The sequence below is a fragment of the Tessaracoccus sp. ZS01 genome (genome assembly GCF_022342445.1).
Taxonomy (GTDB): Bacteria; Actinomycetota; Actinomycetes; order Propionibacteriales; family Propionibacteriaceae; genus Arachnia.
Map to the genome: position 1 here is coordinate 1 of NZ_PQFE01000006.1, position 114569 is coordinate 114569.

Genomic DNA, 114569 nt, shown 5'->3' on the forward strand with positions numbered 1-114569 from the left:
GGCTGGGCGAGGGCGTCGGGCTGGGGGATGCCTCGGTGGTCTGCGGCGAGGGTGAGACCGAGGGCGAGGCGTCGACGCTCGGGGAGGCCGACGCCGGCACGGCAGCGGTGGGCGACCGGTCCGCCGTGAGCTGCGGGTCCCCGGACAGCAGCCACCAGGCGAAGCCGACCACCATCAGCACTGCCAGCGCGATGAGGCCGATCAACAGGCCTCGCCGGCTGCCCTCTTCCTCTTCTTCCATGGGCAGGAGGACATCGCTGTCCTCGGGCTCTGCGGCGGCCCGGGCCGGCGCGACCACGGGCGCCGCAACCACGGGGGCGGGTGCGTCGGCCGGGTAGGCCCGCATGGGCGCGGGGAGACCCGCGGCCGGCACCACTGCCGTGTCCTCCCCCACCACCACGGGCGGCGGGAGGAGTTGGGTGACGGCTTCGGCGGTCTCGGCGCGCAGCGCCGCCTCGAGGGTGGCCGCATCCGCCGGCCGGGCGTCCGGGTCCTTGGCCAGCATGGCGGTGACGATGGCGGCCAACTGCGGCGGCACGTCGGGACGGGCCTCCTGGATGTTGGGTACCGGCTCCGTGGCGTGGGCCATCATCGTGGACACCGCGGTGGGGCCCTGGAAGGGGGGCCGGCCGGTGATGAGGGCGAACAGCACGCAGCCGAGTGCGTAGATGTCTGCGCGCTGGTCGACCCGCATCCCGCGGGCCTGTTCCGGCGCCAGGTAGGCGGCGGTGCCGATGACGGCACCGGTGGCGGTCAGCGGCGAACCGGAATCTGCCACCGCCTCGTCGATGATGTGGGTGATGCCGAAGTCGAGCACCTTGACCGCACCGTCGGCGGCGCGGGCGATGTTGCCGGGCTTGACGTCGCGGTGCACCAGGCCGGCGTGGTGGGCGGCGCCGAGCGCGGCGGAGACCTGGATCGCAATGCTGCGGATCTCTTCGAAGGGGAAGGCGCCGCGGGTGCGCAGCTCGTCAGCCAGCGTGCTGCCGGGCAGCAGCTCCATGACGAGGAACGCCCGGTCGTTGTCGACGCCGGCGTCGAAGACGGTGACGATGTTGGGGTGGTTCAGGGCGGCCGTGACGCGCGTCTCCCGGCGGAAGCGTTCCGCGGTGACCTCCGCGTCCTCCATCTCCGCGACCACCTTGACGGCGACCTCGCGGTCCAGCACCTGATCCCGGGCGCGCCAGACGGTGGACATGCCACCACGACCGAGCCGCTCTTCGAGGAGGTAGCGGCCGGCGAGGACATACCCCGGGCCGGGTTGGCTGCGCTCCGTCATGCTCCGAGCCTAGCCCCCGTTCCTGTCAGGGGAGGACCTACCGTCTCACGCCCCTTGCCAGGAACGGTTGGCCGGCGGCTCAGTCGTCGTCGACCTCACCGGCCAAGGCCTTGGCCGCGAGGTTCTCCTCCTCGGCCACCTCCCAGACCTCCTTGGCGGCCTGGAAGTTGAGCACGACGATGCCGAGACCGAGGATGAGGTCCGGCCAGCCATTGGGCACCAGGGTGAGCGTCAGGAGGCCCATGGCGATGATGCCGATGTTGATGATGACGTCGTTGCGGGCGGCGAGCCAGGCGGCCTTGGTCATGGATCCGCCGTGGTCGCGCTGGCGCAGCAACAGGAACGCGCACAGGGAGTTGACCACCACGGCGCCGCCCGCGGTGAGGATCAGCGACAGGGGATCCGGCGCGTCCGGGTTGGAGAACTTGGCCACCGCCTGCCACAGCGCCGCGGCGGCGGGGGCCAGGATGACCAGCCCCATGACCTTGCCGGCCTTCGCGCGCCGCGCAAGCGGCCAGCCCAGCGCGGCGAAGATCAGCAGGTTGACGGCGGTGTCCTCGAGGAAGTCGACCGAATCCGCGAAGAGCGACACGGACCCGATGGCCCACGCCACCGTCGCTTCGATGAAGAAGTAACCCAGGTTCAGGCCCGCCACCACCAGCACGGTGCGGCGGAGTAGGCGGGCCTTGGCGGGGTCGAGCTCGATCACGGGCTGAATGTACTACCGCATGCAATGTCCGCCAGCAGGGGGGCGTCCGCGCGGGCCCACACAGGGAGGTCCCCACTGGAGGAGATCTGATGCGGCGGCCCGTCAGCCTTCCGCGAGCACGTCCTTCATGGACTCCGGGCCCCACGTGAGGATCTGGGCGTTGGGGATGGCCGTGAAGAGGACGGCGTTGCCGTGGCCCACGAAGACCGTCTGGTCCTCGCTGGGCTCGGCGTAGATCTCGTAGCCGGCGTCCGCGGCGCTGCTCATGATGGAGTCGATGACGGGCTGGGGGTCCTCGTCGATCATCATCACGGCGGACTGCTCCGACTGGGTCACGATGGTGCTCTCCGGCAGCTTCATGCCCTTCGGCACGGTGACGTCCATGGGCCCGACCTTGATCACCTCGGTCTGGATCTCCCCGGTGAACGCCTCCTCCTCCGGCTGCGGGAGACCGCTCTGGGTGCCGCCCACCGGGGCGGACGCGGTCACCTCGGGCGCGGGCGTCGGTTCTTCCGAGCCGGTGCAGGCAGCCAGCGAAAGCGCGGCGACAACGGTGACGGCAAGTGCGGCGGGTCTCATCCTCATGGGCGCAATTCTATGCAGCGTCCGGGGACAGGCCCTCGAAGAGGTCCGTGGCCGGCCCGTCGCCCTGCGGGAACGGCTGCCCGGCACCGAGGAGATAGGCCTCCCCCGCGCCGGGGAGTTCCTGCATGATCGAGAAGAACTGCCAGAACGGGTCCTCCGCGTTGACCTGGCTGCGGTGCGTGAAGAGCGCGCGGCGGCAGATGTCAAGGTACGGCTGCAGCTCGACCACCGCGACGATCTGTTCCGGGTCCGGGCCGAAGCGGCGCTCCGCCTCGTCGTCGCTGTGGTCGTGATCAGCACCCCACAGCTCCAGACCACGCTCGCGGGCGATGGCGTAGGCCTCCGCCCACCGGCTGGTGTTGTGCGTGTTCCAGAGCACCCGCTGCACCTGCCACGGCGACCCCAGATCCGGCCGGTGCGACGGAGTGGCCGCCAGCTGCACGGCGTACATCAGCACGCGGTGGGCCTGGATGTGGTCCGGGTGGCCGTAGTTGCCGTGCGGGTCATAGGTGACAGCCACCTGCGGACGGCGGGTACGGATGACCTCGACGAGGTGGTCCGCCGCCTCGAGGAGGTCTGCGCGCCAGAACGCGTTGTCCGGCATCTCGTCGGGCACGCCGGCCCGGCCCGCCTCTGTGGTGACCATGCCGCTGTCGTGGTAGCGGCCGACCCCACCGAGGAAGAGGTGGTCCGTGACCCCGATGACGCCCATGGCCTGCGCAATCTCCTCCTGCCGGTGCACGCCCAACTCCTGCGGGGAGTAGTGCGCCCAGTCCGGCACCAGGATCTCGCCGAGTTCACCCAGCGTGCAGGTCACGAGCGTGACCTGAGCGCCTTCGGCGAGGTACCGGGCCATGGTGGCGGCGGACTGGCTGGATTCGTCGTCGGGATGGGCGTGCACGAGCAGGAGCCGGCGATCAGGGAGCATGTCCTTCAGCATAGGCATCGTCAGTTCCTGAGCAGAGTGGCGAACTCGACGAAGTCGTCGACCTCCACCTTGCGCTTCGAGCCCACGAGGGCGTCGGCGAGTTCGTCGGCGCCGGCGCGGACGCGGCGGCCGAGAGAGGCGACACCCGGGCCGCCGAAGTCCGACGTCGCGGCGAAGATGGCCGTGCGCATGGTGAGCGCGCCCAGGTAGCTGAAGAGGGGGCGCATGGCGAACTCGAGCATCAGCGAGTGGCGCTCCGTGCCGCCGGTGGCGGCCATGAGGACCTGCTTGCCCTTGAGCGTGTCCATGTCGAGGATGTCGAAGAAGCTCTTGAACAGGCCGGACATGGAGGCCGAGAACGTGGGACTGACGACGATGAGTCCGTCCGCCGCGGCCACGGCGTCGGTGATGCGGGCCAGCTCGCCGGTGGGGAAACCGGTGAGCATCGCGTCGACGATGGGGTGGGCCAGCTCGCGGAGTTCCGCGACGGTGACCTCGAGCTCCTCGCCCTTGGCGGCGAGGGAATCACGCAGCCGGGCGACGATGTCGTCGCTCAGCACGCGGGTGGACGACGGCGACCCCAGGCCGCCGGAAATCACGACGATGCGCTTCATGTGTCTTTTCCTCGGTCAGAGCTTGTTGTCGTCCTCGGCGCGGGTGCCGGTCCAGCGGTCCACCTGCGGCTCGCCGGGCGCGACCTCCTCGACGGGGCCCCGTGCGGCGAGCATGCTCGCGTGGGTGGGGGCGTCGGGCACGTGGGCCGGCTTGAGCTTGGCGAATTCCTTGCGCAGCACGGGCACGACCTCTTCACCGAGCAGGTCCAGCTGCTCGAGCACGACCTTCTGCGGCAGGCCGGCGTGGTCCATGAGGAACAGCTGGCGCTGGTAGTCGCCCGCGTACTCGCGGAAGCCCAGAACCCGCTCGATGACCTGCTGCGGCGAACCGACGGTGAGCGGGGTCTCGCGCGTGAAGTCCTCCAGCGAGGGGCCACCGCCGTAGACGGGGGCGTTGTCGAAGTAGGGGCGGAACTCGCGCAGGGCGTCCTGGGAGTTCTTCCGCATGAACACCTGGCCGCCGAGCCCGACGATCGCCTGGTCCGCGGTGCCGTGGCCGTAGTGCTCGAAGCGGCGGCGGTACAGCTCCACCATGCGCTTGGTGTGCGACGAGGGCCAGAAGATGTTGTTGTGGAAGAAGCCGTCACCGTAGTAGGCGGCCTGCTCCGCGATCTCGGGGGAGCGGATGGAGCCGTGCCAGACGAACGGCGGGATGCCGTCGAGCGGGCGTGGCGTGGAGGTGAAGCCGTGCAGCGGGGTGCGGTACTTCCCCTCGAAGTTGACGACCTCCTCGCGCCACAGCGCGTGCAGCAGCGAGTAGTTCTCGACGGCGAGCCCGATGCCCTCGCGGATGTCCTTGCCGAACCAGGGGTAGACCGGGCCGGTGTTGCCGCGGCCCATCATGAGGTCGACGCGGCCCTCGGCCAGGTGCTGCGCGTAGGCGTAGTCCTCGGCGAGGCGGACGGGGTCGTTGGTGGTGATGAGCGTGGTGGCGGTGGAGAGGAGGATCTTCTCGGTCTTCGCGGCCAGGTACGCCATCAGGATGGGCGGGTTGGCCGGCGCGATGAACGGCGGGTTGTGGTGCTCACCGGTGGCGAACACGTCCAGACCCCTTTCCTCAGCCTTCATGGCGAGCTCGACGGTGGCCCGGATGCGGGCATTCTCGGTGGGCGTCCTGCCCGTGGTGGGGTCGGTGGTGACGTCACCGATGGTGAAGATGCCGAACTGCATGATGTGCCTTTCCTCAAGCTGCTGACACCACCATACAACATAGTTGACTGTTAAACTATTCCCGTGCGCCAGCCCGGCTCTCGTCAACGAGCCTGGACAGAGCCCACCGTCGGCATGCTGTTCATCCCCCAGCAGGTGATCCAGATGGCCGGCGTGGGTAGGGTGCACGCGCATTGAGCCCCGCGGCTCAGTGCGGGAAGGCGAATTCGCCGATCACGAAGTAGACCGAGAACAACGCCGGCAGGAGCGGGAGCAGAACCAGCCACGAGGTCTCGTTCCGGCGGAACCACGCGAGGAGCGCGACCACACCGGCGCCGACCATGAGCAGGAACCCGATGCCCGCCAGCACCGGCGGCGGCAGGAGCGAGAACTCGGTGCCGTCATCGAAGCGGAACGGTGTCATCACGGCCAACTGGAACACGGCGATCCCCACCGCCATCAGGCCGAGCGACCACCAGGCAAACGCCGTCTTCGGGCGCAAGGTCATGGGCTCACCACGACGCTCCAGGCTGCCGCCGGCGGCCAGCACGAGGGCCACCAGGCCGACGAGGAACGCGCCCGTGAACACCCACGCGCGGGGTTCCGCGGACGGGACGAAGAACATCGCGACGAAGAGTGCCGCCACGAGGGCCGCCACGTACAGGGCCGCCAGGCCGAGTTTCGAATGCGCGAGTGTTGACATGTCACACTCCCCTTTCACCCGCAGGCGAGGCGCGCGCGCCTCAGTGCGGGAACGTGAATTCGCCGACCACGAAGTGGACCGCGAACAGCGCGGGCAGCAGCGGCAGGAGGACCAGCCACGACCTCTCGTCGCTGCGGAACCACGCCAGGAGGGAGACCACTCCGGCGGCCAGCATCAGGGCGAACCCCGCGATGGTGAAGACCAACATGGGGATGAAGGGGCCCATCTCCGTGGGTTGCCCCGTCCTGATGATCGCCACGTAGAGGCCCGACAGGAACATCGTCGCGACTCCCGCGACGCTGAGCCCGATCGCCCACCACCCCATCCTCGTACGGGGTCGGAAGGCCACCTTCTCGTGGCGCCGGTGAAGGTCATCGAGCGCCACCAGGGCCACGGCGAGCGTCATGGCGAAGAACATCGCCGTGAAGACCCACGCGCGGGTCTCGTCGGAGCGGATGAAGAACATTGCGGCGATCATCGCCAGCACCACACCTCCGACAACAAGCGCAGCTTGTCCGAGCCTCGAGTGCACCATCTCAACTGACATGAGGGCCACCCCCTCTGGGGGATCCGCCGTCGGGTGTATCCCGACTGGTGAGTCAATACTACGCCCGGTAGGAATGTTGCGACAAGGGGTTCCCTTCAGGATGTCGGTGGTCGAGAACCGGCGACAGCGCGCGGTCAGACGACGCGGCGCATCCAGCCGTGCTTGTCCTCCGCGCGGCCGTACTGGATGTCCACGAGGTGCTGGCGGATCTCGCGGGTCTTGCTGCCCGGCATCCCGTCGGCCACCTCCTGGGGGCCGCGGTCCGGGGAGTTGAAGCCGGTGATGGGGGTCACGACGGCGGCGGTGCCGCAGGCGAACACCTCGGCGATCTGGCCGCTGGCCACGCCGTCGAGCACCTCGTCGATGGAGATCTTGCGTTCCACAGCCTTGAGGTCATGATCCGCCGCGAGTTCCAGGATGGATTCACGCGTGACACCCGGCAGGATGGTGCCGAGTGCCGGCGTGAGCAGTTCACCGTCGGCCGTCACGAACATGATGTTCATGGTGCCGCACTCCTCCACCCACTTGCGCTCCGCGCCGTCGAGCCACAGCACCTGACCGCAGCCGTTGGCCGCCGCCTCCTCCGTGGCGATCAGGCTGGCGGCGTAGTTGCCGCCGCACTTCGCGGTGCCGGTGCCGCCGGGGGCGGCGCGCGTGTAGTTGGGGGTGATCCAGAGCTTCACGGGCTCCGAGTAGTACGGGCCCGCGGGCGTGGCGATCACGGCGTAGCGGTAGGTGTTGGCCTCGCGGACGCCGAGATACGGCTCCGAGGCGATCGTGAACGGGCGCAGGTACAGGCTCTGCTCGTTCTCGCTGACCGGCACCCAGTGGTGCTCCAACTTCACCAGTTCCTCGACGGAGGCCAGGAAGACGTCTTCGGGGAGGACCGCCATGCCCAGGCGGCGGGCGGAGTTCACGAAGCGGGCCGCGTTGCGCTCGGGGCGGAACAGCCAGATCGAGTCGTCGTCGTGCCGGTAGGCCTTCAGGCCCTCGAAGATCTCCTGGCCGTAGTGCAGGACGGCGGAGGCGGGGTGCAGTGCCCACTCGGTGGTGGGCACGATGCGGGGTTCCTGCCAGCCGTCGCCACTGATGTAGTCGATCACTGCCATGTGGTCCACGTAGTAGCGACCGAAACCGGGGTCTGCGAGCGCCGCGTGGCGGGCTGCTTCGGCGGTGGGGGTCGTGCTGCGTTTGATGGAGAACTGGGCCATGGATGTGATGGTAGCCCCGCCGCACACCGGCGCCGGCGGGGGTCCACTCATCAAACCGCGGCTGAGCACCAGCCCCATCCATGCCGCACGGCCCAAATCCAGATATGGGGCCGTGGACGACGCCGAATCTAGATGTGGCGCGCCCCCCGGCCGACGCGGGGTCGCCGCCACCCGCCCGCCCGGCCTAGGCTGGCGCCATGACCGAACAGACCAGGAGCCCCCGCGCCGTCGACGTGCAGCGCGTGTCGTCCACCGATTTCCGCGCCACCAACGAGCGCGGCGGCGAGATCGCCATCGGCACCGGCGGCGACGACCTCTTCACCCCCGTGGAACTCCTGCTGGCCGCCATCGCCGCCTGCGGATCGATCGACGTCGACATGCTGACCACCCGCCGCGCCGTCCCCGACGTGTTCGCCGTCGAGGCGTCCGGCACCAGCGTCAAGGACGAGACGGGCAACCGCCTGGAGGACATCCGCGTCACGTTCGACGTGCGTTTCCCGGAGGGCGAGGACGGCGACCGGGCCCGCCGGATCCTCGACAAATCCGTCGAGCGCGCCCGGGATTTCCTCTGCACCGTCTCGCGCACCGTGGCCCTCGGCACCCCGGTGGAAATGGTCCCGGCCAACCGGGAATGAAATCGCCCTCCCCCGGGTTGGGAGATGGGCAGGGCGGCTGACCGGCCGACCCGAATGAGCACAGGAGCCGTCATGAAAACACTCTGGAAAGCAGTCGCCGCGATAGCAGCCATAGGCGTGATGCTGACCGGCTGCGGCGGCTCCGACGACGGCGCGGATCCCGCAGCGGTGGGCGCAGACCCCGAGGCCGCCATCGAGATCGGCTCCATCTACGAGCCCGGCAACCTCAGCAACACGGGCGGCGGCGGCCAGGGCGTCACCGAGGCCCTGGGCGGCAACGTCTACGAGTCGCTCATCAAGCTGAACGACGACGGCTCCATCAGCAACCTCCTCGCGGAGGACTACGCGGTCAGCGACGACGGCCTCACCTACACCTTCACGCTGCGCGACGGCGTGAAGTTCCACTCCGGCCGCGATGTGACCGCCGCCGACGTGCAGGCCAGCTACGAGGCGGTGGTGGCCGAGGATTCCCAGGCGGCCCGCAAGTCCAGCTTCGCCGTCGTGGATTCCGTGGCGGCCCCCGACGACAAGACGGTGGTCTTCACGCTCAACTCGAAGTCCATCTCGTTCCCGTACTACATGGCCTACGTGTGGATCGTGAACCCGGAACTCGGTGACCCGCTGACGGAGACCGACGGCACCGGCCCCTACACGCTGGACGAGTGGAAGCGCGGCAGCACGCTGAGCCTGGTGCGCAACGACGACTACTGGGGCGACAAGGCCAAGAACGGCCGCGTCACCTTCAACTACTTCACCGACGCCAGCGCCCTGGGCAACGCCCTGCTGACGGGCCAGCTCGACCTGGTCACCACCATCCAGAGCCCGGATTCGCTCGTGCCGTTCGAGGACAACGACGAGTTCCAGATCAGCGAGGGCACCTCGACGGTGAAGGAACTGCTGGCGTTCAACGACCGGGTCGCCCCGTTCGACGACGCCCGCGTACGCAAGGCCGTCTACTCCGCCGTCGACCGCGAGAAGCTGCTGGGCGCGATCTGGGACGGTCGCGGCACGCTGATCGGCTCCATGGTGCCCCCCACGGACCCCTGGTACGAGGACCTCACGGACCTCAACCCGTACGACCCGGAGCTCGCCGCGGAACTGCTGACCGAGGCCGGCCTGGCTGACGGGTTCGAGTTCGAACTCCAGACCCCGAACTACGACCCACACCCGCAGGTGGCGGAGTTCCTGAAGTCTGAGCTCGCCAAGGTGGGCGTCACGGTCAACATCAAGACCATCACCGCCGACGAGTGGTACTCCAACGTGTTCAAGGAGCGCGCCTTCGAGGCCACACTGCAGGAACACGTCAACGACCGCGACGTGGTCTGGTACGCCAACCCGGACTTCTACTGGGGCTACGACAACGCCGAGGTGCAGACGCTCGTGGCCGAGGCAGAGCAGGCGGATTCGCCCGAGGCGCAGGCGGAGAAGCTGAAGGAGGCCAACCGGATCATCGCGGAAGAGGCCGCCAGCAACTGGCTCTACCTCTTCCCGCAGATCGTCGTGGCGCACAAGGACATCAGCGGGTTCCCGGTCAACGGCCTGAACTCCCAGTTCTTCGTCTACGGCATCACCAAGGGCTAATCTTTGGCAATGATTCAGCGGGAAACCCGAGACGGCGCATGACCAGTTACCTGGTACGCCGGCTCGGGTTTCTGCTGCTCAGCTTCCTCCTGGCGATGCTGCTGATCTTCGTGCTGTTGCGCCTCCTTCCGGGTGACCCGGCCAACGCGCTGTTGTCCGTCGACGCCACGCCGGAACAGATCCAGGCGGCGCAGGAGCAGGTGGGCTCGAACCTGCCGCTCTGGGAACAGCTCACCACCTGGCTCTCCGACGTCGCCCGGCTCGACCTGGGCAACTCCTTCATCTCCGGCAGCCCGGTGCTGCCCGACATCGCCCAACGCCTGACCGTCACGCTGCCGCTGACGCTGATCGCCTTCGCGCTGTCGGTGGTCGTCGCCGGCCTGCTGGGCTACACCGCGGCCGTGCGCTCCAACACCCGGCTGGGCGTGCTGCTGTCCGGCGTGGCCCAGGTGGGCATCGCGGTGCCGGTCTTCTGGATCGGCATCCTGCTCGTCTGGCTGCTCGCGCTGGAGCTGCGGCTGTTCCCCTCGGGCGGTTTCCCGCGCACGGACTGGGAGGATCCGCTCGCCGCGCTCACGTCGTTGACGCTGCCGGTGATCACCATCGTCTTCGTGATGAGCGCCTCCCTGACGCGCTACGTCCGCTCCGCCGTGCTGGACGTGCTGGACGCGGACCACCTGCGCAACGCCCGAGCCCTGGGCGCGAGCCCCACCGAGGCCTTCCTCCGTCACGGACTGCGCAACGCGTCGGTGCCGGTGATCTCCATCCTCGGCATCGAACTGGCGTCCACCCTGCTGGGCGCCGTGGTGGTGGAGGCCGTCTTCAACCTGCCCGGGCTGGGATCCATGCTGACGAAGGCCATCGCGGAACACGACTACCCCAGCATCCAGGGCGTACTGCTGGTCACCACGCTGTTCGTGCTGCTGATCGGTTTCCTCGCCGACGTGGTGCAGCGCGTCGTGGACCCGCGGCTGCGGGTCTCACTCTCGGGGGCCGACGCATGAGCGCCCCGGTCGAGCTGCCCGCGGCCGTCGTGCCCACGCTGGCCCGCCGGCGGGCGCGGTTGCCGCTGACGCTGCTGGTGGGCACGGCGTTCCTACTCTTCGCCGTCGCGCTCGGGGCCGTCTCCCTGGTGTGGTTGCCGTTCGACCTGGCAGACACCTCCGGCGGACGCCTCGAGGCGCCCGGCGCCCACCACTGGATGGGCACCGACAGGCTGGGCCGCGACACCTTCAGCTTCATCATGGCCGGCACGCGCATCGCGCTGACCGTCGGCGTGGGCAGCTCGGCCATCGCCATGGTGGTGGGCACGGCGATCGGGCTGATCGCCGCGTTCTCCAGGGGCTGGCTCGACGACATCCAGTCGTCGCTGCTCGACGTGCTCATCGCGTTCCCCACGCTGCTGCTGGCCATGCTCATCGGCGCCGCGCAGGGGGCGAGCCTGGGCTCCGCCGTCGTCTCCATCGGGCTGGCGGCCTCCGCCATCGTCGCGCGCCTCACCCGCATCCTCGCCAAGCGGCTGCTGGGCGCGCAGTTCGTCACGGCGGCCCGCACGTCGGGCACCGGTTGGCTGGGCATCATCCGCTCGCACCTGCTGCCCAACATGTGGCCCACGCTCGTGGTGGCGGGCGCGCTGATCTTCGGGGCCGCCGTGCTGGCCGAGGCGTCGCTGTCCTACCTCGGGCTGGGGGTGCCGCCGCCCAACTCGTCGCTGGGGCGGTTGCTGCAGGAGTCGCAGTCGACGGTGAACTCGGCGCCCTGGGGAGCCGTCGCGCCGGGCGTGGTCATCGTGGTCATCGTGCTGGGCGCCAACTTCGTCGCCGACGGGCTCCGCGAGCGCCTCGACCCGACGCGGAGGGAGCGGGCATGAGCTACCTCGAAGTCTCTGACCTCGCCGTCGTGGCCGGCGGCCGACGGGTGGTGGACGGCGTGTCGTTCGCCGTCGACGCCGGTGAGCGCGTGGGCATCATCGGCGAATCCGGCTCCGGGAAGTCGCTGAGCATCTTCTCGGTGCTGGGCCTGCTACCGCGCGGTCTGCGGGCCTCCGGATCCGTCCAGGTGGACGGGCAGGAGGTCATCGGCGCCTCCGAACGGGCGCTCGCGGGCGTGCGGGGCGCGAAGGTGGCGATGGTGTTCCAGGACCCCTCCACCGCCCTGGATCCACTGACGCGCGTGGGCGCATTCCTCGCCGAGCCGCTGCGCCGACACCGTGGGCTGCGCGGGTCCGGCCTGGAGGCGGCCATCCGGCAGGCCCTCGACGAGGTGGCGCTGCCGTCGACAGACCGGGTGCTGCGGGCCTTCCCGCACGAACTGTCCGGCGGGCAACGCCAGCGCGTGGCGATCGCGGCCGCCCTGGCGTGCCGGCCGAAGATCCTGCTCGCGGACGAGCCCACCACCGCGCTCGACGTGACGGTGCAGGCCGGCGTCCTGGGCCTGCTCGCCCGGGTGGTGGAGGAACACGAGATGGGGCTGCTGTTCGTCTCGCACGACCTCGCCGTCGTCTCGCAGACCGTCACGCGCGCGCTGGTGATGCGCGACGGACACGTCGTGGAGGAGGGGCAAGTGGAGACGCTGATCACGGCTCCGCGTGACCCGTACACGCACCGGCTGGTGGGCAGCGCTCGGGCGCTGGACCGTGCCCTGAGCACCGGGAGGCTCGAGTGACAGTCCTCGCACTGGAGGGCGCCACCTACCGCTACCGCGGGGCCACCGAGCCGGCCCTGCAGGGGCTCGACCTCGCCGTCGACAAGGGGCGGAGCCTGGGCGTGGTGGGCGAATCGGGTTCCGGCAAGACCACCGCGCTGCGGCTGCTGCTGGCACTGGCGTCGCCCAGCGAGGGGCGGGTGCTGTTCGACGGCGAGCCGCTGTCGCTGCGGAACGCCGGGCAGGTGCGGCGGCTGCGTCGCGCGGTGCAGCCGGTCTTCCAGGACCCGTACGCGTCGCTGGACCCGCGGATGCGGGTGGACCGCATCGTGGCCGAGCCGCTGGTGTCGCTGGCGGTGGAGCGCGACGGCGCCCGCCGTCGAGCCCGGGTGGCCGACGCCCTGGCGGAGGTGGGCCTGGAGCCCGACGCCCTGAAGCGCTACCCGCACGAGTTCTCCGGCGGGCAGCGGCAGCGCATCGCCATCGCCCGGGCCCTCGTGACCAACCCCGAGGTGCTGATCGCCGACGAGCCCGTGAGCGCCCTCGACGTGACCACGCGCATCGAGGTGATCGCGCTGTTCGACAGGCTACGGAAGGACCGCGGCCTGAGCATCGTGATGGTGTCGCACGACGTCAGCATCGTGGCCGCGCTGTGCGACGAGACGGTGGTCCTGCAGGACGGCCGGCTCGTCGAATCCGGCCCCACCATGGAGGTGCTGAACGCACCGCGGGAGCCGTACACCCAGGCGCTGATCGCCGCTATCCCGCGGCTCGGCGCCGCCGAATAGGGTGACGGCGTGCCCGTCGAGACCACGGACTCCCCCGTCGTCGCGCGCAGGCCGGGATGGAGCGTGTCGCTGATTCCCGCCGCGCTGGTTTCCCTGTCGGCGTTCTTCCTCTTCGGCCTCGAGGCCCGCCCCGTCGGCTACCTGACGATGGCGCTCGGCATCGCCCTGGCCGTCTGGCTCGACCGGGTGCTGCTCCGCGACCTCCTGCTGGTCGCCGTCGGTCTCGTCATCGTCTCCACCATCTCGGTGCGCGCCGACGTGAGTTGGGGCAACGTGGCGCTGATGGGCACCGTGCTGACGCTGGCCGTGGCGGTGCCGTACCTGCTCAACCGCTTCGGCTACGGAGACCACACCATCCGTTTCCACTGGCTCTCAGGCCGCTGGACGCGATGGATGTGGGCCTATCTGCTGGCGGTGCCGGTGATCGGCTGGGTGCTGCTGCCCACCTACTTCGTGCGCTCCGGCGCGTACCGCAACTGGCCCGCGCTCGAGGACTGGACGGAGGTGGCCCGCTTCTTCGTCGGCGTGAACTTCGTGGGTTCCTGGGACGAGTTCTTCTTCATCATCACGATCTTCGTGCTCCTGCGCCGGCACTTCTCCTTCTGGTTCGCCAACGTGCTGACCGCGGTGATCTTCGTGTCGTTCCTCTGGGAGTTGGGCTACCAGGAGTGGGGCCCGCTGCTCACCACCCCGTTCGCCCTCCTCCAGGCGTACCTGTACTCGAAGACCCGCTCGCTGCTGTACGTGCTGGTGGTGCACCTGCTGTTCGACGTGGTGGTATTCCTGTCGATCGTGCACGTGCGCTACCCGCAGCTGCAGATCTTCTTCTACCTGTGGTGACTCAGCCCTGCTTGCGGGCCCTCTCCAGGCGGGCGTACATCTCGTCGACCAGGTCGCGGAAGCGCTTCTCCACCTCGCGGCGGCGCACCTTCAGCGTGGGCGTCAGCAGGCCGTTGTCCATGGTGAATTCCTCATGCAGGACGGTGGTTTCCTTCGGCCGCTCCTGCGATGGCAGCCGCGCCGTGATCTCGTCGACGCGGCGGCGCAGCTCGTCGAGCAGCTCGCTCGAGTTCATCCAGTCCTTCATCTCCCCGGGCCAGGAGAAGCGCTTAGCCAGCTCCTCCACCGCGGGCAGGGACGGCTTGACCAGCAGCGTGACGAACGGCCTGTTGTCGCCGAGCAGCACGGCGTGTTCGAACAGCGGGTCCGCCAGGATCAGGCCCTCGATGGGCTGCGGGGCGACGTTCTTGCCGCCGAGGGTGACGATGATGTCCTTCAGCCGGTCCGTGATGATGAGGAAGCCGTCGGTGTCGACGTAGCCGACGTCGCCGGTGTGCAGCCACCCGTCCTTGATCACCTGGTCGGTGGCCTCCTGGTCGTTCCAGTAGCCCTTCATGACATTGAGGCCCTTGTAGAGGATCTCGCCGAAGTCGCCGATCCGGATCTGGCCACCGGGCAGCACCTTGCCCGTGGTGTTCTCCTTGAAGTCGTCCGGCGCGTTGAACGACACCAGGGGCGAGGCCTCCGTCAGCCCGTAGCCCTGCATCACCGGCAGCCCCACCGACGCGAAGAACTCCTCGATCTCCGGGCGCAGCGGCGCGCCGCCACACGCCAGCACGGTCTTCGGCCCGCCCAACGCGGCGCGGACGTTGCCGAGCACCAGCTTGTCGGCGATCCGCAACTTCGCACGGAGCGAGGCGCCGGGCTCACGACCGGCGCGGAACGCGTACTGGTTGTGCCTGCCCACCTTCAACGCCCAGGCGAAGATCGCGCGCTTCACCGGCGACCCGCCGGCCTTCTGGTGCGCCGTGCTGTAGACCGTCTCGAACAGCTTCGGCACCGACGCCATCATGGTCGGCTGGGCCAGCACCATCTGCTCCGCGACGGTGCGCGCGTTCTCGACGTAGGTGTTCATGCAGCCGTGCATCAGCACGACGTAGGTCCAGGCCCGCTCCAGCGCATGCGAGAGGGGCAGGAACGACAGCGAGTGGTCGTCGGGGGTGATGTCGAAGAACTGGTCCAGCGCGTCGGACTGCATCACGAACGCCTTGTGTTGGAGCATCACGCCCTTGGGGTTGCCGGTGGTGCCGGAGGTGTAGATGATCGACGCCAGGTCGTCGCCGTCCGCCCCCGCGAAGCGCTCCTCGACCTCGGGCGTCGGCTCGGCCAGGAAGTCGGCGTAGCTGACGATCTGGGCCGGCATGCCGTCGTACGGCTGGGTGATGATGACGTGCTGCAGCTCCGGCAGGGAGTCGAACACCTCCAGCACCCGTTCGGCCTCAGACTGGTTCCCGACGAACATCACCGTCAGGCCCGAATCCCCCGCGATGTGCTGGATCTGCTCCGGCGTGGAGGTGGCGTACAACGGCACGGGCACCGCGCGCACCGTGCCGCAACCCAGGTCGATCTCCGACCACTCGGGGCTGTTGCCGAGGAAGATGCCGACCCGCCCGCCTGTCTCGACGCCGAGGTTCAGGAGCCCCTGAGCCACCCGGCGGATCTGCTCGCCGAACTGGGCGTAGGTCTGGGTTCGCCACGCGTCGTTCTCGCGGATTCTGGTGGCGGTGCGATGGCCATGCTGCTCGATGATGCTGCGGACGCGTGCGACGACGTGGTTCATGGGGTTCCCCTCCGTTGGGCGTTCTCCAGCCTAACGCGCCCCGAGACAGACCCGCCCGCCGGTGTCTAGACTTGGCGGACCCCAACCTTGGAAGTGACATGACTGACTGAGCCGGGCGCGCCCGTTGGCGTGCCGTCCCCCAGACCGCATCCCAGCGACCCCTCAGGATCCTCATGGCTCATTCCCCTGCCGTCGTCGCAGACGGCCTCTCCTTCCACCTGCCCAGCGGCGCCGTCATCCTTGACCGCGTCTCCGCCACGTTCCCGGCTGCCCTGACTGGGCTGATCGGGCCCAACGGCTCCGGGAAAACCACCCTGCTGCGCCTGATCGCCGGCCACCTCCAACCGACGGCGGGCCACCTGCTCGTCTCCGGGCGGGTCCACCTCCTGCCCCAGCGGGTGTCGACGGCGGGTTCGGTGGCCGAGCTGCTCGGCATCGCGCCGGTCCGGGCCGCGCTGTGGGCGATCGAGGCCGGGTCCGTCGACCAGGCGCAGTTCGACGCCGTCGGCGAGGACTGGGACGTCGAGCCCCGGGCCCTGGCCGAACTGGCCGCGTTGGGGCTGGCCGTCGACGCCGACTTCCTCGACCGCGACGCCGGCTCGCTGTCCGGCGGCGAAGCCACCCGCATCGCGCTGGCGGGCGCCCGGCTGGCCCGAGCCGACATCACGCTGCTCGACGAGCCCACCAACAACCTCGACACCCGCACGCGACGGTGGCTCCACGACGCCCTCAGCGCCTGGGACGGCGCGGTCATCGTCGTCAGCCACGACCGCGACCTGCTGGAGCGCGTGGGCGCCCTGGTGGACCTCGATCCCCGCGGCACCGTCAGCTTCGGCGGCCCGTTCAGCGCCTACCAGGAGCAGCGTGCCGCCGCTCAGGCCACGGCTGAGCGGCGACTTCGGGAGGCCGACGCCGAGCTGTCCCGCGCGAAGCGCGCCGCACAGGCGGAGCTGCAGCGGCAGGCCCAACGGGACCGCTCCGGGCGGCGTGAGCGGGCCAAGGGCAACGTGGACAAGATGGCCGCGCACTACTTCCAGGACCGCGCGGACAAGGGCTCTGGGGCCAAGGCTACGGCGCACGCGGGGGCCATCGCCGACGCGCTGGACAACCGCAGCCGCGCGGACGCCGCGGCCCGTGCGCCGGAGGTGATCAGGATCGACCTGCCGGACACCACGGTGCCGCCGGGCAAGCGGGTTCTGGCCCTGCGTCAGTCTGGTGAGTCGCCGCTCGAGGTGGTAGGCCCTGAGCGGATCCGCCTCACTGGCGACAACGGGGCGGGGAAGTCAACGCTGCTCGCCCGGCTGCTGGGTGTGGACACCGCTTCCCACCTCCTGGGCGACGTGGAAGTCGCGCTGCCGCCCCAGGTGCCCGTCGGCGTGCTGACGCAGACACTCGAGGAGTTGGACGCTTTCACCTCCGCGCTGGAGGCGCTGCGGGCGGCCGCCCCGGGCCGGACGCCGCACGACGCCCGGGCGCTCCTGGCGCGGTTCCTGATCAGGGGTGACCGCGCGGACCAGCCGCTGGCCACCATGTCCGGCGGCGAACGGTTCCGGCTGGGGCTGGCGCGCACGCTGTTCGCGGATCCGGCACCCCAGCTTCTGGTGCTGGACGAGCCCACCAATAACCTCGACCTGGCGTCGGTGGTGCAACTGGTGGCCGCGCTCGGCGACTACCGCGGGGCGCTCCTCATCGTCACCCACGACGCGCACCTGGCCCGCGACCTGCACGTCACCCGTCGCTGGGATCTCACCCGGGAGGCGGGCGACGTGCGGATCAGTGACGGGTGAGGCGTCAGCCGCGGGCCTTGTCGGCGGCGATCACGCGGCGCATGCCCTCGATGGCGGTGGGGATCAGGTTGCCGATCTGCGAGGCTGCCTTCTCCTCGTCGGTCATGGGCTGGAAATCGTGGTGGCCCATGATCATCATCACGCCGCCGGCGCGGACGCGGCGGGTGGCGGCGACGAGGAACAGCGTGGCACATTCCATCTCGGAGACCAGGCAGCCGCCCTTCACCCAGGCGTCCCACCGCTCCTTCAGGCGCGACGCCACGGGCATCGAATCCGGCGAGTGCTGCCCGTAGAAGGAGTCCTTCGACTGCGAGACGCCCACGTGGTAGCGCTTCCCCATGTCCCGCGCGGCCTCGGTCAGGCCCATGATGAGGTCCTGGTGTGCGACGGCGGGGAACTCCATCGGCAGGTAGTGCAGGCCAGTGCCCTCGTCGCGGATGGCGGCGTTGATCACGGCGACATCGCCGGGCTGCGTCTCCGGCTGCATGGCGCCGGAGGTGCCGACGCGCATGAAGGTGTCGGCGCCCACATGGATGAGTTCCTCGACGGCGATCGCGGTGGACGGGCCGCCCATGCCGGTGGACGTGACCGCGACGGGCACGCCGTCGAGTTCACCGGCCCAGGTGGTGTGTTCGCGGTTCGACGCGACGAAGCGGGGGTTGTCGAAATGCTGCGCGATGACCTCGCAGCGGCCGGGGTCGCCGGGGAGGAAGACGTAGCGCCCGATGTCGCCCTGGGCGAGGTGGATGTGGTACTCGTAACCCTCTGAGTAGGCCATGAATGCTCCTTACTGAATGTCAGCCAAGCTACCCGTATCCAGGCGGCCTCTGCTGGGTTTAGAGTTTGTCAGACACACCGTCGGGCGCGTCACCTCGGTGTGGGGGCCGAGGAGGAGATGCGATGAACGTGCTGCGCCGTGCGCTGGCCGTCGCCGCCACGGTCCTCCTCGCCGTCCCGGCCGTGGCACGTGCCGATGAGGGCACCGCCCCCGGCACGCCGGTCCGGCGCATCTCGTGCCCCACCGCCGAGCAGGTCTCGAAGGTCTCCGGCTACGACCTGTCCTCCCTGACCGCCACCCGCGCCTCCTGCTGGTACGAGAGCGCCCCCACCGCCGCGCAGGGCCTGCGGCAGCGCGTCGAGTTCACCTACACCAAGGACGCCGGCCTGGCCGCCGCCCGGTCCCGCGTCGAGGCGTGGCAGGACGCCACCATCCGCTCGGCCGTCGCGCTGGGCCCGGAGGCGTTCTCCTGGGAGTCCGCGGGCCCGGCCAACGTCTACTGGGAGGTCAGCCCCGGGGCGGTGGGCACGCTCAGCGGCGTCGACGACCACGCGAAGGCAGTGGCCACCGCGGAGTTGTTCCGCCCACAGATGGAGGTCTACACCGTGCCGGGCGAGCGCACGGTGAGCGGCCGGAAGTGGCGCACCACCTGCGAGCCGTACTCCGAGACCACCCGCTGCCGCACCGAGATCTGGGCGCACACCGTCGTGCCGGACGGGGCTTCCTTCCGCCGCCAGGAGGGCTGGACTTTCAACTCTCTGACGTACCTCTGGTCCAAGCGCGCGCTGTGGGCCGACAATCCGCTCGCCACGGACGGCACCTGGCGGGCCGACGGCCGGGTCTGGCGCACCGAGTGCGACACGGCCGCCACGGGCCGGGGCGCCTGCCGCACCTGGCTGCGTCACCCCACCGTCGAGGTGGCCCCGGACGGGGAGTTCGTCACCACCGTCGGCTGGGTGTTCAACAACCAGGTCCTGTTCAGCTGAGCCGAACCGGTCCGCCTGTCAACCAAAGCGCCGCTCGTCGCGTCTTACCGGTACAGACCTTTGAGGGAAGGCGATTCCAATGACGCTCCGCACCACACTCACCGTCCTGGCCGCCGCAGCGATGTTCGCCGTCGGTGTGGCCACTCCCGCGCAGGCCGCCCCGGTCGCCCCCGTGGCCCGCGTCGCCTGCCCCTCCGCCGAGGCCGTCTCGGCCACCTGGGGCGGGAAGTTGACCCGGACAGAGGTCACCACCACCTCCTGCCGCTACCAGAGGGTGGGCGGCGACGCCTACGACGGCTTCACCGTCAGCGTCTCCGTCGGCACCCCTGCCGAGGCCAAGGCTGCGTTGGCCGCCGGGTGGCCCGTAGAGAGTCCGTACCCGTTCAGCCCCGCGCCCGTGCCTGCATTGGGGGCCGACGCGTTCAAGTGGGCGGACGCCAGCCCGGCGTTCTACTACTGGACCTTCGCGCCCGGCGCTCTGGCCACCATGGCGGGCAACACGAGCTCTGCCTCGTCCGAGACCGCGCTGATCGCCACGGCCAAGCTCTTCAAGCCGATGTTGGAGGTCTACACCGTGCCCGGTGAGCGCACCGTCAACTCTCGCCAGTGGCGCACCACCTGCGAGCCGTACTCGGCCACCGCCCGCTGCCGCACCGAGATCTGGGCCTCCGTCATCACACTGAAGGACGGCCGCTACCTCAAGACCGACGGCTGGGCCTTCAACTCGCTCACGTACCGCTGGTCGGACCGTGCCCTCTGGAAGAACAACCCGCTGGGCAACACCACCACCGGCTGGACCGCCACCGACGGCCGCAGGTGGCGCACGGAATGCGACACCGCCACCACCGGACGCGGCGCCTGCCGCAGCTACATCCAGGCCACCGTCATCAGCACCACCGTCTCCGGCTACCGGCAGGAGACCACGTGGGTCTTCAACAACCAGGTCCTCTTCAACCAGTGACGGGCACGTCACCCGGAGGGGGTCGATGACCCAGACACACCACGCGGGCGATCCCGCCACTGGGTGACATACTCGCCGGGTGACCGATAGAAACCACATCTCCGCACCAGGCACGACCAGGACCTTCCACCGGATGAAGGTCCTGGCCGTCCTGCTGCTGTCGATGGGGATGTCGCTTATGGCCATCTCGTCGGTCAACGTGGCCCTACCCACCATCCAGGAGGGGCTGGGCGCGACCGACCAGGACCTCCAGTGGGTGCTCGCCGGCTACGCGCTGGCCTTCGGAGTGACGCTGATCCCCGCTGGCCGCGCCGGCGACGTGCTGGGGCGTGGCTCCTGGTTCATCGTCGGTGCGGCGCTGTTCACCGTGGCGTCGCTGGCCTGCGGTCTGGCGCCCAACGCGTTCATCCTGAACGCAGCCAGACTGGTGCAGGGCGTAGGCGCGGGACTGTTCTCGCCGCAGGTCACCGGCATGATCCAGCAGTACTTCAGCGGCGGCGGGCGGGCCAAGGCGTTCGCCCTGCTGGGCGTGACGATCTCCGCCTCAGTGGCGGCCGGCCCCGTCATCGCCGGTGCCATCATCGAGGCCGCCGGCCCGGAGACCGGGTGGCGCTGGGCCTTCTTCGGCTACCTCCCCCTCGGCCTTGCCGCCGTCGTGCTGGGCCTGAGGTGGTTCCCGTTCGTGAAGGAACGCAGGCGCCGGCTGGGCCTCGACGCGACGGCGGGCAGGGTCGATCTGGACCCGGTCGGCTCCCTGCTCATCACCGCCTCCGTGGTGGCCGTGATGTACCCGTTCATGGCGAGGCAGTCGTGGGCCTGGTGGCTCCTGCCGCTCGCCGCCGTCCTGATCCTCGCGTGGTGGCTCTGGGAGCGCCGGTACAAGGCCGCGGGCCGCGAGCCGCTCGTGGACCTCGAACTCTTTCGCTACCGCTCCTTCCGCAACGGGCTGCTGGTCTCCGGCGCCGCCTTCCTGGGTCTGACCTCCACGTTCGCGGTGGTGGCGATCTTCCTGCAGAACGGGCTGGGGGTCGACGCGCTGCGCACCGGCCTGCTGGGCCTCCCCAACGCGGTGCTGAGCGCCGTCGCCTCTATCTACACGGTGCGCTTCGTGATGACGCGCGGCAGGCGTCTCGTCGTGTTCGCGCTCGCGTTGATGGTCACCGGCGCCCTGTTGAGCATCCTGGTGGCGTGGGGCATCGGGGAGTTCGGCTGGTCGTTCTGGTGGCTCTCGGCCACGCTGGGTCTCAACGGGGCGGCCATGGGCGCCTTCGCCTCGGCGAACCAGACGTTGAGCATGCAGGACGTGCCCGTGCGCCACGGAGGCACGGCCAGCGGCCTGAAGCAGACCGTCGAGCGCATCACCACCGCGCTGGGCAACGCGGCCATCACCGGCGTCTTCTTCGCCGTCGCCGCCACGGGCTCGTGGACCCTGGCGTTCATGGGCGCCTTCACCGGGATCGCGGCCTGCCTCCTGCTCGCGCTGGTGCTGGGGATCATGGACGACAGGCAGCATGCGCGCTGAAACCGCGCCAGCGACTTCCCCCGCCACGTAGCTAGGCTGGGCACCATGTCTTTCCCCCTCGGTGCCCACGTCGACTCCGTCAACCCGCTCGCCGACGCCGCGGCGCTCGGCGCCGGCGTCGTGCAGATCTTCCTCGGCGACCCGCAGAGCTGGAAGAAGCCCGCGGCCCTCACCGAGGGCGGGGCCGAGGCCCTCAGGCTGGCCGCCGCCGAGGCAGGCGTGCAGCTGGTCATCCACTCCCCCTACGTGCTCAACGTCGCGTCGCTGAACAACCGCGTGCGCATCCCCAGCCGCAAGCTGCTGCAGCAGACCGTCGACGAGGCGGCCGCCGTCGGCGCGCTCGGCGTGGTGGTGCACGGCGGTCACGTCACCGCGAAGGACGACCCGGCCGTCGGGTACGAGAACTGGCGCAAGTGCGTGGACGGGCTCAAACTGCCGGTGCCGATCTTCATCGAGAACACAGCCGGCGGCGGGCAGGCGATGGCGCGCTACGAAGAGTCCATCGAGCGGCTGTGGGACGCCATCTCCGGTTCGGACAACATCGCTCAGGTGGGGTTCTGCCTCGACACGTGCCACGCCCACGCGGGCGGGCTCGAACTCGACGGTCTGGTGGGACGCATCAAGGCGATCACCGGCCGCATCGACGTGGTGCACTGCAACGACTCCCGCGACGCCTACGACAGCGGCGCCGACCGGCACGCCAACCTTGGTCAGGGCCAGGCGGACCCGGACGCCCTCATCGCGATCATCCGCGAAGCGGCCGTGCCGACCATCCTCGAAACCCCCGGCGGGGTCCCGGAGCACGACGCCGACCTGGCGTGGCTCCGGGCCCGGCTCTGAGGGTTACTTCCAGCCGTTGGCGACAGCCAGCCGCTCGGCCTCTGCGCGGTAGCGCTCCATGATCTCCGGCTTCGACGCGGCCTCGTAGGTCTCGGAGCCGGCCAGCTCCCAGGTGGGGAGCGTTCCGGTCAGCACCCACGCGGCCTGACGCGCCGCGCCCAGCGCCACGTACTCGCCGGCCGGCGGCACGTCCACGGGCACCCCGAGCACCTCTGGGGCGATCCGCCGCACGGCCTCAGACTTGGCGCCGCCACCGATCAGCGACACGCGCTCAACGGCGACACCGAGCGCTCGCACCGCATCAAGACCCCCGCCGAGCAGGCCCAGCAGGCCCTCGACGGCGGCGCGGGCGAGGTTCGACGGCGTGAAGTTGGCCAGCGTCATGCCCACCAGCGACGCCGTGGCGTCGGGCAGATTGGGCGTGCGTTCCCCCTCGAACCACGGCACGAGCGTCAGCCCACCGGCGCCGGGCGCGGCCGAGAGTGCCAGCCTGGCCAGCTCGTCGAAATCGATGCCGAGCACGGAGCGGGCGCTGTCGAGGATGCGGGCCGCGTTGAGGGTGGCGGTGAGTGGCAGCCAGGCGCCCGTGGCGTCGGCGAACCCGTTCACGGTTCCGGTGGCGTCGGCCACCGGGGTGCCGGAGACCGCAGCGACCACGCCCGAGGTGCCGATCGACAGCGACGTCTGGCCGGGCGCGAGGCCCAGCCCCAGAGCGGCCGCCGCGTTGTCGCCGGCGCCGGGCCCGATGAGGAACCCGGGCCCCTCGACCCCCTCGTCGGGACGCAGCACGCGGGGCAGCACCACGTTCGCGGCGTCGCGGCGCAGCGCCAGCGACAACAGGTCGCGGCGGTACTCATTGGCGACGGAGTCGAAGTAGCCCGTGCCCGAGGCGTCAGAGCGGTCCGTGACCAGGTCGTCGAGCGAGCGTGCGCCACGGATGCGCCACGTCAGCCAGTCGTGCGGGAGCGCGACGGCGGCGACCCGCGCCGCGTTGTCAGGCTCCTCGTCCGCCAGCCAGCGAAGCTTCGTCTGCGTGAACGACGCCAGGGGCAGGTGACCGACGGCCTCCGCCCAGCCGTCGAACTCCGCGCGCAGGTCTGCGGCGGCCCCCGCTGAGCGGGTGTCGTTCCAGAGCAGCGCATCGCGGATCACGCGGCCGTCGGCGTCCAGCGCCACCATGCCGTGCTGCTGGCCGCCGACGCTCAGCGCCTCGACGTCGTCGAGCCCGCCGGCCTGCTCGGCAGCCTGCTGGAACGCGTTCCACCAGTGTTCCGGGTCGACGGCGGTCCTGTCGGGGTGCGACGCCTGGCCCCGGCGCACCACTGCGCCGGAGTCGGCATCGACGATGAGCACCTTGCACGACTGTGTCGAGGTGTCGACGCCTGCCACCAATGCCATCGTCGGTCTCCTAGCCCTTGAGCAGGTGCCGCAGCGCTGCCTGCTGAAGCTCGACGAAATGATACTCGCGGGCGCCCTTCTCGGCGGGATCCGGCATCTCGGCCTTGCGCAGGTCCGCGATGGTCTCGCCCTCGGCGAGGGTGGGCTCCGCGAGCTCGAAGATGGAGGCCTTCTTCATCAGTTCCTGCACCTCGGGATCGGCGCGGAAGGCCTTGGCGCGGTCCGCGAGCATCGTGAAGGCCTCCATGTTGGCCTTCGCGGAATCCCAGATGCCCTCGACGCCCTCGGTGCGGCTCGGCTTGTAGTCGAAGTGGATCGGGCCGTCGTAGCGCGGCGCGTCGGGGCTGGCAGGGAAGCCGTTGACGATGAGGTCGACGGTGAAGAAGGCGCTCATGAGGTCGCCGTGACCGAACACGAGGTCCTGGTCGTACTTCAGGCCCCGCTGGCCGTTGAGGTCGATGTGGAAGAGCTTGTCGCAGTACAGCGCCAGCCCGAGGCCCTGGGTGTAGTTGAGGTTGGCCATCTGCTCGTGGCCGACCTCCGGGTTCAGGCCCACGATGTCGCCGTGCTCGAGCGTGTTGATCAGGCCCAGCGCGTGCCCGATGGTGGGCAGGAGGATGTCGCCGCGCGGCTCGTTGGGCTTGGGCTCCAGGCCGATGCGCAACCCGTAGCCCTGCTCCTTGATGTAGCCGGCGACGGTGTCGAGGCCCTCGGCGTAGCGCGCGTGTGCCGCGTGGTAGTCCTTGGAGCTGTCGTACTCGGCGCCCTCACGCCCGCCCCACATGACGAACGTGCTGGCACCCATGTCGGCGGCGATGTCGACGGCGTGCAGGATCTTGCGCAGCCCGTAGCGACGCACGGAGCGGTCGTTCGAGGTCAGGCCGCCGTCCTTGAACATGGGGTGGCTGAAGGTGTTGGTGGTGACCATCTCGATGGTCAGGCCGGAAGCGTCACACGCCTCCTTGAACTTGGCCAGCCGCTTGGCGACGGTGGCGTCGTCGGCATCGAACGGGTAGACGTCGTTGTCGTGGAAGGTCACACCCCAGGCGCCGAGCTCGGCGAGCTTGTCGGTGTAGTACCAGGGGTCGAACTCAGGCCGCGTGTCGCTGCCGAAGGGATCGGTGCCACGCCAGGCCACCGTCCAGAGACCGAAGGAATAACGAAGATCAGACACGGGACTCTCCTCCATTGGATTTGTTTTCTGAGAAAACAATATCAGCACGACCCCAGACACGACAACCGGCATCGCCGAACTTTGAGAGCCCTTTGCCACACCCGATAAGCTGACCCCGCCACCAAGAACCCAAACCCGAGGGGAGCTCTGGCGTGCTCTATGCCCTGATCGCCGTCCATGCGATTCTGGGCGCCCTCACGCCCCTGATCGTGAAGCGGATGGGAGCCCGTGCCTACTTCATCCTGGCGCTCGCCCCGTTGGCCGCAGGCATCTGGTTGGTCTCCAAGGCGCCGCTGATCCTGGCGGGCCGCCCCTACGTCGAGGCCTACGGCTGGATCCCGGCGCTCGACATCGATCTCACGCTGCGCCTGGGCCTGCTCCAGTGGGTCCTGGCGATGATCGTCACCTGGATCGGTGTAGGTGTCCTGATCTACTCCCGCTGGTACTTCGAGGGCCTCACCAGCGGCCGGTCCGCCGCGGTGCTCACGCTCTTCGCCGGCACGATGCTGGGGCTGGTCACCGCGGACAACCTCGTGGTGCTGTACGTCTTCTGGGAACTGACCACGGTCTTCTCCTACCTGCTGATCGGCCACGACCCCACCCGCCGCGCCAACCGCGGCGCCGCGCACACCGCGCTGGTCGTCACCACCACGGGCGGTCTGGCCATGCTGATCGGCATCATCGCCCTCTGGAGCGCCTCCGGCACGTTCTCGCTCGAGCAGATCGTCGCCAACCCGCCGACGGGGGTCCTCGCCACGGCGGGCGCGCTCCTGATGCTGGTGGGTGCCCTGTCGAAGTCGGCGCTCGTGCCGTTCCACTTCTGGCTGCCGGGTGCGATGGCGGCGCCCACGCCCATCTCCGCCTACCTGCACGCCGCGGCCATGGTGAAGGCCGGCGTCTACCTCGTCGCCGTGCTGGCCCCCGCGTTCGCGACAGTACCGTTCTGGCGGCCGGCCGTGATGCTGCTGGGTACCCTCACGATGATCATGGGTGGCTGGCGCGCGCTGCGCCAAACAGACCTCAAGCTCCTGCTGGCCTACGGCACCGTCTCCCAGTTGGGCTTCATGGTGCTGCTGGCGGGCATCGGCACGGAGGCCGCCGCGCTGGCGGCCATCGGCACCGTGATCGCGCACGCGCTGTTCAAGTCCACGCTGTTCCTGTGCGTCGGCCTCATCGACCACTCCGCCGGCACCCGCGACATCCGCGAGCTCAGCGGTGTGGGGTACCGGGTGCCCTGGCTGGCGGTCCTCGCGGGCCTCGCGGCGCTCTCCATGGCTGGTATGCCGCCGTTGGTGGGCTTCCTCACGAAGGAGGCGGCGTTCGAGTCGATCGTCTACCTCGTCGTCGGCGACATCCAGGCGGTCACACCCCTGGCCGCGGCGGCGCTCGCCGTCGCGCTGGTGTTCGGCTCCGCCATCACCGTGGCCTATTCGCTGCGTTTCTGGTGGGGCGCCTTCGCCTCCAAGGACGGCGCCCCGGCGCTCAGCTGGCACCGTCCGGCCCTCGGCATGGCCGGCGTGCCGATGTTCCTGGGCGCGCTCAGCCTGGTGCTGGGGTTCCTCGGCCCCCAGCTCACCGACATCCTCACCCCCTACGCCGCCCAGGTCGGGCACGGGCAGCCCGGCCACGGCCTCGCGCTGTGGCACGGCGTCACGTGGCCGCTCGGCATGTCCGCGATCGCGGTGGCTGCCGGCGTGCTTCTCTTCGTCTTCCGCGAGCGGATCGCCGACATCCAGGGCACGTTCCCGACGACCACCACGTCGGAGGAGATCTTCCACCGCTCGATGCACGGGCTGGACCGGATCTCCGTCGAGGTCACTGCACGCACCCAGCGCGGCTCGCTGTCGATCTACCTCGGCACCATCCTGCTGGTGATGGTCGCGCTCTCCACCTACGCCATGCTGCGCATCCGCATCTGGCCCACCTACCGGCTCTTCGACAGCTGGCCACAGCTCCTCGTCGCGGCCGTGATGGTGACCGCCGCGGCGTTGGCCGCCGCCTCCCGAGGGCGCATCCGCGCCGTCCTGCTCGTCGGCGTCACCGGCTATGGTCTGGCGCTGCTCTTCGCCATGGGCGGGGCGCCGGACCTGGCGCTCACCCAGGTCCTCGTCGAGACCGTCACGGTGGTGGTGTTCGTGCTCGTCGTGCGCAAGCTGCCGCGCTACTTCACCAACCGCCCGTTGAGCTCGACGCGCTGGTGGCGCGTGCTGATCGCGCTGGCCGTGGGCATCACGGTGACGCTCATCTCGCTGGTCGCCGTGGGCGCCCGCGTGGCGGAGCCAGTGTCGAAAGCCTGGTACGAGGCCGCCTACGAGTTCGGCTACGGCAAGAACATCGTCAACGTCGCGCTCGTCGACATCCGCGCCTGGGACACGCTCGGCGAGATCTCCGTGCTCGTCATCGCCGCCACCGGCGTCGCGTCCCTGATCTTCCTCCGCTCCCGCGTGGTGGGGATCACCTCGACGGCCCAGGCCTTCGAATCACGCGAGGACGAGCCGCAGGCGGACAGCTCTCCGGGCGTGTGGCTGCGCGCCGGCCAGACGCTGTCGCCGATGGTGCGCTCGCTGGTGTTCGAGGTCATCACGCGGATGCTGTTCGGCGTGATGATCGTGGTGTCGGTCTACCTGCTGCTCGCGGGCCACAACTGGCCAGGCGGCGGCTTCGCCGGCGGTCTGGTGGCGGGGATGGCGCTGATGACGCGCTACCTCGCCGCCGGCCGCCACGAACTGGACGAGGCCGCCCCGTTCGACGCCGGACGCCTGCTGGGCGGCGGGCTCATCCTCGCCCTGCTGGCCGCCATCACCCCCGTGTTCTTCGGCGGCAACATCCTGCAGAGCTACGACGCCCACCTCACCATCCCCCTGCTCGGCGAGCTCCACCTCGTGTCCTCGACGGTCTTCGACATCGGCGTGTACCTCGTCGTGGTCGGCATGCTGCTCGACGTGGCCCGCAGCCTCGGTTCCGGCATCGACCAGCACGCCTCCGAGGAGATCGCCCCCATGCCCATCCCGGATTCCACCAAGGCCATCCCCGGTTACGGAGAGCGCCGATGACAGCCAACCTCGTCCTGGCCATCACGGCCGGCGCCCTCGTCGCGGCAGGCGTGTACCTGCTGCTCGAGCGCTCCCTCACCCGCATCCTGCTGGGCGTCATGGTGGCCAGCAACGGCGTGAACCTGATGTTCCTGGTGGCGGCCGGCAAGCCCGCGTTGGCGCCGATCATCGGCCTCGGCGACTCCGGCGCGGAGGGCGTCTCGGACCCGTTGCCCCAGGCGATGGTGCTCACAGCGATCGTCATCACCATGGCGGTGGCGGCGTTCGTGCTGACGCTCGCCTACCGCAGCTTCCAGCTGCACGGGCACGACGAGGTGGCCGACGACGTCGAGGATGCACGCATCCGGCAACTCGCGCTCGACGATGTCACCTCTGAGTCCTACGAGGACACCACCTTCTCCGACACCGGCGCGGACGTGGTCAGCGAATGATGCTCCACAACCTCCTCCCCCTGCCGGTGCTGCTCGCCATCGGCGGCGCCGCCATCGCGCTGGCCCTCCCCCGTCGCCCAGGGCTCCAGCGCCTGGTGTCGATCCTCAGCCTGAGCGGCATCGTCGCCCTGGGTGCCCTGTTCATGTGGCTCACCCACGCCAACGGCCCCATGGCCCTCTGGCTGGGCGCCTGGGCCGAACCCCTCGGCATCTCGCTGGTGGTGGACCGGCTGAGCGCGCTCATGCTGTTCGTCGCCTCCGTCATCGCCCTGGGCGTCCTCCTGTTCGCCACCGGCCAGGACAGGGACGAGGTCAAGCGCGAGACCCCCGTCTCGATCTTCCACCCCACCTTCCTGCTGCTGATGGCCGGAGTCTCGAACGCGTTCCTCGCGGGTGACCTGTTCAACCTGTTCGTCGGCTTCGAGATGCTGCTGTTCGCGTCCTACGTACTGCTGACGCTGGGTGGCACGTCGGACCGGATCCGGGCGGGCACCACCTACGTCGTGGTGTCGCTGCTCAGCTCGTCGCTGTTCCTGATCTCGATCGCGGCCATCTACGCCGCCACGGGCACCGTCAACATGGCCCACCTCGCCGTCCGGCTGCGCGACCTCACGGAGCCGGTCCAGCTGCTGCTCGAGGTGCTGCTGATCGTGACGTTCGCCATCAAGGCGGCGGTCTTCCCGCTGTCGTCGTGGCTACCGGATTCCTATCCGACGGCGCCGGCCCCCGTCACCGCGGTGTTCGCCGGGTTGCTGACCAAAGTGGGCGTCTACGCCATCATCCGCACAGAGACCCTGCTGTTCCCGGCGGACACCGTCTACAACGTGCTGCTCGTGGCGTCCCTGCTGACCATGGTGCTGGGCATCCTCGGCGCCATCGCCCAGGTGGAGATCAAGCGAATGCTGTCCTTCACGCTGATCAGCCACATCGGCTACATGATCTTCGGCATCGCGCTGGGCACCGACGCGGGCCTGGCCGCCACCATCTTCTACACCGCGCACCACATCACCATCCAGGCCACGCTGTTCCTCGTGACGGGGCTGATCGAGCGGCGCGGCGGCACGTCGTCGCTCGACGGGCTGGGCGGCCTGCTGAAGGTCGCCCCGCTGCTGGCGGCGCTGTTCTTCATCCCGGCCATGAACCTGGGTGGCATCCCCCCGCTGTCGGGCTTCATCGGCAAGCTCGGCCTGCTCCAGGCGGCCGCCGAGGTGGGCACCCCGCTGGCCTGGACCGTGCTCGCCGGCGGCGTGCTGACCAGCCTGTTGACGTTGATGGCGATGGCCAAGGTCTGGAACCGCGCGTTCTGGGGGGTCACCCCCGCAGAGCAGCGCCGGGCAGAGGCCGCGGCCCACGACCTCGATCCTGATGAGATCGCGGATGAGGACACCCGCCCCATGCCCCCGCTGCAGGTGGGCGCCACCATCGGGCTGATCCTGTTCGGCCTGGCCCTCACAGTGTTCGCCGGCCCGCTCTACGAGTACGCGCACGCTGCCGCTGCGGCGCTGCGTGACGGGTCCTACGTGCAGGCAGTGCTGCCGGGAGGTCTGCGATGATCGCCAGATCCCGTGTCCCCTGGGCCGAGCGGCTCACGTTCCGGCCCCTGTCGGTGCTGTCCATGGCCACCGTCTGGGTGCTGCTCTGGGGCAGCGTCTCCCCCATGGTCATCGTGTCAGGGCTCCTGCTGGGCTACGTGGTGGGCATCGTGCTCCCGCTCCCCCCCGTGTTCTGGAAGGGTCACCTCCGGCCGGTGGGCATCCTGCGGTTGATAGGGCACCTGGTCTACGACCTGGCCGTGTCGTCCATCCGCGTGTTCCTGCTCGCGTTCCACCGGAAGGTCGACCTGCGCGCGGGCATCGTGCGGATCGACCTCATCACCGACAACGACCTCTACCAGGTGCAGGTGGCCGAGATGATCTCACTGGTGCCCGGCACCGTCGTCGTCGAAGTGGTGCGCAACCCGCGCCGCCTCTACCTGCACGCCATCCAGTTGCACGGCGACGACCCCATCGGGCGGGTGCAGAAGATGGCCGTCGGCGTGGAGTCGCGGGTGGTGCGCGCCTTTGGTTCCCGCCGCGAGATAGAGGACTTCAACGCCGCGCTGCACCACCACCCGGCCCCCGACGCCCTCGACCTGGAGGTCGAACCATGATCCTGGCCACCAACATCATCCTGTCGGTCGCGGCCGTGCTGCTGACCGTGGCGGCGTTCATCGGCGTCAACCGGATCGCGGCGGGCCCTTCCCAGCTCGACCGCTCCGTTGCGGCAGACCTCATCGTCGCCGTGATGGTGGCCTCGCTCGGGCTGTGGGTGGTGTGGACGGACATGTCCACGGAGCTGATGGTGCTCGTCCTGCTGTCGATGCTGGGCTTCACCAGCGCCGTGTCGGTGGCCCGCATGGTGTCGGACCGGATGCTGCAGCGGCACCGCTACAACCGGCAGCGGAAGGAGCGGGTGTGATGGACACCGTCTTCGACTTCATCAGCGCGCTGGCCATCCTGGTGGGGGCCATCCTGTGCTTCGGCGCCGCCGTGGCCCTCGTACGGTTCCCTGACCTGCTGGGAAGGATGCACGCCATCACCAAGCCGCAGGTGCTGGGGCTGATCTTCGTCTCCGTCGGCATCGCGCTCAGCCTCCGCACCTGGTGGGCCCTGGGATTGTGCCTGCTGATCATTGCGCTGCAACTCCTGACGGCTCCCGTCTCGGCGAGCATGGTGTCGCGCTCGGCCTACCGAAGCGGGCTGACGGATGATTCGGAACTCCTGGTCAACCACCTGGCCGAAGACCTCAAGGACGCCGGCTTCCGCCACCTGGACTGAGACGGTCGCGGGGCCACCTGCGCAACCATCGGGGGGCGGCCGAGCCGCTCAACAGACGAGGTGGCCCGCCGCCTCGGGAGGGAGGCGGCGGGCCAGTTGCTCAGGAGATCCTGAACCGCGTGATGTTGTTGAACACCCAGTCCTCCGTCACGCGGTAGGACCAGACACCATCCGCGCCCTGGGTGCCGGCCACCAGGCTGGCACGCGCCCAGGACCTGCAGGCGTTCCGGCCGGTCTGTGGGGTGTCGCACTCCGTCTTCCAGCGGCGCCCGTCAGCGGCCGTCCACTCGCCAGCCTTCCCCAGCGGATTGCTCGCCCACTGGGCGCGCGTCATGTGCGGAAGGTAGGTGAGGTTGTTGAACACCCAGCGGTTGGTCTGGACGAAACGCCCGCCGTCGATGGTGACGGTGGTAGCCCAGATGTCGGTGCGGCAACGAATGGTCTGCGAGTACGGCTCGCACTGCGTGTGCCACCACCTTCCGTTGACACTGTGGAATCCGGGCGTGGAGTAGAGGTCGCCTGACTGTGCCGGGCGCGTAACCGTCACCGTCGCCGTGGGCTGCGGCGACGGATCCACCGTCGGCTCCTCGCTGGGCTCCTCCGACGGCTCCTCGCTGGGCTCCTCCGACGGCTCCTCCGACGGCTCCTCGGTGGGAACCGGCGTCGGCGCAACGCCGATGACGAACGGCGCGACGGCGATCCAGTCGACGTCGGGCGCGATGGCATAGCCGTCCAGGATCACGTCGTCGTGCGTGCCCCACTCGGCACCCTCGTCGATGAACAGCGTTGAGCGGGTGTTGCCGAAGGTGATGGCACCGTCGTCGGTGGTCAGCGACAGCGGCATGACCGCCTCCCAGAAGTTGAGCTCGCTGTAGGTGTAGCGGAACGTGGTGCGCCCCGCCAGCCCCTCCTGGCCGTCCTCCGACGCCTGCAGGCCGAGGTCGACCACCTGCGGGTTGTAGTCGTGCGTGCCCTCGATGTCGTCGTTGGAGTAGCCGATGACGACGTCGTACTCGCCCGCCTCTGCGAAGCCCGCGAGCCGCGGAATCGTGAACGTGCCCTCGTTGCCCGGGTTGGCGTCGGTGATGCCGAGGCCCTTGACGAACCCGTCACCGCTGCCGGTTGTCAGCGCCGAGTCGAACCCAGAGGTCCGGGCAGCGCCGCCAAGTTCCACCACGTCGAGGTCCTCGGCCTCGATCCGGACGATCTTGGCGTCCGCGGACACGTTCCTCACCGTGCTGAGCGACGCAACCCGCGCCTCGCCGTCGGCGAACAGCTCCACCTCGGTGACGCCCTCGGGCAGGTGGACGGTCACGGTGGGGTCTGCGCCGTCGGTGAACACGGCGGCGGTTCGCCCGTTCACCCGCAGCTCCAGCTCGGCGCCGGCGCTGCCGTGCCACTCCGCGGTCAGGTCGTAGTAGCCGGACTCGTGGTTGGACAGGTAGGCGTCCGCGCGCTGCCCGGCCGCCAGCGTGGCGTGGCCGTCGTCGAGTGCGGCACCGTCGAACAGCCGGAAGTTGCTGGCCGGGTAGGCCAGTTCCTCGGTGTTGGCGGTTTCGCCCACGCGGACGAGCTCGAATCGGTCGAGGGTCACTCCCCCCGCCTCGCCTGCACCGGGCAGGAGGGCGGCGCCGTCCTGGCTGGTGCGCAGGCTCAGCGTCTGCTCACCCGCCTCCAGATCCACGTACACCTCCGCGCTGCCCCGGGCCACCGTCGCGACGTTGCTGGGCTTGATCGCATTGGCGCCGTAGGTGACGGTGGTGGCGAACTCGTCATCGACGAACAGCGCGTGCCGCGCGACGATACCCGGCGTAGCTCCCAGCACCTGAAGCCGGTAGCGGCCGGCCTGCTCGACGTCGACCGTCCAGTCCGCGCGGGAACCGAGCTCGGAGAAGCCCGCGACGTCCTGGTTGTTCGACGCGCGATACCCGCTGGGGGTGCGGACCTGGGCGTCGGTCAGGAAGGCCTGCTCGGCCTCCAGGAGGTGGCGCTCGGCCTGCCCTTCCAGAGCGGCCTCCGGGTCGACGTCGCCGGCGGGGGTGACGATGACCTGGTAGGTGCTGCTGTCGTTCTGCGACGGGATGCGCAGCTGCAGTTCACCGTCGACGATCGCGACGTCATTACCGGCAGCCACCACGCGGGGGGCCGCAGCGATGCCGTCGGTGCCGCTGACGAGGTTCTCGCGTACCTCGTAGTCCACGACGGTGCCGAACACGTCTTCGGCCAGGCCGGTGAGCCGCAGCCCGCCGTCGTTGCCGTTCGCGAGGCCGCCGACGATGACCTGGGCCCTGTGGGCGTCCTCGTCGATGGCCGCGATGGCGTTTTGCTCACCGGTGACCACCTTGACCGTGTCGGACCCGGTGAGGTCGCCATACCACTTGAACAGCCACCAGCCGCCGTTGCCGGCGTTGACCTTGGCGTAGTTGTCCGAGAGCGTGCCGGAGGCGGTCCAGTACGCGGTCTGGGCGTCCACCTTGGCTGCCTCGAAGCTGGCGAACCAACGAAGCAGGTTGGCCGGCGAGCTCATGTCGCTGGAGGCGCCCCACTCGGTGATGTTGACCTCGGGGACCTCGTCCCTGGTGAGGCCCAGCTGCTGCGCGTACTGGCGGAACAGGCCCGCGCGGACGGGCAGCCACTGGTAGCCGCGCAGCTCGTGCCAGACGTAGATGTCCGGGACGGTGTCTGTCTCGATGGCCATGTCCAGGAAGGCCTTGATGTTGGCCTCGCCGCGCCAAGCCGCATCACCCGGGCCGGCGATCCGCGGCCGCTCCAGCCCGTGCTTGGCGTAGGTGTCGGTGATGACGTTCCACGCCGCCTCCCAGTCGGTCTCTCCGTTCGGGGTGTAGCTGTCTGGCTGGCCACCCTGGTGCATGTAGCGGTCGTAGAGGGAGTCGCTGTTCAGCCACTGCAGGTCCACCTCGTTGAACGGGATGAACACGTACTTCTCCGGGTTCTCCGCCTCGCGCGCGATGGCGTCCACGACAATCTCGAGCACCTCGAGGTAGTCCCAGGCGCCGTTGGGCTCCGGGGCGTACTCGCCGGTCAGGATGCCGTCGTCGCCGCGGACGTAGCTGCGGTCGTCGCCCGGCCGCTCGCCTCGGTTGTAGGGCCAGTCCGGGTAGTAGTCCTGGGTGTAGACGTAGAGGTCTTGGCCGTGCTTGTCGAAGAAGGTCTCCTCGATGTTGAACGCGTCACCGCCCGGGTGCTGCGTGCCGTACGGCGGCTTCTGGGAGACGTTGGTCATGGCCGCGCCGTTGACGATCGCCCGCGTCGGGGACTGCTCGTCCCCCAGGCCGTAGAGCGTGCCCGAGGCGCCACCCCGGAACGCGCCGGTGTCTTGGGAGAAGTCGACGACGACGTCCTGCAGCGGCCGCGCCTCCACGCTCACGCGCGCGACGAGTGGCTCGTCCCAGCCGGAGATCCAGCCCTGCACCTCGAAGGTGTTGCCGGGTGTGGCGAGCTCCGACGGTGGCACCTGGTCCCAGGCGATCGGCGCCTCGGTGGCGAACCCGGATTCCGTCACCACAGACGCGGTGACGGGCAGCTGCGGGCTGACGGAGGCCGGCGTCGATACCTCGAAGACCGCCTCATCCACGGAGGCGATGCCGCCCACGTAATCGGTGAACAGCGTCGAGACCTGCTCTGCGTTCAGCGCGGCCCCGTAGACAGCGAAGTCATCGAACTCGCCGCCGAAGAGCGCGGCCCACTGCGGCGCCCACGGCACGGTGCCGATCAGGCCTGAGCGGGTGCTGTCCGGCTCGCCGAGCTTGGTGAAGTCGAGCGGCACGGCCACCTTGGAGACCAGACTGCCGTTCATGTAGTAGAACAGGGACTCGCCGTCCGCGACGCTCGTCAGGTGCACCCACGTGTTCGACGCCAGCGGCTCGTTGGCCACCGCCTTCACCTCGGAGCCCGAGTTCGCGACCGCCTTGGACTGGCCGCCCTCGTTGGGCTGGTAGTAGACACCCCAGTTGTTGGCAGGCAGGGCGTCGCTGCCGACGATGTAGGCCCAGGGCAGCTGGTTGGCGTTCGCGCCGTTCCAGTTGATCCAGGTGGAGACCGTGATCGCCTCCATCCCGTCGAACAGGCCCTTGGGGATCTCCAGGTACGGCTTCCCCGCCTGCGAGGTGTTCTGCGCCCCGCCGGGGAACTTGCCCGAGGCGCCGAGCTCGGCGGTGGGGCCGGTGCCGCGCGGCAGGGACTCGGCTGCGACGACGCGGGCGTCGAACGCGCTGCCCAAGGTGCCCTCGTTGGCGATGCTGGCAGCGGCGGTGTCGCTGTCGAAGGTGTAGAGGAGCAGGGGGTCCGGTGACTCCTCCGCCACCGCCATCGGCGCGTGGACGAGGTGCGGACCCACCAGGGCCAGGCCGAGGGCCGCTACGCCCGCGGCCCGGGCCCTGCTGGAAGCAGTGGGAAATGGCATGGGAAACCTCTCTGTCGAAACTTCTCTGTCCGGCGAAAGTTGATTGCCGCCACCGCGGCGACGGGGTGGATCGATGGGGAGACTCGGTTCGTGATCGACCTTGATAACGTTTTCAAGCCCACGCTACGAGACGAGCGGGGTCAGGTCAACCGTTTCTTGAAAGCGTTATCAGACTAGTTGGTGCGGGGCGGGGCGGTGCTCTCGCGGATGATCACGTCGGGGGTCGTGGAGACCAGTGGGCGCTCCTTGGCGCCGTGGATCTGCTTCTTCAGCAGCTCCCAGCCGCTGCGTCCCATGTCCGCGAACTCCTGGCGCGCGGTGGTCAGCGCGGGGTGCCACAGCGAGGACAGCGGGTGGTCGTCGAAGCCCACGACGCTGACGTCCTCGGGCACCCGGAGCCCCTTGTCCCGCAGCCCGGCCATCACGCCCATGGCGATCTCGTCGTTGCCACAGAACACGGCGGTGACGTCGTCCCGCTCCGCGATGACGTGCCCGACGCCGCGACCCGACTGCGGGTCCCAACTGGCCTCGAAGAGCTCGGGGACTTCGCGCCCGGCGTCCTTGAGCGCCCGCCGCCACCCGGCGGTACGGCCGTCCTCGCGCCGGGACGGTGGAATCCGGACGTGGTGCACCGTCTCATGACCGAGTCCGAGGAGGTGCTCGACCAAGTGCCGTGCGGCCACGGACTCCCGGATCACGGCCTGCGCGTACGACGTGTCCCGCACGCCCGAGAGCGCCACCACCGGCATCCAGTCGGGAATACGCTTGATGGCGGCCACACCGGGCGGGTCGAACTTGAGGACGGCGACACCTGCGATGGCCTGCGAGAGCACCAGCGAGATACCGGTAGTCAGCGACTCCTCGTCGGCCTCCTCGATGACGGTGAAGGTCACGACGTAGCCGTCGGCCCGGGCGGCCTCCTCGAGCCCACGGATGGTCTCCGCGTAGCCGTAGCGCGAGGTGTTGCCCACGACGGCGGCGATCACCTTGGGTTTGCCGCCAACCAGCACCCGCGCCGAGGCGTTCGGCGTGAAGTCCAGCTCCTGGATGGCGGCGGCAACGCGTTCGCGCTTGTCAGCGCGGACATTGGCGCTGCCGCTGAGGAATCGGGACACCGTCGGCACCGAGACACCCGCCAACAGGGCGACGTCCTTCATGGTGGCCGGCACGCGGGCGGCAACGGCAGGATCCTGCCCGCTCGCCGCCGCACTGGTCTCCATGACTCCGAAGCGTAGCGAGGCCGTGGACGTCCTGGTGACCATCACTTCACCGCACCTCCCGTGATGCCCGAAACGATCCGCCGCTGGGCGACGATGAACGTGATCAGCAGCGGCAGGCTCATCAGGATGATGAACGCGAAGATCAGGTGCCAGTTGTTGAGGTAGAGGCCGGCGCTGGCCACCTGGAACAGGTTGAGGGGCAGCGTGTCCACGCGGCCGCCGATCACGAACAGCGCGTAGAACACGTCGTTCCAGATGTAGAGGCACAGCATGATCGTGGTGGTGGCGAGCACCGGCACCAGCAACGGCAGGATGATGGTGAAGAAGATCCGCAGCGGCTTGGCGCCGTCGACGCGGGCAGCCTCCTCCAGCTCCACGGGGATGGTCCTGACGAATCCGGTGATGAGGAAGATGGCCGTGGACAGGTACATGCCCATGTAGACGCCGACCATCCCGGGCACGGTGCCCGCCAGGCCGAGCTGGCGCAGAAGCAGCACAATGGTCACCACGGCGGGCGGCAACACGACGCCGCTGATGGCGAGCGTGTACAGCACCGCCATCCACCGCTCAGCCCGACGGGCCAGCACCCAGGCGGCCAGCGAGCCGAGGATCAGCACGCCCACCACCGCCGGCACCATGATCAGCAGGCTGCCGAAGAAGCCCGCGAGCATCCGCCCCTCGGAGAAGACGGTCGCGAAGTTCTCCAGTAGCTGCCACTGGCTGGGCAGCGCCAGGTTCGGGTTCAGCGCCTCTGCCTGGTTCTTGCCTGCGGTGACCACCACCAGCCAGAAGGGGACCCCGAGCAGGAGCGCCGTGATGGCCACAACTGCCAACTGGTGCGCAACCCGTCCGGGCTTGATGCGGCGCCGGGTGGCGACCGAGGGCTTGGTAGGAGTGTGGGCGGTCACAGGACTTCCTCCCTCTTGCGGAGGTAGCGCACGACGGGGAAGGCGATCAGCGTGACGGTGAGGAACAGGATGAGGCTCATCGTCGTCGCCTGGGCGAACAGCCCCTGCCCGAAGGTGCGGAAGATGAAGATGTTGAGCAGTTCGGTGGTGCCGCCGGGCCCACCTTCGGTGAGGGCCTGCACCACGTCGAAGCCGTTCATGGAACCCAGCAGCGCCGTGGCCACGTTGAACGTGACAGCCGGGGCGAGTAGCGGGAACCGGATCTGGACGAAGGTCTGCCACCAGCTGGAGCCGTCGATGCGTGCAGCCTCGAGGACGTCCTCGCTGATGGTCTTCAGCCCCGCGAGGTAGATGAGCATCGACAGACCCATCCACTTCCAGGAGTGCACCAGAGCCGCCACGACGATGGTCCAGGTGGTGCTGCCGAGCCACGCGACGGACACGTCGAGGCCGGTGAGGACCGACAGGATGCCGTTGAGTGCGCCGTCGGGCTTCAGGATCGCCCGGAAGATGTAGCCGACCGCGAGGGCGGACATGATCACCGGGATGAAGAACAGCACCCTAGCGGTGCGGTTCAACCAGGTGTCGCGCTCGAGCAGCAACGCCAGCATCAGGCCGAACAGGTTCTGGAAGACCGCCACCAGCGTCGCGTAGACGAGCGTCACCTTCAACGCGTTGAGGAGCGAACCGTTGCCGAGCAGGGAGCTGAAGTTGTCGAACCCGGCGAAGTTGATGTCCGACTTGAAGCCGGACCAGTCGGTGAAGCTGTAGACGAAGTTGAACAGCGTGGGCACGAAGAAGAACACCACGAGGACCGCCAGCGCGGGCACGAGGAAGACCGCGGGGTGGTCCGTGCGGCGCCCGTGACCGGCGGCCTGTCCCGCGCGGGTCCGCTCGGCGAAGAGTGTGGACATGGGTTTCCTTCCGGGAGGACCGGGTGGGCGGTACGGGGGTCACCGCCCACCCGGGAGTGTCAGAATCCCTCGGCGCCGAGGGCCTTGGCGAGTTCGGCGAACTGCTGCTGCGTCGCCTCACCCACCTGCTGGGGCGTCTTGGTGCCCTGGATCATGTCAGCCAGGTTGATGTACAGGTCCGGGTTGGCCACGGCGAGGGACTGCATGGAGCCCACCGAGTCGGCCAGCGACGCGTGTACGTCCAGCAGTGCCTGCGGGACGCCGTCGGGGTTGGGGACGTCGGGCTGCAGCGAGATGGTGTTGGCAGCCTGCACGAAGTCCGCGTAGCCGTCACCCAGCCAGTAGGAGAGGAACTGCTTCGCTGCCGCCTCCTGGGTGGCGTCATCGGTCTTGAACGCCACGACGGCGTTGGACTGGTCCGGGATGGAGGTGCCGACGTTGCCCTCGGGGCTGATCGGGAAGAAACCGATCTTCTCGTCGAGCTCGGCGGTGTCGGCCTTGGCCTGCAACTGACCGAAGAAGGAGTTCACCTGGACGACCATGGCCGCATCGCCGGCGAGCAGGGCGTCGCCCTGGTCCTCGAACGTGGCGGTCTTGATGTCGTCGTTGAACAGGCCCTCGTCGATCCAGCCTTTGTAGTTGTTGATGGCGCCCATGATGGTCTCGTCGGTGAACTGCTCCTCGTTCGCGTTCACCCGGTCCCACAGGCCGTCCTTGGCAGCGTTGGCGAGCTGGATCTGGACCCACCACTGGGTACCCCAGCGGTCGGCGGCCATCTCGTGGAACGGGGTGACGCCGTCGGCGTCGAGGGTGCGTGCGAGGTCGATCATCTCATCGATGTTGCCAGGGGTCTCGGTGATGCCCGCCTCGGCGAACACCTCCTTGTTGTAATAGACGCCCTGCACGGCCGGAGTGCTGATCAGCGCGGCGTAGCGGGTGTCGCCCACGAAACCGGTCAGGTCCTTCAGCGCCGGGTCCATGGCGTCGAGCCAGGGCGCACCGTCGAGCGGGAGGAGGTTGTTGGTGGCGTTGAGTGCGTTGAGCTGGGACTCGGTTGGCTGCCAGAAGGCGAGGTCCGGCTTGTCACCGGTGGCCACCTTGGTCTGGATGCCCTGCTCGTAGGGATCGGGGATGGTCACGACCTCGACCGTCGCACCCGTCAGCTCCTCGAACCCGGCGATGACCGGGTCCGCGGTCTTGTTCGAGTTCTGTGCCGCCCAGATCGTCAGGGTGACACCGTCGAGGCTGGCGTCCTGGGCCGGCCACTCGGCGGCGGAGCTGCCCCCGCCCTCAGTGGAGCTGGGCGGGTCCTGCACCCCGGGGTCACTGCAAGCCGTCAGCGCGACTCCCGCTGTCAGGGCGACCGCAGCCGCCCGTACCAGGGACTTCTTCATTGGAATCTCCTTTGGTCGACTCGCCTCAGGCGAGCTCTCGGGGGTCGGATCCGCCCTTGTGGCTGATCCGGATCATGCGTGCGGCCGGGGCGGCATCCGCGTCGACGCGCAGCACCCCGTCCGCCTCGCTCCACGCCAGTTGCCAGGGCGTGAGGTTCTTGGGGAACACGGTCTCGATCCGCGGGTCGAGGCCCGCGAACCGCGGCAGCCGCAGTTCCGCGGCGGGCGCGTCCGCGCGTCGCCAGATGAACAGCAGCGTGGCGTCGTCGACGTCGAGGCCGAGGGTCACCCACGGGTCGTCCCACCGGGGCAGGCCGAGCGGCCACACCGGTGTGGAGCGTCGGATGTGGTGCCGGATCTCCTTGGTCAGCGCCACGGCCTCGCGGACCAGTTCCAGCTCCGATTCGGTCATGTTGTTGAGGTAGCCGGACAGGAAGAAGCGGCCCGGGAGCCCAGTGACGAGGCAGAACGCCGCCTCCTCGGGCGACATCCCCGGCTGCGGGTAGGCCCAGCTGGCGGCCTGCTCGGGGAGCATGCTCATCGGCGCCGAGGCGGTGATGGGCGGGTAGAGCAGCGGGTCCTGCTGGTCCGAGGTGGACTGCAGCTGCAGCCGGGACAGGAGCGCACCGTCGGCGCGCATGGCGCCGGAGCCGCAGTTCTCGATGACCAGCGCGGGGTGTCGGTCCAGGACTGAGTCGAGCCAGGCCAGGTGGGCGCGGTTGTGCTCGAGGAGGCCGTCACCGACGCTGCAGCTCGCGTGGTCGGTCCCGGGGCCCGGGTTGATGTTGTAGTCGAACTTGAAGTAGCCGACGCCGAAGTCCGTGACGAGGCGGTCCACCACGGCATCGGCATGGGCGACCGCTGCTGGGTGCCGGAAGTCCAGGTGGTAGCGACCCTGCTCCATCAGCCGCTGGCCGCCGCGCTGCAGGAACGCCTCGTCGGGCAGTTGGTCGGCCAAGGGGCTGCGCACGCCGATCACCTCGGGCTCGAGCCACAGCCCGGGCACCATGCCGTGCCCGCTGATCCGGTCCACCACTTCCCCGAGGCCACCGGGGAAACGGGTGGTGGACGGCTGCCACGCCCCGACGGAGTCCCACCAGAAGCCGGAGTCGTCGTACCAGCCGGCGTCGATGCAGAAGATCTCCGCACCGGCCGCGGCCGCGGCGTCCACGAGCGGGATGAGTTTGGCGGTCGTCGGGTCGCCGTCGAGCGTGTTCATGTAGTCGTTGAAGATGACCGGCAGCGACTCGTTGTCCGCGTGCGGCCGGCGCGTGCGACGGCGCAGCTCGGTGACGGCGGCCACGGCGGCCGTCACGTCGGAACCGAGCGCCACCGCGGCCGGCACCGTGGTGAAGGACTCCCCCGGCGCCAGAGTGCGGCTCCAGCCGTGGTCCATGTGGTTGGGGCCCGAGACCGCCACCTCGAAGTCGCGGTACTCCTCCCCCAGCTCGATCCGCCAGGCACCGTTGTGCAGAACCTGCCAGACCCAGGCGACGCCTTGGTCTGCTGAACTCGCGGCCGCCACCGGGGTCCACTCGCCGGAGGACCAGGTGCCGGTGGAGACCAACGCCTCCTGCCCGCGCGGACGATGCCCGGTGAGGTGCTGCGAGATGCGGGGGAAGAGTTCGCCGAGCGCGACGTCGTCCCACCGGTTCTCCGCCAGCCAGTCACTGCGGGCCCGGTGCAGGCGCCAGTCGGTGTTCCCGACCGGTCGATCATCGCGGTTCCCCAGGGGCGCCGACCAGCTCGTGACCGCGAGCAGCGTGACCGGCGCGTCCGAGGTGTTGGTTACGGTGGTGCGGGTGGTAAAGGCGGCGACGCCGTCGAAGGACTCGAGCGTGGCGACGACATCGAGGCCGGTGGTGGACATGTCGAGTTCGAGCTCGTGGCGACCCGATTCGGAGTCGGTGTGGAAGTCCGTCAGCCGCAGCGCCTGCCCCAGTTCCGACATGCCGAGGCGGGAACTCGCGAGGGCGTGGCCGTGGTCCGAGGTGAGGACCTGCACCACCGGAACGAGGTCGCTCGTCGTCATCCGGGCACCGCCGGCCTCCGCCGAGCGGAGCGCCACCGGCTCGTCGGCACCATGGCCGATCTCGAGCACCAGCGCGTCGTGTCCCCAGCGGATTGCCTTCACGATCTCTCCCTTGCGATCTCTACTTCCTCACGTGCACGACTAGTGAAGCACAGGTTTGATAACGCTTTCAAGACTATCTTGAAATCGTTATCAAAAACGTTGTGCCTGGGCTTGGGTTGGCAGTGGAGACACCGGCCGGGCGGCATCGACGCGGGGCGCGCCGCCGATCCCGCTGATTCTGCTACCGGGATCCTGAAGGACGCGCTTCAGACAACCCCTGCGGGACGTGCTCGTTGGGGGAAGAGACTGAGACACTCACATCCTCCCAGCGGCAAGGCTCCCCACGTCTACTCACCCGGCAGGCACGGTCCCAGTCTCAATGGCGAAGAGCTCAATTGTGAAGAGCCGGAAATGTCAGGGGCACCTGCTAGCACAAGTTGCCTTTGACAACGCGTTTTCCTTGTTTTAGATCGCGTGTTCCCTTAGAATAGTTCACATGAGCGAAGCGCGGGAACTGATGCAGCAGGGCATCGCTGCGCTCTGGGACGCCGCAGGCTCACTCCTAACTGATTCACCGGCCGCAGAACGGTTGGCCACCATGGTGCACACCGTCACCGAGGCCGAGGCGCAACTGGCCGGTCTGCGACTCCACCTCCTCCATGAGGCCCGCCTCTCCGCCGCCGACGGAGTCGTCGAAGAGGTCCGCCAATCCGTGCGCACCACCACCGCGCAGGCCACCGCATCACTGAAGCTCGCCATGGATCTCGGGGAACGCTTCCCGCTGATCGCGTCCGCGTTGAACGACGGGGAGCTCTCGTTGGCGCAGGCCGAAGCGATCATCTCCGGGCTCCGAAAGCTCCCCAACGCCGTAACACGTGCGGAGTTGGTGAAGTGCCAGGAATCGGTACTGGCGAAGGTTCACAACCTCGGCCCGGACGAGTTGCGGGAGCTGGCCAGTCACGTGTTCCGGGTGATCGACCCCGACGGGGCCGAAGCCGAAGACAAGAAGAGGCTCGACGCGCAAGACCGCGCCGCCCACCGCAGCCGGTTCCTGATCATCACCCCGGATCATCACGGGTCGTCGCGGTTCAGCGGCAAGCTCCCCACCGCCCAGGTAGAACTCCTCGCCGCCCAGTTGGACGCGGTGACGCCGCCGGCGTCGTCCTACCGCGACTCCGATGAACCCTCGGATCCGGCCGTCCGCCGCGCGGACGCGTTGATGATCCTGGTCCACACCGCCGCCGCCACCGGGAAGCTCCCCGCCCACGGCGGAGACCGGCCACAGGTCCACATCACCGTCAACTACGACACCCTGCTCACCGGGCTGGGACGCGTCGACGTCCTCGGCGGCCACGGCCCCGGCGGACTATCTGCCGCCGACGCCAGACATTTGGCCTGCGACGCGGACCTGATCCCCGTCGTGCTCGGCACCGACTCACAACCCCTGGACGTGGGACGCAAACACCGCCTGTTCCCCGCCGGGATCCGCACCGCCCTCACCCTCCGCGACGGAGGCTGCGCATTCCCCGGCTGCACCGCCAGACCTGCCTCGTGTGAGGCGCACCACATCGTCCCCTGGTGGGCAGGCGGAACCAGCTGTCTAGGCAATGCGGTGCTTTTGTGTCCGCACCATCACCGGTTGGTCGAACCAGACCCTCAACAGTCATCCGAGTCGCAGTGGCAGGTCCACCTCGACCCGGACACCGGAAAGCCGTGGTTCACCCCACCCCGACACATCGACCCCGCCCGCAGACCCAGGCAACACCGAAGACACCTCCTGCACGAACTCGTCACCTCCACCAAGGCACCACCCTGCCCAGACGAACCCGAGCCCCCTGACTTCAACCGGCTCGAGGAACTGATCGCCCGCACCGCGGCCGTCTGGCAATCCGCCGCCCACTGAGGGCGTGGCCTGCCGGGCGTCGCCGAGGTAGGACCCCACCGAGGCCAAAGCTTGAACGGTGGCCCTACGGTGGGGGGTATGCAGCTTTCGGTACTCGACCTGATCAGCGTTCGTACGGGCCAGACGACGGCGGACAGCCTCCGGGCCAGCCGGGAGATGGCCGAGACGGCGGACAGGCTGGGCTTCACCCGGTACTGGGTGGCCGAGCACCACAACACAGATTCGGTCGCCTCCACCTCCCCCGCCGTCGAACTGATGTACCTGGGGCAGGACACGCACCAGATCCGCCTCGGCTCCGGCGGCGTCATGCTGCCCAATCACGCCCCGTTGGCGGTGGCGGAGCAGTTCTCCCTGCTGACCGCCGTGTACGGCGACCGCATCGACCTGGGCATCGGCCGCGCGCCGGGCACGGACCCCATCACGTCGGCCGCCATCCGCGGGCAGCTGGGCGGGGGCCACTTCGTCGACGCCGACGGCCGCCCCGTCGATCCCGTGCGCGAGTTCCCCCGCAACGTCACCGACATCCTCACTCTCCTCAGCCCCGACGGTGCCGAGGTGCGGCTCCCCCACGGCCGCACCTACCAGCTCCGCGCCGCCCCGGACATCCAGCACTCCCCGCAGGTGTGGCTGCTGGGCTCCAGCGACTACTCGGCGCAACTCGCCGCTGCGCTCGGCCTGCCGTACGTGTTCGCGCACCACTTCAGCGGGCGGGGCACCCGGCAGGCGCTCGACCTCTACCGCGGCTCGTTCCAGCCCACCGACAACGGCCAGGCACCGCGGACGTTCGTCACCGTCAACGTCTGCGTGGCCGAGACGGCCGACGAGGCCTGGGAGCTCGTCGAGCCCCACCTCTACACGATGGCGAAGTTCTCCACCGGCGGCGGCCTCTCGCCTTCGCCGTTCGTCGGCGCCGACGTCAAGCGGTTGCTGACCGACGACCTGCGCCGCGCCGCCCAGCCCACCCTCGACACGTGGGCGGTGGGCAACCCCGACGAGGTCGCCCACCAGTTGCGCGAGACCGCGGCGGAGTTCGGCGTGGACGAGATCATGGTGCACCCCGTCCAGGGCGCCTACGAGGGCGACGCCGCAGACCGCTGGCCGGCGAAGGTGCGCGGCTTCGAACTGCTGGCGGAGGCTCTCCTCGACAGTTGAGCCGTCTGGGCCGCTCGGCCGCGATAGAGTCGCTGGTATACCAACACCGTTCTCGCGCACCCGAAAGGCACTGACATGTTGATCGGCATCGTTCTGGGCTCTGTCCGCAAGGGCCGCAAGGGCAAATCTGTCGCTGACTGGATCATGGGCCTCACCGCGGAGCGCACCGACGCCGAGTTCGTGCTCATCGACCTGGCCGGCTACGACCTGCCGGTGCTCACCGACGAGGTGGAGCCCTTCGATTACGCGGGCAAGTACCCCGACGCCAACGTCCAGGCGTGGGCCGACGCGCTCGCCGCCTGTGACGGCTACGTGTGGCTGACCCCGGAGTACAACCACGGCGTACCGGGCGGTTTCAAGAACGGCGTCGACCACCTGGGCATGGAGATGGCGTTCAAGCCGGTGGCGTTCGTCTCCTACGGCTTCGAGGGCGGGGTGCGCGCCGTCGAGGCGTGGCGGCCCATCCTCGCGGCGCTGCACCTGTGGGGGCTGCGCAACCAGGTGTCGCTCAACAACGCCACGGAATTCGACGGCAACCAGGTCCGCCCCGACGCCCACCGGCCCGGGCAGCTGCAGCACCTGCTGGACGCCGTCGTCCTGGCCGCCGGGAAGCTCCTACGCTGACGGTGTAGACCCGCCCCATCCCAACAAACGAATCGCGATAAGGTGGTCCCCGTGACCAAAAGTGTTTATATTGCCTCGTCGGAGCGGCTGGTCAGTAAGTCGTCCATCGCCCTGGGCGTGATCGACCTGTTCGCTCGCCAGGTGCGCTCGGTGGGCGTCTTCCGCCCGCTCGTGCACTCCCTCGACGCTGACGCAGTGACCCAGGCCCTCCTTTCGCCGAAGGGCGTCAACCAGTCGCTGGAGTCCGCCGTGGGCGTGACCTACGCCGATTACGCCGCGGATCCGGACCAGGCGATCGACACCATCGTCGCGAAGTACAGCGAGCTGTCGGAGAACCGCGACGCCGTGGTCATCGTCGGTTCGGACTACGACGACTTCGAGTCGGCCCTGGAGCTGGACCACAACGCCGTCATCGCCGCCAACCTCAACTCGCCCGTGATCTTCGTGGCACGCGCCAAGGACCGTTCGGCCGAGCAGGTCCAGCGGATGACCGAGTCCGCCGTCGACGCGTTCGAGTCGCGGCACAACACCGTCATCGCGCTGATCGCGACGCATGCGGACGAGGGCCGGGAGGCCGAGGTCGCCGATGCACTGCACAGGGTCCGTGAAGCCGTGGTCGCCGTGCTGCCGGACAGCCCCGTGCTGCGCGCCCCCTCCGTCGGCGCCCAGTTCGCCGCCGTCGGCGCCACCCAGTGGCTGGGGCAGAGCGAGTTCCTGGCGCACGAGTCGCTGCACACCATCGTGGGCGGCATGACGCTGCCCAACCTGCTGCCCTACCTGAAGCGCGAATCCACCGTCATCATGCCGGCGGACCGCCTCGACCTGCTCCCCGGCCTCGTGATGGCGCACCGCTCGCCGCACTACGGGCCGCTGTCGGCGATGGTGCTGACCGGCGGTTTCGAGATCCCGGAATCGGTGTCGAAGCTGTTCACGGATTCGACGATCGACCTGCCCATCGCGGTCACCAAGGGCGACACCTTCTCCACCGCCGTGAAGCTGCAGGGCGTGCGCGGCACGTCCACCAGCTCCCCCCGCAAGATCGAGGTGTCGCGGGCGCTGTTCTCGCAGTACGTCGACGAGAGTGCGCTGCTGGAGAAGATCGACCTCACCACCACGGACATCCGCACGCCCACCATGTTCGAGTTCCAGATCATGCAGATGGCCCGGGCCAACAAGCAGCGCATCGTGCTGCCGGAGGCCACGGACGACCGCATCCTCGAGGCCGCGGACATCGTGCTGCAGCGCTCCGTCGCAGACATCATCCTGCTGGGAGACGTGGCGCGCATCAGCCAGCGCGCCTCGGAGCTGGGCCTCAACCTCTCCGACGCCACCGTCGTCAACCCGGAGGACCCGGAGCTGGTCGAGCAGTTCGCGGCGGAATACGCCAGGCTGCGCGCCCACAAGGGCATCACCATCGAGCAGGCCCGCCAGCGGATCACGGACCCGTCCTACTTCGCCACCATGATGGTCCACCTGGACATGGCCGACGGCATGGTGTCGGGCGCGATCAACACCACCGCCGCCACCATCCGGCCGTCGCTGGAGTTCATCAAGACCAAGCCTGAGGTCTCCGTTGTGTCGGGTTCGTTCCTGATGTGCATGAGCAACCGCGTGTTGGTCTACGCCGACTGCGCCGTCAACCCGGATCCCACCCCCGAGCAACTGGCGGACATCGCCATCACCTCGGCCGCCACCGCCGCGAACTTCGGCATCGAGCCCCGCGTGGCCCTGCTGTCGTACTCGACGGGCGACTCGGGTTCCGGCGCAGACGTCGACAAGGTGCGCGAGGCCACCCGCCTGGTGCGCGAGCGCGCGCCGCAGCTGAAGGTCGAGGGCCCCATCCAGTTCGACGCCGCCGTCGACGAGGTGGTCGCCGCCAAGAAGATGCCCAACTCGGAGGTCGCGGGGCGCGCCACCGTGTTCATCTTCCCGGACCTCAACACGGGCAACAACACCTACAAGGCCGTGCAGCGCACCTCCGGTGCGATCGCCATCGGCCCCGTGTTGCAGGGCCTCCGCAAGCCGGTCAACGACCTGTCGCGCGGAGCCCTCGTGGACGACATCGTGTCCACCATCACCATCACCGCCATCCAGGCCCAGACCAACTGAGCCAGGAGCCGACGCGGCAGGGTCCCCACCCTGCCGCGTCGTTCATCACAACCCCCCAATAAAGGAAGCGCCATGAGCCAGCCGATCCTCCTGCTCAACTGCGGATCGTCGTCGATCAAGTACCAGCTACTCGATCCGGGGGTGGGCTCGCCGCAGGCGGTCGGCATCGTGCAGCGCATCGGCCTCGAGGTCGGCACCATCACCCACGAGGTGGGCGATGAGGAGTACCACGAGGCCCGCCCGTTCGCGGACCACACGGAGGCAGTGGCCGCCGTCGTGAAGATGTTCACGGACCACGGGCCCAGCCTCGACGACGTGGTGGCCGTGGGTCACCGCACCGTGCACGGTGGCGCCACCTTCATCGAGTCGGTCCTGATCGACGACAGCGTCATCGACAAGCTCGTGGAGCTGTCGGACCTGGCGCCGCTGCACAACCCGCCCGGCATCGCCGGCATCAACGCCGCCAAGGAGGTCCTGCCGGACGTCCCGCACGTGGCCATCTTCGACACGGCGTTCTTCTCCACCCTCCCGGCCGAGGCCTACACCTACGCCATCGACTACGACACCGCGCAGCGCCTGGGCGTGCGCCGCTACGGCTTCCACGGCACCTCGCACAGCTACGTGTCGAAGAAGGCCGCGGAGTTCCTCGGTAAGCCCATCGAAGACCTCAAGATCATCGTCTGCCACCTCGGCAACGGCGCCTCGATCTCCGCCGTCGACGGCGGGGTCGCCATCGACACCTCCATGGGCCTCACCCCGCTGGAGGGCCTCGTCATGGGCACCCGTTCCGGCGACGTGGACCCGGGTCTGCACAAGTACCTGGTGCGCAGCGGCATGACCATCGACGAGGTGGACAACCTGCTCAACAAGCAGTCCGGCATGGGCGGCCTCTGCGGCTTCACCGACATGCGTGACGTGCAGACGGCCATCCTCGAGGGCGACGAGCGCGCGCAGCTGGCGCTCGACGTCTATGTGCACCGGCTCCTGAAGTACATCGGCTCCTACATCGCCGTGCTGGGCGGGGTCGACGCCCTGGTGTTCACCGCCGGTGTCGGCGAGAACGCGGCGCACGTTCGTCGCCCCGTGATCGAGCGCCTGAAGAACCTGGGCTTCGAACTCGACCAGGCCGCCAACGACGCCCGGTCGAAGGAGCCGCGTGAGATCTCCACGCCGGAGTCCAGCGTCCGCGTGCTCGTGGTCCCGACCAACGAGGAACTGGCCATGGCGCAGGAGACCCTCGAGGTCATCTCCCGCTGAGCGAAGCCCTTCAGGGGGTGGTGTCGCACACACCGGGCCGATCGGTCCGCGCCTGCGCGACATCGCCCCCTGAAGCATTTCCAGCCCCCTTTTTGTAGCTCTTCGACAACCCCGGGCCCCGCCGTTGTGGGATTACCACGAACCCCGCTCAGCAAGGCCAGACACGCTTCGCGAGCCCCACCCCCAGTGGCGTACCTTTGACCTCATGGCTTCAGCTTTGATCACGGGTGGCACTTCCGGCATCGGTCTCGCGTTCGCGCAGGAGTTGGCCAGGCGAGGCACCAACCTGATCCTGGTGGCCCGCGACACCGTCCGCCTCGAGGCCGTCGCGGCCGAGTTGAACGGCCAGTTCGGCGTCGAGGTCGAGACGATCCAGGCGGATCTGTCAGAGCGGGCCGACATGCTGCGCATCGGTGAGCGGCTCGAGGACCTCAGCCGCCCCGTCGACATCCTGGTGAACAACGCCGGGTTCGGGCTCCACTCCACGTCGTTGAACCCGGACGAGGTGGAGCTCAACACCAACGCCATCGAGGTCATGTGCGTGGCGGTGTTCATCCTCAGCGGCTCCGCCGCCCGCGCCATGAAGACCCGCGGGCACGGCCAGATCATCACGGTGGCGTCCTCGTCGTCGTCGATCTTCTCCGGCAACTACTCCGCCATCAAGGCCTGGGCGCGCACGTTCTCCAACTCCCTGGCCCTCGAGCTGAGCGGCACCGGCGTCACCGCCACCGCGCTGCTCCCCGGCTGGGTCAAGACTGAGTTCCACCAGCGGGCCGGCATCAACGCTTCCAAGCTGCCGGGCATCGTGTGGATCGACGCGGACAAGCTCGTGCGCACCGCCCTCGACGACTCCGCCAAGGGCCGCTTCGAGTCGGTGCCGGACTGGAAGTGGAAGACCGCCATGTTCCTCGCGGACCATGGCCCGCGCGCCTTCACCCGCTGGTTCTCGAAGAAGCTGTCCGCCTCGAGGAAGCACTGACGTGGCAGCCGAACTCGAATCGGGCAACTCGCGCTACACCTCCAAGGTGCAGGCGACGACGCGCCAGACGGCCCAGATGCTGGTGCTCAAGCCCGCGCTGATGCGACTGCTGCGGGTCCATGTGCACGGCGCCAGCAACCTCGACACTCTCGACGGCGCCTTCATCGTGTTCGGCAACCACTCCTCGCACCTCGACGCCCCCCTCATCCTCGCGTCGCTACCCAACCGCCTCTCGAAGCGCGTCGCCACCGGCGCGGCCGGCGACTTCTTCTTCGGCAACTGGTTCAAGTCCATGTCGATGGCGTTGTTCATGAACGGCTTCCCGATCGACCGCGGCAAGGGCGGCAAGGGCAAGCGCGGCATGTCCGGGCAACTGCTGTCCGACGGTGTGCCGCTGCTGCTGTTCCCCGAGGGCACGCGTTCCCGCACCGGTGCGATGGGCAAGTACGTCCCGGGCGTCGCGTCGCTGTGCATCTCGCGTGGCGTGCCGGCGCTGCCGGTGGCCCTCGTCGGCGCCTTCGCGGCCTGGCCGTCGAAGCAGAAGCACCTCCCCAAGGGCCGGCCCGAGGTGCACGTCGTGTTCGGACGGCCCATGACGCCGCGACCCGGGGAGATCGCCCACGAATTCAACGAGCGGATGCGCCGCCAGGTGCTGGAGCTCCATGACACGACCGCGCGCGCTTACGGTAAGAAGACGCTTGCGGAGTATGAGCGTAATGTGGCGCTCGAACGCGCACAGGAGACGGAAATCGCGACTCTGGCTGAACATGCCCGGGAGCAGGCCGACAAGCAGGAGGATCCTCAATGATCGAGGGCGTCAAGCAGCAGAAGTGGTGGGGCTGGGGCGAAGAAGGCCATAGCTTCGGCTACAAGGACAAGCCGAAGTTCGCACCCTTCGTGATGAACCGGGTCGGCGTCGACATCGACGAACCCGTCAAGCCCGTCCCGCCCTTCTCCTCCCTCGAGGTGCCGGCCTCCCAGCTCACAGAGTCGCTGCGCACGAGCCTCGTCGCCATCCTGGGCGAGAAGTACGTGCAGACCGACGACGAGACCCGCGTCGTCCACGCGTTCGGCAAGGGGGTGCGTGACCTGGTGCGCGTGCGCCGCGGCCAACTCGGCCGGGTACCCGACGTGGTGCTCTACCCCGGCACCCAGCGTGAGGTCGAACGCCTGGTGGACGCCGTCGTCGACGCCGACGCCGTGCTGATCCCGTTCGGCGGCGGTTCCAACATCGTGGCCGCCCTGGAGGCCGTGCCCGGTGAGTCGCGGCAGGTCGTCTCGGTGAACCTCGGCCGGATGAACAAGGTGCTGGAGATCGACGAGGTCTCGGGCCTCGCGCACATCCAGGCCGGCGTCTTCGGCCCCGACATGGAGGACCAGCTCCAGGCGCGCGGTTGGACGCTGGGGCACCACCCCGATTCGTTCGTGTGGTCCACGCTCGGTGGTTGGATCGCCACCCGCTCGTCGGGCATGCAGTCCGACAAGTACGGTGACATCGCCGACATCACCCGCGGCCTCACCATGGTGATGCCCGGCCAGGTGTTGACGCTGCGCCCCCTCCCGTCCACCTCGTCCGGCCCGTCCGTGCGCGAGATGGTGCTGGGCTCCGAGGGTCGCCTGGGCGTCATCACGTCCGCGTGGGTCAACGTGCACCGCGTGCCGGAGGTGCGCGAGATCCAGGCGTACTTCTACGCCACCTACGCAGACGGCCTCAAGGCCTGCCGCGAGATCGTCGAATCCGACGCGGATGTCATGATGGCCCGCGTCTCGGATGCTCTCGAAACCGAATACATCATGGCCAACGGCAAGAAGGGCAGCAGGGTCTCGTCGCTGGTCAGCAAGGGCATCAAGAAGCTGATGGAGCAGAAGGGCTGGGACCTCAGCCAGATCGCCATGAGCTTCGTGGGCTTCGAGGGCTCGGCCAGCCACGTGCGCTACCTGAAGGGCATCGTCGGAAAGATCGTGCGCAACAACGGCGGCATGGGCGTCGGCAAGGGCCCGGGCGCGCTGTACGACCAGAAGAAGTACGACACCCCCTACCTGCGCGACTTCATGCTGGACCACGGCCTGGTCTGCGACGTCTCCGAGACGACGACCCCGTGGGCCTTCGCGGAGCAGATCCACACCAACGCCACGGACGCCTTCTACCAGGTGATGGACGACTTGGGGCTGCGCGGCGTGGTGTTCTGCCACCTCAGCCACTCGTACCACTCGGGAGCGTGCCAGTACTTCACGTTCGCGATCAACGACGACTCCGAGAGCAATCTCGTGACCTACGACCTGGCCAAGCGCGCCATCCAGCAGGCGTTCATGGACAACCACGGCACGGTCTCGCACCACCACGGCGTCGGTGAGGAGCACAGCCCCTGGATGGAGCAGGACATCTCCCCCGCGGGCGTGTTCATCCAGAGCAAGCTGTTCGACGGCGTGGATCCGGGCCGCAACTTCAACCCGGGCAAGATCGTCCACGAGGGCGCGCCGGGCATTTCGACGAACTCAGCCGACCACGTCGGCTGACGCCCGCCGGAGCCACGTGGCCTACTCGGTGTCGTCCAGCGACCTGAGGAAGGCCTCGGCCTGAGCGCCCAGCTCATCGGCCGACGGCACGTCCTCGGGCTCCGTCTGGTGGCCCAGCGCCCGCACGACCCGGTCGTGTTGCTCCTCGAGCGACTCCACCAGTTCACGCAGGTCGTCGTCCGCGGCCATGCCCTCACCCAGCCGGGCGGCCACGTGGACGGCCTTCGTCTCCAGCGTCGACGTCGGCAGGTTCAGCTGGGCGTGCGCTCCCAGCGAGTCGAGCAGCGCGACGGCGGCCGCGGGGAAGTCTGTCTCCGCCAGGTACGGCGGGATGTGGGCGGCCAGGCCCACCGACGCCACGTCGGCCTCACCGAGCCGGACGTTCAGCAGTGCCGGCAGTGAGGCGCCCATGCGCATGGTGCCGAAGATGGGCTGGTGGCCGGGGATCAGGTCCGGGCTCGTGGCGAAGCGCGACAGCGACACGGGGCGCGTGTGCGGCACCGCCATGGGCACTCCCTGGAGCGTGATCACCTGCGCCACGTCGAAGGTGTCGGCGAGGTGGACGACGGCGGCGGCCATCCGCTCCCACTGGTACGACGGCTCCGGGCCGTTCAACAGCAGGAACGGGGCACCGTCGGTGTCCAGCACATGGTGGAGGGTGATCTCGGGGCGCTCGTAGTCCGTGAAGTGGTCGCGCTCGAACGTGATGGGCGGCCGACGGCTGGCGTAGTCCAGCAGCTGGTCCGCGTCGAAGCGCGCCAGCACGTGGTTGGGCAACGTCTCCAGCAGGTGCTCGTCCACGAGTCGCTGCACGTGTCCGGCGTCCACGAAGGCGCCGAGCGTCACCACCATCGCCTTGGCGTGGATGGCGCGTGGGTCGACGTGCGACTCGAACTGGTACAGGGCTGCTGGGTCCAACATGAATACATCCTCCTCACACAGTCAAACACCGATACTGCCCTGGGTATTCCCAGGCGCGTCCGCGCGTGGTTCACCTACAATCGGGGCCATGCTGTCCGTCCTGTCGCCGGCGAAGTCGCTGGATTTCGAAAGCCCGCTGCCCACGAAGAAGCACTCCGAGCCGCGCCTCATCGGGCAGTCGGACGGGTTGATCGAGATCATGCGCACCAAATCCCCGGCGGACATCTCGCAGCTGATGCACATCTCCGACGACCTGGCCCACCTCAACGCCACGCGGTACCAGGACTTCACCAGCGAACACACCGCGAAGAACGCCCGGCCCGCCATCCTCGCCTTCAACGGCGATGTCTACCAGGGCCTCCAGGCGCACACGTTCGACGCCCGCGACTTCACCGAGGCGCAGAAGTCGCTGCGCATCCTGTCCGGCCTCTACGGGCTGCTGCGCCCGCTGGACCTCATCCAGCCGCACCGCCTCGAGATGGGCACCCGGCTCGCCTCCGCGCGGGGGCAGTCGCTGTACGACTGGTGGGGCACCCAGGTCACAGACCTCCTGCACCGCGACCTGGACGCCTCCCCCGGTGCCGACGTCCTCATCAACCTGGCCAGCACCGAGTACTTCAAGGTGCTCGACGGCGAACGCCTGGGCGCCAGGATCATCTCGCCGCGCTTCGAGGACCGCGACAAGGACGGCGAGCCACGCATCGTCAGCTTCTACGCCAAGCGGGCCCGCGGCACGATGGCCGCGTGGCTGGTGAAGGAGCGGGTGCGCACGCCCTCCAAGCTGCTGGATTTCAACCGCGACGGCTACGAGTACGACGAGGCCCGCTCGACGAAGGACCAGCCGGTCTTCGTGCGTTGAGTCCGCCCCACGCCCAGCGTCAGGGCATCGAGGCGAACAGGGAGATGAAGAACAGGATGTACAGCACCCAGAACACGACGCCCAGACCCATCAGCACGATCCAGATGATGCTGAACACCTTGCCAAGCATGTACCCGGTCTTGAGGTTGCCGTCCCACGGGAACGGCGCACCGGCCTCGATCTCCTTCTTGGCCTGTCCCCCCAGGTACCAGGCGACGAAGGACACGACACCGGTGAAGATGCCCACGATGCCGAGGATGAAGACCATCTGCGTCTGCGGGTGCTCGGGGCGCGCCCAGGGCGGCGCATAGGGCCCAGGCCCTTGCGCGTAGGGCGAGGGTGCATAGTGTCCCGGCTGCACATAAGGAGCGGGTTGGCCATAGGGAGCGGGTTGGCCATAGGGCGCCGGCTGCCCGTACGGCTGGGGCTGGGGCTGGACCGGGGGCTGGCCCCACGGTGCGGGCGACGACGCGCCTCGGCTGGGCGCGGGGCCGAATTCCGACGGCGACGAGGGGTCGGCGAAGTCGTCGGGGCGGTAGGGCGGGACGTCACTCACAGGACTCTCCTCCGTCGGGTGCTACCCGAGTCTCCCACGGCCGGGGCGGCCCTGACAGGGCAGGCACATATCTCGGCGCCCCGCCGCGCTGGGCCACTGAGCGGTCCATCCCGCGCGCCCCTATCCGCGCGCGCCCCGAGGCCTATACGCTACGCCCGTATTACTACCCATAGGAGGACGGATGAGCGATCCATCTGTCATGCGGCCAGCGGCGCCGACGACCCACCGTCGCGAGATGTTCAGCTCGCGCAACGTGTTCATCCTGGCGGCCATCGGCTCCGCCGTCGGTCTCGGCAACATCTGGCGATTCCCCTACGTGTCGTACACCAACGGTGGCGGCGCCTTCCTCATCCCGTACCTCATCGCGCTGTTGACCGCCGGCATCCCGTTGCTGTTCCTCGACTACGCCCTCGGCCACCGCTACCGCGCCTCTCCCCCGCTGGCGCTGCGCCGGGCCGGCAAGAAGTGGAGCGAGATGTTCGGTTGGTGGCAGGTGCTGGTCTGCTTCGTCATCGCCGTCTACTACGCCGCGATCCTCGCGTGGGCCGCGATGTACTTCATCTTCAGCTTCACCGAGGCCTGGGGTGACGACCCGGAGGGGTTCCTCTTCGGCGAGTTCCTCCAGGTGGCCGAGACCCCGCACATCGGGTTCGACTTCGTCCCGCAGGTGGCCATCCCCATGCTGCTGGTGTGGGTCCTGACGCTCGTGGTGATCGGCCTCGGCGTCAAGCGGGGTATCGCGAGGGCCAACCTGGTGATGATCCCGCTGCTGCTCGTGATGTTCCTCGTCCTGGTGATCCAGGCGCTCACCCTGCCGGGCGCGATGGACGGTCTCAACGCCTTCTTCACCCCGGACTGGGCCGCGCTGGCGAACCCCGGCGTGTGGGCGGCGGCGTACGGTCAGATCTTCTTCTCGCTGTCGGTGGGCTTCGGCATCATGATCACCTATTCGTCCTACCTGCGTCGCCGCACCAACCTGACCGGCTCCGGCCTGGTGGTGGGCTTCGCGAACTCCGGCTTCGAGCTGCTCGCCGGCATCGGCGTCTTCGCGGTGCTGGGCTTCATGGCGCAGTCCTCGGGCAGCGAGGTGGGTGACGTGGCCTCCGGAGGCATCGGGCTGGCGTTCATCGCGTTCCCCAGCATCGTGTCCTCCAGCTCCATCGGCCCGCTGCTGGGCGCCCTGTTCTTCGCGTCGCTGGTGTTCGCCGGCTTCACATCGATGATCTCCATCGTGGAGGTCTGCACCGCCGCCCTGCAGGACAAGCTGGGCCTTGGCCGCGTGCAGGCCACGCTCGCCGTCGGCCTGCCGATGGCCGCGGCGTCCATGCTGCTGCTGTCCACCACCACCGGCCTGTTCTTCCTGGACATCACGGATGAGTTCATCAACAAGTTCGGCATCCTGCTCGGCGCGTTCGCCATGGTGATCGTGGTGGCCTGGGTGCTGCGGAAGATCCCGCTGCTGCAGAGCCACCTCTATCGCGTCTCCAGCGTGCGCTTCGGCAAGGTGTGGATGGTGCTCGTCGCCGTCGTCGTGCCGGTCGTGCTGGGCTACATCCTGGTGACCGAGGTCATCAAGCACGTCACCACGCCCTACGGGGACTACCCGCTGGGGATGCTGGGCATCTTCGGCTGGGGCATGGTCGCGTCGCTCATCGTCGGAGCCGCCATCCTGGCCCTCACGCCGTGGAGACGCGGCACCGTGGAATCCATCGACGAGAACGCGCTCGACGCCAAGTATGAGGAGATCATGAAGAAATGACACCCATCGCCATCACCATGATGATCATCGCCATGCTCACCCTCTGGGGCGGGCTGGCAGCAGCAGTGGTGCATCTCGTGCGCACCCCCGAGGTCGTCGTCGACGAAGGCGACCACTGACCCAGCCAGACGACGACGGCGCGGCCACCATCGGTGGCCGCGCCGTCGTCGCGTATCAGGCGGTCAGTAGCCGGATGAAGCGGCCAGACCGATGATGAAGATGAACCACACGATCGTGAGGACGACGCCGATGATGGTCAGGATGGAGATGACCTTGCCGAGCAGGTAGCCGGTCTTCAGGTTGCCGTCGAAGGCGTAGGGCGCGCCGGCCTGGATCTCCTTCTTGGCCTTGCCGCCCATGTACCAGGCGATGAAGGCGCAGACCTGCACGAAGATGCCGACGATGCCGAGGATGAACACGGTCTGGCTCTGCGGGTGCTCGGCGGGGGGGCCGTAACCCGGCTGCCCGTAGGGGGTGGGCTGGCCGTACGGCTGCTGCTGGCCATAGGCCGGCTGGCCGTAGGGCTGCTGCTGGCCGTAGGGCTGTTGCGGCTGGCCATAGGGCTGCTGACCGTAGCCCGCTGCGGGCGGGGTCTGGCCGTAGTCAGGCGACTGACCGTAGAGAGGGCTCTGCTGAGGATCCGGCTGGCCCTGCGGGGCCCCGTACTCCGGCTGGGACATGGCTGTTCCTTTCGTGGCGAATGCACCGCAATTGTCGGGCATGAGGAGGCCATCGCGTGGGAGATTGTCCACAAGGGCTGCCGAAGGTCACAGCAACCGCTCACACGCTGGCCATGATCCCCAGCATGATCAGCGCTGCGAACAGCATCATGAACACGGAATAGATGATGCCCAGCACCCAGCCGACCTGCCCGCCGGCACCCCACTGGTAGGGCGCGCCGAGGGCGATCTCCTTCTTCGCCTTGCTGCCCATGTACCAGGCGAATGGTGCGGTGACCACCACGAACACACTGAGGACGCCCAGGACCAGCACGGCAACCGACGAGGGGTGCTCCGGCTTTGCCAACTGGTAGCCGTAGTACGGCTGGGGCACCTGCATCGGCTGCTGGTAGGGCACCGGGTAGCCATACGGTGGCTGCTGCGGCGTGGGCGGCGCCACCGGGGCGGGCGACACCGCCGGGGGCAGGTACGTGGGGACGGGCTGGGCCGGCGGAGGCGTCTGCGCGGTGAACGGATCGTCGAGGTAGGGGTCGTAGCTGGGCCCGCCGAATTCCGGCCCCCTCGGCGTACCGTACGGCTGCGGCTGCGGCTCCGACGGCGGGTACTGGTCGTTCGACACCCTGACCTCCTAGTCTCGGGCCCAGTCTAGGCCGACGGGGGCCGACGCCCGCGCCGACGACAGCGGCCGGGCGTACGGAACCCCCGGGTGGGCAACCGGTGTCCACCCGGGGGTTTCCGTTCACGTCAGCCGGCGCGCTCCTGCAGCACCGCCTTGGCGGCCGCGAACCGGGCGATCGGTACGCGGAACGGCGAACAGCTCACGTAGTCGAGCCCGGCGCCGTGGAAGAACGTCACGGAATCCGGATCGCCCCCGTGCTCGCCGCAGACGCCCGTCTTGAGCTTGGGCTTGGTCTGCCGACCCTTGGCCACACCCATCTCCACCAGGGCGCCCACGCCGTCCACGTCGATGGTCTCGAACGGGTTGCGCTCCAGCACGTGGTCCATCACGTAGTTGGTGAGGAAGCCGTTCTCCGCGTCGTCGCGCGAGATGCCGATGGTGGTCTGGGTGAGGTCGTTGGTGCCGAAGGAGAAGAAGTCGGCGAACTCGGCGATCTTGTCGGCCACGAGCGCCGCGCGCGGCAGCTCGATCATGGTGCCGATGGTGTAGTCGAGTTGCTGACCCGCCTTCGCCAGTTCGTCGTCAACCGCCGCCACGACGATGGCCCGCTGCGCCTCGAGCTCCTGCGTGAGCGCCACCAACGGGATCATGATCTCCACGCCGACTGTCTCGCCCTCGCGCTCCTTGACCGCCAGGGCGGCGCGGATGATGGCACGGGCCTGCATGTCCGGGATCTCCGGGTACAGCATGGCCAGACGGACGCCGCGGGTGCCGAGCATCGGGTTGAGCTCGTGCAGGCGCTTGACCTGGGTCAGCGTCTCCCGCGCCTCGGTGAGCTGCTGGCCGTCGCCGTTGGTCAGTTCCAGCCGCTGCACCAGCAGCGACTGCTCCACCAGGTTGGGCAGGAACTCGTGCAGCGGCGGGTCCAGCAGCCGAACGGTGACGGGGAGGCCCTTCATGGCGGTGAAGATGCCCTCGAAGTCCTGCTGCTGCATGGGCAGGATCTCCTCGAGCGCGGCTGCGCGCTGCTCGGGGCTCTCGGCGAGGATCATCTTGCGGACAGCGGGCAGGCGGTCCTGGGCCATGAACATGTGCTCGGTGCGGCACAGCCCGATGCCCTCGGCGCCCAGCTCGCGGGCCTTGGTGGCGTCCTCGAAGTTGTCGGCGTTGGCGCGTACGCCCAGGCGGCGCACGTCGTCGGCCCACTGCACGACCTTGAGGAAATCCTCGTTGATCTGCGGCGGGATGAGATCGAGCTTCTCGCCGTAGACCTTGCCCTGGGAACCGTCGAGCGTGATGACGTCGCCCTCATGGATGACGCGGTCGCCGATGGTCAGGGTCTTGGCCACCGTGTCGATCTTGATGCCGTGCGCGCCGGCCACGCAGGGCTTGCCCATTCCGCGCGCCACGACGGCGGCGTGCGAGGTCATGCCGCCGTGGGCGGTGAGGATGCCCTGGGCGACGATGACGCCGTGGATGTCGTCGGGGGTGGTCTCGTAGCGCACCAGGACGACTGCCTCGCCCTTGCCGCCGAGATCCGCCGCGGTGTCCGCGTCGAACACCACGCCACCGACGGCAGCACCCGGCGAAGCCGGCAGGCCGGTGGCGATCGCGTCATTGCCGTGGTCCGGTGGGATCGCCGGGTGGAGCAGCTGGTCGAGCTGGCCCGGTTCGATGCGCATCAGCGCGTCCTCCTGCGAGATGACACCCTCGTCGACCAGGTCCGAGGCGATCTTCAGCGCGGCGGCCGCGGTGCGCTTGCCGTTGCGCGTCTGCAGCATGTAGAGCTTGCCGTCCTCGATGGTGAACTCCATGTCCTGCATGTCGCGGTAGTGCAGTTCCATGTCCTTCATCGTCTTGACGAGCTGCGCGTACGCCTCGGGGAGCACCTCCTCCATCTCATGGAGCTGGCGCGGGGTGCGGATGCCGGCGACGACGTCCTCGCCCTGGGCGTTGACGAGGAACTCACCGTAGAGCGCGTTCTCGCCGGTGGACGGGTTGCGGGTGAAGCAGACGCCGGTGGCGGAGGTGTCGCCGCGGTTGCCGAACACCATCTGCTGGATGTTGACGGCGGTGCCGAGCGAAGCGGAGATGTTGTGGGCGCGGCGGTACACCTCGGCGCGGGGGTTGCCCCAGGAGCGGAAGACGGCGTTGACGGCGCGGTTGAGCTGCTCGTGGGGGTCCGAGGACCATTCCCCGCCGAGGTACTCGTTGGAGATCTCCTTGTAGGTGGCCACCAGCTCCTTGAGGTCGTCGGCGGTGAGATCCGTGTCCTGCTCGACGCCGCGCTCGTGCTTCAGCGCGCTGAGCGCGTCCTCGAAGAGGTGGCCCGGGACGCCCTCGACGACTTCGCCGTACATCTGGATGAAGCGTCGGTAGGAATCCCACGCGAAGCGCTCGTTGCCGGATTCCTCCGCGAGCGCCTTGACGGATTCGTCGGAGATGCCGAGGTTGAGGACGGTGTCCATCATGCCGGGCATGGAGTGGACGGCGCCGGAACGCACGGAGAGGAGGAGGGGCTTCTCGGCGGCACCCAGCACACGGCCGGTGCGCTGCTCGAGGCGCTTCAGCGCCGCGGCGATGCCGTCGGCCAGGCCTTCTGGCCACTTTCCACCGTTGTTCATCGTCTGAACGCAGGCCGTGGTGGTGACGGTGAACAGGTCCGGGACGGGAAGGCCGACCTTCGCCATCTCGGCGACGTTGGCGCCCTTACCGCCGAGGAGGCTGCGCATCGTGGCGTCACCCTCGGACAGGTCGTAGATGTAGCGATCCTCGCTCATGTGGGGATATCTCCTTTGACAAACCCTGGGGAACCGCCTTTGGCTCCCCGCTGCCCCAAGACTAGTCCTGACAAGCCCGGCGAAGGGGGCGGGGTGGGAGAATCCCAGCCGACCCCACCTTCGTCAGGCTGCGGAGCGGGCACCCCACGCCCGCGGAGCGTGGATCACTTGGGAGGAGGCGCCCAGGCGCCGCCCGGCCGCACGATCCCGGGGGGACGACGGAGGCGTTGGCCCACCTTGCGGGCCCGGTCATCGACCACGTCGATGATGCGCGAGGCGGCCTCTTCGATGGCGACGCCGGTGGTGTCGATGATGGGGCAGCCGAGCTTGCGCTGGGTGCGGCCGATCTCATCGAGCTCGTCGTAGATCTTGACCAGGTCGGCGTACCCGTCCTTGGTGCCGAAGCCACCCATGCCGCGCACCCGCTGGCCACGGATCTGATTGAGCCGCTCCGCGTCCATCGTGAGCCCGATGATGCGCCAGCGGTCCAGATCCCACAGCTCCTTCGGCGGTTCGATGCCCGGCACCAGGGGCACGTTGACCGCCTTGTAGCCCAGGTAGCCGAGGTAGATCGACAGCGGGGTCTTGCCTGAGCGGGACGGGCCCACCAGGCAGATGTCGCACTCCTTGAGCGCCTCCGGGAGCGACCCGTCGTCGTGGCGGACGGCGAAGTCGATGGCGGCCATCCGCACGAAGTACTCCGCCTCGACGCCGAGGGGGCGCATGGGGACCTGGTCGGCCTCGATGCCGCTGATGCGTTCCAGCGCACCCATCGCCTGCGTCATCAGATCGGCGAACGGCACCTCAATGTCGTTGCAGAACGATTTGACCAACTCGGCCTGTTCCTCGCTGACGAGCGTGAAGAACACCGCGACGGGCGCCCGCTCCGTGCTCTCCTTGATGGTCTCCAGCGCGGTGAGCAACGACGCGGTGGTGCCCACCTTGCGGTGCCGGACCAGGCTGAATTGCCGCGTCGGGAACTGGGTGATGGCGGCCCGCGCGATGCGGGCTGCGGTCTCGCCTGTGGAGTCGGCGATGATGTGGATCTCCAGCGGCTCTGCTGACATGACAGTCACCTTACGGGGCCGCCCCTCAGCCAGCACCGAACATCACGATGTTGTTGAACAACCAGTCGTTGCTCTGGCTGAAGGTGTAGCCGCCGCCCGGTCTTGCCGTGGCCACCGGGCAACGGATGACCCCCGGCCGAGTCAGCCATGACGAATTGGCACTGCCCTCTTCCCTCCTGCGATCGCAGAGCTAGGCTTGGATACCAGGGCACCACGGAAGTTGCCCGCAGTACCCAGGAGGTGCACACAGATGGATGCAGTTGTGGAGGAGACGGCGGAAACCAAGAGCGTGAAGGTGACCCACAAGGTCGCCAAACCGCTCGAGAAGGTGTGGGCGGCGCTCATGCAACCCAACGGCCAGGAGCCGTTGCTGGGCAAGGGTGGTCAACTGGGATCGAAGGGGGTCGACTGGGCGTCCACCGACGGCCCACACGGCGTCACCCGGAGCTTCCACCCCATGGAACAGATCCGGTTCTCCTGGCATGAAGCCGAAGGCGCTCCCCGCAGCCTCGTCGACCTGCAGATGAAACCCGTCGACGGCGGCACCGAGCTTCACCTGACCCACGAACTCATCGAAGATGGCTACGCCCCTGAGTCGTTGACCGAGCGCTGGGAGACCGCGCTCCGGAAACTCGACGACCAGGCCTGACGCAATTGCGGCGGCGGGGTGGGCCGGAGGGCCCACCCCGCCGTCGCGACGGCCGCGTGGAACACGGTGTTGGCTCACCGATAGACCGCGACGCTGTCGTCGTCGCCCACCACCAACCGCCCTCCGTACACGGTGGCATACCCGTGCAACGTCCGCTCCCACCTGACCTCGCCGGTGTCGGGGTCGATGCCCAACGCTTTCGGTTGTGTGGTCTCGCCCGTCTGCGGATCCGTCGGTGCGATCAGCACGACGAGCTGCCCCTCCCCCACGTACACGGCCGCTTCACCGGCGCGCGCCTCGATGGGGGTGCGCATCACCTCGCGTCCGGTGGTGGCGTCGAAGCGCAGCACCGCCATGGCTGCGGAACCGTAGGCTCCCTCGAGGGCGATGAGGTCGTCGCCCCACAGCGCTCCGGGCGCAGCACCCTGCGGATCCCCCCACAGCTGGTTTGCCAGCGGTGTCACCCACCGCACTTTTCCGGTGCGCGGATCGAGCCGTTGCAGCTCCCCCTTGCCGCTCAGGGGCAGGAGGTAGAGGAGCCCGTCGTTGACCACGGTCCCCCAGTTGCCCACCTCGGAGCGCCACACCTCCTCCCCCGATGCGGGCTCGATGGCACGGACCGCGCCGAACTCGTTGATGACCGTCACGCCGTCCACCACGTGCATCGACGGCCGCGTAGGCTGCCAGTCGGGCTGCGCGCCGTCGGACATCCGGAACACGTAGCGGTAGGCGGCGAACTCAGACGCGGCCGAGTCCGGCGCGAGGTACGCGAATCCGTCAGACTCCAGGACCTGCCTCGCAAAGCCTCCAGACCATCCACCCCCGGCGTCGACGTCGACATCGACGTCCCACAGTGGGTGCACCAGATCGCCGGGGTCGTAGGCCATCAATCTGGCCGTGCCAGGACCGTGGGGGTCCTCGTCGTTCTGGCGTACCGCCAGGAACAACGTGCCGTTGTTGCTTGAAGAAACCCAGCTGTACCCGCCAGGCGACTCGAAGACGTTCCCGGCCGAGTCCGTGTACTCCGTGGAATCGAACACCGGCATCTCCAGCCGGTGCATCTCCCGGCCGGTCTCGCGGTCCAGTAACGCCATCGCCCCTTTGAGGGGCACGCCGACCCACGGGGTCCCCGGCAGATCAGTGAGGTGCGACTCGCCGAAGCCCCACACGCCCTGCACGGAGGTCCGCCACAGCTCTTCGCCCGAACCAGCGGCCAGCAGGGCCACCTGAGGCAGCGACGGGTCGCCGCCTCCGACAGAGACCAGGAGGCGGTCGCCGCCGACTGGCTCGAAACCCCCGTACGCCCTCCCGTCGTCGCCCCATCGCCACGCCTCGATGGGCCCCTCCTGGAGGCCGAGGACCTGCGGCACGGGGGGCGGCGACGACCTGAGCAGGAGCACCAGCCCTAGCCCCAGCGCCACGGCCACGGCCACCGCCACGACGGCAGTGCGGCCCCTGGACCATGGCCCGCCGAGTCGCCCGGTGGAGTCTGGTGCCGGCGGCGCGTCCAGGTCCAGCACGTCTTCGGTCATGCGGACAGCCTAGGGTCGCCGGACGCCGGCCGCGTCAGCCACCCTGCAACGCGTGCGGCGCCCCAGATGCCAGCGACGTTGAGCGATCTAACCCAACCCCCGCCGACTTCGGTCACTACCGGACGTAGTATTAGGGGACGGCACATTGCGTCGCGGGCCAGTTTCAAGGAAGAAGACGGTCATTATGGCAACCATGCTCTCCAGCAGAGGGATGAGGCGCGCCCGCTGGGCTGCGCTGGCAATCGCAGGACTCACTGCACTCGGAATCACCGGCTGTGCGGGCGACGGCGCCCCGCCCGGCGAGACCCACGTCGGAGGTGAGGCCAACCTGCAGCTGCCGGATCTCGGCAGCGTCGATTTCCTCGGCATCCCCGGTTCCGCGCTCCTCGGGCTCGGCCTCATCGTGTGCGCGCTGGGTCTCGGTTTCGGCCTGATGACCTACACGCAACTCAAGCGCATGCCCGCCCATTCGGCGATGCGCGAGATCTCGGAACTCATCTACACCACCTGCAAGGCCTACCTGAAGCAGCAGGGCAAGTTCCTGCTGGTGCTGTGGGCGTTCATCGCCGCGATCATCATCTTCTATTACCTGTTCCTCGTCGGCTTCGGCGTCGGGAAGACCGCCATCGTGATCGCGTTCTCGCTGATCGGCATGGCCGGCTCCTACGGCGTCGCCTGGTACGGCATCCGCGTCAACACGCTGGCGAACTCGCGCACCGCGCACGCAGCGCTCGGCGGCAAGCCCTATCCCTGCCACGACATCCCGCTGCGCTCCGGCATGAGCATCGGCATGGTGCTGATCTCGGTCGAACTCGCGATGATGCTCATCATCATGGTGTTCCTGCCCGGCGAGATCGCCGGCGCCTGCTTCATCGGCTTCGCCATCGGCGAGTCCCTCGGCGCGTCCGCCCTCCGCATCGCGGGCGGCATCTTCACCAAGATCGCCGACATCGGCGCCGACCTCATGAAGATCGTCTTCAAGATCAAGGAAGACGACGCCCGCAACCCCGGCGTCATCGCCGACTGCACCGGTGACAACGCCGGCGACTCCGTCGGCCCCTCGGCAGACGGCTTCGAGACCTACGGCGTCACAGGCGTCGCGCTGATCACCTTCATCCTCATCGGCGTACCGGAAGTCAGCATGCAGGTGACCCTCCTCGTGTGGCTGTTCGTCATCCGCGCCGCCATGGTGGTCGCCTCCGGTATCTCCTACTTCGCCAACCGCGCCTGGGCGAAGGCCCGCTACGCCAACGCCGACGACATGGACTTCGAGGCACCCCTGACCTCGCTGGTCTGGATCACCTCGGTTGTCTGCATCGCCACCACATTCCTCACCTCGATCCTGCTCATCGGCAACCTCGAGGGTGGCCTCTGGTGGAAGCTGTCGTTGATCGTCAGCTGCGGCACGCTGGCCGGCGCCCTCATCCCCGAACTGGTCAAGGTCTTCACCTCCACCAGCGCCCGCCACACCCAGGAAGTGGTCATCTCCTCCAACAAGGGCGGCCCCTCGCTGGGCATCCTCTCCGGCCTCGTCTCGGGCAACTTCTCCGCCTACTGGCTGGGGATGGCGATCGCGGCCCTGATGGCCGTCGCCTACGGCATCTCCACCCTCGGCCTGAGCGACATGATGCTGGCCCCGGCCGTCTTCGCCTTTGGCCTGGTCGCCTTCGGTTTCCTGGGCATGGGCCCCGTCACCATCGCGGTGGACTCCTACGGCCCGGTGACCGACAACGCGCAGTCCGTCTTCGAGCTGTCGACGGTGGAACATGACCCGAGCGCGGCCGACGAGTTGGCCACCGAGTTCGGCCATGAGCCCGACTTCGAGCGCGCCAAGTACTTCCTCGAGGCCAACGACGGCGCGGGCAACACGTTCAAGGCGACGGCGAAGCCCGTGCTGATCGGCACCGCGGTCGTCGGCGCCACCACCATGATCTTCTCGATCATGATGGGCCTCACCGACGGTCTGGAGAACGCGGAGGCCGTCGCGAACCTGTCGCTGCTGCACGCCCCGTTCCTGCTCGGCCTGCTCGTCGGCGGCGCCGTCATCTATTGGTTCACCGGCGCCTCCATCCAGGCCGTGACGACCGGCGCCTACCGGGCCGTCGAGTTCATCGGCGCCAACATCAAGCTCGACGGGGTGACCCGGGCGAGCGAGGAGGACTCGGCCAAGGTCGTCCAGATCTGCACCCAGTACGCCCAGAAGGGCATGTTCAACATCTTCCTCGGCGTCTTCTTCTCCACGCTCGCGTTCGCCTTCGTGGAGCCATTCTTCTTCATCGGCTACCTGATCGCCATGGCCCTGTTCGGCCTGTACCAGGCCATCTTCATGGCCAATGCGGGCGGTGCCTGGGACAACGCGAAGAAGATCGTCGAAGTGGATCTCGACGCCAAGGGCACAGCCCTGCACGACGCCACCATCATCGGCGACACCGTCGGCGATCCCTACAAGGACACCTCGTCGGTGGCGCTGAACCCGGTGATCAAGTTCACCACCCTGTTCGGTCTCCTCGCGGTCGAACTCGCGGTCTCCCTGAACGCTCAGGGCGGCCAGGTGCTGACCTGGGTGCTGGCCGCGGCGTTCTTCTTCGCGTCGCTGTTCTTCGTCCACCGCTCCTTCTACGGCATGCGCATCAACGAGAACATGTCGGAGATGGAGATCGATCGGACAACCGAGGCTGTCGCGATCGACGCCTGACCCCCATTCCGAGTCGGAACCGCTCGGCACAAGGCCCGGATCTCCCTCCCCCAGGGAGATCCGGGCCTCGCGTGTTTGTCGGCCAGCCGGCTTGGGCGCCCCGCTCAGCCCTGGAAGGGCCGCACCTCGACGGTGGGGTTGCAGCCGGTGGCCACCGCCCGTTTCGCCCAGTCGAGCGCGGCCGCGTCGTCCTCGACGTCGATGACCCAGAACCCGTTGACCTGGTCCGGGTACTGCAGCACCGGGCCCTCGACGACGACACCCTCGGACGTGACGTACCGGGCGTCCGACGGTGGGGTGAGCCCGCCGGCGAACACCCACGCGCCGGCGTCCATCATCTCCCGGTTGAGGGCGTCGACCGCGGCGAAGATCTCGCTCTGATCGGCATCCTCCGCGAACGGCTTCCCGTCGTGGATGACTGATAGCAGGAACTGGGGCATGGCTACTCCTCGTGTGCTCCGGTGCCGGTTCGTGCCCCCAGCCTCACCGTCAGCACGCCCCACGTCAAGGGTCGATCACGACGCGCCGGGCGCGTCGTTCGTAGACTGGGGGCAGCGACTCCCAGCCGCAGATGTCAGGAGTGACCATGTCCACAGACCGCACCGCCCGCGCGTTGGCCTTGGCGCCAGCCGAGCTCTTCATCGACGGCGTGTGGCGCCCTTCATCCTCCGGCGAGACCTTCGCTGTGCACAACCCCGCCACCGGCGAGGTGCTCACCCAGGTCGCCTCCGCCACGCCGGACGACGGCATGGCCGCGCTGGCGGCTGCCGACGGCGCCGCATCGGGCTGGGCGCGTACCCCGGCGAGGGAGCGCTCTGAGCTGCTGCGTCGCGCCTACGACCTGCTGATGGAGCGCGCCGACGACTTCGCCGCGCTGATGACCATCGAGATGGGCAAGCCGCTGGCCGAGGCCAGGGGCGAGGTGACCTACGGCGGGGAGTTCCTCCGGTGGTTCGCCGAGGAGGCCGTCCGGATCAACGGCCGCTACTCCCCCTCGCCGGAGGGCACCCTGCGCATGCTGACGGTGCGCCGCCCCGTGGGTACCGCCCTGTTCATCACGCCGTGGAACTTCCCGCTCGCGATGGCCACCCGCAAGATCGCCCCGGCGTTGGCGGCCGGGTGCACCACCATCCTGAAGCCCGCCGCCCTGACGCCGCTCACCTCGCTGGCCTTCGTGCGCCTCCTGGAGGAGGTGGGCGTGCCCCAGGGCGTGGTGAACGTCATCCCGACGGAGGACGCGCAGCCCGTGACCGGCCCCATCATCCGCGACCGTCGCCTGCGGAAGCTGTCGTTCACCGGCTCCACCGCCGTCGGTATGGCGCTGCTCGAGGAGTGCGCCGGCAACGTGGTGCGCACGTCGATGGAGTTGGGCGGCTGCGCGCCGTTCATCGTGTTCGACGACGCGGACCTCGGCAAGGCCGTGGAGTCGGCCTACCAGACGAAGATGCGCAACATGGGCGAGGCCTGCAACGCGGCCAACACCTTCTACGTCCAGGCCGGGGTCGCCGACGAGTTCGCCGAGCGGCTGGCGGCGCGTCTGGCCGCGCTCACCGTCGGCGACGGCCTCGAGGAGGGCACCCAGGTGGGTCCCCTGATCTCCGACGGCGCACGCAAGGGCGTCGGAGACCTGGTTGACGAGGCGGTGCGGCAGGGCGCGAAGGTGCTGACCGGCGGGGGGCCTGTCGACGGACCGGGGTACTTCTACGCCCCCACCGTGCTCACAGGTGTCACCGCCGACGCGGCCATCGCGTCGTCCGAGATCTTCGGCCCAGTGGCCCCCGTGACGACGTTCGAGACCGAGGACGAGGTGGTCGAGCGGGTCAACGCCTCCCCCGTCGGGCTCTCCGCCTACCTGCACACCGGCGACCTGGCCAGGGTCTGGCGGATGACCGAGCGCCTGGAGACGGGCATGCTCGGCGTCAACGGCGGCACCATCTCGAATGCTGCCGCGCCGTTCGGTGGCGTCAAGCACTCCGGGATGGGGCGCGAGGGCGGCCCTGAGGGCATCGAGGCGTACCTGGAGACGATGTACGTCGGCTTCGCCGACCCGTTCGCCTGACCCGGCCCGGCCGCTCCCCCGGCGGCGCGGACCGGGTTCAGCCGTCAGAGGCCCTGGGCCAGGCGGTAGTAGGCCTGGTTCCAGCGGACCAGCTGCTGGAACTCCGGCAGCGTCGTGGCGTCGTCGATCACCAGGAGCTCCACCTGGGCCATGTCCGCGAAGTCGCGGAACGCCTCGATGCCCACGGCCGTCGACATCACGGTGTGGTGCGCGGCGCCGGCGGTGAGCCACGCGGCGGCGCTGGTCCTGAAGTCCGGCTGCGGCTTCCAGACGGCGCGGCCCACCGGCAGCTTGGGCAGCGCGGCGCGGGGCTCGACGTTCTCGACGACGTTGGCGGTCAGGCGGAAGCGGTCGCGCATGTCGCTCAGCGCGACGACCACGGCGGGCCCAGGGTCTGCCGTGAAGACCAGGCGCACCGGGTCCTCCTTGCCGCCGATGCCGAGCGGATGGATCTCCAGGGTGGGCTTCGCGGTGGTCAGCGACGGCGACACCTCCAGCATGTGCGCCCCGAGGATGAGCTCGTCACCCGGGGTCATGTCGTAGGTGTAGTCCTCCATCAGGCTCGCCCCGCCGGGCAGGCCCGCGCCCATGACGTTGGCGATCCGCACCAGGATGGCGGTCTTCCAGTCCCCCTCGGCACCGAAGCCGTAGCCCTCGGCCATGAGGCGCTGCACGGCCAGCCCCGGCAACTGCTTGAGGGAGCCGAGGTCCTCGAAGCTGGTGGTGAAGGCGCCGAAGCCGCCCTCCTCCAGGAAGGAGCGCAGGCCGAGCTCGATCGCCGCGCCGTCGCGGAGCGACTGGTGCCGCTCCCCTCCCTTACGCAGCTCCGGAGCGACCTCGTACAGCTCCTCGTACTCGGCGACGAGAGCGTCGACGGCATCCTCGGACGCCGCGGCGACCGCGTCGGCCAGCTCATTGACGCCCCAGGTGTTCACCTGGACGCCGAAGCGCAGTTCCGCCTCCGTCTTGTCGCCCTCGGTGACGGCGACGAAGCGCATGTTGTCGCCGAAGCGGGCGAGCTTGAGGCTGCGGGAGGCGGCGAGGCCGGCGGCCGCGCGCTGCCAGGTGCCCAGTTCGCGCTGGACCTGCGGGTCCGAGGCGTGCCCGACGATGGTCTTGCGCGGCACCCCGAGCCGGGTCTGGATGTAGCCGAACTCACGGTCGCCGTGCGCGGCCTGGTTGAGGTTCATGAAGTCGAAGTCGATGTCCGCCCAGGGCAGCTCGACGTTGGCCTGGGTGTGGAGGTGGGCCAGCGGCTTCTGCAGCGCATCGAGGCCGGCGATCCACATCTTCGCGGGGCTGAACGTGTGCATCCAGGCGATGAGGCCGATCACCCGGTCGTCGGCGTTGGCTTCGAGAGCGACGCGCTTGATCGCGGCGGAGTCCGTGAGCACAGGCTTCCAGACGATCGAGACCGGAACGTCGCCCGCCTCCTCGAGTACCCGGGCGATCTCCTTGGACTGCTCCGCCACCTGGGCGAGCGTTTCGGGCCCGTACAGGTGCTGGCTTCCGGTGAGGAACCAGACCTCGTAGCCGTCGAGGGAAGTGGTGAGCTTGGGCATGCGGATGGACCTTTCGGTGGCTGAGGGCTGCGTCGGTACGCGGTGGTGGGGTGGGGTGTCAGCGGCGAGCGTCGGTGCTCTGGCCGTAGACGTTCTGGTAGCGGTCGAAGAGGCTGTCGATCGCCTCCTGCGGGATGGGGACGAGCGGTCCGGCCTCGCGCGCGTAGTGCACGGTGCGGGCGACGTCCTCCACCATGATGGCGGCCTTGACGGCGTCCTTCGCGTCCACGCCGATGGTGAAGGGGCCGTGGTTCTGCATGAGCACGGCGCGGCTGCGGTGGCCCCGGAGGGTCTCGACGATGCCGCGGCCGATGGAGTCGTCGCCGATGATCGCGAACGGGCCCACGGGGATGGGGCCGCCGAACTCGTCCGCCATGGCCGTGATGACGCAGGGGATCTCCTCGCCGCGCGCCGCCCAGGCGACGGCGAACGTGGAGTGGGTGTGCACGACGCCGCCGACGTCGGGCATGTTGCGGTACACGTAGGCGTGCGCGGCGGTGTCGCTCGACGGCGAGCGCTCGCTGCCCTCTGAGCCCGGAACCACGTTGCCGTCGAGGTCGCACAGGATCATGTTCTGCGGGGTCAGGTCGTCGTAGCTGACGCCGGACGGCTTGATGACGAACAGGTCCGCCCCGGGCACCCGGCCGGAGACGTTGCCGCCCGTCCAGACGATCAGGTTGTAGCGCACGAGTTCGCCGTGCAGCCGGGCGACATCAGCCCGGACGCTGCTGATGGCGGCTTGGACCTCGGCGGAGAAGGGTGTGCTCACGGGTAACCTCCCAGAGTCGACTGTGACCGGTCACACAAGCGTATCTCCAACAGCGCCGTAGGTCAAGGACCCAGGCGGTCAGCGATCGGGCGGGCGACCGACGCGCGCGGGATCAACACCGGTGCGATGGGTTCCCGTGCGGGCGCCGCGGCATCCGGACCCGCGATGAAGGCTTCAACGGCCCGGCGGCCGAGTTCCTCGAAGTCCTGGCGCACCGTGGTGAGCTGCGGCCAGTAGTACGCCGCGTCGGGGATGTCGTCGAAGCCGACGACGCTGATGTCGCCCGGCACGGTGACGCCCGCCTCGTGCAGCCCGCCGATGAGACCGAGCGCCATCTGGTCGTTGGCGGTGAAGACGCCGGTGGCACCGGATTCGAGCACCGCCGCGGCCGCCTCGTAGCCGGAGCGCGCCGTCCAGTCGCCCAGGTGGAGGACGACGCCGTCGAGGCCCCGGGCCTGCGTCTCGGCGGTGAAGCCGGCGGCCCGAGCCTCGGCCTCCAGCCAACTCGCCGGCCCGGCGAGGTGGGCGATGCTCACGTGCCCGGCATCCGCCAGCGCGTCCACCGCCAGGCGGGCGCCCTCGGCCTGGTCTACGGAGAGCCAGGGCGCGCCGTGACCGGCCGAGTGCAGGGTGAGGACACGAACGCCCGTCGCCAGCGCGTCGATGGTGCGCAGCGTCTGTTCGTGGGGGGCCACGACGACGATGCCCTCCACCCCCTGAGCCACGAGGTGCTCGATGGCGGCGGCCACGGCGGTGTCGTCGTCGGCCTGCGCGAACGCGGCGCTGATCCAGTACCCCGCCACCCGCGCCGACGCCTCGATGGCGGCGACCGAGCGGGACGGGCCGTACAGCAGCGCATCGGAGGCGAGGATCCCGAGCGTGCGGGAGCGGCGCGTGCCCAGGGCCCGGGCGGCGTTGTTCATCCGGTAGCCGAGCTCCTCCATCGCCCGGACGACGCGGGCCTTGGTGGCCTCCGCGACGTCGGGGTTGTTGTTGAGGACCCTCGACACCGTCTGACGCGACACGCCCGCGAGGGTGGCGACGTCGCGTACGCCGACCACCCGCTTGCCCCCGGGAGTCACTTCGCCCAGCCGTGGGTGATCAGTTGAGGCCGATGAGGTCACAGACGAAGATCAGCGTCTCGCCCGGGGCGATGACGCCACCTGCGCCACGCTCGCCGTAGGCGAGGTGCGACGGGATGACCAGCTGACGACGGCCGCCGACCTTCATGCCCTGGATGCCCTTGTCCCAGCCCTGGATGACCTGGCCGATGCCGAGCCGGAACGAGAGCGGCTCGCCGCGGTTCCAGGAGGAGTCGAACTCCTCGCCGGAGCCGAAGGCGACACCCACGTAGTGCACGTGCGCGACGTCGCCGGCCGCGGCCACCGCGCCGTCGCCCTCCACGATGTCCGTGATGTCCAAATCTGCCGGGGGCTCGCCACCGGGGAAGTCGATCTCGGGCTTCTCATTCATGTTTGCCATGATGTCGACCCTACAAGCTCGACGGCCTGCTGCGTAGGCTGCGGCGGTGGACGAACGCCGCGAGGCCCAGGACGACGAGCGCGCCGAGGACCCACCAGAAGTAGGCGCCGCCCACCACCTGCTGGAAGGGCGTCCAGTTGGGGTTCTGCTCGGGCGGGTGCGGGAAGTCCCAGTGGGGTGAGTGGCGGAAGACCCAGAGCCCGGCGGCCCCGGTCAGGGCCGTCAGCCAGGCCGCCCACACCGGGCCGAGCCGCCACGCCCAGGCCGTGACGACGACCAGGGCGGGGGCCACCCAGACGAAGTGGTGGCTCCACGACACCGGGGAGGCCACCAGCGCGTAGAGCCCCAGCACGACGGCGGGGGTCACGTCATCGCCCTGCGCGAAGAGGACACGGACGAGCGCCAGGCAGGCCAGGCCGATCAGGACGCAGGCCACCAACCAGATCCAGGTGGCGGCGTCGCCGCTCAGCGCGCGGTGCACCATGCCGTTGAGGGACTGGTTGGCCGGGTAGGCCGGCTCGCCGATCCGCTCCGAATCCGGCAGCACCCGCGTCCAGTAGGCGATGGAATCGCGCGGCCGCAGAGCGAACCCGATCCCCGTGTACAGCAGCGCGGAACCCACCCCGACGATGAGCGGGCGCCAGTCGCGCCGCATCAGGAACCAGGCGAGGAACACCACCGGCGTCAGCTTCACCGCGAACGCGAGCCCCACCAGCGAGCCCTGCCACCACCTGCCCCTCCCGGCCAGCAGGTCGACCATCACCAGCGCCATCAGGACGGCGTTGATCTGGCCGAACTCGACCGTCTCGGCCAGCGGGTCGAGGTGCAGCGCGAGGCAGCCCAGCGCGACGGTGAGCCACAGCGCGTCGCGTCGGTTGCTGCCCAGTTCGCGCACCACCAGGTACAACACGCCGAGCATGGCCGCCACCGTCAGCGCGGACAGCGTCACCGAGCCCACCCGCCAGGAGACGAACGTGAAGGCGGAGAAGATCGCCGCCGCGATCGGCGGGTAGGTGAACGGGAGGTTCGCACCGATGATCGTGTCCGGCATGCGGCCGTAGAGCTCGCCGCCGTCGCGGAACACCTGGCCGCCGATGCGGTAGACGTCGAAGTCGATGCGGTACGGGATGAAGTCCTCGCCCGGGAAGCCGTAGAGCCAGCTGTAGGTGAGGTAGCCCAGCCACCCCAGCGCCAGTAGGCGCAGCACCCAGGAATGCAGATAGGTGTCGACGGCTCGTAGGACAAGGGTACGGACGTCGGGCATGGAGAGATCCTACGGTGGCACGGCCTGCGGGCCGACTTGGGTAGCCTGTGGTTCGTGAGCATCGAGTGTCGTCCCATCCCGGCCGAGGAGCACCTCGCCTTCATCGAGGCGCGCGGTTCCGCGTCGTTCCTCCAGACCCCGGCGTGGGGGAAGGTGAAGCCGGAGTGGCGCTCCGAGTCCGTCGGGTTCTTCGCCGACGGCGAGCTGACGGGAGTTGGCCTCATCCTCTACCGGCAGCTGCCGAAGGTGAAGCGCTACCTCGCCTACCTCCCCGAGGGGCCCGTTCTCGACTGGGCCCGCCCGGACGTCGACGAGCATGTGGACGCCCTGGTCAGGCACGCGAAGCAGCGCAAGGCGTTCGCGGTGCGGATCGGGCCGTGGCTCACGCACCGGCGCTGGGCGGCGCAGACCATCAAGGACGCCGTCGCAGACGACAACGTCACGCTCCTCTCCCAGCGGGAGCCGGACGAGACCAGCCTGGTGGGTACCCGGGTGCGCAACGCCCTGCTGCATGCCGGCTGGGTCACCGACGAGAAGGGCGAGGGCTTCGCGGCCGGCCAGCCGAAGTTCAACTTCCACCTGCCGCTGCGCCACGGGGACGGCACGCAGAAGAGCGACGACGAGCTGCTGAAGGGCATGAACCAGCAATGGCGCCGCAACATCAAGAAGGCCGGCAAGGAGGGCGTCACCGTCCGCACCGGCACCCGTGCTGACCTGGCGGCGTTCCACCGGATCTACCTCGAGACGGCCCAGCGCGACGGCTTCACCGGCCGCGGCCTCTCCTACTTCGAGGTGATGTGGGACGCGCTCAACGCGGAGGCCCCTGAGCGCATGAAGGTCTACCTGGCAGAGCACGACGGCGACCTCGTCGCCGCCACCACCATGGTCACCGTCGGCGAGCACGCCTGGTACTCCTACGGCGCCTCCACCACCGCCAAGCGTGAGGTGCGCGGCTCCAACGCCGTCCAGTGGCAGATGATCCGCGACGCGAACGCCGCGGGCTGCGCCGTCTATGACATGCGCGGCATCGTCGAGGGCGTGGGCGCGGACCATCCCGAGATCGGCCTGATCCAGTTCAAGGTGGGCACCGGCGGCGAGGCCGTGGCGTACCTGGGCGAATGGGACTACGCCATCAACAAGCCCATCCACTGGGCGTTCAACCAGTACCTCAAGAGGCGATGACATGACGCTGACGCTGAACATCGACGCGCACCGCTGGCGCGCACACCTCGACGGCTTCCAGCGGCAGGTGGGCGGGCTCGTCCCCGTGGCGAAGGGCAACGGCTACGGTTTCGGCCTCGGCACGCTGGCCGCGGAGGCCAAACGGCTGGGCACGCAGACGCTTGCCGTCGGCATCGCCCAGGAGGTCGCAGCCGTGCGGGCGGGCGGCTGGGACGACGACATCGTGGTGCTCAATCCCTGGCGCCCCTTCGACGCGGCGGCCACCGCCCTGCTGAACGACCCGAAGGTCATCACCACCGTCTCGCGCGCCGAGGACCTCCGCGCGCTGACCCAGTCGCATCCGAAGGCCAGGGTCATCGTCGAGATCGAGACCGCGATGCACCGCCACGGGCTGGATCCGCGCCAACTGGCAGCAGACGCGTTCGGCGACCTCTGGTTCGAGGGCTGGGCCGTCCACCTCCCGGCCGACGGCTCGCTCGCGGAGGCGAACCGGCTCGCGCAGGCGGGTCTGGCCACCCGCACCGGCCCCGTGTGGCTGTCGCACCTCAGCGTCGACGACTACCGCACCTTCGCGGCCGGCCTGAGCGTACCCACCTACCTGCGCGTCGGCACCAGGCTCTGGCTCGGCGACAAGCAGGCCTACCGGACCACCGCCACCGTGCTCGACGTCCACCGCATCAAGAAGGGCGAGGTGCTGGGCTACCACGGAGTGCCCGCACCGAAGGACGGGTGGATCGTCATCGTCTCCGGCGGCACCGCCCACGGCGTGGCCATGGCGGCTCCCGTGCCGCAGCGCTCCTTGAAGCAGCGCGGCGTGACTCTCGCGCAGGGCCTGCTGGACGCCGTCGGCCGCACGCTGTCGCCGTATGCGATCGGCGGGAAGAAGCGGAGTTTCGCCGAACCCCCGCACATGCACTCGTCGATGGTCTTCGTGCCCGGCGAGTACCCGCTTACGAAGGTCGGCGACGAGGTGCCGGTCACCACGCGCATGACGACGGCGACCCCTGACGAGATCTTCTGGACCTGAGCGGTTGGCCCGGTCATTTGTGAAGATGGATCATGGCTGACAACAAGCGCAGGATTCTCATCACCGGTGCCACCGGCGGGATCGGGCTGCTCCTCGAGGAGCGCCTCATGCCGGATTACGACGTCGTCTCCCACGGCCGCACCCCCGCCAACGACGAGCAGGCCAAGCGCCTCCGCACGGCGGACCTCGAGAACTACGACGAGGTGCGCGCGCTCATGGACGGGGTCGAGGTGGTCCTCCACCTGGCCGGTCAGGCCTCCCCTGAGGCCGAGTGGGACGAGGTGGTGGGCCCCAACATCATCGGTTTCCGCAACGTCCTGGAGGCGGCCCGCGACGCGGGCGTGCGCCGGTTCGTGTTCGCCTCATCCAACCACGCGATGGGCATGTACGACCGCGACGAGGACTGGCCCGTCTACCCCCACCACCTCCCCCGGCCTGATTCGCTGTACGGCGTGTCCAAGGTCTTCGGCGAGGCGCTGGGCCGGTACTACCACGACAAGTACGGCCTGGAGTTCATCTCGCTGCGCATCGGCTGGTCCACGGAGGACCCGCTGGCGGCAGAGGAGGAACTGCTCCACGCCATGTGGCTGAGCAGTGACGACACCGAGCGGGTGTTCCGGCGCGCCATCGAGGCGGAGAACGTCGGCTACGGCCTCTACTACGCCATCTCGGACAACCCGAACCGCCGCTGGGACCTCACCAACACCATGCTGGAGCTGGGCTACCGGCCGGTGGACTCCGTCGCGGATCTGGAGAAGGAGGACGTGGTGGAGGGTGGCCACGGCACCCCGGACAACTGGCCCGAGGGGAGCTGAGGCTCAGACCGTCGCGGCGGCGGTGGGGCGCTCGAAGCCGGCGAGGTAGTCCTTCTCGTCGGGGAGCACCGGGTCTCGGAGCGGATCGCGGGTGGGCCGCACGATGTCGGCAACCACCTCGGCCAGGATCCACACCTCCACCGCGACGTGCAGGAGGATGGCCGCCCAGTAGAGCATGAACGGCCCGTTCTGGTTGGTGGTCAGCCACCCGCCGAGCCACCCCCAGATGGCGATGTAGTAGGCCACCTGGGTGATGGACAGGGCGATCAGTTCCGGCTTGTACGGGCGTGCCAGCACGAGCGCCAGCAGCAGCCAGAGGGCGGACTGCGGCGGGAACGCGGGGCCCATCAGCAGCGTGGCGAAGACCACCACCGCCACCATCGAGCCCACCCGCGGCCGCTTCCGAGCCACGTACAGGTAGGCGATGAACGCGCCGAGCCCGAGCAGCAACACCACGAAAAGCAGCGGCCCGGACTCCCGCAGCTGCAGGCCGAACATCAGCTCGAGGACGTACCAGAGCGAGCCGTAGCTGGTGCCCTTGTTGATCTCGCCGTGGTAGTACAGGTAGACGCGGTCGAAGTTCTGGAGCAGCAGTGGCAGGTGCACGGCGAAGAACGTGACCAGGGCCGGCGCGATGAACGCGGTGGCCCTGCGCCAGCCTCCCCGCAGGCCCAGGCTGACGAGTACCGCCAGGATCACGCCGATCGGCATCGTGCCGGCTGAGGCGGCCAGGCCGAGCACGATGCCCGCCTCCAGCAGCCGCCCGCGGGCCACCTGCACCAGGCCGAGCGCGGTGAACGCCACCGGCACCAGGTCCCAGTTGACGAGGCCCACGGCCAGCACCACGGGCGAGGCGGCCACGATCAGGGCGTCCCAGGACGGGCGTCCGGGCCGGCGACGACCCAGCCAGGCGACACACGCCACCAGGATCAGGAAACAGACGAAGAGCCCCAGCACCGTCAGGCCGAAGAAGACGACGCTGGAGTCCACCTCGTCGGCGAGGCTGGCGCTGCGGCGGATGGGCGCATCGAACAGCACCGTCGCCGTCTTGCGCGTGACCAGGATGGCCGCGGCGATCAGCGGCGCGAACAGCATCGTCGCGCTGCCCAGTGGCGAGTTGCCCCGCCCGAAGCCCTGCCCCAGCCACGACGACTGGATGTCGGTGTAACAGAGCAGCTTGTACATGTCGACCTGCTGGTGCGCCGTGGTCTGGACGCACGGCACGTGACGCACGAACAGCACCAGGAACACGGCCGTTGCCAGCAGGAAGGCCCACGGCAACGGGTTGAACCAGATACCCCGCGGGTTGGCATGACGGCCCATGGGGCCCCCGAGGCCGGGCAGCAGCGCGTTCTTCACGCGCTCACTGTAGCCGCCCCGACGTTTACGGCTCCGTGGTCACCGCGTCCTGCACAGCCGCGGTGACCGTCGGCGACGGCGCCACCGTCGGCTCCGCGGTGGGTTCCGGCGCCACGGTGGGGGCCGGCTGTTCGGTCTCCTCCTTGGTGGGCTTCGGCTTCGGTTTCGGTTTCGGAGCCTGCGTGGTGGCCGGGGGCGTCGTCGCCGGCGCCTCCGTGGTCTCCGCGACGGTGGGCGTGGGCGACGGCGTGGGCTCCACCGTCGGCTCCTCCGAAGGGGTCGGCGACGGCGTGGGGGTGGGGGACGGCGTCGGCGACGGGGTGGGTGACGGCGAGGGCTCCTCGCTGGCCGGCGGCTCGGACTCGTCGGTCGTCTCGCCCTTGTCCGCCTTGATGTCCTTGGGCTCGTCGAACTCCTCCACCGGCATGCCCTCGGTGGCGCGGGCCATGTAGGACACCCAGGTCATGAGCGGATAGCTGGAGCCGAAGAACGTCCGGTCCTGGGGGCGCTTGTAAGGCTCGAGGTCCTCGTTGCCCCCGTCGCCGGCGACGTACATCACCGCCGTCGAGATCTGCTTGGTGTAGCCCACGAACCAGGCCGACGTGATGGCGTCCTCGACGCCGTTGGTGCCGGTCTTGCCGGCCACCGGGCGGCCCAACTCCTGGGCGCGACGACCTGTGCCCTCCTGAACGACGGAGCGCAGGGAGTCCGTCACGTTGGCGGCCACGTTGGCGTCGATGGTCTGTTCGTTGGCGGGTGTGGCCTCGTAGACCACCTGGCCGTCGCGGTCCAGGACCTGCTTCACGATGTGGGTGGCGTTGCGTTGGCCGGAGTTGGCGAGCGTGGCGTAGGAGTTGGCCATGTCGACAGGGCTGACCTCGCCGAAGCCCAGCGCGATGCGGTTGCCGGATTCCTCCCAGGCGGGCCCGGTGGGGGCACCCGCGTCGTTGGCGGCCTTGATCACTTCCTGCTGGCCGTTCTCCATCTGCTCGGTGAGGTCGACGAACGCGGTGTTGATCGAGTCCGCCGTCGCCTTGCGCAGCGTGACCGGGCCGTACTGGTTGCTGAACTCGTTGCGGACGGGCTGGGTGTCGCCGCGGGGGGTGAAGGTGTCGCCCTTGAGGATGGACTGCAGCGAGAACCCGTTGCGCAGGCCCGCGATGGTGGCGAACGGCTTGAACGTCGACGCGGCGGGGCGCTTGGTCAGCGACCAGTTGCGGGAGCTCTTCACGTAGTCGGCGCCGCCGTAGAGCGACAGCACGCCGCCGCTGGCCGTGTCGACGGAGGAGATGGCCACGTGCAGCTTCGACGGGTCAGGCGTGCCCTCCGCGTCGGCCGCGGCCTGAGCGGTGTAGCGCTGGGCCTCCTGGATGGCGGCCTCCTGCATGGGCTTGCTGAGCGTGGTGACGATCTTGAGGCCGCCGCCCTGGATCTCCCCCTCGGAGAAGCCGTTGGCGAGCAGTTCGTCCTCGACCATCTTGATCAGGAAGCCCTTCGGGCCGCCATAGCGGTCGTTGACCGGCACCTCGGGGAACGTGGGCAGCGCGGGGCGCGCCGCGTCGTGCTCGGCCTGCGAGATGGCGCCCATCTCGAGCATGCCGTCCAGCACATACTGGTAGCGACCCAGCAGCCTGTCGAGCTTCTCCTGGCCGCCCGAGGGGTTGAACCCGGCGGGGTTGTTCAGGATGGCCGCGAGGGCGGCGGACTCGCCGACGGTGAGGTCCTTCGAGTCCTTGAGGAAGTAGGACTTCGCGGCGGCCTGGATGCCGTAGGCGCCGCGGCCGAAGTAGATGGTGTTGAGGTAGCCCTCGAGGATCTCCTCCTTGGGCATCTCACGGCCCATCTTGGTGGCCAGGAACAGTTCGCGCACCTTGCGCGACATCGTCCGGCTGGAATCGAGGTAGAGGATCTTGATGTACTGCTGCGTGATGGTGGAGCCGCCCTGCACCTCGCCGCCGCGGGCGATTGACCAGGCGCCGCGCAGCATGCCGGGCACCGAGAATCCCGGGTCCTCCCAGAAGGACCGGTTCTCCGCCGCGATGACGGCGTCCTTCATCAGCTGCGGCATCTCGTCGTACGGGATGGTGACGCGGTTCTGCACCGCGAGCGACCCCAGCTGGTTGGCGCCGTCCTGGTAGTAGAGGAACGTGGTGTTGGTGGTGAAATCCGAGTTCGGGTCCGGCAGGTCCGTGGTGTTGTAGAGGTACGCGAAGCCGCCGATGCCCACCAGGCCACCGATGATGAACAGCACCAGGGCGGTGATGCCGATGCGGCCCCAGATCTTCCGGGCGCGCGATTTCTGCGCACCCTTCTTACCCGCAGCGCGCTTCGCCGCAGCCTTCTTGCCAGTCGTGGCCATGTGTCCCTCTCACCGTTGACAACCACGCCGACCCCGCAGAGCCGACCCTTTCAAGGGTAAGTGTCGCGCTCAAGCAGACCGAATCGGGGCTTTGGGCCGAGCCGTGGGTCGGGCAGAGTGAAGTTGTGCAGCGGAGTCGATGCACAACTCAGATGTGCCTCGGCATGCCTGGGCGGGTGGCCCGTCAGAGCGACGGCGGCTTCATCCCGCCGGGCAGGATCGGGCCGCGGATCCCGGCCTCCGCCAACGCCCGTTGAGCGCGGGCCCGCACGGCGCGCATGGGCGCCCACTGCTGGTTGGGGCCGGTCTTGATCAGCACCTGCACCGTCATGGTGCCGCCCTCCACGGCCCCCACGCCCAGCACCGTCGGCGCCTCCAGCAACTGCTCGGCGAACTCCGGCTCCTCGTCCATCCGTCCGACGGCGGCGCGCAGCAGGTCCTGCACCTTCTCCGGGTCCTCGTCGATGGCCACCGGCACGTCGATGGTGGCGGTGGAGAAGCCCTGCGACACGTTGCCGAGCGTCAGCACCTCGCCGTTGCGCACGTACCAGACGGTGCCCGTCGCGTCCCGCAGCTTCGTCACGCGGAGGGTGACCTCCTGGACGGTGCCGGTGAGTTCGCCGACGCGGATGAGGTCGCCGACGCCGAACTGGTCCTCGGCCAGCATGAACACACCGGAGAGGTAGTCCTTCACCAGCGACTGGGCGCCGAAGCCGAGCGCCACGCCGCCGACGCCGGCCGACGCGATCAGCGGGCCCATCGGCACGCCGAACGTGGCCAGCACGGTGAGGAGGACGACCACCAGCAGCACGATGTCGACGACGTTGCGCAGCAGCGAGCCGAGGGTCTCCACCCGCTGGCGGTGCCTCTCGGCGCTGACGCCGCTGGCGCGGGCGAGGATGCGGCGGGCCCGGGTGCCCAGGTCGTCACCCACGGCACGCTCGCGCGAGGCGAGGCTCTTGACCGTGCGGCCGATGGCGAACATCAGGACGACGCGCAGTATGAGCGCCACCGCGATCACGATGCCGGCCAACAGCAGCTTCTCCCAGAAATCAGGCATGGCCACATTCTGCCCTGCGCGCGAAGGGTAGAATCGACGCCCGTGCCCAGCTTGACCGCCGCCCAGACCAACGCGATGCAGGAACTCCTGCGCATCGCGCCCGTCATCGATGACCTGGGCAGGCTGTTCCGCGACGCCGGCCACGAGTTGTATCTCGTCGGCGGCTCCGTGCGCGACGCGCTGCTCGGCCAACTGGGTCACGACCTCGACTTCACCACCTCCGCCCGCCCGGACCAGACGCACGCGCTGCTGAAGAAGTTCACGCCGTCGACGTGGGACATCGGCCGCGACTTCGGCACCATCGGCGCCCACAAGAAGACTGCCGACAGCGAGTGGCAGATCGAGATCACCACGTTCCGGGCCGACATCTACCGCAGCGAGTCCCGTAAACCCGAGGTGAACTTCGGTCACGACATCGACGGCGACCTCGTGCGCCGCGACTTCACCATCAACGCCATGGCCATCAACGTGGCCACGCGGCAGTTCGTGGACCCGTACGGCGGCCTCGAGGACCTCGCCGACGGCCTGATCCGCACCCCCGGCACGCCCGAGGCGAGCTTCTCCGACGACCCGCTGCGGATGATGCGCGCCGCGCGGTTCGCCGCCCGGCTGGGCTTCACCGTCGCACCCGACGTGGTGCAGGCGATGAAGGACATGGCGGAGCGGATCGGGATCGTCTCACCCGAACGCATCCAGGCCGAGCTGACGGGCCTGCTGCTGACCGACCAGCCCCGCGAGGGCATCGACCTGCTGGTACGCACCGGGGTGGCGGAGATCATCTTGCCGGAGCTGCCCGCGCTGCAGCTCGAGATCGACGAGCACTCCCGGCACAAGGACGTCTACGAGCATTCGCTGACCGTGCTGGACCAGGCGATCGAGCTCGAGAAGGCCCGCGGCCACGAGCCGGACATCGTCAACCGCCTGGCCGCGTTGCTGCACGACATCGGTAAGCCGCCCACCCGCCGCTTCGAGGCGTCGAAGGTGACGTTCCACCACCACGACGTCGTCGGCGCGAAGATGGCCACGAAGCGACTCAAGGCCCTGATGTACCCCAACACGGTGGTGAAGTCCGTGGCCAAGCTGATCGACCTCCACCTCCGCTTCCACGGGTACGCCGACGGTGAGTGGAGCGACTCGGCGGTGCGCCGGTACGTGCGCGACGCGGGCGACGAGCTCGAGCACCTGCACATCCTGACCCGGGCGGACTGCACCACCCGCAACGTGCGCAAGGCCACCAAACTGCGCCGGGCCTACGAGGAGTTGGAGTGGCGCATCGACGAGCTCGCCGAACAGGAGGAGCTCAGCGCGCTGCGTCCCCACCTGGACGGCACGCAGATCATGGAGATCCTGGACATCAAGCCGGGCCGCGAGGTGGGTGCCGCCTACGCGTTCCTGCTCGAACACCGCACGGAGAACGGGCCCATGGACCACGACGACGCCGTCGAGCTGCTGAAAAGCTGGTGGGCCGAGCGCAACGCTGGTTGAGCCCGTCAGCGTGTGACGGGTCCCGGCATGTACCTGGAGCCATCACACCTTGACTCGTGCGACGTGGCGTCCATCGTTGGCGCTCGCTCGTGCGCGCAGCATCCACGGCCCCTCGAGGATTTCCCCCATTGGGCCGTTCCGGCACGGTTTTGTCAGTGCTGTCTATTTTAATAGTGCGTATGGACGACATGCGTGATCTGGGGCAACGGTACATCGCCGCGCTCTGGGACGCCGTGCCCTCGTTCAGCACCGGCCACGACACGGCCGATCGGCTCGCCGGCATGGTGGCCGCGGTAGCCGAGGCCGAAGCCCAGCTGGCCGGTCTGCGGCTGCACCTCATCCACGAGGCCAGGCTCGCCGCCGCCGCACCCGTCATCGACCAGGTCCGCCACTCGGTACGCACCACCACCGGCCAGGCGGTCGCCTCCCTGAAACTCGCCACAGACCTCGCCGAACGGTTCCCGCTGATCGCCGCCGCCCTCCACGACGGCGCCATCTCCCTCGCCCAGGCCGAGGCCATCATCGACGGCCTGCGGAAACTGCCCGGCTCACTCACCCGCACAGACCTGGTGCAATGCCAGGAAACCATCCTCGAACACGCCGACACCCTCGGCCCGGCCGAACTGCGCGCCCTCGCCACCCGCCTCCACGAACTGGCAGACCCCGACGGCGCAGACGCCGCCGCGCAACAACGCCTCGACGCCCACGACCGCGCCGCCATGCGCAACCGGTACCTGCGCCTCACCCCAGACCACCACGGCGGCACGAAAGTCACCGCGCTGCTGCCCACCGCCCACGCCCACCTGCTCGAGGCGCAACTCGACGCCATCGAGCCGCCCCCGTCCTCCTACCGCGAGGCAGGAGAACTGCCCAGCCGGGAGGTCCGCCGCGCCGACGCGCTGATACTGCTGGTCCAGGCAGCCGCCGCCACCGGGCAACTGCCCGCCCACGGCGGGGACAGGCCGCAGGTCACCGTCACCCTGAACTACGACACCCTGCTCACCGGGCTCGGCCACGTCGGCATCGTGGGCGCCGACGACCTCGACGGCCTCTCCGCCGGCGACGCCCGCCGCCTGGCCTGCGACGCCCACCTCATCCCCGCCGTCCTCGGCGGGAACTCCCGCCCCCTCGACGTCGGCCGGAAGCATCGCCTGTTCACCCCCGCCATCCGCACCGCGCTCGTCCTCCGCGACGGCGGCTGCGCGTTCCCCGGCTGCACCGCCCGCCCCGCCACCTGCGAAGCGCACCACATCATCCCCTGGTGGAACGGCGGCCAATCCTCCCTAGTCAACGCAGTCCTGCTCTGTCCACACCACCACCGCCTCGTCGAGCCAGACCCGCAACAATCAGCCGAATCGCAGTGGCAAGTCCACCTCGATCCGCACACCGGGATGCCATGGTTCACCCCACCCCGGCACATCGACCCAGCCCGCACACCACGACAACACCCCCGCCACCTACTACGCGAACTCACCCCGCCACCCAAGGCACCACCCCGCCCTGATGAAGCGCACTCTGACCCGCCGAGCCTGGAAGAGCTCCTCTCGCGCAGCGCAGAGGTATGGCATGCGGCTGGAGGCCGGTTTTCTCCCGGTTCCCTGGACTTATCCGCGCCGGTTGCTGAATGATGGGGCGCGAGATCAGGAGGGCACATGACCAACTGGACCGCCGCCGACTGTGCGCTGAGCGCAGAGGTCGCGGGCTGGGCGCTGGACAGCGCCACGGACGCCATCATCGTGATCGACGAGGACGGCTTGGTCCGCGCCTGGAACCGGGCGTGCGTGGACCTGTTCGGCTGGTCGAAGGAGTACGCGCTGGGGCGTGACGTCGACTTCATGATCCCGCTGAAGCTGCGCGAGGCGCACCACCGGGGTTTCTCGTCCGCGATGCTGCGCGGCGCGCTGGCGTCGGACGGTCAGGCCCGCCGCACCAAGTCGCTGCGGGAGGACGGCGGGAGCGTCTACATCGACATGACGTTCGCTGCGCTGCGCAACGACCACGGCGAGATGGTGGGCGCGGTCGCCGTGGCCAGGCCAGCGTCGGAACGCGACATCCCCACGCACGGCCGCAAGCGCTACAACGGCCCCCTGGTGGACGTGACGTTCGACTCCGCGCTCTGCAACCACAACGGCCAGTGCGTCCGCACCATGCCCGAGGTGTTCAACACGGCCAACCGCCCGTGGATCAACCCGTCCGCCGCCGATGACGCCGAACGTGAAGAGCGCCTCCGCACCACCGTGCGCAACTGCCCCACCGGCGCGCTGCAGTTGCTCGAGGTTGGAGCCCCCGACGAGGACCCCACCGCCGGCTGACTGAAATGCCTCCACAAGTGGGGACCCCGGAGTCCTTCAACTCCGGGGTCCTCATTCAGGTGTCAGAGCGGCTTCGGGGGTCCTTCGTGAGCGGTGCGCCCGTTCCTCGCTTGCCGCTCTTCAGGAACCGGCCGAGTACAACTTCGGGCCGTCGCTGTCGCCCGAGGTCCGCTCAGAGCCGGTACGGAACATCACGATGTTGTTGAAGACCCACTGGTTCGACTGGCTGAAGGCGTAGCCCCCGCCCGGCTTGGCGGTGGCCGCGTACACCGTCGTCCACGTGTAGCTGCGGCACGCGCCGCGGCCCGTGGCCGCGGTGTCGCACTCGGTGCGCCACTGCCGCCCACCCGAGGTGAACACGCCGTCGTCGGTGGCGCCGGCGTCGCCGAGCGGGTTGCCTTCCCACGCCGCCCGCGTCATGTAGGGCAGGTAGGTCAGGTTGTTGAACGCCCAGGCGTTCTCGCGGACGTACTCGCCGCCCCGGACCCGGACGATCGTGGCCCAGATCTCCGTGCGGCACCGCTCGGTCTGCGAGTAGGGCTCGCAGGTGGTCATCCACTGGCGGCCATTGAGCTCGACGATGCCGGGCGCCGTGTACGGCGGCTTCGGCTCGAAGCGCCCCGGGGTGCTCGGCGTGACCGTCGGCTTCGCGCTGGGCGACTTCGACGGGGGCGTCGGGCTGTTGGTCGGCTTCGCAGACGGCTTCGCAGACGGCGACACCGACGGCTTCGCAGACGGCGACGGCGACGGCGACGGGCTCGGGATCACGCCGTCGTACGGCGACACCACCAGCTCCGTCACGCTCATCGGGCCGGCGTCGAACACGATGCGCACCGCGGTCACCTCACCGCCGACGACCCCTTCGAACCAGGGCGCCGTAGCCTCCCCGACAACCTCCCACGCGCCGTCGACCAATGCCTCGACGGTGCCGCCCAGCTCCGCTCCCACCACGCGGATCTGCGCGTTCTGCAGCGGCGCGTCCAGCCCGCGCGACAGGTACTGGCCCGCCTCAGCGGTGCCTTCGAGAGCGGTGGTCAGGTTCGCGTCCACCGCGGCGACGGGGTTGCTGTCCGGCACCGTGCTGGCCAACTCCGCGCTGGGCGGCAGGACGCGGAATTCGCGGATCTTGATCCACTGTCCGCCGGCGTTGGGCGCCGTGGCCCGCACCCGCACGTAGCGGGCCTGCACCGGCTCCTGGAACGACTCCGCCAGCACCACTGCATCTGTGAACTCGCCGGCCGCGGTCCACGCGGCCCCGTCCGTCGAGTACTCCAGCGCGGCGTTGTAGAACATGTCGCCGCGGGAGCCGTCGCTGTCGGCCTGGTGCACGGACACGCCGCCCACCGCCTGCACGGAGCCCAGGTCCACCTGGACCCAGTCGCCGGTCTGCGGCGCCGCGCTCGACCACCAGAACGTGCTCAGGTTGCCGTCGACGATCCGCTCGATGGCGTTGGTCTGGTACTGGCCCAGTCTGGCGGACCGCGTGGGCGTGCCCGGCAACGTCTCCGACGCGTAGGGCTCCGCGCCCAGCCACGTCAGGTAGCGGCCATAGGCCTCCTGGAGGAAGGTGTCGAAGCGGGTGTCGCCCACCTTCGGGATGTACCTGTCAGCCACCGGGGTCAGGCCGTTGAGCCCGTCAACGCGGTAGGTGGTGGTGGCCTTCTTACGCTCGGCCGCCGAGGCGAGGAACGACGCAGCCGCACCCGATCCGTCGTCGGCCGCCAGCTCTTCGAGCCCGACGACGGCCTCACTCAGCGCGGTGGCCCATTCGGCCGCCGCCTGGATCCAGGGCAGCGAGTCGTCGTAGAAGCCGGTCATGGCCATGCCCGCCAGCGACTCCTCCAACCCGGCGATGGTGGCCAGGCGCTCCTTCAACGGCTGCGTGCCGGCCGCGGTGCCCGCGTCGTGCGCGGCCCAGAATGCGGCGATGTCGGCGCCGAGCGCCGGTGCCTGCGGAGACGACGGGCGGTAGGGCCTCCAGTCCTGGTTCAGGTCGACGAAGACCTCGAGCGCCTCGCGGACCGCCGGGTCGTCGCCCGCCAGCTCGTCGAGGATGCGCGTCTGCGTCACGGCCGGGGTGTAGGCGGGCCCGTTCCACGTGTAGTCCGCGTAGCCGGCCAGCGCGATCATCGAGGCGTAGGACTGCACCATCGGGTTGGACGTGAAGCCCTCCAGGTGCTGGTACAGATCCGCGGCGCGGCCGGACAGCGGGTTGAGGAAGAGCCGGTCCGGCTGGCCGTCGTTGACGGGGAAGTTGTCCCAGATGTAGAGGTGTTCGGTGTTGTACGTGGTCTTCGCCCGGGCGGCAGACTCCATGGTGATCTGGTCCGAGAAGACACCCTCACCCGTCCACTGCATGATCAGGGAGTCGTCGGTCTGCGTGCCGAACTCCAGCTTGTAGGCGTCCGGTGCGGAGCCCGCGTAGTTGGTGGGCACCGTCTGGAGCGGCTCCAGGTTGTTGGGCTTGATGAACTCGTTGATGACGCGGTTCAGGTAGTACGCCTGCCCCTCGGCGAGCTTGCGGAAGCCCGGCAGGGTGAAGCGCTGCAGGTCCTTGGCGCACTTGAGGTAGGGGTCGATGTCGTCGAGGGCGATGTAGAACGTCCGCACCCCGATCTGGCGCAGTTGCTCGAACTTGGCGATGGTGGCGTCGAAGTCGCTGTCCAGCGAGTAGCAGATGTCATTGCCCGGCGACAGCGCGAAGACGAACTCCACGTGGTTGTCCCGGCCCCTCTGGACGAGTTCCTCGAGTTGCTCGAGCTCGGGCTGGGGGTACAACGTGCGCCACTGGCTGCGCAGGTAGGCGTCGTCCTTCGGCGTGTAGATGTAGGTGTTCATCTTGTGCTCGCCGTAGAACTCCAGCTGGTCCAGGCGCGCCTGGTGCGACCACGGAATGCCGTAGAAGCCCTCGATGCCACCGCGGATGGACATCAACGGCCAGTCGCGCACCGTGGCCGGGGCCATCGTCGAGCCCTGGAGGAGCTGTTCGAACGTGTCGACGGCGTAGAACAACCCCCGTGCGCTGGCGCCCTCCAGCAGCACGGTGGGCTGCCCTCCGACGGTGCCGTTGGCCACCACGTAGCCCTCGGTGTTGAGGGTGGAGGCGTCCGCGACGCCCAGCTGCGCAGCCACCGCCCGTGTCGTCGGGTCGGTCTCAGCGAAGTGGATGACGGTACCGGCGGCGGGGGCTTCATTGGCCCACGTCACCGTGGCGTCGACGCCGGCGAGCACCTCGATGAGTTCACGCTTCGCGGGCCCGTCCACATCGGCGGGCGCAACGACGGTGACCGCCCCGTCGAGTGCGACGGCCGCGCCTTCGCGGATGATGGACTGCGGCGTGGGGAGCACCAGCGGGTCAGCGGCCATCGCAGGCCCCGAACCGGCTGCGACGACGGAGCTGGCCAACAGTGATGCGGCGGCGGAGAGAGCGAGAATTCTGCGCATGGACGACCTCCTGGGTTGATTCATCCTCACCCTGGAGGAGGAGCATCGTTCGGAGCGGCTGTGCCAATGGGCACCTCGGCTGAGCGTTTACCCGGGGCGTCCCGGGAGGACAGCCGGACGAAGGTCGCGGGGAACAGGAAAAACAAGGGCCCTGGAAGACCAGGGCCCTTGTCAGCTGCGGTTCGGTGGGATCAACGTTCGTTGATCGGCCGGTAATCGCGCTCCTTCTCACCGATGTAGATCTGGCGCGGGCGGCCGATCTTGCGGTGCGGGTCTGCGTGCTGCTCACGCCACTGCGCGATCCAGCCTGGGAGCCGTCCGAGGGCGAACAGAGCGGTGAAGTGCGACGCGGGGAAGCCCATCGCCTCGTAGATCAGGCCCGTGTAGAAGTCGACGTTCGGATACAGCTTGCGTTCGATGAAGTACTCGTCGTTCAGCGCCGTCTCCTCCAGCTCCAGGGCCATGTCGAGGAGGTGGTTGTTCTTGTCAGTGCTGCGCAGGAGCGTGTCGGCGTGGCCCTTGATGATCTTGGCCCGCGGGTCGTAGTGCTTGTACACGCGGTGGCCGAAGCCCATCAGCTTCACGCCGGACTTCTTGTCCTTCACCTGGGACACGAAGTCCTTGATGTTGAGGCCTTCGGCGCTGATCTCGCGCAGCATCTCGAGGACCGCCTGGTTGGCGCCGCCGTGCAGCGGGCCGGACAGGGCCGCCACACCGGAGCTCATGGAGGCGTAGATGTTGGCGTCTGCAGAGCCGACGAGGCGCACCGTCGAGGTGGAGGCGTTCTGCTCGTGGTCTGCGTGGAGGATGAACAGCGTTTCGAAGGCGCGTACGACGTCGGGGTCGATCTCGTACTCCTCCGACGGCGTGCCGAAGGAGAGGCGGAGGTAGTTCTCGACGTAGCCCAGCTTGGTCTGGGGGTACAGGAACGGCGCGCCGATGGACGACTTGTAGGCGTAGGCCGCCAGCGTCGGCATGGAGCCGAGGAGCCTGAGAGACGACTCCTCCACGTGCTCAGGGTTGTGCACGTCGAGGTGTTCCCGGTGGAACGCGCCCAACGCCGTGACACCGGCAGCGAGCACCTGCATGGGGTGGGCGCCGCGCGGGAAGCTGCGGTACAACTCACGGAGTCGCTCGTCGAGGGTCATGCGGCGGGAGATCTTGCCGTAGAACTCGTCGAGTTCTGCCTGGGTGGGCAGTTCGCCGTAGATCAGCAGGTAGGCCACTTCGATGAACGTGGCCTTCTCTGCGAGCTGTTCGATGGGGTAACCGCGGTACTGCAGCACCCCCTTGTCGCCGTCGATGAATGTGATGGCCGAAGTGCACGACGCTGTGTTAACGAAGCCAGGGTCCAGGGTGGTGAGCCCCGTGCTCGACAGCAGTTTGCTGACGTCGAAACCGTTGTTTCCCTGTGTGGCCTCCACGATCGGCAGATCGAGCTCGAGATCCCCGTACTTGAGGACTCCGTTGTCGGTCATGCGTATGCCTTTCCTTCTACTCCCGTGCGACCGTCGTGGGCGCCGGTGTGGGTTCCTATGGCTGCGCCCCCACCTTACAACTTGGATCGAGTGCACAAAATCGATCGTCCAAGTCTGGAGGGGTCCCACCAAGAAGAAGGGTCCGCCCCCGGAGGAGCGGACCCTTTGTGTTGCGTTCTAATCAGAGACCGTCGTGCGATTCAGCGCGGTGCACCGTCTCGCCCGTGTTGGGATCCTGGACCGTGCGGGCTTCGGTGACGCGGGTGCGCTGCGAGGCCAGAAGTGCCCAGATGAGCCCGATGACGCCGGCGGCGATCAGGATGTAGCCGATGATGTCGAGGCTGACGTAAGGCACCTCAGCATCGACGGCCCACACCAGGATGGCGCCGATGGCCATGAGGATGATGCCAGAACCGATTCGCATGGTTCCTCCTTGTTTCAGTTTCGCGTGGACGGCAGCCCACATAATCACCGTAACGTCTTTCCACGGGCAGGTATATGGGGTTTTTCTCATACTTTTGGGTGTGTTGGCAGTCGTTCACCGAAAGTTAAGTCGCGCGCGTTAATGTGCGCTGGTGAGCACATCCGCAGTTCCAGCCATCACGCCGTCGCCCGAGACGACCGGTGCCCTTTCCTCGGCGAAGGCCAGTAAGGGCAAGGTCTTTTCTTGGGCGCTGTGGGATTGGGGAACACAGCCTTTCGCCACGGTCATCACCACGTTCGTCTTCGCGGTGTACCTGACCAGCTCGGCCTTCGGCCCGAAGGACGAGGTCACGATGAAACTGGCGTGGGCCACGGGTATCGCAGGGCTGTTCATCGCCCTGTTGGCCCCGGTGCTCGGCCAGGGATCAGACCGTTCCGGCAAGCGGATGTTCCACCTCAGGTGGCAGACCTGGCTGTTGGCCGCCATCTGCGCCGCGATGTACTTCGTCGCCCCCGCGCCTGAGTACTTCCTGCTGGGCGCCATCCTGCTGGGCGCGGGCAACGTGGTCTCGGAGATCGCCAACGTCAACTACTACGCGGCCATCGACCAGGTGTCGACCCCGCGCAACGTGGGCCGCGTCTCCGGCCTCGGATGGGGCCTCGGCTACCTGGGCGGCATCTCCATCCTGCTGCTCATCATCGCGCTCATGGGCTCCGGCTTCGACGCGGACCAGGTGCGCCTGTCGATGCTGCTGTGTGGTGCCTGGACGCTGGTTTTCTCCATCCCGATCTTCATCGCGATCAAGGACCGTCGGCCGGCGCATCCCGCCCCGTCGCTGGGCATCGTCGGCTCCTACCGGGCCCTCTTCAGCTCCATCAAGCGGCTCGCCCGCACCGCACCCAACACGCTGTTCTTCCTGATCGCCGCGGCACTCTTCCGCGACGGGTTGGCTGGCGTCTTCACCTTCGGTGGCGTGCTTGCGGCCGGCACCTTCGGGTTCGAGTTCAGCGAGGTGGTGATCTTCGGCGTGGCCGCCAATGTCGTGGCCGGCGTTTCGACGATCCTCTTCGGCCTGCTCGACGACCGCCTCGGCCCCAAGAGCGTGATCATCGGCTCGCTCGTCGCGTTGGTGCTGCTCGGCCTCGGCGTGTTCGTGTTCCACGACGGCGGCAAGCCCGTGTTCTGGGGCCTCGGCCTGGCCATGTGCCTGTTCGTGGGCCCGGCGCAGTCCGCCAGCCGTTCCTTCCTCGCCCGCCTCATCCCGAAGGGCATGAGCGGCGAGATGTTCGGCCTCTACGCGACGACGGGCCGGGCCGTGAGCTTCCTGGCCCCGCTCATGTTCGGCCTGGCGATCGCGCTCGGGCTCGCGGTGACGGGCGCCGGCGACGAGGAGTCCGCGCAGCACTGGGGCATCCTCGGCATCGTCCTGGTGCTGCTGATCGGCCTGATCGTGGCGCTGTTCGTGAAGGAGCCGCCGAAGCACACGCTGCCTCCCGAGGACGAGCTCGCCGCCGCCCGCGTGGGCTGACCCCGGACGGGGCCGGGCGCCCCGTCGGGTGATTACGCTGGGGCGATGCATCTGACGAGCACCTCGATCGACGTGGACGGCTTCCACCTGCAGGCCCTCACGTCCACCGGTGACCACGCTCGCACCCTCGTGCTGGTGCACGGGCTGGGGGTGGCGTCCAGCTACTTCGAGCCGTTGGCCGAGGCGCTGGGGCGCGGCGGCCGGCTGGTGCTGCTCAACCTGCCCGGCTTCGGGCCCACCCCAGAGCCGGACCAGACGCTGCGGATCGCCGAGTTCGCCACGCTGGCCCGCCGCGCGGTGGCCGAGTTGGGCGTCGAGGGGGCCGTGTGGATCGGGCACTCGATGGGTGCCCAGGTGGTCGTCGAGGCGGAGGCCCAGCAACCCGGGCTCTGCTCCCGCATGGTGCTGCTGTCGCCGGTGGTCGACCGCACGAGCCGCCGGGCGCGCACCCTCGTGCGCCAGTTCAGCCAGTCGGCGCTGAAGGAGAAGCCCAGCTCGGCCGCCGCGTCGGTCCGGGCCTTCCTCAGCTGCGGGCCGAAGTGGATGTGGCAGATCTTCCCCGCGATGCTGAACTACCCCATCGAGGACCGGATCTCCCTGACCCACGTCGAGACGCTGCTCGTGGCGGGCGAGCTCGACCTGATGGCGCCGCGCCGCTGGCTGGAGGAGCTGGCTGATCGGGCCGGGGGTCGCACTCAGGTCGCCGTGGTGCCGGGCGCGCACCAGGCGATGCACACCCACGCCGAGAGGGTGGCCGAGCTGATCCTGGCCCCGTGCGGGCCGGAGGACCCCACATCTCGATCCGGGGTCCCAGACGACGCCGCATCTGGATCCGGCGAGGCTTCGCCCCACCCGCCCGTCTCTGCCTGGTCGGTACTCCGCAGCCCCCGGTCGGTCCGGGTCGCCGCCCAGGACTGGGCGGTGGCGCTGCGCGACCAGTACCTCTCGCTCCGCGCCCCCAGGGATGAGACGTCCGGCACCCCAGGCGACTGCACCGGCCCGGCCGTCGTCCTCATCCCCGGCATCCTGGAGAACCCGCGCTACCTGGCGCCGCTGCAGCAGTGGCTCGTCTCGCACGGGCACACCGTCCACCAACTGCCCGCGCTCGGCTGGAACCTGCGGGGGCTCACGGCCTCCGTCACCCAGGGCCTCGACGCGCTGGAATCCCTCGAGGTGCGCGACGCCGTCGTCGTCGCACATTCCAAGGGCGGGCTCATCGGCAAGGCCATGCTGCTCAGCCCCAGATCCGACGGCGTGCTGACCGGCATGGTGGCCGTGGCGACGCCGTTCAGTGGCTCGCAGCTGTGGAACCGCGTGCAGCGGATGTTCCTGCTCCGCCGCTCCCCGCTGGGGCTGTTCCACCCGGAACACCCGGAGCTGGCCGCGCTCATCGCCGAGCGCGAGGTCAACCGTCGGATCGTGTCCCTGGCCCCCGCGTTCGACCAGATGATCCCGGGCGGCTCGCATCTCGACGACGCCACGAACGTCACCCTGAGCGTCGAGGGCCACTTCCGCCCCATGAGTGACCCGGCGGTGTGGGAGGTCATCCATGACCACCTGCACCAACTGGCCGCGCAGTAGCGAGGGCGTCCCCGCGACGGCGATCCCGCGTCGCTCACCCGTCGTGATCGAAATGTGACCTGAAAACCTTGACACGCTCTCTCCGCACAGGGCACGATCCTCATACCTGAATCACCTTTCATGTTCAGCGGAAGGAACACCATGCGGACAAAGAAGCCCGTACTCGCAGCAGTAGCTGTGGGCCTGTCAATGATGCTGGCCGCCTGTGCGCCCAGCACCACCCCCGCTCCGGCCGAAACCTCGGCCGGTGGCGGGACCACCGCCTCCGAGAGCGCCGGCGGCGAAACCACGGCCAGCGGCAGCGCATCGGCCAGCACCTCCGAGGTCGCCACCGGCGACCCCGTGAAGGTCGCCATCATCTACTCCAAGACCGGCCCTCTCGCCGCCTACGGCGAGACCTACTACCAGGGTTTCCAGGCAGGCCTTGACTACGCCACCGACGGCTCCGGCGCCGTCGACGGCCGCGAACTCGAGATCACCTACACCGACGACGGCGGTGACCCCGACAAGGCAGTCGCCGCGGCCAAGGAGGCCATCGGCAACGGCACCAGGATCATGGGCGGCACGGTTTCCTCCGGTGTCGCCGGGCCGCTCGCCGAGCAGGCCGAGCAGAACAAGGTGCTCTACATCTCCGGCCCGGCCGCGGCCGACGCCATCACCGGCATCAACCGCTACACGTTCCGCTCCGGCCGCCAGTCGCTGCAGGACGTCGCCACCACCTCGGGCCAGATCTCTGAGGGCTCCAAGGTGCTCGTGTTCGCGCAGAACAGCGCGTTCGGTCAGGGCAACGTGGCAGCGGCCAAGGCGATCCTGGAGGCCAAGGGCGCCACGGTCTCCGAGCTGCTGGTGCCTGAGGCGGAAACCGAGTTCACCCCCTTCGCAGCCCGCATCCTCGACGCGAAGCCCGATCTGGTCTTCGTGGCCTGGGCGGGAGCCACCTCCGGCGCGATGTGGCAGGCGCTGTCGCAGCAGGGCGTGCTCGAGAGCACCAACGTGATGACCGGCCTCGGCGACCTCTCCACCTACGGCGCGTACGGTGAGGCCTCCGACAAGATCAACTTCCTCAACCACTACTTCCCCGGTGCCCCGGACAACGAGGTCAACGACGCGATGGTGTCGTTCCTCGACGAGGGTGGCCACCAGGCCGATCTGTTCTCGCCCGACGGTTTCGTCGCCGCGCAGATGATCGTCCAGGCAGTGCGCGAGGGCGGCGGGGACGACGTCGAAGAGATGATCGCCTCGCTCGAGGGCTGGGAATTCGACGCCCCGAAGGGTCCGCAGCAGATCCGGGCATCGGACCACGCCATGATCCAGCCGATGTTCGTGGTGAAGCTCAAGGACGAGGGCGGCCAGTGGGTGCCTGAGCTCGTCGAAACCATGGACGGCGCCGACGTGGCCCCGCCGGAAGCGTCGTGAGCGGATCCTGATGATGCAAGTGACAACTGTGGGACCAGCGCTGGAGGTCCGGGACCTCTGCTGGCAGGTGGGCGGCGCACGCATCGTGCGGGACGTGAGTCTGGCCGTCGCCCCCGGGGAAATGGTGGGGGTCATCGGCCCCAACGGTGCGGGCAAGACGTCGCTGTTCAACCTGATCAGCGGCATCAATCCGGCCAGCAGTGGCCGGGTGCTCCTCCTGGGCAGGGACGTAACGAAACACTCAGTGGCGTCCCGGGCCAGGGCCGGCCTCGGCCGCACCTTCCAGACCTCCAGCCTGTTCCCACGGTTGTCCGTCCTGGAGAACGTACGGCTCGCGGCGCAACAGCGCCTCGGCGGCTCGCTCTCCATCCTGAAGTTCCCGCGCAGCGCTGACGACGCCACCCGTCTTGCCCGCGAGATGCTCGACATCGTGCAGTTGGGGTCCCGCCGCAGCTTCGCCGGCGACCTCAGCCACGGCGACAAGCGCAAGCTCGAGATCGCCGTCCTCCTCGCCCAGGACCCCAGCGTGATCCTCCTCGACGAGCCCATGGCCGGCGTGGCGCACGCCGACGTGCCGGGGCTCACCGAGGTCATCCGCGACCTCAACAACCTGGGCAAGACCGTCATGATCGTCGAACACCACCTCGAGGTGGTGCTCGGCCTGGTCAGCAGGGTCGCCGTCATGCACCACGGCGAACTCCTCGCGTTCGACGAGCCCGGCGCCATCATGGCCAACCCGACGGTGCAGTCGGCCTACCTGGGAGACATCGCATGAGCCTGCTCACCGTTGAGCACCTCCGCGCCACCGTCGGCGGCCAGCAGGTCGTCGAGGACATCACGTTCGAGGTGCCCGCCAGCGGGGTCACCGCCGTGCTGGGCCGCAACGGCGTCGGCAAGTCGTCGACCCTCAAGGGCATCCTCGGCCTCTACGACCGCACCGGCACCGTCACCTTCGACGGCGAACGCATCGACCACGAACCCACCCACCGCATCGTCCAGCGCGGCATCGGCTACGTGCCGGAGGACCGCGAGGTCTTCAGCATGCTGACCGTGCACGAGAACCTCACGCTCGCCGCGCGCCAGGACGAGCCCCGCTGGGAGTTCGTCCACCAGCTGTTCCCGGAGCTCAAGCAGCGCGCGCAGCAGCGGGCCGGCACCCTCTCCGGTGGCCAGCAGCAGATGGTCTCGCTCGGCCGCGCTCTGATCAACGACAACCGGCTCCTCCTCATCGACGAACCGACGAAGGGGTTGGCGCCGAAGATCGTCCAGGAGGTGGCCGCCGTCCTCGACGAGGCCGCCCGCACCGTCCCGATCCTGCTGGTGGAACAGAACCTGCAGGTCATCAACCGTCTCGCGAGCCGCGTCATCGTCATCGACTCCGGCCGCGTCGTCCATACCGGCGACGCCCGCGAACTGCTCGACGACACCGAACGTGTCCAGCGGTTCCTCGGCGTCCATGGGGAGGCCACGAAGTGAGCACGCTCGTCCTGTTGACCTTCACCGGGCTGGGCCTCGGCGCCCTGTACTTCCTGGTGGCCTCCGGCCTCAGCCTGATCTACGGCCTGATGGGCGTGTTGAACTTCGCCCACGGCTCGTTCCTCACCCTCTCCGCGTTCGCCGGGTTCGAGGTGGGCCGACGGCTGGGTGCCGGCACGTTCGCCGGCTTCTTCGGCTCCATCCTGGTGGGCGCGGTGGTGGGCGGCCTCTTCGCCGCCGCCACCGAACTGCTGCTCATCCGGCCGCTCTATAAACGCCACATCGAGCAACTGCTCGTCACGGTGGGCCTGTCCCTGGCCACCGTGGCGCTGTTCGAGGGCATCTGGGGCCCGGACCCGATCTTCCTGGATTCCAGCGGCTGGCTGCGCGAGACCACCGAGATCCTCGGCGCCCGCATCCCCAACGACCGCTTCGTCACCATCCTGGCGGCCCTCATCGTGCTGGGCGGCCTGGTGCTGTTCCTCAACAAGACGCGCTACGGCCTGATCATCCGCGCCGGCGTCGAGAACCGCTCGATGGTCACCGCGCTCGGCATCGACGTGCGCAAGGCGTTCACGCTGGTGTTCACCATCGGCGGCATCGCGGCCGGCATCGGCGGCGTGCTCGCCAGCCACTTCTTCGGCTACGTCTCGCCGCTGCTCGGCGGCTCGCTCCTGATCTTCGCGTTCATCGTCACCGTCATCGGCGGCATGGGGTCCCTCGCCGGGGCGGCCATCGCGTCGGTGCTGGTGGCGCTGCTCCAGCAGTTCGCCAACTTCTACCTCGGCGTCGGCGACTTCATCGTCGTGCTGCTGCTCGGCGTCGTCCTGCTCGTCCGCCCCCAGGGCCTCCTCGGAAAGGCCGCAGCATGAAGAGGCTCCTCCCCCGCGAAGGCCGCGGCTACCTGATCGCCCTGGTCGTCGTCGTCGCCCTGTTCGTGGCGCCGCTGCTGGCCATCCCCGGCCTCGGCATCCTGCCCGGCCCCACGTATTCGGCCGGTTCCATGCACCTGATGGCGTTCACCATGCTGATGGTGGCCGTCGTGCTGTCCTACCACCTGATCTTCGGCGTCGCCGGCCTGCTGTCGTTCGGCCACGCGCTGTACTTCGGCGTGGGCGTGTACGGCCTGGCCATCGTGCTGCGCAACACCGAGCTCCCCCTGCTGGGGGCGGCGGCCGTGGTGCTGGTCATCGGCATCTTCGTCGCCAACGTGCTGGGCGCGATCAGCCTGCGGGTCAGCGGCATCTCGTTCGCCATGGTGACGCTGGCCTTCGCGCAGGCCGGCAACGTGCTGGTGCGCCGGAACCCCGGCCGCCTCACCGGCGGCGAAGAGGGCCTGTCCATGGCCAGCGACAACGTGCCGGATTTCCTCATCGGCGTCATCAACACCCGCAACCTGTACTGGGTGGCGCTCATCACCGTCGCCGTCGTCTACGTGATCGTCGCCTGGATCGAGAACTCCCGGCTGGGCCACAACGTCGCCGCGGTGCGCGAGAACGACACCCGCGTCCGCGTGCTGGGTGGCCGCCCGTACCTGGTCAAGCTCATCGCGTTCGCCGTCGGCGGCACGTTGGCCACGTTCACCGGCATGGTGTTCCTGCTGCTCCAATCCGGCGCCTCCGCGACGGCGGTGTCCACCGAGTTCACCATCTCGCTGCTCACCATGGTGGTGCTCGGCGGTGTGGGTTCCCGGTGGGGGGCCGTCGTCGGCGCCATCATCTACACGCTGCTCAACCAGCGCCTCAACGCGCTGGCCAGCTCGCCGGCCATCGCGGACCTGCCGGCCATCCTGCGCATCCCGTTGTCGGAGCCCATGTTCATCCTGGGGACGTTGTTCATCCTGATCGTGCTGTTCCTGCCCGGCGGCGTGTCCGGCACGCTCAACCGCCTCACGGGTCGCCGACGCGCCCGCGAGGGCCGCGAGGCACTGGAGGACATCGCGTGAACACGGACCACACGATCGACCGCTGGCTCACTGACAGCGCCCGCTCCTACCCGGACAGGGTGGCCGTCGACGACCGCGGCGTCGGCACCACCTATGCCGGCCTGGAGCGCCGCGTCGGGCGGTTGTCTGAGCGGCTCACCCGCGGCGGCTACCGCGCGGGCGACCGCATCGCCACCGTCACCGGCAGCAGCACCGATCACGTGGTCTGGTTCTTCGCCTGTGCCCGGCTGGGCATCGCGCTCGTCCCGCTGTCCTGGCGCTCGGCGCCGGGTGAACTGGCCCACGCCCTGAGGGTCGCCGATCCGATGCTGGTGGTCGTCGAGGACGCCTACGCCACCGTCGCCGGGGAAGGGCTGGCCCTGCTGCCGGAGCCCATCAACACCGCCAGGTTCGACACCTACGGCGTGCCGCCCCGCGCCCACCACACGCCGGCCGGTCCGCGGCGCGGGCCCCACAACGACGACCCCCTGCTGATCATCTTCACCTCCGGCAGCACCGGCCGCCCCAAGGCCGCCGTCCTCACCCACGACACGTGCTTCTGGACCAACCTGTCCTTCTCGCGTGTGGTGCCGCTGAACCGCGACGACGTGGTGCTCTCGGTGCTGCCCCAGCACCACGCCGGCGGGTGGAACGTGCAGCCGCTGCTGGCCTGGTCCGTCGGCGCCACCGTCGTGCTGGAGCGCACGTTCGACGCCCGCCGCATCCTGCAGCTCATCCCCGCGCGCGGCATCACCGCCATGATGGGCGTGCCCACGCACTACCGGCGGCTCAGCGAGGAGTACACCTTCGCCGAGACCGACCTCTCTACGTTACGCACCGCCGTCGTGGGCGGCGCTCCCGCCTCGGCCGCCGTGCTGCGCACCTGGCACGCCCGGGGCGTGCGCCTCACCCAGGGCTACGGGCTCACCGAGGCCGGCCCCAACGTGCTCTGCCTCCCGCCCGAGGACGCCCTCGACCGCGTGGGCTCCGCCGGGCGACCCTACCCCCACGTGGAGGTGGCGCTGGCAGAGCCGGTCAACGGTGAGCCTGTCGTCGGCCCGGGCACCGGGGAACTGCTGGTGCGGGGCCCCGGGCTGTTCGCCGGCTACCTCGGCGACCCCGTCGCCACCGACGACGCACTGCGCGAGGGCTGGCTGCACACCGGCGACCTCGCCACCCGCGACGAGGCCGGTTACTACACCATCCTCGGCCGCACCGACGATGTGTACATCTCCGGGGGCGAGAACATCGCTCCCGTCGAGGTGGAGGAAGCGTTGCTGACGCACCCCGCGGTCGCCCAGGCCGCCGTCGTCGGCGTGCCGGACGACGTCTGGGGCGAGGTGGGCCACGCCCACGTGGTGCTGCGCCCGGGCGCGACGGCGGACAGCGCCGAGCTGATCGCCCACGTGCGGGCGCAACTGGCCGCCTTCAAAGCCCCGGCGAGGATCACCTTCGCCGACGCCCTGCCCACCGCCGGTATCGACAAGGTCAGCCGCCGGGCACTGAGAGAAGAGAGTCGCCGATGACGACCACCACCCCCCGCACCGCACGTGGCGAGCGCACCAAGGCGAAGATCCTGGATTCGGCGCGCACCGCGTTCGCCACGCACGGGTACCACGAGGCGTCGATCGTGAAGATCACGGAGGGCGCGGGCGTCGCCATGGGCACCTTCTACCTCTACTTCCCCGGCAAGGCTGAGCTCTACCACGAGGTGGTCGTCGACCTGAACCGCCAGCTGCGCAACGCCATGCGCCAGGGCAGCGAGGGCGCCACCAACCGCCTCGAAGCGGAACGCGGCGGGTTCCGCGCCTACTTCGACTTCCTCGCCGAGCACCCCGAGGTCTACCCCCTCATCCGCGAGGCCTGGTTCGTGGCCCCCGACGCGATGCGCACCCACTACACCCGCATCTTCGAGGGCTACGCCGAGGCGTTGGCCGAGGCGGCAGGGCGGGCTGAGATCTCCGTCGCCAACCCGGAGGTGGCTGCGTGGGCGCTGATGGGCGTCGGCGAGGTGGTGGGTATGCGCTACCTCAGCTGGGACGCCGGCCATCCGGCGGCCAAGATCCCCGACGACGTGTTCGAGGCCGTCATGGACTTCGTCACCAACGCACTGCAACCTCGAGGAGGACACGCATGAGCACCCCACTGAGCGGCCGGAAGGCCCTCGTCACCGGCGGCGCCAGCGGCATCGGGCTCGCCTGCGCACAGGCGTTGGCCGCCGACGGCGCACGCGTCGTCGTCGCTGATCTCAACGAGGCCGCCGCGCGCGAGACCGCCGAGGAACTGGGCGGCGAGGCCTGGGTCGTCGACCTGTCCGACACCGCCGCGCTCGAGGACCTGAGCCTCGACTGCGACATCCTCGTCAACTGCGCCGGCATCCAGCGGGTCTCCCCCATCGAGGACTTCGACCCGGCCGCGTTCCGGCTGCTGCACCGCATCATGCTGGAGGCGCCGTTCCTGCTCATCCGCGCGGCGCTGCCGCACATGTACGCGCAGGGGTTCGGCCGCATCATCAACATCTCGTCGGTGCACGGCCTGGTGGCCTCGCCGTTCAAGTCTGCCTACGTGTCGGCCAAGCACGGCCTGGAAGGGCTGTCTAAGGTGACGGCGTTGGAGGGCGGCCCGCACGGCGTCACCTCCGTGTGCGTCAACCCGGGCTACGTGCGCACCCCGCTCGTCGAGGGCCAGGTGGCGGACCAGGCCAGGACGCACGGCATCTCGGAGGCCGAGGTGATCGAGAAGGTGATGCTGGTGCAGCCCGCGGTCAAGGAGTTCGTGGAGCCCGGCGACCTGGGCGCGCTGGTGTCGTTCCTCGCCGGCCCACACGGCCGCATGGCCACCGGCGCCAGCTATGTCATGGACGGCGGGTGGATCGCGCGATGAGCCGCCGAGACGTCACGGTGCCCGGCGGGCTCTACTGCCACGTCTGGGAACCCTCGTCGGACCCCGTGGGCACGGTGCTCGCCGTGCACGGCATCACCTCGTCGTCGCGCGCCTGGGAACCTCTGGCCCGGCACCTGCCCGGGTGGCGGATCATCGCCCCGGACCTGCGCGGGCGGGGGCGGTCGAACGCCCTGCCCGGGCCGCACGGCATGGCGCAGCACGCCGACGACGTGGCCGCCGCGCTGGAGCACCTCGGCATCCACCACGTGCTGCCCGTGGGCCACTCGATGGGCGGGTTCGTCTCCGTGACGCTCGCCCACCGGCACCCGCAGCTCATGGACCGGCTGGTGCTGGTCGACGGCGGCCTCCCACTGCCGATGCCCGAGGGTCTCGCCCCGGAGGACGCGCTGCAGGCGATCCTCGGCCCCGCGGCGCAACGGCTGTCGATGAGCTTCGACTCCCCCGAGGAGTACGTGGCGTTCTGGCGGCAGCACCCCGCCTTCGCCACCTGGACGCCGGACGTGGAGCGCTACGTCCGCTACGACCTGCACGGCGACGAGGCCCCCTACCGGCCCTCCACCAGCTACGACGCCATGGCCGGCGACTACCAGGACCTGGTGCGCACCGAGGGCAACACGTTCCTCGACGCGCTGCAGAACCTGACGGTGCCCACGGCGTTCCTGCGCGCAGAGCGCGGCATGATGGACGAGCCCGGCGGGCTCTTCCCCGCTGACTATGCGGCGCGGTGGGCGGCCCGGCTGCCCGGGTTCACCGTCGTGGATGTGCCCGGGGTCAATCACTACACGATCACACTGTCGGAACGCGGAGCAGCCGTGGTCGCCGATGCCGTGCTGCACCAGGAGGTGGCCCCATGACCAAGGTCCGGACCAATATCGCCGAGGTGCTGACGGAGCACCTCTTCGACGGGATGACGCTCGCCGTCGGAGGCTTCGGGTTGTCCGGCAATCCGGTGGACCTGATTGAGATCGTCCGGGATTCGGGCGTCCGGGACCTGACCGTGGTGTCGAACAACATGGGCGTCGACGGCGTGGGCCTGGGGATGTTGCTGGACAACAACCAGGTCCACCAGGTGCTGGCGTCCTACGTGGGCGAGAACAAGACGTTCATGGCGCAATACATCAGCGGCGAGCTCGAGGTGGAGTTCGTGCCGCAGGGCACGCTCGCGGAGCGGCTGCGTGCGGGCGGGGCCGGCATCCCGGCGTTCTACACCGCCACGGGGGTGGGCACGATCATCGCGGAAGGGAAACCGACCGCCACTTTCGACGGCCGCGAGTACGTGCTGGAGCGCGCCATCGTCGCCGACGTGTCGCTGGTGCACGCCCACACCGCGGACGTGAGCGGCAACCTGGTGTTCAACCGGACGGCCCGCAACTTCAATCCCAACGTCGCGACGGCGGGGCGGGTGACGTTCGTGGAGGCCGAGCACATCGTCGAGTTGGGCGGCATCGACCCCGACGCGGTGCACCTGCCCGGCGTCTACGTGCACCACGTGGCGCAGTATTCCGGGCGCGAGAAGCCCATCGAGCAGCGCACCGTGCGTGCGCGTCAGGAGGCTTAGACATGGCCTGGACCAGGGACGAGATGGCGGCGTTGGCCGCCGCAGAACTCCATGACGGCGACTACGTGAACCTGGGCATCGGCATGCCCACGCTGGTGGCCAACAACCTGCCTGACGGCGTGCACGTGGTGCTGCAGAGCGAGAACGGCATCCTCGGGATGGGCCCGTTCCCGTACGAGGGCGACGAGGACGCCGACCTGATCAATGCAGGCAAGCAGACCGTGACGCTGCTGCCGGGCGCGGCGATCTTCGATTCGGCCACGAGCTTCGCGATGATCCGCGGCGGCAAGATGGCCGCCGCCATTCTGGGCGCGATGCAGGTCTCGGGCGCCGGGGACCTGGCGAACTGGCAGATTCCCGGCAAGCTCGTGAAGGGCATGGGCGGCGCGATGGACCTGGTGGCCGGCACGGACCGGGTGATCGTGCTGACTGAGCACGTCGCCAAGGACGGGTCGCCGAAGATCGTGGCCGAGTGCACGCTGCCGCTCACCGGCAAGGGCGTGGTGCAGCGGATCATCACCGATCTCTGCATCTTCGACGTGGTCGACGGCGGGCTGGTGCTGCGACGCATCGCCCCCGGACATTCGGCCGATGAGATTGAGACCATGACCGGGGCCGAGTTCTCGGTGGAGCTGGAGGAAGCGGCATGAGGGACGTCGTGATCGTGGGCGGGGCACGCACCCCGCAGGGCCGGTTGCTGGGGCAGCTGGCCTCGCTGACCGCCGTCGACCTGGGGGCGCACGCGATCCGTTCCGCGCTGTCGCGGGCCGGGGTGGCGGCGGAGGCCGTGCAGTTCGTGTTCATGGGTCACGTGATCCAGGCCGGCTGCGGACAGAACCCGGCGAAGCAGGCCGCGGTGGCGGCCGGGCTGGGCATGAACGTGCCGGCCGAGACGGTCAACAAGGTGTGCCTTTCCGGGCTGGCCGCGGTGACCAACGCGGCGCGCATCATCCGGCTGGGTGAGGCCGACGTCGTCGTGGCCGGCGGCATGGAGTCGATGACCAACGCCCCGCACCTGGCCCGGGTGCGCGCCGGCGTGAAGTACGGCACGTCCCCGCTGGAGGACGCCGTGGCCGCCGACGGGCTGGACGACGCCGCGGACTGCATCTCGATGGGGCTGCTCACCGAGCAGGGCAACGAGCGGCACGGGTTCACGCGCGAGGAGCAGGACGCCGTGGCGGCCGACTCCCACGCACGGGCTGCTGCGGCCGCGGCCGACGGGGTGTTCGACGACGAGATCGCGCCGGTGTCGATCCCGCAACGGCGCGGCGAACCGTTGGTGCTCGACAGCGACGAGGGCGTGCGGGCCGAGTCCACCGTCGAGACGCTCGGGAAACTGCGGCCGGCGTTCCGCGAGGACGGCACGATCACGGCGGGCAACGCGTCGCCGATCTCCGACGGCGCCGCTGCGCTGGTGGTGACGAGCCGCGAGTACGCGGAGGCCAACGGGTTGACGGTGCTGTGTTCCGTGGGCGAGGCCGGCCAGGTCGCCGGGCCGGACACGCAACTGCACGAGCAGCCGTCCCGGGCGCTCGCCGCGGCGCTGGCCCGTGCGGGCTGGGACGTGACCGATCTGGACTTCCTCGAGATCAACGAGGCCTTCGCCGCCGTCGCGTTGGCGTCGCTGCAGGAGCTTGGCTACCCGTGGGAGCAGACGAACCTGCACGGCGGTGCCATCGCGCTGGGCCATCCCGTCGGGGCCTCGGGTGCGAGGTTGGCGCTGCATGCGGCGATGGAGCTGCATCGTCGGGGCGCCGGGCGCGCGGGTGTCGCCTTGTGTGGAGGCGGCGGCCAGGGCGAAGCGCTGCTGCTCTCCGCCGACTCTTGACCGGTCCGCGAGTCGTGTCGCGCGGGCCCGTCCATAGGCGCCCACAGGAACCATCCGGCACAGCTTGCGTTTAGCCGTGGGCAAGGGGGCGCCCTTCGCGGTAGGTCGGGCGTTGGGGGTGCCCGCCGACGACTGGCTCGGTGAGACCACATCTCCGGCGGGTGGGGTCCCACATGGGCGAGAAGGGCGCCCCCTTGCCCACGGCGATCCGGCCCGAGGGGACCCCGTCGACCACCTGAGGGATGTGCGGTCAGGCCCCCTGAGGCTGGTAGATGCAGGTGGGGTCCGACGCGAGCGGGTCGCCCAGCATGGCGTGCGCCCGCGCGCGGCTGCCGCCGCAGATCCAGTTGAACTCGCACACGCCGCACTTGCCGGAGTACGACGACGGCTCCCGCAGCGCCTTCATCATCGGCGCCTCCGCGTAGATCTCGCGGAACGACTGCTCCTTCACCGAGCCGCACTTGTGGGGCAGGAAGCCTGACGGGTAGACGTCGCCGATGTGGTCCACGAACGCGAACCCCCGGCCACTGTTGACCCCGATCGGCGGCCGCGGCGTGCGGCGTTCGACGACGCTGCCCAGCAGCCGCTCGGTCTCCTCCGTCAACCACGCGTGCAGCTCGCCGCGCTCAGGCATGGGCTGGCCCGCTGCGCGGAGGTCGTCGCGCTGGATGGCGACCCGACGGTAATTGGGCGCCTCGGTGACCTTGACGGCGACCCGGTCCGAGACGTCGTGCAGCCAGTGCAGCACGTCCTCCATCTCCTCCGGGTCGAGCGGTTCGAGGTTGGAGCCGCGCCCCATCGGCACGAGGAACAGCACGTACCACATGTGCGCCTTCATGCTCATGGTGGTGGCGAGCAATTGCGGCAGTTCCCGCAGGTTGTTGCGGCAGATGGTGGTGTTCACCTGGAACCGGAACCCGTGCTTGACCACGAGTTCCGCGGCCTTCATGGTGTCGTCGAACGTGCCGTCGATGCCGCGGAACGAGTCGTGCGTCTCTGCCGTGGCGCCGTCGAGCGACAGCGAGAACGCCTTCACCCCGGCCTCGCGGACCGAGGCGAGCCGCTCGTCGGTCAACAGCGGGGTGACTGACGGCGACAGCGCGATGGGCAGCCCGATGGAGGTGCCGTAGGCGATGAGCTCCTCCAGGTCGGGGCGCTCGAAAGCATCGCCGCCGGAGAGGATGACGATGGGCTTGGGGGTGCCGTAGCCCGCGAAGTCGTCGAGCAGCGCCTTGCCCTGCTCGGTGGTCAGCTGGCGCGGGTCCGCCCGCGTGAACGCGTCGGCCCGGCAGTGCCGGCACGCCAGCTGGCACGCCCGGGTGACCTCCCACACCAGGACGTGGGGCCGATCGCCGGCGTCGTGGTGCAGGGTCCGCACCACACCCTTGGACTGCGGGTGGTGCATCGGGTGCTGGGACATGACCGCGATCCTACAGGCAGTAGTACGTGGCCGGGGACCTCGTCGCAGCTCAGGCCGCCACCAGAACCGGCACCGGGTCGAGGCCCACCAACACGTCGGTGCCCTCGGACAGCGCAGCCGTTTCGCGGGCGGTCACGAAGGCGGTGATCTCGTGGTCCGACTCCGCCATCGCCAGGTGCACGACGGCGTGGTCACCCTGGAACGACAACTGCCGCACCGTGGCCATCCTGCCCTCCCCGCCGTCGGCCCGGTCCTCGCAGGGGGTGACGGTGATCCGCTCGGGGCGCACCAACGCGGTGCCGCGGCCCTCCGTGATGGAGCCGGGGAGCGCGGGCAGCCACTGGTCCATCACAAGCACGTTCCCGGCCGAAACGACCCCCGGCAGTTCGTTGGTCTGGCCGATGAAGCGGGCCACGAAACCGGTGGCGGGACGCTCGTAGAGTTCGCGGGGCGAGGTGAGCTGCTCCAGCCTGCCCGCCTGCATGACGCCCACCCGGTCCGCCATGGCGAGGGCCTCGCCCTGGTCGTGGGTGACGAACAGCGTGGTGGTGCCGAGCTCCTGCTGGATCCGGCGGATCTCATCGCGCAACTGCACGCGCACCTTGGCGTCGAGGGCTGAGAGGGGCTCGTCGAGGAGCAGCACGTCCGGGTTCGAGGCCAGCGCCCGGGCCAGCGCCACCCGCTGCTGCTGGCCGCCTGACATCTCGTGCGGGAAGCGGTTGCGCTGGGCGATGAGCCCCACCAGCTCGAGGTGGTGGTCGATGATGGCCTGGCGCTTCCGCCCGGGCACCTTCCGCATGGAGAGGGCGAAGTCGATGTTGCCGGAGACCGTGAGGTGGGGGAACAACGAGTAGCTCTGGAAGACCATCGCCATGTTGCGCCTGTTCGGCGGGGTCTGGGTGATGTCGCGGCCGCCCACCGACACGGTGCCGGAGTCGAGGTCCTCCAAGCCGGAGAGCACGCGCAGCGCGGTGGTCTTGCCGCAGCCGGAGGGGCCCAGCAGCGCGACGAGTTCGCCGGGGCGGATGTCCAGGTCGAAGTCGTCCAGCGCCTTCACTGCGCCGAAGCTGCGGCGCAGGCCGCGCATCTCGACGCCCACCGCGGAACTGTTCGTGCTCATGATGTGACCTTCCTCTTGCGCTGGCGCGACGTGATGTAGCTGAGCCCGACCAGCAGCGTGATGCCGAACAGCAGAGTGAGCAGGGACACGGCCGCCGCCACCTGGGGCGCGGCCTGGTTGACCAGCATGACGCCGGTCTGGAGGTTCTCGCGGGCGAGCATGCGGGCGATGGTGAACTCGCCCAGCACGACGGCGATCGAGATGAACGCGGCCGACGCCACAGCGTTGCTCAGGTTGGGCAGGATCACCCGCAGCAGTACCGTCGGCCAGGAGGCGCCCATGGAGCGCGCGGCGGCAGTGAGGGTGTGCACGTCGATGGCGCTGAGGCCGGAGTCGAGCGCCCGGTAGGCGAACGGCAGCACGAGGATGACGTAGGCGAACGCCAGCCAGATGGCGTGGGTGTCGAGCACCCGCGTGGCGATGAAGCGGTACACCGGCACGAGGCCCACCACCAGCACGATGGCCGGCAGCGTCAACGGCAGCAGGACGACGAACTCGACGACCCTCGTCAGGTTGGGCAGCCGCAGCCGCACCCACACCATCGTCGGCAGGAGCAGCACGAACATGATCACCAGCGTCAGGGCGGCGATGGCCAGCGAGTTCTGCAGCCCGGTGTAGAGCGGGCCGAGGCGTGCGGCGTCGCCCGCCCCGATGAGACGCCCCCAGGCGTCCCACGAGTAGGCGCCCGTCAGTGGGAAACGGATGGAGAACTCGAACAGCGCGTAGAGCGGGTAGGCCAGGAACAGGCCGACGAGACCGAGGACCACCCAGCGGAAGACGGCCCGCCTGCGCGCCGACGTGGCGGCCCGGCTCATCGGGTCCACCGCGCGGTGCGCTTCTGCAGGAGGGCGTAGAGGCCCATCACCACGGCGATCACCACGATCATGCCGGCGGCGAGCGCCTGGGCGTAGGAATCCATGTCGGTGTTGTTCTCGTTGCGGATGGCCCCCTCGATCGCCATCGGCACGATGATCGTCTTCTGCGAGATCAGCGCCGCTGCCGTCGCGTAGGCCGAGAACGCGTTGGCGAACAGCAGCAGGAAACTGCCGAGGAAGCTGGGCGCGAGGATGGGCCCCGCCACGCGCGTCCAGAAGGTCCAGCCGGAGCCGCCCAGGTTCTCGGTGGCGTCGCGCCACTCCTGGCGCAGGCCGGCGACAGCAGGCAGGAACACGATGATCATCAGCGGGATCTGGAAGTAGCAGTACACGACGATGAGGCCCGGGATGGAGGTGAGGAAGTCGCCGGGGAGCGTCACCCCGAACGAGCCCGCCATGAGCCGCGTGAAGTTGCCGTTCTTGCCCAGCACGGAGATGAAGGCGAATGCGAGCATGACGCCGCCGAACTGCGCCAGCACCGACGAGACGGCGGTGTAGACGCGGTGCAGCGGCGACGTCGTGGGCACGGTCGCCAGCGCATAGGCCGCGACCCCGCCGACGACCGCCCCGATGAGGGCCGACGCGAGCGCCAGCCAGGCGGTGGTGGTGAAGATCTGGACGGTAGCGGGCGTGAACAGCTTGGCCACGCCGTCGAGGGTGAACTCCCCGGCCCGGTTCCGGAACGCGCCGATGATCACGATGATCGTGGGCAGGAACAGGAAGATCACGAGATAGCCGAAGAAGGGGAGGGTCACCGCCGCGTCGCGGACCTGCCGCGCGACGCGTGATCTGGGGGCTGTCACGCCCGCTGCCGTCTGGAACATCAGGAGATCGTCTTGTCCCAGTTCTCCTGCAGGAACGCGGTGATGGCGTCGGACTGCTCGGAGGTGGGCGACACGAGGCTCTCCACCTGCGGTGCCGCTGCCTTGGCCTCGTCGGAGAACTCGTCGGCGAAGAGGACGTTCAGCACCGGCACGGCGCCGCCCTCGGCCCAGAGGTTCTGCGCGGGGGCCGAGAACAGGAACTCCTGCCACAGGCGCGCCGCGGCCGGGTTGGGGGCGTCGACGTTGACGGCCTGCTTGTAGTACGACCCCAGCGTGATGTCCTCCGGGAGGAAGGTGGCCCACTCGACGCCCTGCGCCTGAAGCTTCTCGGTGACGGGCACCATGTTGTAGGACCAGTCGAAGACGACGCCGTGCTCACCGGATTCGATGGTGCCCGGGGTCACGTCGGTGAGGTTGAGGGTCTTTGCCTCGTTGAGCTTGATGAAGTAGTCCATGCCGGGCTGGGTGTCCTCCATGGAGCCGCCGTTGGCGAGGTTCGCCAACAGGAAGCCGTTGAAGGCCGCGCCGGCCTCGGCGGGCTTGCCGTTGAGGGCGACGGTGCCAGCGAACTTCTCGTCGGTCAGTTCGTCGAGCGAGGTGATCTCGCCGAAGAGGGTCTTGTTGTAGCCCACCACCATGACGCCGGTGTAGTCGGAGACCCAGAGGCCGGTCTCCTCCTTCTGGTCTGCGGGGATGTCGTCGAACTTCTCCACCTTGTAGGGCGCGAAGTGGTCGGTGGACGAGAGGGCGACGTTGGTGCCCAGGTCGAACACGTCCGGGGCCTTGTCGGTGCCCTTGTTGGCCTCGGCGGCGGCGATCTCTTCCTTCGAGGAGGCGTCGGGGGCCTGCTCGTTGATGGTGATGCCGTAGGTGTTCTTGAAGCAGTCGATGATGCGGCCGTAGTTGGCCCAGTCGTGCGGGAGGGCGATGGTGTTGAGCTGGCCCTCGGCCTTCGCGGCGGCGATGAGGCCGTCGAGGCCACCGAAGTCGGCGGCGGAGGTGGCGGTGGCGGCGTCGATCTCGGCGGCCTTGGCCTCGATGTCGACGGGGGCGCAGGCGTCGCCGGCAGCCGTGGCGTCAGCGGCGGCGGCGTTCTCGCCGTCGGCCGGGGTGGTGTCGGCGCCGCAGGCGGTGAGCGTCACCAACGCGGCCAGGCCGACGAAAGCGGCGGTACGGATTGCACGCATGAGCGTTCCTTTTCTTCAGGGGCGGCCATCTGGCCACCGCCGTGGAAAGCTATGCCCCCGACCTGAACGGCGCGCACGTCCTGGCTGAACGCCGGGTGAACAGCAGGAAACGTGGCTGTCGCCGGCCGGTCGGTGAACCGCTGGCCATGGATCCTGCGCGGCTCGCTAGGCTGAGGCCAGTCCAACAAGATAGGGGCTGCCGGTGAAGGGCATCGTCGTGTTCTCCGGGTCGGCGCATCACGAGCTGGCCGACGACATCTGTGACCATCTGGGGCTGAGGCGCTCCGGCGTCAAAATCTCCCGCTTCAGCAACGACTGCCTCCAGGCCCAGTTGCTGGCCAACTGCCGCCAGCGCGACGTCTACATAGTGCAGCCGCTCGTGCCTCCCACGCAGGAGCACCTGATGGAGCTGCTCCTGATGATCGACGCCGCCCGCGGGGCGTCGGCCGGTCAGATCACCGCCGTCATCCCCCACTACGCCTACGCCCGGTCCGACAAGAAGGACGCCTCGCGCATCTCCATCGGCGGCAAGCTGGTGGCGGACATGCTCGCGACGGCGGGCGTCGACCGCGTGCTGACCATGGCCCTGCACGCTCCGCAGGTGCACGGCTTCTTCTCGGTGCCGGTGGACCACCTCACAGCGTTGGGCGTCATCGCCGACCACTACCGCGAGCGGGATCTCACTGACTGCGTCGTCGTCTCCCCGGACCTGGGCAACGCCAAGCAGGCCACGCTCCTGTCGCGGCTGCTCAATCTCCCCGTCGCCGCGGGCTCGAAGCAGCGGCTGGCCGACGACCGGGTGGTCATCGACGCCATCGTCGGCGACGTCCGGGGCAAGCGCGCCATCGTGCTCGACGACGAGATCGCCACGGGCGGCTCGATCGTGGAGATCGTGCGCGCGCTGCAGGCCTTCGGCGCTGCGGAGGTGAGTGTCGCCTGCACGCACGGTCTGTTCACCGGCAACGCGGTGGAGAAGCTGCTGGCCGTGGATGCCATCAAGGAGATCGTGTCTACCAACACGGTGCCGGCACCGGAGAACTTCCCGGGCCTCACGTGCCTGAGTGTCGCCCAGTTGTTCGCCAGCGCCATCGACCGGATCCACAACGGCCGCTCCGTCTCGAAGCTGTTCAACGACGTGGATCCGTCGCACGCCCCGCCGCCCCAGCCGGAGGGTCTTTTCTGACGGACCCCGTGGCGGGTCAGTTGCCTAAGCTCCGGCGGCGACGCAGCCTCTCGAGCACCTCGCGCCAGCTCGGCACGACGACGCCCTGGGCTTCCATCAGCGTGCGGAGCTTCCGGCGGCTGAGCAGAATCCCGCCGATGCCGACGATGAAGAACGGCGCCTGCAGCGCCCACGCCAGGCGCAGGTGCTCCGGCGTGTAGGCGTTCCCGCCCGCGATCCAGTCGAGGAACACGCCCATCAGCAGGATGAGCAGGGTGCCGCCCGTGAACGCCCCGGTGATGACGATGCCGTTGGCCGCCCCCAGCCGCGTCGTCGGCAACGACGTGCGGGGGAAGTCGAAGCCGATGCCGGTGCCCGGCCCGCCCACCGCGAGGACCAGCACCAGCAGGAACAGCAGGGCACCCGGGGCGCGCCCCGGCCAGAGCAGCACCGCGGCCCACACCACGATCAACGAGCACACCACGATGAGCGCCAGCGTGCTGCGGCGCAGCGGATGCCGGGCGGTAAGGGCGCCGATGACAGGCCCCGCGAACATCGCCGCGACGGACAGCACCGTGAACAGCCCAGACGCCTGGAGCTGCGACAGTCCTTGGGCGACGATCAGGTACGGCATGCCCCACATGAAGATGAAGGCGTTCATCGAGAAGCCGGAGGTGAAGTGCACCCAGAACCCGAGCTGCGTCGCGGGATGGCGCGTCACGTCGGCGATCCGCCCCGGGATCTCGCGCAGCGGGTCGACGACCATGCCCGCGTCCTCCCCCGGCGGCGCGTTGCGCACCCACCCGATGACCGCCAGCACCGCCAGCGCGCTGGCGCCGGCCACGATGAGGAGACCCAGCCGCCAACCGAGGAGCTGGATCACGGGCAGCACGATCACCACCGACGCGATCTGGCCGAAGCCGGCGAACATGCCGGTGATCTGGGTGAGCACCGGAATCCGGCTCGGTTCGAACCAGCGTGGCAGGAGCTTGAGGATGCCGTTGAAGATGCAGGCGTCGCCGACGCCCAGCAGGATCCGGGCGACATAGGCCAGGGGCAGCTCGGTGGCCAACGCGAGCACCATCTGGCCCCCGACGATCACCAGGATGCCGCCGGTCAGCACGAGGCGGGATCCGTACCGGTCGAGCAGCAGCCCGACGGGAACCTGGGCCAGCGCGTAGACCGCGAGCTGCAGCACCACGAACGTGGAGATGATGCCGGGCGTGGTGCCGAAATGCTGGGCGGCCTCGAGTCCGGCCACGCCCAGCGAGGTGCGGTGCATGACGGCGACCGCGTAGGCGAGGAGGCCGACCCCCCACACCACCCAGGCCGCCCGGCCGTACCCGCTTGTACTCACAAAACGAACCCTACTCGTGTCGGTTACGGAGCCGGTGATTCAGAAAGCAACCGCTGGAGGACCCGGCGGTAGCCGGCCCGCAGCACCGGCACGGCGAGCCAGTGGAGCCTGCGTGGCCACCACGGCAGGTGCACCGCCTGCCGCCAGATGACGGTGGCGCCGCCGTCGTCGGGCAGGCACTCCACCCGGATCAGCCCACGGATGGCGCGCCCCTGCTTGCGCAGCCGGGCCGAGCAGCGGCCGGGACCCGCGTCGAGGTGTTCGACGACCATGGGGTCGTCGAAGCCGAACGGCCCGATCGCGGTGCGGGCGACGAACCGCACACCGGTCTCCAGCTCGGCGAACGAGGGCGCGGGGGCCAAGGTGGTGAAGGGGATGTGCCTGCTGTGGGCACGGAGATCGAGCACACGGCTGAGCGCTTCGGGAGGCGGACAATCGGCGTGCAGCGTGACCGTGAAGCGGCTCATGGGCCCCAGCCTACGAGGTCGCGGCCGGCTCACCGCACCCCCGAAATGGGGCTGGTAAACCGCAGGGACGGATGCCAGAATGAAATTGGCGTGCCCGTGTCGCATCTTCCCCGCCCGCCCTGGTGGGCGGCGGGTGGAAGTTCCGCCGGGCCCTGGGACAGCGTCCGCCTCGTCTATTCCCGAGGAGCATCATGTCCACGACGGAAACGGCCCCAGCCCCCACCCCCATCCGCGCCATCGAGCGACGCACCGCGCACCATCGTCGCTACCTGATGTGCCGGCCGGAGCATTTCACGGTCACCTACGCGATCAATCCCTGGATGGAGCCGGGCAGGCCCACCGACACGGCCCGCGCGATCGAGCAGTGGCAGAAGCTGCACGACCTGTATCTGAGCCTGGGCCACGAGGTGGAGCTGATCGAACCGGTCCCCGGCTATCCCGACATGGTCTACACGGCCAACGGCGGTTTCCTCATCGACGGCCGCGCCTACCTGCCGAAGTGCCTCTTCGAGGAGCGGGCCGGTGAGGCCCC

General features: G+C 69.1%; 98 protein-coding genes and 1 pseudogene (1 of these 99 running past the window's edge). 54 read left to right on the forward strand and 45 right to left on the reverse strand.

Annotation, left to right across the window (positions count from 1 at the left end; translation table 11 throughout):
• The 9 genes from C3E87_RS07790 to C3E87_RS07830 form a co-directional block, all read right to left on the reverse strand.
• A partial coding sequence (locus C3E87_RS07790; RefSeq protein ID WP_076061341.1) for a protein kinase occupies positions 1–1279 on the reverse strand: 1279 nt, incomplete at its 3' end.
• Positions 1280–1358: 79 nt separating this feature from the next.
• Complete coding sequence (locus C3E87_RS07795; RefSeq protein ID WP_233120761.1) at positions 1359–1988, reverse strand: cation transporter; 630 nt, start codon at positions 1986–1988, stop codon at positions 1359–1361.
• 102 nt (positions 1989–2090) lie between these two features.
• Positions 2091–2573, reverse strand: a complete 483-nt coding sequence (locus C3E87_RS07800; protein ID WP_076061343.1) for a hypothetical protein — start codon at positions 2571–2573, stop codon at positions 2091–2093.
• 10 nt (positions 2574–2583) lie between these two features.
• Positions 2584–3501, reverse strand: a complete 918-nt coding sequence (gene mshB / locus C3E87_RS07805) for an N-acetyl-1-D-myo-inositol-2-amino-2-deoxy-alpha-D-glucopyranoside deacetylase (protein ID WP_076061580.1) — start codon at positions 3499–3501, stop codon at positions 2584–2586.
• 20 nt (positions 3502–3521) lie between these two features.
• Positions 3522–4115, reverse strand: coding sequence for a CE1759 family FMN reductase (locus C3E87_RS07810; protein ID WP_076061345.1), 594 nt, complete (start codon positions 4113–4115; stop codon positions 3522–3524).
• 15 nt (positions 4116–4130) lie between these two features.
• Positions 4131–5285 carry an LLM class flavin-dependent oxidoreductase gene (locus tag C3E87_RS07815; RefSeq protein WP_076061347.1) on the reverse strand — a complete coding sequence of 385 codons (1155 nt, stop codon included), beginning with the start codon at positions 5283–5285 and terminating at the stop codon, positions 4131–4133.
• 187 nt (positions 5286–5472) lie between these two features.
• A complete protein-coding gene (locus tag C3E87_RS07820; protein WP_076061349.1) occupies positions 5473–5967 on the reverse strand; it encodes a hypothetical protein in 495 nt (164 codons plus the stop codon).
• A gap of 40 nt (positions 5968–6007) precedes the next feature.
• A complete protein-coding gene (locus C3E87_RS07825) occupies positions 6008–6514 on the reverse strand; it encodes a hypothetical protein (RefSeq protein ID WP_143570942.1) in 507 nt (168 codons plus the stop codon).
• Between the two features lie 134 nt (positions 6515–6648).
• Complete coding sequence (locus C3E87_RS07830) at positions 6649–7725, reverse strand: branched-chain amino acid aminotransferase (RefSeq protein ID WP_076061353.1); 1077 nt, start codon at positions 7723–7725, stop codon at positions 6649–6651.
• Between the two features lie 197 nt (positions 7726–7922).
• Here C3E87_RS07830 and C3E87_RS07835 point away from each other — a divergent pair, with 197 nt between their 5' ends.
• The 7 genes from C3E87_RS07835 to C3E87_RS07865 all read left to right on the forward strand — a co-directional run bounded on the left by C3E87_RS07835 (position 7923) and on the right by C3E87_RS07865 (position 14212).
• Positions 7923–8360 (forward strand): OsmC family protein, encoded by a 438-nt coding sequence (locus C3E87_RS07835; RefSeq protein WP_076061355.1) that lies wholly within the window; start codon positions 7923–7925, stop codon positions 8358–8360.
• Positions 8361–8432: 72 nt separating this feature from the next.
• On the forward strand, positions 8433–9941 hold the full coding sequence (locus tag C3E87_RS07840) for an ABC transporter substrate-binding protein (protein WP_076061357.1): 1509 nt from the start codon (positions 8433–8435) through the stop codon (positions 9939–9941).
• 38 nt (positions 9942–9979) lie between these two features.
• Positions 9980–10945 (forward strand): ABC transporter permease, encoded by a 966-nt coding sequence (locus C3E87_RS07845; RefSeq protein WP_076061359.1) that lies wholly within the window; start codon positions 9980–9982, stop codon positions 10943–10945.
• Positions 10942–11811: an ABC transporter permease gene (locus tag C3E87_RS07850; RefSeq protein WP_076061361.1), complete on the forward strand. Its 870-nt coding sequence runs from the start codon at positions 10942–10944 to the stop codon at positions 11809–11811. Before C3E87_RS07845 ends, C3E87_RS07850 begins: the two co-directional genes overlap by 4 nt.
• On the forward strand, positions 11808–12605 hold the full coding sequence (locus tag C3E87_RS07855; protein WP_076061363.1) for an ABC transporter ATP-binding protein: 798 nt from the start codon (positions 11808–11810) through the stop codon (positions 12603–12605). The genes C3E87_RS07850 and C3E87_RS07855 overlap by 4 nt, the downstream gene beginning before the upstream one ends.
• A complete protein-coding gene (locus C3E87_RS07860) occupies positions 12602–13372 on the forward strand; it encodes an ABC transporter ATP-binding protein (protein WP_076061365.1) in 771 nt (256 codons plus the stop codon). Before C3E87_RS07855 ends, C3E87_RS07860 begins: the two co-directional genes overlap by 4 nt.
• Positions 13373–13381: 9 nt before the next feature.
• Entirely contained in the window at positions 13382–14212 is an 831-nt protein-coding gene (locus tag C3E87_RS07865; RefSeq protein ID WP_076061367.1) for a type II CAAX prenyl endopeptidase Rce1 family protein, read from the forward strand.
• A gap of 1 nt (position 14213) precedes the next feature.
• On the opposite strand, the gene C3E87_RS07870 is transcribed toward C3E87_RS07865, so the two are convergent.
• A complete protein-coding gene (locus C3E87_RS07870) occupies positions 14214–15992 on the reverse strand; it encodes a long-chain fatty acid--CoA ligase (RefSeq protein ID WP_076061369.1) in 1779 nt (592 codons plus the stop codon).
• Positions 15993–16165: 173 nt separating this feature from the next.
• On the opposite strand from C3E87_RS07870, the gene C3E87_RS07875 reads away from it, so the two are divergent.
• The gene (locus C3E87_RS07875; protein WP_076061371.1) at positions 16166–17779 is read left to right on the forward strand and encodes an ATP-binding cassette domain-containing protein; all 1614 of its coding nucleotides are present in this window, start codon (positions 16166–16168) and stop codon (positions 17777–17779) included.
• A gap of 4 nt (positions 17780–17783) precedes the next feature.
• Here C3E87_RS07875 and udp read toward each other — a convergent pair whose 3' ends face one another.
• A complete protein-coding gene (udp, locus tag C3E87_RS07880; RefSeq protein ID WP_076061373.1) occupies positions 17784–18557 on the reverse strand; it encodes a uridine phosphorylase in 774 nt (257 codons plus the stop codon).
• A gap of 122 nt (positions 18558–18679) precedes the next feature.
• On the opposite strand from udp, the gene C3E87_RS07885 reads away from it, so the two are divergent.
• The 4 genes from C3E87_RS07885 to C3E87_RS07900 all read left to right on the forward strand — a co-directional run bounded on the left by C3E87_RS07885 (position 18680) and on the right by C3E87_RS07900 (position 22866).
• Positions 18680–19543, forward strand: a complete 864-nt coding sequence (locus C3E87_RS07885) for a hypothetical protein (protein WP_076061375.1) — start codon at positions 18680–18682, stop codon at positions 19541–19543.
• A gap of 79 nt (positions 19544–19622) precedes the next feature.
• Positions 19623–20504 (forward strand): hypothetical protein, encoded by an 882-nt coding sequence (locus C3E87_RS07890; RefSeq protein WP_076061377.1) that lies wholly within the window; start codon positions 19623–19625, stop codon positions 20502–20504.
• A gap of 79 nt (positions 20505–20583) precedes the next feature.
• Positions 20584–22026: an MFS transporter gene (locus C3E87_RS07895; RefSeq protein WP_233120762.1), complete on the forward strand. Its 1443-nt coding sequence runs from the start codon at positions 20584–20586 to the stop codon at positions 22024–22026.
• 45 nt (positions 22027–22071) lie between these two features.
• Entirely contained in the window at positions 22072–22866 is a 795-nt protein-coding gene (locus C3E87_RS07900) for a deoxyribonuclease IV (protein WP_076061381.1), read from the forward strand.
• 3 nt (positions 22867–22869) lie between these two features.
• Here C3E87_RS07900 and xylB read toward each other — a convergent pair whose 3' ends face one another.
• Positions 22870–24264 (reverse strand): xylulokinase, encoded by a 1395-nt coding sequence (gene xylB / locus C3E87_RS07905; protein ID WP_076061383.1) that lies wholly within the window; start codon positions 24262–24264, stop codon positions 22870–22872.
• A 10-nt stretch (positions 24265–24274) separates the two neighbouring features.
• Positions 24275–25438 (reverse strand): xylose isomerase, encoded by a 1164-nt coding sequence (gene xylA / locus C3E87_RS07910; protein ID WP_233120763.1) that lies wholly within the window; start codon positions 25436–25438, stop codon positions 24275–24277.
• Between the two features lie 152 nt (positions 25439–25590).
• On the opposite strand from xylA, the gene C3E87_RS07915 reads away from it, so the two are divergent.
• Genes C3E87_RS07915 through mnhG form a run of 6 tightly spaced genes read left to right on the forward strand, consistent with a single transcriptional unit; the run spans position 25591 to position 31738 of the window.
• Entirely contained in the window at positions 25591–28491 is a 2901-nt protein-coding gene (locus C3E87_RS07915; RefSeq protein ID WP_076061388.1) for a Na+/H+ antiporter subunit A, read from the forward strand.
• Entirely contained in the window at positions 28488–28922 is a 435-nt protein-coding gene (locus C3E87_RS07920) for a Na(+)/H(+) antiporter subunit C (protein ID WP_076061390.1), read from the forward strand. Before C3E87_RS07915 ends, C3E87_RS07920 begins: the two co-directional genes overlap by 4 nt.
• A complete protein-coding gene (locus C3E87_RS07925) occupies positions 28919–30475 on the forward strand; it encodes a Na+/H+ antiporter subunit D (protein WP_076061392.1) in 1557 nt (518 codons plus the stop codon). The genes C3E87_RS07920 and C3E87_RS07925 overlap by 4 nt, the downstream gene beginning before the upstream one ends.
• Positions 30472–31071: a Na+/H+ antiporter subunit E gene (locus tag C3E87_RS07930; RefSeq protein ID WP_076061394.1), complete on the forward strand. Its 600-nt coding sequence runs from the start codon at positions 30472–30474 to the stop codon at positions 31069–31071. Before C3E87_RS07925 ends, C3E87_RS07930 begins: the two co-directional genes overlap by 4 nt.
• Positions 31068–31379, forward strand: coding sequence for a monovalent cation/H+ antiporter complex subunit F (locus C3E87_RS07935; protein WP_076061396.1), 312 nt, complete (start codon positions 31068–31070; stop codon positions 31377–31379). The genes C3E87_RS07930 and C3E87_RS07935 overlap by 4 nt, the downstream gene beginning before the upstream one ends.
• A complete protein-coding gene (gene mnhG / locus C3E87_RS07940) occupies positions 31379–31738 on the forward strand; it encodes a monovalent cation/H(+) antiporter subunit G (protein ID WP_076061399.1) in 360 nt (119 codons plus the stop codon). Before C3E87_RS07935 ends, mnhG begins: the two co-directional genes overlap by 1 nt.
• A 100-nt stretch (positions 31739–31838) precedes the next feature.
• Here the strand turns inward: mnhG and C3E87_RS07945 are convergent, their stop codons facing one another.
• From C3E87_RS07945 to C3E87_RS07970, 6 genes are all read right to left on the reverse strand, one after another.
• A complete protein-coding gene (locus C3E87_RS07945; RefSeq protein ID WP_083665495.1) occupies positions 31839–36161 on the reverse strand; it encodes a LamG-like jellyroll fold domain-containing protein in 4323 nt (1440 codons plus the stop codon).
• A gap of 173 nt (positions 36162–36334) precedes the next feature.
• A complete protein-coding gene (locus C3E87_RS07950) occupies positions 36335–37381 on the reverse strand; it encodes a LacI family DNA-binding transcriptional regulator (RefSeq protein WP_076061582.1) in 1047 nt (348 codons plus the stop codon).
• Between the two features lie 41 nt (positions 37382–37422).
• Entirely contained in the window at positions 37423–38289 is an 867-nt protein-coding gene (locus C3E87_RS07955; protein ID WP_076061404.1) for a carbohydrate ABC transporter permease, read from the reverse strand.
• Positions 38286–39203 (reverse strand): carbohydrate ABC transporter permease, encoded by a 918-nt coding sequence (locus C3E87_RS07960; protein ID WP_198928248.1) that lies wholly within the window; start codon positions 39201–39203, stop codon positions 38286–38288. The genes C3E87_RS07955 and C3E87_RS07960 overlap by 4 nt, the downstream gene beginning before the upstream one ends.
• 59 nt (positions 39204–39262) lie before the next feature.
• Positions 39263–40597, reverse strand: coding sequence for an ABC transporter substrate-binding protein (locus C3E87_RS07965; RefSeq protein WP_076061406.1), 1335 nt, complete (start codon positions 40595–40597; stop codon positions 39263–39265).
• 25 nt (positions 40598–40622) lie between these two features.
• On the reverse strand, positions 40623–42731 hold the full coding sequence (locus tag C3E87_RS07970) for a glycoside hydrolase family 36 protein (protein ID WP_143570943.1): 2109 nt from the start codon (positions 42729–42731) through the stop codon (positions 40623–40625).
• A gap of 436 nt (positions 42732–43167) precedes the next feature.
• On the opposite strand from C3E87_RS07970, the gene C3E87_RS07975 reads away from it, so the two are divergent.
• The 8 genes from C3E87_RS07975 (at position 43168) to C3E87_RS08010 (ending at position 53212) form a co-directional block, all read left to right on the forward strand.
• On the forward strand, positions 43168–44574 hold the full coding sequence (locus C3E87_RS07975) for an HNH endonuclease signature motif containing protein (protein WP_076061412.1): 1407 nt from the start codon (positions 43168–43170) through the stop codon (positions 44572–44574).
• A 78-nt stretch (positions 44575–44652) separates the two neighbouring features.
• Complete coding sequence (locus tag C3E87_RS07980; RefSeq protein ID WP_076061414.1) at positions 44653–45726, forward strand: LLM class flavin-dependent oxidoreductase; 1074 nt, start codon at positions 44653–44655, stop codon at positions 45724–45726.
• 75 nt (positions 45727–45801) lie between these two features.
• Complete coding sequence (locus C3E87_RS07985; RefSeq protein WP_076061417.1) at positions 45802–46350, forward strand: NADPH-dependent FMN reductase; 549 nt, start codon at positions 45802–45804, stop codon at positions 46348–46350.
• Between the two features lie 51 nt (positions 46351–46401).
• Positions 46402–48459 (forward strand): phosphate acetyltransferase, encoded by a 2058-nt coding sequence (gene pta, locus C3E87_RS07990; protein ID WP_076061420.1) that lies wholly within the window; start codon positions 46402–46404, stop codon positions 48457–48459.
• A 72-nt stretch (positions 48460–48531) separates the two neighbouring features.
• Positions 48532–49716 carry an acetate kinase gene (locus C3E87_RS07995; protein WP_076061422.1) on the forward strand — a complete coding sequence of 395 codons (1185 nt, stop codon included), beginning with the start codon at positions 48532–48534 and terminating at the stop codon, positions 49714–49716.
• Positions 49717–49921: 205 nt separating this feature from the next.
• Positions 49922–50695 carry an SDR family oxidoreductase gene (locus C3E87_RS08000; RefSeq protein WP_076061424.1) on the forward strand — a complete coding sequence of 258 codons (774 nt, stop codon included), beginning with the start codon at positions 49922–49924 and terminating at the stop codon, positions 50693–50695.
• Position 50696: 1 nt separating this feature from the next.
• Entirely contained in the window at positions 50697–51503 is an 807-nt protein-coding gene (locus C3E87_RS08005; RefSeq protein ID WP_076061426.1) for a 1-acyl-sn-glycerol-3-phosphate acyltransferase, read from the forward strand.
• A complete protein-coding gene (locus tag C3E87_RS08010) occupies positions 51500–53212 on the forward strand; it encodes an FAD-binding oxidoreductase (RefSeq protein WP_076061429.1) in 1713 nt (570 codons plus the stop codon). Before C3E87_RS08005 ends, C3E87_RS08010 begins: the two co-directional genes overlap by 4 nt.
• Positions 53213–53233: 21 nt before the next feature.
• Here the strand turns inward: C3E87_RS08010 and C3E87_RS08015 are convergent, their stop codons facing one another.
• A complete protein-coding gene (locus tag C3E87_RS08015; RefSeq protein WP_076061431.1) occupies positions 53234–54133 on the reverse strand; it encodes a PAC2 family protein in 900 nt (299 codons plus the stop codon).
• Between the two features lie 88 nt (positions 54134–54221).
• Between C3E87_RS08015 and yaaA the strand changes: the two genes are divergently transcribed.
• A complete protein-coding gene (gene yaaA / locus C3E87_RS08020; protein ID WP_076061434.1) occupies positions 54222–54992 on the forward strand; it encodes a peroxide stress protein YaaA in 771 nt (256 codons plus the stop codon).
• A 19-nt stretch (positions 54993–55011) separates the two neighbouring features.
• Here yaaA and C3E87_RS08025 read toward each other — a convergent pair whose 3' ends face one another.
• Positions 55012–55548 carry a hypothetical protein gene (locus C3E87_RS08025; RefSeq protein WP_143570944.1) on the reverse strand — a complete coding sequence of 179 codons (537 nt, stop codon included), beginning with the start codon at positions 55546–55548 and terminating at the stop codon, positions 55012–55014.
• A 181-nt stretch (positions 55549–55729) separates the two neighbouring features.
• Between C3E87_RS08025 and C3E87_RS08030 the strand changes: the two genes are divergently transcribed.
• On the forward strand, positions 55730–57307 hold the full coding sequence (locus tag C3E87_RS08030; RefSeq protein WP_076061438.1) for a sodium-dependent transporter: 1578 nt from the start codon (positions 55730–55732) through the stop codon (positions 57305–57307).
• Positions 57304–57426: a methionine/alanine import family NSS transporter small subunit gene (locus tag C3E87_RS08035; RefSeq protein WP_076061440.1), complete on the forward strand. Its 123-nt coding sequence runs from the start codon at positions 57304–57306 to the stop codon at positions 57424–57426. Before C3E87_RS08030 ends, C3E87_RS08035 begins: the two co-directional genes overlap by 4 nt.
• Positions 57427–57489: 63 nt before the next feature.
• Here the strand turns inward: C3E87_RS08035 and C3E87_RS08040 are convergent, their stop codons facing one another.
• From C3E87_RS08040 to C3E87_RS08055, 4 genes are all read right to left on the reverse strand, one after another.
• Positions 57490–57987: a hypothetical protein gene (locus C3E87_RS08040; RefSeq protein ID WP_076061442.1), complete on the reverse strand. Its 498-nt coding sequence runs from the start codon at positions 57985–57987 to the stop codon at positions 57490–57492.
• Positions 57988–58087: 100 nt separating this feature from the next.
• Positions 58088–58606 carry a hypothetical protein gene (locus C3E87_RS08045; RefSeq protein WP_076061445.1) on the reverse strand — a complete coding sequence of 173 codons (519 nt, stop codon included), beginning with the start codon at positions 58604–58606 and terminating at the stop codon, positions 58088–58090.
• A 125-nt stretch (positions 58607–58731) separates the two neighbouring features.
• Positions 58732–61386 (reverse strand): pyruvate, phosphate dikinase, encoded by a 2655-nt coding sequence (gene ppdK / locus C3E87_RS08050; RefSeq protein WP_076061447.1) that lies wholly within the window; start codon positions 61384–61386, stop codon positions 58732–58734.
• Between the two features lie 164 nt (positions 61387–61550).
• On the reverse strand, positions 61551–62453 hold the full coding sequence (locus C3E87_RS08055) for a pyruvate, water dikinase regulatory protein (protein ID WP_076061449.1): 903 nt from the start codon (positions 62451–62453) through the stop codon (positions 61551–61553).
• 250 nt (positions 62454–62703) lie between these two features.
• On the opposite strand from C3E87_RS08055, the gene C3E87_RS08060 reads away from it, so the two are divergent.
• Positions 62704–63102 carry an SRPBCC domain-containing protein gene (locus C3E87_RS08060; protein ID WP_076061451.1) on the forward strand — a complete coding sequence of 133 codons (399 nt, stop codon included), beginning with the start codon at positions 62704–62706 and terminating at the stop codon, positions 63100–63102.
• 74 nt (positions 63103–63176) lie between these two features.
• Here C3E87_RS08060 and C3E87_RS08065 read toward each other — a convergent pair whose 3' ends face one another.
• Positions 63177–64634: a PQQ-binding-like beta-propeller repeat protein gene (locus tag C3E87_RS08065; protein ID WP_076061453.1), complete on the reverse strand. Its 1458-nt coding sequence runs from the start codon at positions 64632–64634 to the stop codon at positions 63177–63179.
• A 211-nt stretch (positions 64635–64845) separates the two neighbouring features.
• Here C3E87_RS08065 and C3E87_RS08070 point away from each other — a divergent pair, with 211 nt between their 5' ends.
• Positions 64846–67329, forward strand: a complete 2484-nt coding sequence (locus tag C3E87_RS08070; protein WP_076061455.1) for a sodium-translocating pyrophosphatase — start codon at positions 64846–64848, stop codon at positions 67327–67329.
• 104 nt (positions 67330–67433) lie between these two features.
• Here C3E87_RS08070 and C3E87_RS08075 read toward each other — a convergent pair whose 3' ends face one another.
• A complete protein-coding gene (locus C3E87_RS08075; protein ID WP_076061457.1) occupies positions 67434–67769 on the reverse strand; it encodes a YciI family protein in 336 nt (111 codons plus the stop codon).
• Positions 67770–67915: 146 nt separating this feature from the next.
• Here C3E87_RS08075 and C3E87_RS08080 point away from each other — a divergent pair, with 146 nt between their 5' ends.
• Complete coding sequence (locus C3E87_RS08080) at positions 67916–69388, forward strand: NAD-dependent succinate-semialdehyde dehydrogenase (RefSeq protein ID WP_198928249.1); 1473 nt, start codon at positions 67916–67918, stop codon at positions 69386–69388.
• A 44-nt stretch (positions 69389–69432) separates the two neighbouring features.
• On the opposite strand, the gene araA is transcribed toward C3E87_RS08080, so the two are convergent.
• From araA to C3E87_RS08105, 5 genes are all read right to left on the reverse strand, one after another.
• Complete coding sequence (gene araA / locus C3E87_RS08085; RefSeq protein WP_076061461.1) at positions 69433–70950, reverse strand: L-arabinose isomerase; 1518 nt, start codon at positions 70948–70950, stop codon at positions 69433–69435.
• A 58-nt stretch (positions 70951–71008) separates the two neighbouring features.
• Positions 71009–71719 (reverse strand): L-ribulose-5-phosphate 4-epimerase, encoded by a 711-nt coding sequence (locus C3E87_RS08090; protein WP_076061464.1) that lies wholly within the window; start codon positions 71717–71719, stop codon positions 71009–71011.
• Positions 71720–71781: 62 nt separating this feature from the next.
• A complete protein-coding gene (locus C3E87_RS08095) occupies positions 71782–72801 on the reverse strand; it encodes a LacI family DNA-binding transcriptional regulator (RefSeq protein WP_076061466.1) in 1020 nt (339 codons plus the stop codon).
• A 19-nt stretch (positions 72802–72820) separates the two neighbouring features.
• Positions 72821–73192 carry an FKBP-type peptidyl-prolyl cis-trans isomerase gene (locus C3E87_RS08100; RefSeq protein WP_076061586.1) on the reverse strand — a complete coding sequence of 124 codons (372 nt, stop codon included), beginning with the start codon at positions 73190–73192 and terminating at the stop codon, positions 72821–72823.
• Positions 73193–73211: 19 nt separating this feature from the next.
• On the reverse strand, positions 73212–74465 hold the full coding sequence (locus C3E87_RS08105; protein WP_076061469.1) for a glycosyltransferase 87 family protein: 1254 nt from the start codon (positions 74463–74465) through the stop codon (positions 73212–73214).
• Between the two features lie 54 nt (positions 74466–74519).
• Here C3E87_RS08105 and C3E87_RS08110 point away from each other — a divergent pair, with 54 nt between their 5' ends.
• From C3E87_RS08110 to C3E87_RS08120, 3 genes are read left to right on the forward strand one after another with little or no spacing between them, the layout of a single operon-like run.
• Complete coding sequence (locus C3E87_RS08110) at positions 74520–75647, forward strand: peptidoglycan bridge formation glycyltransferase FemA/FemB family protein (protein WP_083665503.1); 1128 nt, start codon at positions 74520–74522, stop codon at positions 75645–75647.
• Between the two features lies 1 nt (position 75648).
• Entirely contained in the window at positions 75649–76674 is a 1026-nt protein-coding gene (locus C3E87_RS08115) for an alanine racemase (RefSeq protein WP_076061471.1), read from the forward strand.
• 32 nt (positions 76675–76706) lie between these two features.
• Positions 76707–77489 carry an NAD(P)-dependent oxidoreductase gene (locus C3E87_RS08120; RefSeq protein ID WP_076061474.1) on the forward strand — a complete coding sequence of 261 codons (783 nt, stop codon included), beginning with the start codon at positions 76707–76709 and terminating at the stop codon, positions 77487–77489.
• A 3-nt stretch (positions 77490–77492) separates the two neighbouring features.
• Here the strand turns inward: C3E87_RS08120 and C3E87_RS08125 are convergent, their stop codons facing one another.
• The 3 genes from C3E87_RS08125 to C3E87_RS08135 all read right to left on the reverse strand — a co-directional run bounded on the left by C3E87_RS08125 (position 77493) and on the right by C3E87_RS08135 (position 82267).
• Positions 77493–78848, reverse strand: coding sequence for a glycosyltransferase 87 family protein (locus C3E87_RS08125; RefSeq protein ID WP_076061477.1), 1356 nt, complete (start codon positions 78846–78848; stop codon positions 77493–77495).
• Between the two features lie 25 nt (positions 78849–78873).
• Entirely contained in the window at positions 78874–81207 is a 2334-nt protein-coding gene (locus C3E87_RS08130) for a transglycosylase domain-containing protein (protein WP_076061479.1), read from the reverse strand.
• 184 nt (positions 81208–81391) lie between these two features.
• Entirely contained in the window at positions 81392–82267 is an 876-nt protein-coding gene (locus C3E87_RS08135) for a mechanosensitive ion channel family protein (RefSeq protein ID WP_076061593.1), read from the reverse strand.
• Positions 82268–82342: 75 nt separating this feature from the next.
• Here C3E87_RS08135 and C3E87_RS08140 point away from each other — a divergent pair, with 75 nt between their 5' ends.
• From C3E87_RS08140 to C3E87_RS08150, 3 genes are all read left to right on the forward strand, one after another.
• The gene (locus C3E87_RS08140; protein ID WP_143570951.1) at positions 82343–83752 is read left to right on the forward strand and encodes a CCA tRNA nucleotidyltransferase; all 1410 of its coding nucleotides are present in this window, start codon (positions 82343–82345) and stop codon (positions 83750–83752) included.
• A gap of 179 nt (positions 83753–83931) precedes the next feature.
• Positions 83932–85380 carry an HNH endonuclease signature motif containing protein gene (locus C3E87_RS08145; RefSeq protein WP_076061481.1) on the forward strand — a complete coding sequence of 483 codons (1449 nt, stop codon included), beginning with the start codon at positions 83932–83934 and terminating at the stop codon, positions 85378–85380.
• 24 nt (positions 85381–85404) lie between these two features.
• Positions 85405–86064 (forward strand): (4Fe-4S)-binding protein, encoded by a 660-nt coding sequence (locus C3E87_RS08150; protein WP_076061483.1) that lies wholly within the window; start codon positions 85405–85407, stop codon positions 86062–86064.
• A 120-nt stretch (positions 86065–86184) separates the two neighbouring features.
• On the opposite strand, the gene C3E87_RS08155 is transcribed toward C3E87_RS08150, so the two are convergent.
• From C3E87_RS08155 to C3E87_RS08165, 3 genes are all read right to left on the reverse strand, one after another.
• Entirely contained in the window at positions 86185–89508 is a 3324-nt protein-coding gene (locus tag C3E87_RS08155) for a beta-N-acetylglucosaminidase domain-containing protein (RefSeq protein WP_076061485.1), read from the reverse strand.
• A gap of 191 nt (positions 89509–89699) precedes the next feature.
• On the reverse strand, positions 89700–90986 hold the full coding sequence (locus C3E87_RS08160) for a citrate synthase (protein ID WP_076061487.1): 1287 nt from the start codon (positions 90984–90986) through the stop codon (positions 89700–89702).
• A 181-nt stretch (positions 90987–91167) separates the two neighbouring features.
• Positions 91168–91410 carry a DUF6458 family protein gene (locus tag C3E87_RS08165; RefSeq protein WP_076061489.1) on the reverse strand — a complete coding sequence of 81 codons (243 nt, stop codon included), beginning with the start codon at positions 91408–91410 and terminating at the stop codon, positions 91168–91170.
• A gap of 175 nt (positions 91411–91585) precedes the next feature.
• On the opposite strand from C3E87_RS08165, the gene C3E87_RS08170 reads away from it, so the two are divergent.
• The 14 genes from C3E87_RS08170 (at position 91586) to C3E87_RS08235 (ending at position 105625) form a co-directional block, all read left to right on the forward strand.
• Complete coding sequence (locus C3E87_RS08170; RefSeq protein WP_076061596.1) at positions 91586–92938, forward strand: MFS transporter; 1353 nt, start codon at positions 91586–91588, stop codon at positions 92936–92938.
• Positions 92939–92983: 45 nt separating this feature from the next.
• Positions 92984–94519, forward strand: coding sequence for an alpha/beta hydrolase (locus C3E87_RS08175; protein ID WP_083665499.1), 1536 nt, complete (start codon positions 92984–92986; stop codon positions 94517–94519).
• Between the two features lie 141 nt (positions 94520–94660).
• Positions 94661–95935, forward strand: a complete 1275-nt coding sequence (locus C3E87_RS08180; protein WP_076061491.1) for a substrate-binding domain-containing protein — start codon at positions 94661–94663, stop codon at positions 95933–95935.
• A gap of 19 nt (positions 95936–95954) precedes the next feature.
• Complete coding sequence (locus C3E87_RS08185; protein ID WP_198928250.1) at positions 95955–96710, forward strand: ABC transporter ATP-binding protein; 756 nt, start codon at positions 95955–95957, stop codon at positions 96708–96710.
• Positions 96707–97411 (forward strand): ABC transporter ATP-binding protein, encoded by a 705-nt coding sequence (locus C3E87_RS08190; RefSeq protein WP_076061494.1) that lies wholly within the window; start codon positions 96707–96709, stop codon positions 97409–97411. Before C3E87_RS08185 ends, C3E87_RS08190 begins: the two co-directional genes overlap by 4 nt.
• A complete protein-coding gene (locus tag C3E87_RS08195; protein ID WP_076061496.1) occupies positions 97408–98283 on the forward strand; it encodes a branched-chain amino acid ABC transporter permease in 876 nt (291 codons plus the stop codon). Before C3E87_RS08190 ends, C3E87_RS08195 begins: the two co-directional genes overlap by 4 nt.
• The gene (locus C3E87_RS08200; RefSeq protein ID WP_076061498.1) at positions 98280–99356 is read left to right on the forward strand and encodes a branched-chain amino acid ABC transporter permease; all 1077 of its coding nucleotides are present in this window, start codon (positions 98280–98282) and stop codon (positions 99354–99356) included. Before C3E87_RS08195 ends, C3E87_RS08200 begins: the two co-directional genes overlap by 4 nt.
• A complete protein-coding gene (locus C3E87_RS08205; protein ID WP_076061500.1) occupies positions 99353–100861 on the forward strand; it encodes a class I adenylate-forming enzyme family protein in 1509 nt (502 codons plus the stop codon). Before C3E87_RS08200 ends, C3E87_RS08205 begins: the two co-directional genes overlap by 4 nt.
• Positions 100858–101472 carry a TetR/AcrR family transcriptional regulator gene (locus C3E87_RS08210; RefSeq protein WP_076061502.1) on the forward strand — a complete coding sequence of 205 codons (615 nt, stop codon included), beginning with the start codon at positions 100858–100860 and terminating at the stop codon, positions 101470–101472. Before C3E87_RS08205 ends, C3E87_RS08210 begins: the two co-directional genes overlap by 4 nt.
• Positions 101469–102218, forward strand: a complete 750-nt coding sequence (locus C3E87_RS08215) for a 3-hydroxybutyrate dehydrogenase (RefSeq protein WP_076061504.1) — start codon at positions 101469–101471, stop codon at positions 102216–102218. The genes C3E87_RS08210 and C3E87_RS08215 overlap by 4 nt, the downstream gene beginning before the upstream one ends.
• Positions 102215–103093, forward strand: a complete 879-nt coding sequence (locus C3E87_RS08220; protein WP_076061506.1) for an alpha/beta fold hydrolase — start codon at positions 102215–102217, stop codon at positions 103091–103093. The genes C3E87_RS08215 and C3E87_RS08220 overlap by 4 nt, the downstream gene beginning before the upstream one ends.
• Positions 103090–103797, forward strand: coding sequence for a CoA transferase subunit A (locus C3E87_RS08225; protein WP_076061508.1), 708 nt, complete (start codon positions 103090–103092; stop codon positions 103795–103797). The genes C3E87_RS08220 and C3E87_RS08225 overlap by 4 nt, the downstream gene beginning before the upstream one ends.
• A 2-nt stretch (positions 103798–103799) precedes the next feature.
• Positions 103800–104447 carry a 3-oxoacid CoA-transferase subunit B gene (locus C3E87_RS08230; protein WP_076061510.1) on the forward strand — a complete coding sequence of 216 codons (648 nt, stop codon included), beginning with the start codon at positions 103800–103802 and terminating at the stop codon, positions 104445–104447.
• Positions 104444–105625, forward strand: a complete 1182-nt coding sequence (locus C3E87_RS08235) for an acetyl-CoA C-acyltransferase (RefSeq protein WP_076061512.1) — start codon at positions 104444–104446, stop codon at positions 105623–105625. Before C3E87_RS08230 ends, C3E87_RS08235 begins: the two co-directional genes overlap by 4 nt.
• Before the next feature lie 250 nt (positions 105626–105875).
• Here the strand turns inward: C3E87_RS08235 and C3E87_RS08240 are convergent, their stop codons facing one another.
• The 5 genes from C3E87_RS08240 to C3E87_RS08260 are packed head-to-tail and all read right to left on the reverse strand — an operon-like array spanning position 105876 to position 111051.
• Complete coding sequence (locus tag C3E87_RS08240; protein WP_143570946.1) at positions 105876–107045, reverse strand: TIGR04053 family radical SAM/SPASM domain-containing protein; 1170 nt, start codon at positions 107043–107045, stop codon at positions 105876–105878.
• A gap of 49 nt (positions 107046–107094) precedes the next feature.
• On the reverse strand, positions 107095–108165 hold the full coding sequence (locus C3E87_RS08245; RefSeq protein WP_076061514.1) for an ABC transporter ATP-binding protein: 1071 nt from the start codon (positions 108163–108165) through the stop codon (positions 107095–107097).
• Positions 108162–108980: an ABC transporter permease gene (locus C3E87_RS08250; protein ID WP_076061606.1), complete on the reverse strand. Its 819-nt coding sequence runs from the start codon at positions 108978–108980 to the stop codon at positions 108162–108164. The genes C3E87_RS08245 and C3E87_RS08250 overlap by 4 nt, the downstream gene beginning before the upstream one ends.
• Positions 108977–109864 (reverse strand): ABC transporter permease subunit, encoded by an 888-nt coding sequence (locus tag C3E87_RS08255; protein ID WP_076061516.1) that lies wholly within the window; start codon positions 109862–109864, stop codon positions 108977–108979. Before C3E87_RS08255 ends, C3E87_RS08250 begins: the two co-directional genes overlap by 4 nt.
• On the reverse strand, positions 109864–111051 hold the full coding sequence (locus C3E87_RS08260) for an ABC transporter substrate-binding protein (RefSeq protein WP_076061518.1): 1188 nt from the start codon (positions 111049–111051) through the stop codon (positions 109864–109866). Before C3E87_RS08260 ends, C3E87_RS08255 begins: the two co-directional genes overlap by 1 nt.
• 202 nt (positions 111052–111253) lie before the next feature.
• Here C3E87_RS08260 and C3E87_RS08265 point away from each other — a divergent pair, with 202 nt between their 5' ends.
• Entirely contained in the window at positions 111254–112234 is a 981-nt protein-coding gene (locus C3E87_RS08265) for a ribose-phosphate pyrophosphokinase (protein ID WP_076061520.1), read from the forward strand.
• A 16-nt stretch (positions 112235–112250) separates the two neighbouring features.
• Here C3E87_RS08265 and C3E87_RS08270 read toward each other — a convergent pair whose 3' ends face one another.
• Both C3E87_RS08270 and C3E87_RS08275 read right to left on the reverse strand, forming a co-directional pair.
• Positions 112251–113570, reverse strand: a complete 1320-nt coding sequence (locus C3E87_RS08270) for a nitrate/nitrite transporter (RefSeq protein WP_076061522.1) — start codon at positions 113568–113570, stop codon at positions 112251–112253.
• Between the two features lie 23 nt (positions 113571–113593).
• Positions 113594–114037, reverse strand: coding sequence for a hypothetical protein (locus C3E87_RS08275; protein ID WP_076061525.1), 444 nt, complete (start codon positions 114035–114037; stop codon positions 113594–113596).
• Positions 114038–114228: 191 nt separating this feature from the next.
• Here C3E87_RS08275 and ddaH point away from each other — a divergent pair.
• Positions 114229–114569: pseudogene (gene ddaH, locus C3E87_RS14875) on the forward strand (dimethylargininase); its annotated part runs 526 nt beyond the window's last position; the annotation flags it as partial.

Excerpts from the sequence above, each read along its gene's own strand:
- C3E87_RS08175 (WP_083665499.1), top strand. The coding sequence starts at position 92,984 with ATGCATCTGACGAGCACCTCGATCGACGTGGACGGCTTCCACCTGCAG.
- xylB (WP_076061383.1), bottom strand. The coding sequence starts at position 24,264 with ATGGCATTGGTGGCAGGCGTCGACACCTCGACACAGTCGTGCAAGGTG.
- C3E87_RS08275 (WP_076061525.1), bottom strand. The coding sequence starts at position 114,037 with ATGAGCCGCTTCACGGTCACGCTGCACGCCGATTGTCCGCCTCCCGAA.
- udp (WP_076061373.1), bottom strand. The coding sequence starts at position 18,557 with ATGGCCTACTCAGAGGGTTACGAGTACCACATCCACCTCGCCCAGGGC.
- C3E87_RS07890 (WP_076061377.1), top strand. The coding sequence starts at position 19,623 with ATGACGCTCCGCACCACACTCACCGTCCTGGCCGCCGCAGCGATGTTC.
- C3E87_RS08220 (WP_076061506.1), top strand. The coding sequence starts at position 102,215 with ATGAGCCGCCGAGACGTCACGGTGCCCGGCGGGCTCTACTGCCACGTC.
- C3E87_RS08240 (WP_143570946.1), bottom strand. The coding sequence starts at position 107,045 with ATGTCCCAGCACCCGATGCACCACCCGCAGTCCAAGGGTGTGGTGCGG.
- C3E87_RS08080 (WP_198928249.1), top strand. The coding sequence starts at position 67,916 with ATGTCCACAGACCGCACCGCCCGCGCGTTGGCCTTGGCGCCAGCCGAG.
- C3E87_RS08105 (WP_076061469.1), bottom strand. The coding sequence starts at position 74,465 with ATGCCCGACGTCCGTACCCTTGTCCTACGAGCCGTCGACACCTATCTG.
- C3E87_RS08145 (WP_076061481.1), top strand. The coding sequence starts at position 83,932 with ATGGACGACATGCGTGATCTGGGGCAACGGTACATCGCCGCGCTCTGG.
- C3E87_RS07950 (WP_076061582.1), bottom strand. The coding sequence starts at position 37,381 with ATGGAGACCAGTGCGGCGGCGAGCGGGCAGGATCCTGCCGTTGCCGCC.
- C3E87_RS07900 (WP_076061381.1), top strand. The coding sequence starts at position 22,072 with ATGTCTTTCCCCCTCGGTGCCCACGTCGACTCCGTCAACCCGCTCGCC.
- C3E87_RS08040 (WP_076061442.1), bottom strand. The coding sequence starts at position 57,987 with ATGTCCCAGCCGGAGTACGGGGCCCCGCAGGGCCAGCCGGATCCTCAG.
- C3E87_RS08135 (WP_076061593.1), bottom strand. The coding sequence starts at position 82,267 with ATGCCTGATTTCTGGGAGAAGCTGCTGTTGGCCGGCATCGTGATCGCG.
- C3E87_RS07850 (WP_076061361.1), top strand. The coding sequence starts at position 10,942 with ATGAGCGCCCCGGTCGAGCTGCCCGCGGCCGTCGTGCCCACGCTGGCC.
- C3E87_RS08130 (WP_076061479.1), bottom strand. The coding sequence starts at position 81,207 with ATGGCCACGACTGGCAAGAAGGCTGCGGCGAAGCGCGCTGCGGGTAAG.
- C3E87_RS08055 (WP_076061449.1), bottom strand. The coding sequence starts at position 62,453 with ATGTCAGCAGAGCCGCTGGAGATCCACATCATCGCCGACTCCACAGGC.
- C3E87_RS07875 (WP_076061371.1), top strand. The coding sequence starts at position 16,166 with ATGGCTCATTCCCCTGCCGTCGTCGCAGACGGCCTCTCCTTCCACCTG.
- C3E87_RS08215 (WP_076061504.1), top strand. The coding sequence starts at position 101,469 with ATGAGCACCCCACTGAGCGGCCGGAAGGCCCTCGTCACCGGCGGCGCC.
- C3E87_RS08035 (WP_076061440.1), top strand. The coding sequence starts at position 57,304 with ATGACACCCATCGCCATCACCATGATGATCATCGCCATGCTCACCCTC.
- C3E87_RS07945 (WP_083665495.1), bottom strand. The coding sequence starts at position 36,161 with ATGCCATTTCCCACTGCTTCCAGCAGGGCCCGGGCCGCGGGCGTAGCG.
- C3E87_RS08165 (WP_076061489.1), bottom strand. The coding sequence starts at position 91,410 with ATGCGAATCGGTTCTGGCATCATCCTCATGGCCATCGGCGCCATCCTG.
- C3E87_RS08245 (WP_076061514.1), bottom strand. The coding sequence starts at position 108,165 with ATGAGCACGAACAGTTCCGCGGTGGGCGTCGAGATGCGCGGCCTGCGC.
- C3E87_RS07800 (WP_076061343.1), bottom strand. The coding sequence starts at position 2,573 with ATGAGGATGAGACCCGCCGCACTTGCCGTCACCGTTGTCGCCGCGCTT.
- C3E87_RS07820 (WP_076061349.1), bottom strand. The coding sequence starts at position 5,967 with ATGTCAACACTCGCGCATTCGAAACTCGGCCTGGCGGCCCTGTACGTG.
- C3E87_RS07930 (WP_076061394.1), top strand. The coding sequence starts at position 30,472 with ATGATCGCCAGATCCCGTGTCCCCTGGGCCGAGCGGCTCACGTTCCGG.
- C3E87_RS08150 (WP_076061483.1), top strand. The coding sequence starts at position 85,405 with ATGACCAACTGGACCGCCGCCGACTGTGCGCTGAGCGCAGAGGTCGCG.
- C3E87_RS08120 (WP_076061474.1), top strand. The coding sequence starts at position 76,707 with ATGGCTGACAACAAGCGCAGGATTCTCATCACCGGTGCCACCGGCGGG.
- C3E87_RS08060 (WP_076061451.1), top strand. The coding sequence starts at position 62,704 with ATGGATGCAGTTGTGGAGGAGACGGCGGAAACCAAGAGCGTGAAGGTG.
- C3E87_RS08070 (WP_076061455.1), top strand. The coding sequence starts at position 64,846 with ATGAGGCGCGCCCGCTGGGCTGCGCTGGCAATCGCAGGACTCACTGCA.
- C3E87_RS07980 (WP_076061414.1), top strand. The coding sequence starts at position 44,653 with ATGCAGCTTTCGGTACTCGACCTGATCAGCGTTCGTACGGGCCAGACG.
- C3E87_RS07855 (WP_076061363.1), top strand. The coding sequence starts at position 11,808 with ATGAGCTACCTCGAAGTCTCTGACCTCGCCGTCGTGGCCGGCGGCCGA.
- yaaA (WP_076061434.1), top strand. The coding sequence starts at position 54,222 with ATGCTGTCCGTCCTGTCGCCGGCGAAGTCGCTGGATTTCGAAAGCCCG.
- C3E87_RS07920 (WP_076061390.1), top strand. The coding sequence starts at position 28,488 with ATGACAGCCAACCTCGTCCTGGCCATCACGGCCGGCGCCCTCGTCGCG.
- C3E87_RS07995 (WP_076061422.1), top strand. The coding sequence starts at position 48,532 with ATGAGCCAGCCGATCCTCCTGCTCAACTGCGGATCGTCGTCGATCAAG.
- C3E87_RS08235 (WP_076061512.1), top strand. The coding sequence starts at position 104,444 with ATGAGGGACGTCGTGATCGTGGGCGGGGCACGCACCCCGCAGGGCCGG.
- C3E87_RS07885 (WP_076061375.1), top strand. The coding sequence starts at position 18,680 with ATGAACGTGCTGCGCCGTGCGCTGGCCGTCGCCGCCACGGTCCTCCTC.
- C3E87_RS08210 (WP_076061502.1), top strand. The coding sequence starts at position 100,858 with ATGACGACCACCACCCCCCGCACCGCACGTGGCGAGCGCACCAAGGCG.
- C3E87_RS07810 (WP_076061345.1), bottom strand. The coding sequence starts at position 4,115 with ATGAAGCGCATCGTCGTGATTTCCGGCGGCCTGGGGTCGCCGTCGTCC.
- C3E87_RS07815 (WP_076061347.1), bottom strand. The coding sequence starts at position 5,285 with ATGCAGTTCGGCATCTTCACCATCGGTGACGTCACCACCGACCCCACC.
- mnhG (WP_076061399.1), top strand. The coding sequence starts at position 31,379 with ATGGACACCGTCTTCGACTTCATCAGCGCGCTGGCCATCCTGGTGGGG.
- C3E87_RS07985 (WP_076061417.1), top strand. The coding sequence starts at position 45,802 with ATGTTGATCGGCATCGTTCTGGGCTCTGTCCGCAAGGGCCGCAAGGGC.
- ppdK (WP_076061447.1), bottom strand. The coding sequence starts at position 61,386 with ATGAGCGAGGATCGCTACATCTACGACCTGTCCGAGGGTGACGCCACG.
- C3E87_RS07830 (WP_076061353.1), bottom strand. The coding sequence starts at position 7,725 with ATGGCCCAGTTCTCCATCAAACGCAGCACGACCCCCACCGCCGAAGCA.
- C3E87_RS08230 (WP_076061510.1), top strand. The coding sequence starts at position 103,800 with ATGGCCTGGACCAGGGACGAGATGGCGGCGTTGGCCGCCGCAGAACTC.
- C3E87_RS07870 (WP_076061369.1), bottom strand. The coding sequence starts at position 15,992 with ATGAACCACGTCGTCGCACGCGTCCGCAGCATCATCGAGCAGCATGGC.
- C3E87_RS08180 (WP_076061491.1), top strand. The coding sequence starts at position 94,661 with ATGCGGACAAAGAAGCCCGTACTCGCAGCAGTAGCTGTGGGCCTGTCA.
- C3E87_RS08010 (WP_076061429.1), top strand. The coding sequence starts at position 51,500 with ATGATCGAGGGCGTCAAGCAGCAGAAGTGGTGGGGCTGGGGCGAAGAA.
- C3E87_RS07965 (WP_076061406.1), bottom strand. The coding sequence starts at position 40,597 with ATGAAGAAGTCCCTGGTACGGGCGGCTGCGGTCGCCCTGACAGCGGGA.
- C3E87_RS08000 (WP_076061424.1), top strand. The coding sequence starts at position 49,922 with ATGGCTTCAGCTTTGATCACGGGTGGCACTTCCGGCATCGGTCTCGCG.
- C3E87_RS08140 (WP_143570951.1), top strand. The coding sequence starts at position 82,343 with ATGCAGGAACTCCTGCGCATCGCGCCCGTCATCGATGACCTGGGCAGG.
- C3E87_RS08260 (WP_076061518.1), bottom strand. The coding sequence starts at position 111,051 with ATGCGTGCAATCCGTACCGCCGCTTTCGTCGGCCTGGCCGCGTTGGTG.
- C3E87_RS08250 (WP_076061606.1), bottom strand. The coding sequence starts at position 108,980 with ATGAGCCGGGCCGCCACGTCGGCGCGCAGGCGGGCCGTCTTCCGCTGG.
- C3E87_RS08225 (WP_076061508.1), top strand. The coding sequence starts at position 103,090 with ATGACCAAGGTCCGGACCAATATCGCCGAGGTGCTGACGGAGCACCTC.
- C3E87_RS08255 (WP_076061516.1), bottom strand. The coding sequence starts at position 109,864 with ATGTTCCAGACGGCAGCGGGCGTGACAGCCCCCAGATCACGCGTCGCG.
- araA (WP_076061461.1), bottom strand. The coding sequence starts at position 70,950 with ATGCCCAAGCTCACCACTTCCCTCGACGGCTACGAGGTCTGGTTCCTC.
- C3E87_RS08015 (WP_076061431.1), bottom strand. The coding sequence starts at position 54,133 with ATGTTGGACCCAGCAGCCCTGTACCAGTTCGAGTCGCACGTCGACCCA.
- C3E87_RS07975 (WP_076061412.1), top strand. The coding sequence starts at position 43,168 with ATGAGCGAAGCGCGGGAACTGATGCAGCAGGGCATCGCTGCGCTCTGG.
- C3E87_RS08200 (WP_076061498.1), top strand. The coding sequence starts at position 98,280 with ATGAAGAGGCTCCTCCCCCGCGAAGGCCGCGGCTACCTGATCGCCCTG.
- C3E87_RS07960 (WP_198928248.1), bottom strand. The coding sequence starts at position 39,203 with ATGTCCACACTCTTCGCCGAGCGGACCCGCGCGGGACAGGCCGCCGGT.
- C3E87_RS07935 (WP_076061396.1), top strand. The coding sequence starts at position 31,068 with ATGATCCTGGCCACCAACATCATCCTGTCGGTCGCGGCCGTGCTGCTG.
- C3E87_RS07925 (WP_076061392.1), top strand. The coding sequence starts at position 28,919 with ATGATGCTCCACAACCTCCTCCCCCTGCCGGTGCTGCTCGCCATCGGC.
- C3E87_RS08190 (WP_076061494.1), top strand. The coding sequence starts at position 96,707 with ATGAGCCTGCTCACCGTTGAGCACCTCCGCGCCACCGTCGGCGGCCAG.
- C3E87_RS08075 (WP_076061457.1), bottom strand. The coding sequence starts at position 67,769 with ATGCCCCAGTTCCTGCTATCAGTCATCCACGACGGGAAGCCGTTCGCG.
- C3E87_RS08030 (WP_076061438.1), top strand. The coding sequence starts at position 55,730 with ATGAGCGATCCATCTGTCATGCGGCCAGCGGCGCCGACGACCCACCGT.
- C3E87_RS08155 (WP_076061485.1), bottom strand. The coding sequence starts at position 89,508 with ATGCGCAGAATTCTCGCTCTCTCCGCCGCCGCATCACTGTTGGCCAGC.
- C3E87_RS08115 (WP_076061471.1), top strand. The coding sequence starts at position 75,649 with ATGACGCTGACGCTGAACATCGACGCGCACCGCTGGCGCGCACACCTC.
- C3E87_RS07845 (WP_076061359.1), top strand. The coding sequence starts at position 9,980 with ATGACCAGTTACCTGGTACGCCGGCTCGGGTTTCTGCTGCTCAGCTTC.
- C3E87_RS08100 (WP_076061586.1), bottom strand. The coding sequence starts at position 73,192 with ATGAATGAGAAGCCCGAGATCGACTTCCCCGGTGGCGAGCCCCCGGCA.
- C3E87_RS07825 (WP_143570942.1), bottom strand. The coding sequence starts at position 6,514 with ATGTCAGTTGAGATGGTGCACTCGAGGCTCGGACAAGCTGCGCTTGTT.
- mshB (WP_076061580.1), bottom strand. The coding sequence starts at position 3,501 with ATGCTCCCTGATCGCCGGCTCCTGCTCGTGCACGCCCATCCCGACGAC.
- C3E87_RS07835 (WP_076061355.1), top strand. The coding sequence starts at position 7,923 with ATGACCGAACAGACCAGGAGCCCCCGCGCCGTCGACGTGCAGCGCGTG.
- C3E87_RS07840 (WP_076061357.1), top strand. The coding sequence starts at position 8,433 with ATGAAAACACTCTGGAAAGCAGTCGCCGCGATAGCAGCCATAGGCGTG.
- C3E87_RS08065 (WP_076061453.1), bottom strand. The coding sequence starts at position 64,634 with ATGACCGAAGACGTGCTGGACCTGGACGCGCCGCCGGCACCAGACTCC.
- C3E87_RS08160 (WP_076061487.1), bottom strand. The coding sequence starts at position 90,986 with ATGACCGACAACGGAGTCCTCAAGTACGGGGATCTCGAGCTCGATCTG.